Source organism: Hydrogenophilus thermoluteolus, from assembly GCF_003574215.1.
GTDB classification, from domain to species: Bacteria; Pseudomonadota; Gammaproteobacteria; order Burkholderiales; family Rhodocyclaceae; genus Hydrogenophilus; species Hydrogenophilus thermoluteolus.
The window spans coordinates 220001-335343 of the sequence record NZ_AP018558.1; the positions used below are offsets into that span (position 1 = coordinate 220001).

General features: G+C 62.1%; 100 protein-coding genes, 2 rRNA genes and 2 pseudogenes (2 of these 104 running past the window's edge). 71 read left to right on the forward strand and 33 right to left on the reverse strand.

What is annotated here, in order from left to right; all coding sequences use genetic code 11:
• The 3 genes from HPTL_RS01000 to HPTL_RS01010 all read left to right on the forward strand — a co-directional run.
• Window positions 1–2062, forward strand: a 23S ribosomal RNA gene (locus HPTL_RS01000); it begins 812 nt to the left of the window's first position.
• A gap of 98 nt (window positions 2063–2160) precedes the next feature.
• Window positions 2161–2275: ribosomal RNA gene (gene rrf / locus HPTL_RS01005) — 5S ribosomal RNA — on the forward strand.
• A gap of 167 nt (window positions 2276–2442) precedes the next feature.
• Complete coding sequence (locus HPTL_RS01010) at window positions 2443–2700, forward strand: hypothetical protein (protein WP_197713724.1); 258 nt, start codon at window positions 2443–2445, stop codon at window positions 2698–2700.
• On the opposite strand, the gene HPTL_RS01015 is transcribed toward HPTL_RS01010, so the two are convergent.
• On the reverse strand, window positions 2672–3262 hold the full coding sequence (locus HPTL_RS01015) for a carboxymuconolactone decarboxylase family protein (protein WP_119334306.1): 591 nt from the start codon (window positions 3260–3262) through the stop codon (window positions 2672–2674). The two genes, HPTL_RS01010 and HPTL_RS01015, sit on opposite strands and share 29 nt — an antisense overlap.
• Before the next feature lie 98 nt (window positions 3263–3360).
• Between HPTL_RS01015 and HPTL_RS01020 the strand changes: the two genes are divergently transcribed.
• From HPTL_RS01020 to HPTL_RS01065, 10 genes are all read left to right on the forward strand, one after another.
• A complete protein-coding gene (locus HPTL_RS01020; protein ID WP_119334307.1) occupies window positions 3361–3972 on the forward strand; it encodes a TetR/AcrR family transcriptional regulator in 612 nt (203 codons plus the stop codon).
• 30 nt (window positions 3973–4002) lie between these two features.
• A complete protein-coding gene (locus HPTL_RS01025) occupies window positions 4003–5514 on the forward strand; it encodes an FAD-linked oxidase C-terminal domain-containing protein (RefSeq protein ID WP_119334308.1) in 1512 nt (503 codons plus the stop codon).
• 16 nt (window positions 5515–5530) lie between these two features.
• A complete protein-coding gene (gene glcE / locus HPTL_RS01030) occupies window positions 5531–6613 on the forward strand; it encodes a glycolate oxidase subunit GlcE (protein WP_119334309.1) in 1083 nt (360 codons plus the stop codon).
• Window positions 6614–6616: 3 nt separating this feature from the next.
• A complete protein-coding gene (glcF, locus tag HPTL_RS01035; protein WP_119334310.1) occupies window positions 6617–7861 on the forward strand; it encodes a glycolate oxidase subunit GlcF in 1245 nt (414 codons plus the stop codon).
• Window positions 7862–7894: 33 nt separating this feature from the next.
• Entirely contained in the window at window positions 7895–8815 is a 921-nt protein-coding gene (dapF, locus tag HPTL_RS01040; protein WP_119336012.1) for a diaminopimelate epimerase, read from the forward strand.
• Between the two features lie 33 nt (window positions 8816–8848).
• The gene (locus tag HPTL_RS01045) at window positions 8849–9544 is read left to right on the forward strand and encodes a DUF484 family protein (protein ID WP_170141233.1); all 696 of its coding nucleotides are present in this window, start codon (window positions 8849–8851) and stop codon (window positions 9542–9544) included.
• Window positions 9522–10586: a tyrosine recombinase XerC gene (locus HPTL_RS01050; RefSeq protein WP_197713725.1), complete on the forward strand. Its 1065-nt coding sequence runs from the start codon at window positions 9522–9524 to the stop codon at window positions 10584–10586. The genes HPTL_RS01045 and HPTL_RS01050 overlap by 23 nt, the downstream gene beginning before the upstream one ends.
• Window positions 10558–11748: a class I SAM-dependent rRNA methyltransferase gene (locus HPTL_RS01055; protein ID WP_119334312.1), complete on the forward strand. Its 1191-nt coding sequence runs from the start codon at window positions 10558–10560 to the stop codon at window positions 11746–11748. The genes HPTL_RS01050 and HPTL_RS01055 overlap by 29 nt, the downstream gene beginning before the upstream one ends.
• Before the next feature lie 87 nt (window positions 11749–11835).
• Window positions 11836–12915, forward strand: coding sequence for an aromatic ring-hydroxylating oxygenase subunit alpha (locus tag HPTL_RS01060; RefSeq protein ID WP_119334313.1), 1080 nt, complete (start codon window positions 11836–11838; stop codon window positions 12913–12915).
• A gap of 9 nt (window positions 12916–12924) precedes the next feature.
• The gene (locus HPTL_RS01065; protein ID WP_119334314.1) at window positions 12925–14625 is read left to right on the forward strand and encodes a putative bifunctional diguanylate cyclase/phosphodiesterase; all 1701 of its coding nucleotides are present in this window, start codon (window positions 12925–12927) and stop codon (window positions 14623–14625) included.
• Here the strand turns inward: HPTL_RS01065 and HPTL_RS01070 are convergent.
• Genes HPTL_RS01070 through HPTL_RS01090 form a run of 5 tightly spaced genes read right to left on the reverse strand, consistent with a single transcriptional unit; the run spans window position 14568 to window position 19675 of the window.
• A complete protein-coding gene (locus HPTL_RS01070; RefSeq protein WP_119334315.1) occupies window positions 14568–14960 on the reverse strand; it encodes a hypothetical protein in 393 nt (130 codons plus the stop codon). The genes HPTL_RS01065 and HPTL_RS01070 overlap by 58 nt on opposite strands.
• Window positions 14961–14966: 6 nt before the next feature.
• Window positions 14967–16037 (reverse strand): Holliday junction branch migration DNA helicase RuvB, encoded by a 1071-nt coding sequence (gene ruvB / locus HPTL_RS01075; protein ID WP_119334316.1) that lies wholly within the window; start codon window positions 16035–16037, stop codon window positions 14967–14969.
• A 3-nt stretch (window positions 16038–16040) separates the two neighbouring features.
• Window positions 16041–17369 carry a nitronate monooxygenase gene (locus HPTL_RS01080; protein ID WP_119334317.1) on the reverse strand — a complete coding sequence of 443 codons (1329 nt, stop codon included), beginning with the start codon at window positions 17367–17369 and terminating at the stop codon, window positions 16041–16043.
• A 45-nt stretch (window positions 17370–17414) separates the two neighbouring features.
• Window positions 17415–19103, reverse strand: coding sequence for a glutamine--tRNA ligase/YqeY domain fusion protein (locus HPTL_RS01085; RefSeq protein ID WP_119334318.1), 1689 nt, complete (start codon window positions 19101–19103; stop codon window positions 17415–17417).
• Window positions 19104–19135: 32 nt separating this feature from the next.
• Window positions 19136–19675, reverse strand: a complete 540-nt coding sequence (locus tag HPTL_RS01090; RefSeq protein WP_119334319.1) for a DNA-deoxyinosine glycosylase — start codon at window positions 19673–19675, stop codon at window positions 19136–19138.
• 96 nt (window positions 19676–19771) lie between these two features.
• Between HPTL_RS01090 and hrpA the strand changes: the two genes are divergently transcribed.
• The gene (hrpA, locus tag HPTL_RS01095) at window positions 19772–23872 is read left to right on the forward strand and encodes an ATP-dependent RNA helicase HrpA (RefSeq protein ID WP_119334320.1); all 4101 of its coding nucleotides are present in this window, start codon (window positions 19772–19774) and stop codon (window positions 23870–23872) included.
• A gap of 85 nt (window positions 23873–23957) precedes the next feature.
• Window positions 23958–24464, forward strand: a complete 507-nt coding sequence (locus HPTL_RS01100) for a GlcG/HbpS family heme-binding protein (RefSeq protein ID WP_119334321.1) — start codon at window positions 23958–23960, stop codon at window positions 24462–24464.
• 61 nt (window positions 24465–24525) lie between these two features.
• On the opposite strand, the gene ruvA is transcribed toward HPTL_RS01100, so the two are convergent.
• Genes ruvA through HPTL_RS01145 form a run of 9 tightly spaced genes read right to left on the reverse strand, consistent with a single transcriptional unit; the run spans window position 24526 to window position 32507 of the window.
• Entirely contained in the window at window positions 24526–25215 is a 690-nt protein-coding gene (gene ruvA / locus HPTL_RS01105; RefSeq protein WP_119334322.1) for a Holliday junction branch migration protein RuvA, read from the reverse strand.
• Window positions 25212–26282: a prenyltransferase gene (locus HPTL_RS01110; protein WP_119334323.1), complete on the reverse strand. Its 1071-nt coding sequence runs from the start codon at window positions 26280–26282 to the stop codon at window positions 25212–25214. The genes ruvA and HPTL_RS01110 overlap by 4 nt, the downstream gene beginning before the upstream one ends.
• Before the next feature lie 30 nt (window positions 26283–26312).
• Window positions 26313–27839, reverse strand: a complete 1527-nt coding sequence (gene rng / locus HPTL_RS01115; protein WP_119334324.1) for a ribonuclease G — start codon at window positions 27837–27839, stop codon at window positions 26313–26315.
• 10 nt (window positions 27840–27849) lie between these two features.
• Window positions 27850–28500, reverse strand: coding sequence for a Maf family protein (locus HPTL_RS01120; RefSeq protein ID WP_119334325.1), 651 nt, complete (start codon window positions 28498–28500; stop codon window positions 27850–27852).
• Entirely contained in the window at window positions 28497–28988 is a 492-nt protein-coding gene (gene rlmH / locus HPTL_RS01125) for a 23S rRNA (pseudouridine(1915)-N(3))-methyltransferase RlmH (RefSeq protein WP_119334326.1), read from the reverse strand. Before rlmH ends, HPTL_RS01120 begins: the two co-directional genes overlap by 4 nt.
• Window positions 28989–29036: 48 nt before the next feature.
• On the reverse strand, window positions 29037–29459 hold the full coding sequence (rsfS, locus tag HPTL_RS01130) for a ribosome silencing factor (protein ID WP_197713726.1): 423 nt from the start codon (window positions 29457–29459) through the stop codon (window positions 29037–29039).
• Window positions 29446–30111 carry a nicotinate-nucleotide adenylyltransferase gene (nadD, locus tag HPTL_RS01135; protein WP_119334328.1) on the reverse strand — a complete coding sequence of 222 codons (666 nt, stop codon included), beginning with the start codon at window positions 30109–30111 and terminating at the stop codon, window positions 29446–29448. Before nadD ends, rsfS begins: the two co-directional genes overlap by 14 nt.
• Entirely contained in the window at window positions 30108–30866 is a 759-nt protein-coding gene (locus HPTL_RS01140) for a BPSS1780 family membrane protein (protein ID WP_119334329.1), read from the reverse strand. The genes nadD and HPTL_RS01140 overlap by 4 nt, the downstream gene beginning before the upstream one ends.
• Window positions 30867–30869: 3 nt before the next feature.
• A complete protein-coding gene (locus HPTL_RS01145; RefSeq protein ID WP_119334330.1) occupies window positions 30870–32507 on the reverse strand; it encodes an AAA family ATPase in 1638 nt (545 codons plus the stop codon).
• Between the two features lie 191 nt (window positions 32508–32698).
• Between HPTL_RS01145 and icmF the strand changes: the two genes are divergently transcribed.
• The 13 genes from icmF (at window position 32699) to HPTL_RS01210 (ending at window position 51607) form a co-directional block, all read left to right on the forward strand.
• Entirely contained in the window at window positions 32699–35971 is a 3273-nt protein-coding gene (icmF, locus tag HPTL_RS01150) for a fused isobutyryl-CoA mutase/GTPase IcmF (RefSeq protein ID WP_119334331.1), read from the forward strand.
• Window positions 35972–36063: 92 nt separating this feature from the next.
• Complete coding sequence (locus HPTL_RS01155) at window positions 36064–37440, forward strand: KamA family radical SAM protein (RefSeq protein ID WP_197713727.1); 1377 nt, start codon at window positions 36064–36066, stop codon at window positions 37438–37440.
• 9 nt (window positions 37441–37449) lie between these two features.
• Complete coding sequence (locus tag HPTL_RS01160; RefSeq protein WP_119334332.1) at window positions 37450–39222, forward strand: N-acetylglutaminylglutamine amidotransferase; 1773 nt, start codon at window positions 37450–37452, stop codon at window positions 39220–39222.
• Window positions 39223–39236: 14 nt separating this feature from the next.
• Complete coding sequence (gene ngg / locus HPTL_RS01165; protein WP_119334333.1) at window positions 39237–40979, forward strand: N-acetylglutaminylglutamine synthetase; 1743 nt, start codon at window positions 39237–39239, stop codon at window positions 40977–40979.
• Between the two features lie 8 nt (window positions 40980–40987).
• Window positions 40988–42154: an osmoprotectant NAGGN system M42 family peptidase gene (locus HPTL_RS01170; protein ID WP_119334334.1), complete on the forward strand. Its 1167-nt coding sequence runs from the start codon at window positions 40988–40990 to the stop codon at window positions 42152–42154.
• A 106-nt stretch (window positions 42155–42260) separates the two neighbouring features.
• Window positions 42261–44207: an AMP-dependent synthetase/ligase gene (locus tag HPTL_RS01175; protein ID WP_119334335.1), complete on the forward strand. Its 1947-nt coding sequence runs from the start codon at window positions 42261–42263 to the stop codon at window positions 44205–44207.
• A gap of 13 nt (window positions 44208–44220) precedes the next feature.
• Window positions 44221–45003 (forward strand): ABC transporter ATP-binding protein, encoded by a 783-nt coding sequence (locus tag HPTL_RS01180; protein WP_119334336.1) that lies wholly within the window; start codon window positions 44221–44223, stop codon window positions 45001–45003.
• 18 nt (window positions 45004–45021) lie between these two features.
• A complete protein-coding gene (locus HPTL_RS01185) occupies window positions 45022–45948 on the forward strand; it encodes a branched-chain amino acid ABC transporter permease (protein ID WP_119334337.1) in 927 nt (308 codons plus the stop codon).
• A gap of 12 nt (window positions 45949–45960) precedes the next feature.
• On the forward strand, window positions 45961–47028 hold the full coding sequence (locus tag HPTL_RS01190) for a branched-chain amino acid ABC transporter permease (protein ID WP_119334338.1): 1068 nt from the start codon (window positions 45961–45963) through the stop codon (window positions 47026–47028).
• A 72-nt stretch (window positions 47029–47100) separates the two neighbouring features.
• Window positions 47101–48435, forward strand: a complete 1335-nt coding sequence (locus HPTL_RS01195) for an ABC transporter substrate-binding protein (RefSeq protein WP_408610105.1) — start codon at window positions 47101–47103, stop codon at window positions 48433–48435.
• Window positions 48435–49286 (forward strand): ABC transporter ATP-binding protein, encoded by an 852-nt coding sequence (locus HPTL_RS01200; protein WP_231999995.1) that lies wholly within the window; start codon window positions 48435–48437, stop codon window positions 49284–49286. The genes HPTL_RS01195 and HPTL_RS01200 overlap by 1 nt, the downstream gene beginning before the upstream one ends.
• Window positions 49287–49304: 18 nt before the next feature.
• A complete protein-coding gene (locus HPTL_RS01205) occupies window positions 49305–50558 on the forward strand; it encodes a phenylacetate--CoA ligase family protein (protein WP_119334341.1) in 1254 nt (417 codons plus the stop codon).
• A gap of 11 nt (window positions 50559–50569) precedes the next feature.
• Window positions 50570–51607 (forward strand): CaiB/BaiF CoA transferase family protein, encoded by a 1038-nt coding sequence (locus tag HPTL_RS01210; protein ID WP_170141234.1) that lies wholly within the window; start codon window positions 50570–50572, stop codon window positions 51605–51607.
• Here the strand turns inward: HPTL_RS01210 and HPTL_RS01215 are convergent.
• Complete coding sequence (locus tag HPTL_RS01215; protein ID WP_119334343.1) at window positions 51540–52100, reverse strand: PhaM family polyhydroxyalkanoate granule multifunctional regulatory protein; 561 nt, start codon at window positions 52098–52100, stop codon at window positions 51540–51542. The two genes, HPTL_RS01210 and HPTL_RS01215, sit on opposite strands and share 68 nt — an antisense overlap.
• A 231-nt stretch (window positions 52101–52331) precedes the next feature.
• Between HPTL_RS01215 and HPTL_RS01220 the strand changes: the two genes are divergently transcribed.
• Window positions 52332–53543 carry a beta-propeller fold lactonase family protein gene (locus tag HPTL_RS01220; protein WP_119334344.1) on the forward strand — a complete coding sequence of 404 codons (1212 nt, stop codon included), beginning with the start codon at window positions 52332–52334 and terminating at the stop codon, window positions 53541–53543.
• A gap of 114 nt (window positions 53544–53657) precedes the next feature.
• On the opposite strand, the gene HPTL_RS01225 is transcribed toward HPTL_RS01220, so the two are convergent.
• Both HPTL_RS01225 and HPTL_RS01230 read right to left on the reverse strand, forming a co-directional pair.
• Window positions 53658–54416 (reverse strand): enoyl-CoA hydratase/isomerase family protein, encoded by a 759-nt coding sequence (locus HPTL_RS01225; protein ID WP_119334345.1) that lies wholly within the window; start codon window positions 54414–54416, stop codon window positions 53658–53660.
• Window positions 54417–54418: 2 nt separating this feature from the next.
• Entirely contained in the window at window positions 54419–55126 is a 708-nt protein-coding gene (locus tag HPTL_RS01230; protein WP_119334346.1) for a GntR family transcriptional regulator, read from the reverse strand.
• A gap of 80 nt (window positions 55127–55206) precedes the next feature.
• Here HPTL_RS01230 and scpA point away from each other — a divergent pair, with 80 nt between their 5' ends.
• From scpA to accC, 4 genes are read left to right on the forward strand one after another with little or no spacing between them, the layout of a single operon-like run.
• Window positions 55207–57420 carry a methylmalonyl-CoA mutase gene (gene scpA / locus HPTL_RS01235; protein WP_119334347.1) on the forward strand — a complete coding sequence of 738 codons (2214 nt, stop codon included), beginning with the start codon at window positions 55207–55209 and terminating at the stop codon, window positions 57418–57420.
• A gap of 5 nt (window positions 57421–57425) precedes the next feature.
• Complete coding sequence (gene meaB, locus HPTL_RS01240) at window positions 57426–58484, forward strand: methylmalonyl Co-A mutase-associated GTPase MeaB (protein ID WP_231999996.1); 1059 nt, start codon at window positions 57426–57428, stop codon at window positions 58482–58484.
• A gap of 6 nt (window positions 58485–58490) precedes the next feature.
• Window positions 58491–60023, forward strand: a complete 1533-nt coding sequence (locus HPTL_RS01245) for an acyl-CoA carboxylase subunit beta (RefSeq protein WP_119334348.1) — start codon at window positions 58491–58493, stop codon at window positions 60021–60023.
• Window positions 60024–60042: 19 nt separating this feature from the next.
• Window positions 60043–62151 carry an acetyl-CoA carboxylase biotin carboxylase subunit gene (gene accC, locus HPTL_RS01250; RefSeq protein ID WP_197713729.1) on the forward strand — a complete coding sequence of 703 codons (2109 nt, stop codon included), beginning with the start codon at window positions 60043–60045 and terminating at the stop codon, window positions 62149–62151.
• On the opposite strand, the gene HPTL_RS01260 is transcribed toward accC, so the two are convergent.
• From HPTL_RS01260 to HPTL_RS01280, 5 genes are read right to left on the reverse strand one after another with little or no spacing between them, the layout of a single operon-like run.
• Complete coding sequence (locus tag HPTL_RS01260; RefSeq protein ID WP_119334349.1) at window positions 62132–62707, reverse strand: CheB methylesterase domain-containing protein; 576 nt, start codon at window positions 62705–62707, stop codon at window positions 62132–62134. The genes accC and HPTL_RS01260 overlap by 20 nt on opposite strands.
• 15 nt (window positions 62708–62722) lie before the next feature.
• A complete protein-coding gene (locus tag HPTL_RS01265; RefSeq protein ID WP_119334350.1) occupies window positions 62723–63358 on the reverse strand; it encodes a trimeric intracellular cation channel family protein in 636 nt (211 codons plus the stop codon).
• A 15-nt stretch (window positions 63359–63373) separates the two neighbouring features.
• Window positions 63374–64750 (reverse strand): sigma-54-dependent transcriptional regulator, encoded by a 1377-nt coding sequence (locus HPTL_RS01270; protein ID WP_119334351.1) that lies wholly within the window; start codon window positions 64748–64750, stop codon window positions 63374–63376.
• Window positions 64734–66191 (reverse strand): sensor histidine kinase, encoded by a 1458-nt coding sequence (locus HPTL_RS01275; RefSeq protein WP_119334352.1) that lies wholly within the window; start codon window positions 66189–66191, stop codon window positions 64734–64736. Before HPTL_RS01275 ends, HPTL_RS01270 begins: the two co-directional genes overlap by 17 nt.
• Window positions 66188–67096 carry a substrate-binding domain-containing protein gene (locus HPTL_RS01280; protein WP_197713730.1) on the reverse strand — a complete coding sequence of 303 codons (909 nt, stop codon included), beginning with the start codon at window positions 67094–67096 and terminating at the stop codon, window positions 66188–66190. Before HPTL_RS01280 ends, HPTL_RS01275 begins: the two co-directional genes overlap by 4 nt.
• Window positions 67097–67378: 282 nt before the next feature.
• On the opposite strand from HPTL_RS01280, the gene dsrO reads away from it, so the two are divergent.
• The 10 genes from dsrO (at window position 67379) to galE (ending at window position 76916) form a co-directional block, all read left to right on the forward strand.
• Complete coding sequence (gene dsrO, locus HPTL_RS01285; RefSeq protein WP_119334353.1) at window positions 67379–68089, forward strand: sulfate reduction electron transfer complex DsrMKJOP subunit DsrO; 711 nt, start codon at window positions 67379–67381, stop codon at window positions 68087–68089.
• A 13-nt stretch (window positions 68090–68102) separates the two neighbouring features.
• The gene (nrfD, locus tag HPTL_RS01290) at window positions 68103–68963 is read left to right on the forward strand and encodes an NrfD/PsrC family molybdoenzyme membrane anchor subunit (RefSeq protein WP_119334354.1); all 861 of its coding nucleotides are present in this window, start codon (window positions 68103–68105) and stop codon (window positions 68961–68963) included.
• Between the two features lie 23 nt (window positions 68964–68986).
• The gene (locus HPTL_RS01295) at window positions 68987–71623 is read left to right on the forward strand and encodes a molybdopterin-dependent oxidoreductase (protein ID WP_119334355.1); all 2637 of its coding nucleotides are present in this window, start codon (window positions 68987–68989) and stop codon (window positions 71621–71623) included.
• 87 nt (window positions 71624–71710) lie between these two features.
• Entirely contained in the window at window positions 71711–72559 is an 849-nt protein-coding gene (locus HPTL_RS01300) for a TorD/DmsD family molecular chaperone (RefSeq protein ID WP_119334356.1), read from the forward strand.
• A gap of 21 nt (window positions 72560–72580) precedes the next feature.
• Window positions 72581–73024 carry a DUF309 domain-containing protein gene (locus tag HPTL_RS01305; protein WP_119334357.1) on the forward strand — a complete coding sequence of 148 codons (444 nt, stop codon included), beginning with the start codon at window positions 72581–72583 and terminating at the stop codon, window positions 73022–73024.
• A gap of 33 nt (window positions 73025–73057) precedes the next feature.
• Window positions 73058–73771 (forward strand): hypothetical protein, encoded by a 714-nt coding sequence (locus HPTL_RS01310; protein WP_119334358.1) that lies wholly within the window; start codon window positions 73058–73060, stop codon window positions 73769–73771.
• A complete protein-coding gene (locus HPTL_RS01315; protein WP_119334359.1) occupies window positions 73768–74226 on the forward strand; it encodes a hypothetical protein in 459 nt (152 codons plus the stop codon). Before HPTL_RS01310 ends, HPTL_RS01315 begins: the two co-directional genes overlap by 4 nt.
• Before the next feature lie 13 nt (window positions 74227–74239).
• Complete coding sequence (locus HPTL_RS01320; protein ID WP_119334360.1) at window positions 74240–75337, forward strand: NADH-quinone oxidoreductase subunit I; 1098 nt, start codon at window positions 74240–74242, stop codon at window positions 75335–75337.
• 12 nt (window positions 75338–75349) lie between these two features.
• A complete protein-coding gene (locus HPTL_RS01325) occupies window positions 75350–75754 on the forward strand; it encodes a hypothetical protein (protein ID WP_119334361.1) in 405 nt (134 codons plus the stop codon).
• 127 nt (window positions 75755–75881) lie between these two features.
• Window positions 75882–76916: a UDP-glucose 4-epimerase GalE gene (gene galE, locus HPTL_RS01330; protein WP_119334362.1), complete on the forward strand. Its 1035-nt coding sequence runs from the start codon at window positions 75882–75884 to the stop codon at window positions 76914–76916.
• 21 nt (window positions 76917–76937) lie between these two features.
• Here galE and HPTL_RS01335 read toward each other — a convergent pair whose 3' ends face one another.
• The 5 genes from HPTL_RS01335 to HPTL_RS01355 are packed head-to-tail and all read right to left on the reverse strand — an operon-like array spanning window position 76938 to window position 80857.
• Complete coding sequence (locus tag HPTL_RS01335) at window positions 76938–77207, reverse strand: BrnA antitoxin family protein (RefSeq protein ID WP_119334363.1); 270 nt, start codon at window positions 77205–77207, stop codon at window positions 76938–76940.
• Window positions 77167–77439 (reverse strand): BrnT family toxin, encoded by a 273-nt coding sequence (locus HPTL_RS01340; protein ID WP_119334364.1) that lies wholly within the window; start codon window positions 77437–77439, stop codon window positions 77167–77169. The genes HPTL_RS01335 and HPTL_RS01340 overlap by 41 nt, the downstream gene beginning before the upstream one ends.
• Window positions 77440–77448: 9 nt before the next feature.
• Entirely contained in the window at window positions 77449–77958 is a 510-nt protein-coding gene (locus HPTL_RS01345; RefSeq protein WP_119334365.1) for a PIN domain-containing protein, read from the reverse strand.
• A 5-nt stretch (window positions 77959–77963) separates the two neighbouring features.
• Complete coding sequence (locus HPTL_RS01350; protein ID WP_119334366.1) at window positions 77964–79796, reverse strand: PHA/PHB synthase family protein; 1833 nt, start codon at window positions 79794–79796, stop codon at window positions 77964–77966.
• On the reverse strand, window positions 79793–80857 hold the full coding sequence (locus HPTL_RS01355) for an MBL fold metallo-hydrolase (protein WP_119336018.1): 1065 nt from the start codon (window positions 80855–80857) through the stop codon (window positions 79793–79795). Before HPTL_RS01355 ends, HPTL_RS01350 begins: the two co-directional genes overlap by 4 nt.
• A 157-nt stretch (window positions 80858–81014) precedes the next feature.
• Between HPTL_RS01355 and HPTL_RS01360 the strand changes: the two genes are divergently transcribed.
• The 25 genes and pseudogenes from HPTL_RS01360 (at window position 81015) to HPTL_RS01475 (ending at window position 107782) form a co-directional block, all read left to right on the forward strand.
• Window positions 81015–81422 carry a MerR family transcriptional regulator gene (locus HPTL_RS01360; protein ID WP_119334367.1) on the forward strand — a complete coding sequence of 136 codons (408 nt, stop codon included), beginning with the start codon at window positions 81015–81017 and terminating at the stop codon, window positions 81420–81422.
• Window positions 81423–81510: 88 nt separating this feature from the next.
• A complete protein-coding gene (locus HPTL_RS01365; protein WP_119334368.1) occupies window positions 81511–82683 on the forward strand; it encodes an isovaleryl-CoA dehydrogenase in 1173 nt (390 codons plus the stop codon).
• Window positions 82684–82776: 93 nt separating this feature from the next.
• On the forward strand, window positions 82777–83967 hold the full coding sequence (locus tag HPTL_RS01370) for an acetyl-CoA C-acetyltransferase (protein WP_119334369.1): 1191 nt from the start codon (window positions 82777–82779) through the stop codon (window positions 83965–83967).
• The gene (locus tag HPTL_RS11185) at window positions 83964–84998 is read left to right on the forward strand and encodes a DMT family transporter (protein ID WP_145981778.1); all 1035 of its coding nucleotides are present in this window, start codon (window positions 83964–83966) and stop codon (window positions 84996–84998) included. Before HPTL_RS01370 ends, HPTL_RS11185 begins: the two co-directional genes overlap by 4 nt.
• Window positions 84999–85008: 10 nt before the next feature.
• Window positions 85009–86130, forward strand: a complete 1122-nt coding sequence (locus tag HPTL_RS01380) for an acyl-CoA dehydrogenase family protein (protein ID WP_179949088.1) — start codon at window positions 85009–85011, stop codon at window positions 86128–86130.
• 34 nt (window positions 86131–86164) lie between these two features.
• Window positions 86165–86761, forward strand: a complete 597-nt coding sequence (locus tag HPTL_RS01385) for a 2-hydroxychromene-2-carboxylate isomerase (RefSeq protein ID WP_119334371.1) — start codon at window positions 86165–86167, stop codon at window positions 86759–86761.
• 23 nt (window positions 86762–86784) lie between these two features.
• Entirely contained in the window at window positions 86785–88392 is a 1608-nt protein-coding gene (locus HPTL_RS01390; protein WP_119334372.1) for a carboxyl transferase domain-containing protein, read from the forward strand.
• Between the two features lie 15 nt (window positions 88393–88407).
• Complete coding sequence (locus tag HPTL_RS01395) at window positions 88408–89211, forward strand: enoyl-CoA hydratase/isomerase family protein (protein WP_119334373.1); 804 nt, start codon at window positions 88408–88410, stop codon at window positions 89209–89211.
• A 19-nt stretch (window positions 89212–89230) separates the two neighbouring features.
• Entirely contained in the window at window positions 89231–91300 is a 2070-nt protein-coding gene (locus HPTL_RS01400) for an acetyl-CoA carboxylase biotin carboxylase subunit (protein WP_119334374.1), read from the forward strand.
• Window positions 91297–92253, forward strand: coding sequence for a hydroxymethylglutaryl-CoA lyase (locus HPTL_RS01405; protein ID WP_119334375.1), 957 nt, complete (start codon window positions 91297–91299; stop codon window positions 92251–92253). The genes HPTL_RS01400 and HPTL_RS01405 overlap by 4 nt, the downstream gene beginning before the upstream one ends.
• Before the next feature lie 12 nt (window positions 92254–92265).
• The gene (locus HPTL_RS01410; RefSeq protein ID WP_119334376.1) at window positions 92266–93069 is read left to right on the forward strand and encodes a hypothetical protein; all 804 of its coding nucleotides are present in this window, start codon (window positions 92266–92268) and stop codon (window positions 93067–93069) included.
• A 68-nt stretch (window positions 93070–93137) separates the two neighbouring features.
• Window positions 93138–94181, forward strand: coding sequence for a substrate-binding domain-containing protein (locus HPTL_RS01415; protein ID WP_119334377.1), 1044 nt, complete (start codon window positions 93138–93140; stop codon window positions 94179–94181).
• Between the two features lie 10 nt (window positions 94182–94191).
• Complete coding sequence (locus tag HPTL_RS11420) at window positions 94192–94878, forward strand: hypothetical protein (protein ID WP_231999997.1); 687 nt, start codon at window positions 94192–94194, stop codon at window positions 94876–94878.
• A 509-nt stretch (window positions 94879–95387) separates the two neighbouring features.
• The gene (locus HPTL_RS01420) at window positions 95388–96644 is read left to right on the forward strand and encodes a putative bifunctional diguanylate cyclase/phosphodiesterase (RefSeq protein ID WP_232000019.1); all 1257 of its coding nucleotides are present in this window, start codon (window positions 95388–95390) and stop codon (window positions 96642–96644) included.
• A gap of 161 nt (window positions 96645–96805) precedes the next feature.
• A pseudogene (locus HPTL_RS01425) lies at window positions 96806–97981 on the forward strand (TAT-dependent nitrous-oxide reductase); the annotation flags it as partial.
• Window positions 97982–98082: 101 nt separating this feature from the next.
• Window positions 98083–99249, forward strand: coding sequence for an IS256 family transposase (locus tag HPTL_RS01430; RefSeq protein WP_119334379.1), 1167 nt, complete (start codon window positions 98083–98085; stop codon window positions 99247–99249).
• A gap of 52 nt (window positions 99250–99301) precedes the next feature.
• Window positions 99302–100054 (forward strand): annotated as a pseudogene (locus HPTL_RS01435) (TAT-dependent nitrous-oxide reductase); the annotation flags it as partial.
• 69 nt (window positions 100055–100123) lie between these two features.
• Window positions 100124–102367, forward strand: coding sequence for a NosR/NirI family protein (locus tag HPTL_RS01440; protein ID WP_197713733.1), 2244 nt, complete (start codon window positions 100124–100126; stop codon window positions 102365–102367).
• A gap of 20 nt (window positions 102368–102387) precedes the next feature.
• Window positions 102388–102831 (forward strand): hypothetical protein, encoded by a 444-nt coding sequence (locus HPTL_RS01445; protein ID WP_197713734.1) that lies wholly within the window; start codon window positions 102388–102390, stop codon window positions 102829–102831.
• Window positions 102828–104189, forward strand: a complete 1362-nt coding sequence (locus HPTL_RS01450) for a nitrous oxide reductase family maturation protein NosD (protein ID WP_197713735.1) — start codon at window positions 102828–102830, stop codon at window positions 104187–104189. The genes HPTL_RS01445 and HPTL_RS01450 overlap by 4 nt, the downstream gene beginning before the upstream one ends.
• Window positions 104161–105147 carry an ABC transporter ATP-binding protein gene (locus HPTL_RS01455; protein ID WP_119334380.1) on the forward strand — a complete coding sequence of 329 codons (987 nt, stop codon included), beginning with the start codon at window positions 104161–104163 and terminating at the stop codon, window positions 105145–105147. Before HPTL_RS01450 ends, HPTL_RS01455 begins: the two co-directional genes overlap by 29 nt.
• Complete coding sequence (locus HPTL_RS01460) at window positions 105144–105974, forward strand: ABC transporter permease (RefSeq protein WP_119334381.1); 831 nt, start codon at window positions 105144–105146, stop codon at window positions 105972–105974. The genes HPTL_RS01455 and HPTL_RS01460 overlap by 4 nt, the downstream gene beginning before the upstream one ends.
• Entirely contained in the window at window positions 105974–106504 is a 531-nt protein-coding gene (locus HPTL_RS01465; RefSeq protein ID WP_119334382.1) for a nitrous oxide reductase accessory protein NosL, read from the forward strand. Before HPTL_RS01460 ends, HPTL_RS01465 begins: the two co-directional genes overlap by 1 nt.
• Before the next feature lie 9 nt (window positions 106505–106513).
• On the forward strand, window positions 106514–107158 hold the full coding sequence (locus tag HPTL_RS01470; RefSeq protein WP_119334383.1) for a hypothetical protein: 645 nt from the start codon (window positions 106514–106516) through the stop codon (window positions 107156–107158).
• Between the two features lie 6 nt (window positions 107159–107164).
• A complete protein-coding gene (locus HPTL_RS01475; RefSeq protein WP_119334384.1) occupies window positions 107165–107782 on the forward strand; it encodes a nitrous oxide reductase accessory protein NosL in 618 nt (205 codons plus the stop codon).
• Window positions 107783–107786: 4 nt separating this feature from the next.
• Here the strand turns inward: HPTL_RS01475 and ubiT are convergent, their stop codons facing one another.
• The 5 genes from ubiT to HPTL_RS01500 all read right to left on the reverse strand — a co-directional run bounded on the left by ubiT (window position 107787) and on the right by HPTL_RS01500 (window position 113472).
• Window positions 107787–108248, reverse strand: coding sequence for a ubiquinone anaerobic biosynthesis accessory factor UbiT (gene ubiT / locus HPTL_RS01480; RefSeq protein ID WP_170141235.1), 462 nt, complete (start codon window positions 108246–108248; stop codon window positions 107787–107789).
• Window positions 108241–109125: a U32 family peptidase gene (locus HPTL_RS01485; RefSeq protein WP_170141236.1), complete on the reverse strand. Its 885-nt coding sequence runs from the start codon at window positions 109123–109125 to the stop codon at window positions 108241–108243. The genes ubiT and HPTL_RS01485 overlap by 8 nt, the downstream gene beginning before the upstream one ends.
• Before the next feature lie 2 nt (window positions 109126–109127).
• Window positions 109128–110126, reverse strand: a complete 999-nt coding sequence (ubiU, locus tag HPTL_RS01490) for a ubiquinone anaerobic biosynthesis protein UbiU (protein WP_197713809.1) — start codon at window positions 110124–110126, stop codon at window positions 109128–109130.
• Between the two features lie 109 nt (window positions 110127–110235).
• On the reverse strand, window positions 110236–112983 hold the full coding sequence (gene ppc / locus HPTL_RS01495) for a phosphoenolpyruvate carboxylase (protein ID WP_119334388.1): 2748 nt from the start codon (window positions 112981–112983) through the stop codon (window positions 110236–110238).
• 15 nt (window positions 112984–112998) lie between these two features.
• Window positions 112999–113472: a thioredoxin fold domain-containing protein gene (locus tag HPTL_RS01500; RefSeq protein ID WP_170141237.1), complete on the reverse strand. Its 474-nt coding sequence runs from the start codon at window positions 113470–113472 to the stop codon at window positions 112999–113001.
• Window positions 113473–113550: 78 nt separating this feature from the next.
• Between HPTL_RS01500 and hemC the strand changes: the two genes are divergently transcribed.
• The 3 genes in view from hemC to HPTL_RS01515 are tightly spaced (each overlapping or abutting the next) and all read left to right on the forward strand, a layout consistent with a single transcriptional unit that may run on beyond the window.
• Window positions 113551–114513: a hydroxymethylbilane synthase gene (hemC, locus tag HPTL_RS01505; protein WP_119334390.1), complete on the forward strand. Its 963-nt coding sequence runs from the start codon at window positions 113551–113553 to the stop codon at window positions 114511–114513.
• Window positions 114510–115316 (forward strand): uroporphyrinogen-III synthase, encoded by an 807-nt coding sequence (locus HPTL_RS01510; RefSeq protein ID WP_145981782.1) that lies wholly within the window; start codon window positions 114510–114512, stop codon window positions 115314–115316. The genes hemC and HPTL_RS01510 overlap by 4 nt, the downstream gene beginning before the upstream one ends.
• A protein-coding gene (locus tag HPTL_RS01515; RefSeq protein WP_170141238.1) for a uroporphyrinogen-III C-methyltransferase crosses the window boundary here: on the forward strand, window positions 115313–115343 show its start. Its footprint extends 1388 nt past the window's final position; 31 of the gene's 1419 nt are visible here — the first part of the coding sequence; it begins with the start codon at window positions 115313–115315; the stop codon falls past the right edge of the window. The genes HPTL_RS01510 and HPTL_RS01515 overlap by 4 nt, the downstream gene beginning before the upstream one ends.

Genomic DNA, 115343 nt, shown 5'->3' on the forward strand with positions numbered 1-115343 from the left:
GCTATTGAGGTAGCGCGTCGCATGGACGCTTGCGGGGGTAGAGCACTGTCATCGTTGGGGGGGTCACTGCGATCTACCCCGCGATAGCAAACTCCGAATACCGCAAAGCGATGTGCGGCAGACAGACACCGGGTGCTAACGTCCGGTGTCGAGAGGGAAACAACCCAGACCGCCAGCTAAGGCCCCCAATGCGTGGCTAAGTGGGAAACGAAGTGGGAAGGCTAAGACAGCTAGGAGGTTGGCTTAGAAGCAGCCACCCTTTAAAGAAAGCGTAATAGCTCACTAGTCGAGTCGTTCTGCGCGGAAGATGTAACGGGGCTCAAGCCACGAGCCGAAGCTGCGGATGCACACAGCAATGTGTGCGTGGTAGGGGAGCGTTCGGTAAGCCTGCGAAGGTGTGTCGAGAGGCACGCTGGAGGTATCCGAAGTGCGAATGCTGACATGAGTAGCGATAAAAGGGGTGAAAAGCCCCTTCGCCGAAAGCCCAAGGTTTCCGACGCAACGTTCATCGGCGTCGGGTTAGTCGGCCCCTAAGGCGAGGCCGAAAGGCGTAGTCGATGGGAAACGGGTCAATATTCCCGTACCACCTTGCAATGCGATGGGGGGACGAAGAAGGGTAGCGCCGCCAGGTGTTGGACGCCCTGGTCTAAGCCGGTAGTCAGGCTGGGTAGGCAAATCCGCCCGGCAACGACGAGAGGTGACGGGGCGAAGAGCTTCGGTTCTTCGCTAGGCGCGATCCCAAGCTTCCAGGAAAAGCCTCTAAGCTTCAGTTGCAAGGTGACCGTACCGCAAACCGACACAGGTGGGCTGGTGTCAAAGCACCAAGGCGCTTGAGAGAACCCAGCAGAAGGAACTCGGCAAATTGACACCGTAACTTCGGGAGAAGGTGTGCCCCTGAGCGTGTAAGGGCTTGCCCCTGAAGCGCTTGGGGGTCGCAGAGAATCGGGGGCTGCGACTGTTTACTAAAAACACAGCACTCTGCAAAGACGAAAGTCGACGTATAGGGTGTGACGCCTGCCCGGTGCCGGAAGGTTAAGTGATGGGGTGCAAGCTCCTGATCGAAGCCCCGGTAAACGGCGGCCGTAACTATAACGGTCCTAAGGTAGCGAAATTCCTTGTCGGGTAAGTTCCGACCTGCACGAATGGCGTAACGGTGGCCCCACTGTCTCCTGCTGGGACTCAGCGAAATTGAAGTGGTTGTGAAGATGCAATCTACCCGCGGCTAGACGGAAAGACCCCATGAACCTTTACTGCAGCTTTGCATTGGACTTTGATGTGGCCTGTGTAGGATAGGTGGGAGGCAAAGAAGCCGAGGCGCCAGCTTCGGTGGAGCCGTCCTTGAAATACCACCCTGGCCCCATCGAGGTTCTAACCGCGGTGGGTGCATCCCCACCCGGGACCGTGCATGGCAGGCAGTTTGACTGGGGCGGTCTCCTCCCAAAAGGTAACGGAGGAGCACGAAGGTACGCTTGGCGCGGTCGGAAATCGCGCTGTACGTGCAAGGGCATAAGCGTGCTTGACTGCAAGGCCCACAAGCCGAGCAGGTGCGAAAGCAGGTCCTAGTGATCCGGTGGTCCCGCATGGAAGGGCCATCGCTCAACGGATAAAAGGTACTCTGGGGATAACAGGCTGATACCGCCCAAGAGTTCACATCGACGGCGGTGTTTGGCACCTCGATGTCGGCTCATCTCATCCTGGGGCTGTAGTCGGTCCCAAGGGTATGGCTGTTCGCCATTTAAAGAGGTACGTGAGCTGGGTTTAAAACGTCGTGAGACAGTTTGGTCCCTATCTGCCGTGGGCGTAGGAAGTTTGAGGGGAGCTGCTCCTAGTACGAGAGGACCGGAGTGGACGCACCTCTGGTGTACCGGTTGTCACGCCAGTGGCACCGCCGGGTAGCTAAGTGCGGAAGAGATAAGCGCTGAAAGCATCTAAGCGCGAAACTCGCCCCAAGATGAGACTTCCCGATCAGGGCCGTGGAAGACCACCACGTTGATAGGCGGCATGTGTAAGCGCTGCAAGGCGTTGAGCTGAGCCGTACTAATTGCCCGACCGGCTTGATCCTATGGCCGTAACGCCACATAAACCCACACAGACATCACCCAAAACGCACCCCCTACCTAAAACCCACACGCCGTTCCAAAGCGTCACACCAGCTTCGAGTCTGACGACCATAGCGCCTTGGCACCACGCCTTCCCATCCCGAACAGGACCGTGAAACAAGGCAGCGCCGATGATACTGAGGAACACTCCTCGGGAAAGTAGGTCATCGTCAGACTCAACCCAACAACCCAAACCAGTCAAACCCAAACACCAAACGCCCATCCCAAAAGATGGGCGCTTGACGTTTACGTGGCGATCTTCCTGACCCCCTAAGCATAACTGAAGACAGGGAAACTTGTACAATTCGAAGCGGTGTGATTTACCCGTGAGTTCATGTCATAAATGGATTTTCGCACGCGGTTCCTTGCGTACTACCGCTATTTGAAAACGACGGACCGGAAGTGGTACCGCCATTCGATCGCCGTGCTGCTGATCATCAGCGGTCTCCTCGGTTTTCTTCCGGTTCTCGGTTTTTGGATGTTACCGCTGGGGTTGAGTCTGTTGGCAGTCGATTTCCCGATCGTGCGTCGGTTCGTCCGCCGCACGTACGTGGCTTTGGGGCGAACGATCGTCAAGATTCGGCAGCGGTTGCGGCGTTAGTTGTCGCTGCTTTTCCCCGCCGCTCCCAGGCATAGGGTTGGTAGGCGGGGCTGAGCGGCGTATTGGCCAGGTGGTTGGTGAAGTTGCTCATTACTTTTTGCGCGACCCCAAGAATCACGTCGAGCAGCTGGCGAGGACCGTAACCCGCGGCTTCGAAGCGCGCCAGTGTTTCCGGTGAGACGTTCCCGCGGTTGAGGAGGAGTTCGCGGGTGATCGCACGCAACGCTTCAAGCCGTTCGTTGGGGAGCGGCGTTTCGTCGCGCAACGCGTCGATGATTTCGGGTGCGATTCCCATCTTCTTCGCGATGATCGTGTGTGCGGGAACGCAGTAGTGGCATTCGTGCTCCACATTCACGGTCATCCACACGACGGTCTTCTCTTCTGGGGTGAGCGAGCTCGCCAAGAAGAGTTCGTGCAGTTTTTGGTAGCCCTCGAGGAGTTGCGGCGATTCCGCCATGATCGCATGCAAGGCGGGCAGGACGCCGAATGCTTTGATCGAATTTTCGATGAGCGGTTTGGAAGCTTCAGGGGCGCTTTCCGGGGTGTGGAGGGGAAATTGCATTGCATTGCTCCTGTTTGTGGTGAAGGTCCATGCATTATACTTGCACTTGAACGATCGTTCAAGTGATAATCTCCTAACACGACAATCGAGCAGCGACTATGAAACGAGAACGGAGTGAAATCGTCGATCAGGCAATGCGCCTTTTTTGGGCGCGCGGTTTTCATGGGACGTCGATGCGTGATTTGCAACAGGTGCTCGACTTGCGCCCCGGGAGCATCTATGCCGCATTCGGCAGTAAGGAAGGACTCTTTCGCGAGGTGTTGCGGTACTATACCCAGGGTGGGCAGACGTTGCTGCGTCGTTTGCGGGGCGAAACGGGCTCACCGCTTACCGCGATCGAGCGCTATTTCCAGACCGTAGTGTTGGAGCTGCGACACCGTGCGCCCAACCCGCAGTGCTTGTTGGTGAAGTCGCTGCTCGAGTTGAGCGACGACGAAGAGGGCGAGTTGGTGGTCGAGGTGCGCAACCATCTCAAGGGCATGCAGGGCTGTTTTGCCGAATTGCTCCGGGAAGCGCAGGCGAACGGGGAGATTCCCCGCGAACTCGATCCGGATCGAACCGCGCACTATTTGCAGGTGCAATTGATGGGGCTGCGCAGTTACGCGCGGTTGAGCGAAGACGAAGCGGTGATCGGCGCGGTGATGCAGGATCTCTTCGCGCGTTTGCGGCGCGGTGATCTTCCCACCGTGGCGCGGCCAGTTTGCCACTGATGGGCCATACCCCAAGTGAGGGAGGTGACGATGGAGGCGGTTGTCGATCGGGCGCGCGCCTGGGCGCAGACGGAACGCCATTTCGAAGTCGATGCCGAGCAACTCCGCGCGTGCTTGCTCGCGGTGTTGCCAGCGGATCGGGTGTTGCGTGCCCCTGAAGAGTTGATCCCATACGAATGTGACGGCTTGTCGGTGTTTCGCGCACAGCCACTGGCGGTAGTGCTGCCGCAGTCGGAAGACGAAGTGGTTGCGGTGCTCAAGGTGTGTCACGAGATGGGGGTGCCGGTGGTGCCACGCGGCGCGGGCACGGGGTTGTCCGGTGGGGCGATGCCCCATCCGCAAGGGGTGGTGCTCTCGTTGGCGCGCTTGAACCGGATTCTGGCGATCGACCCGGTCGCGCGAACGGCTCGGGTGCAGCCAGGCGTGCGCAATTTGGCGATCAGTGAAGCAGTGGCGCCCTACGGGCTTTACTATGCGCCCGACCCATCGTCACAAATCGCGTGCACGATCGGGGGGAACGTTGCCGAAAACTCGGGTGGCGTGCACTGTTTGAAGTATGGCTTGACGGTCCATAACGTGCTTGCGGTGCGTGGGTTTACGGCAAGTGGCGAACCCGTGGCGTTTGGGAGTGTTGCGCCCGACGCGCCGGGTTATGACCTTCTGGCGCTGACGATCGGTTCGGAAGGGATGCTTGCGGTGGTCACCGAAATCACCGTGCGCCTCTTGCCCAAACCGGTCGTGGCGAAGTGTCTTTTGGCCGCGTTCGATTCGGTTCGAGCCGCCGGGGAAGCGGTTGCGGCGGTGATTGCGGCGGGGATCATTCCCGCGGGGCTGGAGATGATGGATCGTGGCGCGACGGTGGCGGTGGAGGATTTCATCCACGCGGGGTATCCCACCGACGCGGAAGCGCTGTTGCTGTGTGAAGCCGATGGGACCGAAGCCGAGGTGGCCGAAGAGATCGCGCGGATGAAAGCGGTGTTGGAGGCGCACGGGGCCACAGAAATCCGTGTTTCCCGCGACGAGGCGGAGCGGCTGCGCTTCTGGGCGGGGCGCAAAGCGGCGTTTCCCGCGGCCGGACGTATTTCGGCCGACTACTACTGCATGGATGGCACCATCCCGCGCCGCGCGATCGGTGCGATGCTTGAAGCGATACGTGAAATGGAGTCACGCTACGGATTGCGTTGCCTCAATGTCTTTCACGCCGGGGATGGCAATTTGCACCCGCTGATCCTGTTCGATGCCAATGTCCCCGGGGAATGGGAGCGTGCCGAGGCGTTCGGGGCGGAAATTCTCGAACGCTCGGTGGCGCTGGGGGGGACGATCACGGGAGAACACGGCGTCGGAGTCGAGAAGATCAACCAGATGTGCGTGCAATTCACGCCTGAAGAGCGCGAGGCCTTTTTCCAGATCAAAGCGGCATTCGACCCGGACGGTGTGTTGAATCCGGGAAAAGCGATCCCGACGCTTCACCGTTGTGCCGAGTATGGCAAGATGCGCGTCTCTGGCGGGGCGTTGCCGTTTCCCGAGCTTCCCCGTTTTTGAGTGACTGGGGCATGGTATGACAGACGAAACCCAACAGCGCATCATCTCTGAGTGGCAGGAACGATTGCATACGGCACGCGAACGGCGCCAACCCGTCCGTATCCGCGGCGGCGGGAGCAAAACGCACTTGCCGTGGTGTGGGATACCCGATGACGCCCTGGTGATCGATACGCGCGCGTTACGTGGTGTCGAGCGCTACGAACCCACCGAATTGGTGGTGACGGTGCGCGGCGGAACTCCGCTTGCCGAGGTCGAGGCGCTTCTTGCCGAGCGCAATCAGTGGTTGCCCTTTGCCCCACCGCGTTTTCATGCCGGAACGACGATTGGCGGTGTCGTCGCGAGCGGCCTGTCCGGCCCGACCCGCCTTGGGCACGGAACGGTGCGCGACGCGGTGCTGGGGATTCGGTTGCTCGATGGCCGGGGGCGTGTGTTGCGTTTTGGCGGCGAAGTGATGAAGAACGTCGCCGGGTATGACGTGTCGCGGCTCTTGGTTGGGTCGTGGGGCACGCTGGGCGTGCTGCTTTCGGTTTCGCTCAAGGTGTCGCCCGTGCCACCGGCATCGGCAACCCGCCGTTTCGCGATGACGGCTGTGGAGGCGAGTAGGCAACTCAACCGCTGGGCGGGGCAGCCGTTGCCGCTTTCGGCAGCGCTGTGGGCAGACGGGACGCTTTGGGTGCAACTGCGTGGCGCAAGAGCGGCGGTCGAGGAAGCTGGGGTGCAGCTCGGGGGCGAGGCGGTGGCAGACGATGAAGCCGACGCGTTGTGGCAGCGTGTGCGCGACCACCACGAAGCGCTTTGGACGGTTTCCGACGGCATGGTGTTGTGGCGCTTGGCGGTACCGCCCACGGCGCCGATCACCGAGGTGGGTGCCCGTTTCTGGTTCGAAGGCACGGGCGGCATTCGCTGGGTGGTCGCGCCGCCGGACTGGGATGGGTTCGCGTATGCCGCGCAACTGGGCGGCTGGGCGTGGCGGTGGCAAGGCGCAGCGTCGCGCTGGATGAACGCGCGGCCTGAAACGGTAGCGGCGATCGAAGCGCGCGTGCGCGACGTGTTCGACCCCGATCGCCTCTTCGGTGATGGCCCGTTCGGGGAGGGTTGAGCGATGCAGACCCATCTCGCGCCATTTGCCCAAGCGTTGCCGGAAGCGGCAGAAGCCGAGGCGATTCTGCGCAAATGCGTCCATTGCGGATTCTGTACCGCAACCTGTCCCACCTACCAGCTGTTGGGGGACGAGCTCGACGGGCCGCGGGGGCGTATCTACCAGATCAAAATGGTGCTCGAAGGGGCGCCGGCAACGCGCACGATCCAGCACCATTTGGATCGCTGTTTGACGTGCCGATCGTGCGAAACCACTTGTCCGTCTGGAGTGACCTATCACCGGTTGCTCGACATCGGGCGTGCGGTGGTCGATGCTCAGGTGCCCCGGCCAAAGGGAGAAGCGTGGGTACGCAAAGCGTTGGCATGGGGACTGACCAACCGGCCGCTTTTCACCGCGGCGCTGCGCGTTGGTCAAGCGGTGCGGCCGCTTCTGCCCAAAACGCTCGCACAACAGGTGCCGCCTAAGGAGGCCCCTGGGCCGTGGCCGGTCCGCGACCATCCGCGGCGTATGTGGGTCGTGACCGGCTGCGTGCAACCGGCGCTGAAACCGGGGATCAACGCGGCAACCGCCCGGCTTTTCGACGCGCTGGGGATTACGCTGACGCCTGCGCCCGACGCCGGTTGTTGCGGCGCAGTCGAGCACCATTTGGGAGAAAACGAAAAGGCACTGGCGCGCGCACGGCGTCATATCGATTGGTGGTGGCCGAAGCTCCATTCAGGCGAAATCGAAGGGGTAGTGGTCACCGCTAGCGGTTGTGGAGCGCACGTCCGCGACTATGCCGCGCTGTTGGCGCACGACCCCGCGTACGCGGAAAAGGCGCGTTTCGTCGTCGAGCGGGTGTGGGACCCCAGCGAGGTGGTGGCGCGCTTCGAGGCGGATCTGTTGGCGCGTCTGGGTTCGGTGCCGCCCGGTTCGCGCGGGGTGGTCGCATTTCATGCGCCCTGTACGCTTCAGCACGGACTCAAGGTGCGCGGCGTGGTGGAACGGTTGCTGACGCAGGCCGGTTGGGTGGTGCCGCCCGTGCGCGACGCTCACCTCTGTTGTGGTTCGGCCGGCACCTACAGCCTCTTGCAACGCGAAATCAGTGCGGCGCTCAAAGCGAACAAATTAGAAGCGCTGGCGGAAACGCGAGGGCAGGTGATCGCGACGGCCAATATCGGCTGTTTGGTCCATCTGCAAAGCGGTACGGCGTTGCCGGTGAAGCACTGGGTCGAGTTGCTCGCCGAGGCGTTGCCGTCTGCTGCGTAGGAGATTGACGTGGCGCAATGGCAGTTTACGAAGATGCACGGGCTGGGCAACGACTTCGTCGTGCTCGATGCGGTGCGTCAAGCGATCGCGCTCACCCCTGATCTGGCGCGACGGATCGCGGACCGGGCGTTTGGGATCGGGTGCGATCAGATCCTGCTGGTCGAGCCGCCCCCGGACGAGACGGTCGATTTTCGCTACCGGATTTTCAACGCCGATGGGGGCGAAGTCGAACAGTGCGGGAACGGGGCGCGCTGTTTTGCCCGTTTCGTCTTCGATACGGGGCTGACGCAAAAACGGGTGATCCGCGTGCTGACCCGTTCCGGTGTGATCGCGCCGCGGCTCAACGACGACGGTTCGGTGACGGTCGATATGGGGCCACCGCGTTTTTTGCCGTCGGAAATTCCGTTCGTGCCGCAGGCGGCAGACCCGGAGTCTGCCGAGGCGTGGGCGACGTTGCGTTCAGCTGATGCCGCGCCCGCAGTGACCCCGTTGCGGGTCGGTGACGAGCGGTTGCTGGTGAGCGTCGTCTCGATGGGCAACCCCCATGTGGTGCTCGTGGTCGGGGATGTGCGCACCGCGCCGGTTGCGACGCTGGGGCCAGCGATCGAGCGTCACCCCGCATTTCCGGCGCGGGTCAATGTCGGGTTCATGGAGGTGGTGACGCCGCAGCGGATTCGCTTGCGGGTTTTCGAACGCGGCGCCGGCGAAACGTTGGCTTGTGGCACAGGGGCATGTGCTGCGGTGGTAGCTGGAATTCGCCGCGGTTTGCTGCAAAGTCCCGTGACGGTGGAGACACGCGGCGGGACGCTGACCGTTGCGTGGGCAGGGGGGCATGCACCTCAGACTGAGCCGGTGTGGATGACCGGGCCAGCCGTGACGGTCTTTCACGGTACGTTCGATCCGGATCAACTCGTGCCACGCCCCACATGGGACGTGGCACCAGAGCCGCGTTGACGTCAGGCGATGGGCAGACAGCGACCACGGCGTGTGCGTAACGCCCGTTTGCGGCGGCGGCGTGCAGTAACCGCTAGGGTTGCGCTTTCTGCGCGCGCAGTGAAGCGCTATCTTGCCGACCATCCTACTTTTTTCCTGCGGGAAGTTGAGTGGCTGGCAACCCTGCGCTTGCCGGACGGCACGCCAGCGGATGTGATCTCGTTGGTGCACCGTCAAGCCACCCGTTTGCGCCACGAACGCGACCGTTTGGCGGCACAATTGGCCGAATGGGAAGCGATTGCGCGTGCCAACGACCGGTTGGCGCGTCAGGTGGTCGTGCTGCTGGTGGCGTTGCACAGCGCGCTGACCCCGCAGGCGGTGCGCGAAACCGTGCTGGCGTGGGCGACGCGTGAGTTTGCGTTTCCGTGTGTGCGTTGGTGTGAGACGCTGCCACGCTCCTTGCGGCGGTGGTTGGGGCTGCGCCCGTTACGCGCTGCGGCGTTGCCACCAGATGCGACCTTGACGGCGTGGTTGGGTGATGCTTACGGGTCGGCGGCGCTTTTGGTGATCGAAGAGGGGCATTGGTTGCTGTTTGCGCACACGGCCTCGGACTATTTCGACGAACGCAACGGTGTCCTTTTCTTGGAGCAGGTCCGGGCGGGGATCCGCGCCGCGTGGGCACGGGTCCAAGGAGCGGGGCGAACAGAGGACGCAGCACGGGGGGCAGGTGGCGCGACGTTCGATTTGTGACGATGGGCGCGTCGGGCAGGTAACGCCGCGGACGGGCGCAGCGCCGGGCGCGTTGGACGGTGTGCCGCCGCTTATCGCGGCGTGGTTGGACTATCTTGCGGTCGTGCGCCGCGTTTCAGCGTACACGCATGCGGCGTACGCGCGGGAGATCGCGCACCTCGTGGCGCTCTGCAACGGGGCGCTTGGCGAGGTGACCCCTGCTGCGGTCCGCAAAGCGATCGGCACGGCGCACGAAGCGGGGTTGGCGCCCCGGTCGCTGGCGCGGCGCTTGTCGGCGTGGCGCGCTTTTTACCGCTGGGCATGTACGCATGGCCATTTGGCGGTCGATCCCACCGTTGGGGTTCGGCCACCGAAAAGCGATCGCCTCTTGCCGAAAGCGTTGCCCGTGGATGAAGCAGTGCGCTTTCTCGACGCACTGAGCGCGGCCCGTCCGCCGCGTGCGCCACAGCAACCGGACGGCATACGCGCGGAAGCCCTCTGGGCACGTGACCGTGCGCTGTTCGAGCTCCTCTATGGGTGCGGCTTGCGGGTGGGCGAGTTGGTTGCGCTCGATTACGACGACCCCGAGTGCGACTGGGCGGCCGGACGGATCGTGGTGTTGGGCAAGCGTCGCAAACGGCGGTGGGTTCCGGTGGGCCGAATGGCGCGCGACGCGGTGCGGGAGTGGTTGCGCGTCCGTCCCGGGTTGGCAGCCGCCGATGAGCAAGCGCTCTTCGTCTCCGACCGTGGACGGCGTCTGTCACCGCAAGGGGTGGCGTCGCGGTTGGCCTACTGGTCGGAACGGCTCGGCGTGGGGCAGCGGCTGCATCCCCACATGTTGCGCCACAGTTTTGCGAGCCACTTGTTGCAGTCGAGCGGCGATCTGCGCGCAGTGCAAGAGCTGCTTGGCCACGCGTCGTTGGCGAGCACCCAGATCTACACGAAACTGGACGTGCAGCATCTGGCGCGGATTTACGACGCCGCACACCCACGCGCACGGCGCGGAGGGCGCGAAAGCGCGGTAGAATCGCCCCATGGCCGATCTGATTCTGAAACCGGGTAAAGAGCGCGCCGTCAAGGCGCGCCACCCTTGGATCTTTGCCCAAAGCGTCGCCAAAGTGGTGGGGCGCGTCGAAAACGGTGGCACGGTGCGCGTCTGTGCGCACGATGGTACGCCGCTCGCCCGCGCAGGCATTTCATTCACTTCTGGCATTCGGGCGCGCATCTGGCGTTTCGATCCGGATCAACCGGTGGATCACGCGTTTTTCCGTCGCCAGGTGGCGCAAGCCGTTGCTTGGCGCGCACGTTATCCGACATTGGCGGGCCAAAGCGGGGTGCGCTTGGTGCATGGCGAGGCCGACGGTCTGCCCGGTGTGATCGTCGACCGCTATGGGTCTGTCGCGGTCTTGCAGATCACCTTTGCGGGGGCGGAGCGTTGGCGTGACGTGATCGTCGAGGCGCTCGTTCGCGCCTGTCCCGATTTGTGTGCGGTGTATGAGCGCTCAGATTCTGAGGTACGCCAGCGCGAGGGGCTGGCGCCCCGTGTGGGGTTACTCTGGGGTACGCTGCCCGAGACGGTGTCGATCGACGAGTATGGGGTGCGTTTTGCCGTCGATATCGCAGGCGGGCACAAGACGGGGTTTTATCTCGATCAGCGCGAAAACCGGCGTCTGGTGCAACAGCTCGCAAGTGGCCTGCGGGTGCTCAACACCTTCTGTTATACCGGGGGGTTTTCGTTGCACGCGCTCAAAGGGGGGGCACAAGAGGTCTGGTCGGTCGACTCCAGCGCGCCTGCGCTCACGTGGTTGAAAAAAAACCTGGCGCTCAACGCCGCACTGCCGACGGATCGTTCCCGTGTGCTCGAAGCGGACGTCTTTTCGGGGCTGCGGGAATGGCTGCAGGCAGGCGAGCAGTTCGACTTGGTGATCCTGGATCCGCCGAAATTCGCGCCGTCGGCAGCGCACGTGCCCAAAGCGAAGCGCGCGTATCGGGATATCAACCTCTTTGGGATGCGTCTGGTGCGTCCCGGCGGGTACTTGATGACCTATTCCTGTTCCGGCGGGATCGGCGTCGAGGAGTTTCAGGCGCTCATCGCAACGTGCGCGGCAGAGAACCGTCGCAGTGGCCAGATCGTTGCCCGCTTGAGTGCGGGGGCGGACCACCCGATCGGTCTGGGTGCGCCAGAGGGCGAATATCTCAAAGGGTTGCTGGTGCGGCTCGACTGACCGGTTTTTTGTGCCAGATCAAAGCATTGTCTGGCGTTTTGTGGTACGATCGCCCGCTTTTCTGGAACGTTTGCGCGGAGGTCTGTGATGGGGCAGCTGCAATTTCCGGTTTCCTGGTATTTCGACGAGGCGCTCTACCAGAAAGAGCTCGAGGTGCTGTTCAAAAACGGGCCGGGGTACCTCGGGCACGAACTGATGGTGCCGGAGGTGGGGTGCTACCGGGCGCTCGAGCAGTTCGACGAAGGGATGGCGCTCGTGCGTGACCGCGACGGGGTGCATCTGCTTTCCAATATCTGCCGCCATCGCCAAGCGATCATGCTGCGCGGTAGTGGCAAAACCGAACAGATCGTCTGTCCGTTGCACCGGTGGAGTTACGCGCTCGATGGGAAGTTGATCGGCGCGCCCCATTTCCCGGAGAATCCGTGCCTCAATTTGACGCGCGAGGCGGTGCAGAATTGGCACGGGCTGTTGTTCCGCGGGCCGCGCGACGTGCGCGCCGATTTGGCCGATATGAAGCCGCAGTTCGCGGACCGGTTCGACTTTTCCGGGTACAAGCTCGATCGGGTGGTGGCGCACGAATGCCATTACAACTGGAAGACGTTCGTCGAGGTCTATCTCGAGGATTACCATGTGGTGCCGTTCCACCCGGGGCTGGGGAATTTCGTCGATTGCGACCAGCTCGAGTGGCAGTTCGGCAAGTGGTATTCGGTCCAACGGGTGGGGATCACTTCACTGGCGCGTGCGGGTTCTCCAACCTACGAAAAGTGGCACCAGGCGGTGTTGGCCCACTATAATGGGCAACTGCCAAAGGATGGGGCGATTTGGTTGATGTACTACCCCAACGTGATGGTGGAGTGGTACCCCCATTCGCTGGTGGTGAGTACGCTCTGGCCGCAGGGCGTTGACAAGACGTTGAATTTGGTCGAGTTCTACTACCCCGAAGCGATCGTCGAATTCGAGCGCGAATTCGTCGAAGCCGAACAGGCTGCCTACATGGAGACGGCGGTAGAGGACGACGAGATTGCCGAACGGATGGACCGGGGTCGGAAGGTGTTGTGGCAAGAGGGACGCAACGAAGTGGGGCCCTATCAGTCGCCGTACGAAGACGGGATGCCGCACTTCCACGCGTTCTATCGGCGGGTGATGGCGGAACATCTCAAGGAGTAGAGGCCGAAGGTGATCATCTTTGGTATCGATGCCGCGCAGCAACACCAAACGCTCGCGGCATTTTTTTCGTTACCGGACAATCTGGCGCTGACGTTGGACGCGGAAAACCGCATTACTGCGGCAAGCGCCGGGCTGCTGGCGCTCATCGGCGTTGACGAACGCGGGGTATTGGGACAGCCGTTCACGGCTCTGCTCTTCGACGCGGACCGCTCAGCCGTGGCGGCACGGTTGCAGGAGGCGCGTGAACAGGGCGAGACGGTGCGCTTTTCTGCGCGGTTGCGCTGCGGCGACGAACGCTTCGTTGGCCTGGCCTGGTCGGTGATCCAAGCGGGCTCCGAAGGGTGGTTGGTGCTCTCGGCGCACGAAGTGGGCGTCAACCTCGACAACGCGGCGCGACTTTCCCCCGAACTGACCGATCGGTTGACCGGGTTGCCGGCACTTTCGCTCTTTTTGCAGCGGGTCGATCATGGGCTGCAGCGCCTGCGACGCAACCCGTCCGCGCGTTTTGCCGTGGTGAGTCTTGGGCTCGACCGCTTTCATTTGGTGAACCACCGCTTCGGTTACTGGGCGGGTGATTTGCTGCTCACTGAAGTGGCGCATCGCCTCCAGCGCAATGTCCGGCCTACCGACTTGGTGTCACGGGTTGGGGGCGACGAATTCTGCGTGTTGCTGGAAGATGTCCGCGATGTCGCGGCGCCCCTGCGCGTGGTGCAGCGGTGGCGGGAGCAGGTGGCGGTGCCGTTTCGCGTCGGCAACCACGAGCTTTCTTGGGGCTTTTCCGCCGGTGTCGCGGTGGTCGATCAGTCGGCATTGTCTGGGGAAACGTCTCTTTCGAGCGAAGCGATCCTGTCGGAAGCGCAGCTGGCGATGCGCGAAGCGAAGCGTCAGGGGGGTGCAGCGACGGTGATCTCCGACCCGGCGCTTCATCTCACGGTACAGCAACAGTTCGAAACGGAAGCCGAATTGCGTGCCGCGATCGAACAGGATGCGTTCGAGCCCTATTACCAGCCGATCGTCGACCTGGAAACGCGCGCCGTGGTGGGGTTCGAGGCGTTGGTGCGCTGGTGCCATCCGCGGCGCGGTGTGTTGCCGCCAGCCGCGTTCCTCGAGGTTGCCGAAACGAGTGGGCTGATCGACGCGATCGGCAAACAGGTGATCGAAAAGGCGCTCGCTACGCTGCGCACCTGGCATGAGGCACTGGGTCGGGCGACCCTTACGATCGCCGTGAATGTTTCGCCGCGGCAGCTGTGTGCGCCCGGTTTTGTCGAGTGGTTGCTGGCTGCGGTCACGAAGTGTGGCGTACCGCCCGAAACGGTGAAGGTGGAGATCACCGAGTCGGCGGTACTCGACCAGGGTGAGAAAACGCTCGCGATTCTTTCCCGGTTACGGGGCGTTGGGTTACAGGTGATGCTCGATGACTTCGGTACCGGTTTTTCGTCCCTTTCGTGCCTCTACCAGATCCCCGCGCAGGCGATCAAGATCGACCGCAGCTTTGTCGCGGTGATCGATACTCAGCGCGGGTACGATTTCGTCCGGGGGGTGGTCGATTTGGCGCATGCGCTGGGGCTCGACGTCGTGTGCGAAGGGGTCGAGACCGAAGCGCAACACGCGCAGGTGAAGGCGTTGGGGGCGCGCTGGGGGCAGGGGTATCTCTATTCACGTCCCGTGACTTCGGACCAGGCGTTGGCGATGCTGCTCTGTGGACAGTGAACCGTTCCTTGCCACGCGGTGAGCGGCCCGTATGGCGCGAACGCTGAGACGGCAAGGAGCAGTGTGAAACTCCCGGCAACGAGCGCAAACTGCACGCGATGCCAATGCGGCGGAGCGGTGTGTAGCGCATCGGCGCGGGCACGGCGGATCATCCGCCACCCTGCAACGGCAAGGAGTAACAGCGCGCTACCTGCCACGCGCGCCAAGAGCGGCGTCAGGAGCCAGCCGCATCCCGGCGCGAGCCGGTCCGGCATTTCGAACGACGGCGCAAAGAGCAGCAGGTACCCACCGGTGAACAAGGTAAAGAGCCAAGCGAGCGCCAGAAACGTGCGCATAGTCGCTCACGGTAATCGGCCAAGCTCGTCTGAAACGGGAAAAAGCGTGGGCTGGAGGGGTGCGTTGGCCTCTCCACGTCCTGAGGGCGGGGTCAGCCCGAAATGGCGATAGACCGCCGCGGTGGCGACGCGGCCGCGGGGGGTGCGCTGCAGGTAGCCCTGTTGGATCAAGTAGGGTTCGATCACGTCTTCGATCGTGTCGGGGGCTTCACCGATTGCCGCGGCGACGTTTTCCAAGCCGACCGGGCCGCCGTCGAAGCGTTCGATGATCGCGGTGAGGAGCTTTCGGTCCATCACGTCGAGCCCCAGCGGATCGACATCCAGAAGGGTCAAGGCCTCGTGCGCGATCGCAGCGGTGATCGTGCCGTTGGCTTTGACTTGGGCAAAGTCGCGAACGCGCCGCAGTAACCGGTTCGCGATGCGTGGGGTCCCGCGGGCACGGCGAGCGATTTCGAGCGCTCCGGCGTCGTCGATCGTTACCTGCAGGAGCCGCGCCGAGCGGAGCACGATCTGCTGCAGCTCTTCGGCGCTATAGAATTCGAGCCGCGCGACGATCCCGAAGCGGTCGCGCAGCGGGTTGGTGAGCATCCCGGCGCGGGTGGTCGCGCCCACGAGCGTAAAGGGGGCGACGTCGAGCTTGATCGAGCGCGCGGCGGGTCCTTCCCCGATCACGATATCGATCTGGTAGTCCTCCATCGCCGGGTAGAGGATCTCCTCCACCACGGGAGCGAGGCGGTGGATTTCGTCGATGAAGAGCACGTCACGGGGTTGCAATGTGGTGAGGATCGCGGCGAGGTCCCCTGCGCGTTCGAGCACCGGGCCGGAGGTTTGGTGAAACCCCACGCCGAGCTCTTCGGCGATGATGTGCGCCAGCGTCGTTTTCCCAAGGCCAGGTGGGCCAAAGAGCAAGACGTGATCGAGCGCATCGTTGCGTTGCCGCGCCGCTTCGATGAAGATCGCGAGCTGCTCGCGGGCCTTTCGTTGCCCGGTGTAGTCGCGCAACCACTTGGGCCGCAGGGCCCGTTCGAAGCGCTCGTCGCCTGCCAGCGGTTGGGGGGCGATCAGCCGCTCGTTCATCGCTCAGACGTCGTCGGCAAGCGTTTCCGGTGCCGCCGCGCGTCCTTTCGCCTTTTGCGGCGGTTGTGGTTCGGGATCCGGCAAACGGATTTGGTGCTCGGTACTGTATTGATAGTCTTTGAAAACGTGCTCGGCGGTGAGGAGTTGATAGGTGCCGTCCGGGTAGCGGCGGGTGGTGTCCTTGAGGCGGTAGACGTAATGACCGCACGTCCATACTTTGAAGTTGCGCATGTGGGTGCACAGGCACGTCTTGTCCCAGACGTGGAGCTTATCTCCCGGTGGCGTGGTTTCCACGGCGCGGTTGTACGCGTCGATATAGGCGCAATGGCCGTTCGCGTCGAGCAGGTAGCCGTACGATTCGCAGTTGGGGCGAATGCCGCTGCCGATCGCGGGGCTCGATTTGAGCATCCGCATCGGGTATCCGGTGGGCGAGATCGTATTGACCACGACGTCTTCTTCGTTGGCTTTGAAGTATTCTTGTTTGACGTCGTCGGGAAGACCGCACTCTTTGGTGACGGTGAACCGGGTTGCGACTTGCACCGCAGCGGCGCCCATTTCCAAGTATTCGACCGCGTCGGTGCCCGTGAAGATGCCGCCAGCGGGGATCACCGGGATCGAGAGGTGGTTTTCGGCCAGGTAGCGCAACACTTCGGCGGTGATCGTCTTGAGGTCGTACTGGGCCCAATCGAGGCCGAAACCGAGGTGACCGCCCGCCAGAGGCCCTTCGACGACGACATAGTCGGGAAGCCGCCCGGTGCGGCTGTTTTTCTTGAGAAAGAGCGCGAGGGCCCGTACCGAGGAGACGATGATCCCGAGCTTGGCGTCGCGAAAACGGGGATGGTCTTCGATGAGCGCAAAACTTCCGAGATGCAGCCCGGCGGAGAGGGTGATCCCGTCGATTCCGGCGTCGAGCGCTGCTTCGAGCCGCACCTTGAGCGTCTCTTTCGGCGCGCCCATGGTGAGTTTTTCCATGCAGTTGATGAACACCATCCCCGCACCCGTTTTGCGCGCCATCGTCTTTTCGACGTGGAGTTTCTGCGCTTCGCGCACCATCCCCAGGTCGAATTTCACCACCGATTTGTCGCTGTTTTTGACGTTGTATTTGTACTTTTTGAGCTTTGCTTTGGTGAATTCGGTTTCGTAACGGCGGTCGGTGACCGTGGGTACCATCGCGTCGGAGATATGGCCGATGCCGCCGAGCCGGGCGACTTCGAGCGCAAGATCGGTGTTGGAGATGTCTACCCCCATGCCGCCCAGCATGAGCGGCACCACTTCCGGGCCATGGTCACCGAACCGCAGGCGGAAGTCGTCGAGTGCGCGTCGTGTGGTCATGCTCTGTGCTGCTCCCTTGGTGTTGGCTCGTCGTGTCGGTTCAGTTTACCGCTTCCAGCCGCTTTTGAGGGCAACCGTTCGGTTGAATACCGGTGCATCCGGACGGTGGTCGAAGCGATCCGTGACAAAGTAGCCGTGCCGTTCGAATTGAAAACGTGTCTCCGGTGGTGCCGCCGCGGCTTGCGGTTCGACGAAGACCGTGACGGTGGTCAAAGCGTTGGGATTGAGGTCGTCGAGAAACGAACGGGGGGTGCCGTCTGGCCCCGGCGCGCCGGGTATCGGTTGGGTGAAGAGCCGGTCGTAGAGGCGCGCCTCTGCCGCCACCGCGTGCTTCGCGCAGAGCCAGTGGATCGCCCCTTTGGGTTTGTACGCGTCGGCGCCCGGCGTGCCGCTCTTGGAATCGGGGTAGTATTCGGCAAAGACGCGGGTCACGCGGCCGTTCGCGTCTTTTTCGCAGCCCGTGCAGCGGATCACGAAGCCGTAGCGGAGCCGCACTTCGGCCCCCGGAGAGAGCCGTTTGAACCCTTTTACGGGCACTTCCATGAAGTCACTGCGTTCGATCCACAGCCGCTGGGTGAATGGTAACGGGCGGGTCCCCCACTCCGGTTTTTGGGGATGGTTTGGGGCAACACACCATTCGACCGCTTCAGGCGGGAAATTGGTGAGCACGAGCTCGAGCGGTTCGAGGATTGCGATGCGGCGGGGTGCGATCTCGTTCAACGCGTCGCGCTGCGCCTCTTCAAAGACTGCGTAGTCGATCCAACTCTCTGCTTTGGCGATGCCGGTGCGCTCGACGAAGAGGCGAAAGCCTTCCGGGCAATAGCCGCGGCGTCGCGCACCGGCAAGCGTCGGCATCCGCGGGTCGTCCCAGCCGGTCACGACGCCTTGCGCGACGAGTTCGATCAGTTTGCGTTTCGAAAGGACCGTGTATTCGAGGTTGAGGCGGGCAAACTCGATCTGCCGCGGTAACGGCCGCGAAAAGAGGCCGGCGTCGGCAAGCGCTTCGAGGAGCCACTCGTAGAAAGGGCGCTGGTCTTCGAATTCGAGCGTGCAGAGCGAATGGGTGACGCCTTCGATCGCGTCTTCGATCGGGTGGGCGAACGTGTACGTGGGATAGATACACCACGCGGTACCGGTGCGATAGTGGGGGACGTGGCGGATGCGGTAGATCACCGGGTCGCGCAAGTTGAGGTTGGGGTGGGCCATGTCGATTTTCGCGCGCACTACATGCGCACCGTTCGGGAATTCGCCCGCGCGCATCCGGCGAAAGAGCGCAAGACTCTCTTCACGCGGACGGTTGCGAAAAGGGCTTTCTTGGCCCGGTTCGGTGAGTGTGCCGCGCTGCGCACGAATCGCTTCCGCGCTTTGCGAATCGACGTACGCAAGCCCGCGTTCGATCAGCACCTCGGCGCAGCGGTACATCGTTTCGAAAGTGTCGGAGGCGTAATAGCGGTGCTCGCCCCAATCGTAACCGAGCCACGCCACTGCCTCTTCGATCGAACGGGCAAACGCTTCGCTCTCTTTTTCCGGGTTGGTGTCGTCGAACCGCAGATGGCAACGGCCACCGAACGCTTTGGCCATTTCGAAGTTGAGGATGATCGATTTGGCGTGACCCAAATGGAGATAGCCGTTCGGTTCCGGTGGAAAACGGGTGACGACCGTTTGGTAGCGCCCTGCGGCCAAATCGGCTTCGATTTCGTTGCGGATGAAGTTACTGGGAAGCGTTGCGTCCATGGGATCTGCAGCGTGGCCTCGATCTTGCTATTCTACACCGCGTGGGCGCCCGAAAGGCCGAGCGCGACGCGCCACAGCGCGGTTTTTTCGGCGACGGTGCGGGTGGCGTGTGCCGGTGACGTCGAGGGCGCCGGACATACCTGGAGCCGCGAACGAAGCGCAAGCGGGAGGGCGCGCCAGACATGCCGACGAAAGAGTCGTTCCGCGGTGGTGCCGTTGGTGACGATGCGGGTGATCGTGGGCGTGGCGACCAGTAACCCCACGATGTCGTTGGGTACGACGCTTGGCCCGACGATCGCATCGTCGCGGCTGCCGGGACGGTGGCACGAGGCGATCACGTCCCAGAGTGCGATGCCGCACGCGGTCAAGGCGCGGGTGCGTTCCGGGTAGGGCAGTGTCGCGTCGAAGCCCAGGAGCATTCCCATGATCGGCCAAAACGCATTGCGCGGGTGGGCGTAATACTGCTGGGCAGCGAGCGACGCGACACTGGGGAACGACCCCAACACCAAGGTATGGGGCGATTCCCCGAGGAGCGGAGGAAATCCACGCGGAGTTGCCGGTTGCTCGGTCATGACAAATGAGGCGGCGGTGGAACGAAAGACAAAAGACGAAATATACCGTTCAATTGCTCTACAATCGCCCGCCAGGACGCATGATTGACCCGGGTGATGGACGAACGAACGAACGATCTCGATCGGATTCTTGCCCGCGACCGGGGGCGCGTGATTGCGCTTGCCCGGCGGTTGCAGCGGGCGCGCGACCCCGAAGTGCGGGCGCGGTTGCAAGAAGAGCGTGCGCAGATCATCGCGGCCTCCCATGCGGCATGGCAGGCGCGTTTGGCGGCGCGCCCCGAGGTGACTTATCCCCCGGAACTACCGGTCAGCCAGAAAGCGGATGCGATCGCGGCGGCGATTCGTGCCCACCGGGTGGTGATCGTCTGCGGCGAGACCGGTTCCGGAAAAACCACGCAGTTGCCCAAGATCTGCTTGGCGGCGGGACGTGGGATCAGTGGTCAGATCGCCCATACGCAGCCGCGGCGGATCGCCGCGCGCGCGACTGCAGCGCGCATCGCCGAAGAGTTGGGTGAGTCGCTCGGGCGCAGCGTTGGGTTTCGGGTGCGTTTTCACGACGTCGCGAGTCCGCACGGCTACATCACGTTGATGACCGACGGGATTTTGTTGGCGGAGACGCAGCGCGACCCGTGGCTTTCCGCGTACGACACCATCATCATCGACGAAGCCCACGAACGCAGCCTCAACATCGATTTTTTGCTGGGTTATTTGCATCGGCTGCTGGCGCGTCGCCCCGACCTCAAGGTGATCGTCACCAGTGCGACGCTGGACGCGGCGCGGTTTGCGCGCCATTTCGAAACGGTCGCCGGCGCTGTGCCGATCATCGAAGTGAGCGGCCGCCTCTACCCTGTCGCGGTGCGTTATCGTCCCATCGACGCGCTCGAAGAGAGCGAAGAACCGCTCTATGACGGCATCGTGGCGTGCGTGGCCGAGGCGTGGCAGGAAGGCCCTGGGGATATCCTGGTGTTTCTGCCTGGAGAGCGGGAAATTCGCGAGGCCCGCGCCGCGCTCGAAGCCGCGCACGCAACGATCAAACGCGAATTCGAGATCATTCCGCTCTTTGCCCGACAGTCGCCAACCGAACAGGCGCGGGTCTTTGCACGAAGCAAGCGCGCGCGCATCGTTCTGGCGACGAACGTCGCGGAGACTTCGCTCACCGTTCCCAATATCCGCTACGTGATCGATTCGGGGTTGGCGCGGATTCATCGCTACAACCCGCGCACGCGGGTGGCGCAACTCAAAATCGAACCGATCAGTCAAGCCGCTGCGCAGCAGCGCGCTGGCCGTTGTGGCCGCGTGATGGACGGGGTCTGCTTTCGCCTCTATAGCGAAAGCGATTTCGCTGCCCGAGCGCCGCATACCGACCCGGAGATCTTGCGCACCTCGCTTTCGGCGGTGGTGCTTCGGATGGCGGCGTTGCGCCTTGGGGAGGTCGATGATTTCCCGTTCCTCGATCCGCCGCCCTATCGCGCGGTGCAAGGGGCTTACCAAGAACTGATCGAACTCGGGGCGCTCGACGCGCAAACCCGCAAACTGACGCCAACGGGGACGCTGCTGGCGAAGTTACCGATCGACCCCCATCTGGCGCGGCTGCTCGTCGCGGGACATGAACTGGGGTGCCTCAAGGAGATGCGGATCCTTGCCGCGGCGCTTTCGGTTCCCGACCCCAGAGTGCGACCCGGCGACCGTGAGGCGCAAGCCGACCCGATGCACGCGCGGTTTCGCGGCAGTGACCGCGACGCCAAATCGGAATTTTGCTGGTACCTCAACCTCTGGTCGGCTTGGCAGGAGGTGATTCGCCACGAAAGCGGCAACAAACAGCGCCAGTGGGCGCAGCGCCACTTTCTGTCGTGGCTGCGCTTGCGCGAATGGCGCGAGGTGGAAGGACAACTGCACGCGCTCACCGGTGCGATGGGGTGGCGCGACAACGAACAACCCGCCACATACGAGGTGATCCATACTGCGCTCCTTACTGCGTTGCCGCACGGGGTCGGGCAGAAAGCGCGCGACGACAAACCCGAACTGCGTGGCAGCTATTTGGGGGCGAAAGGGGTTCGCTTCTGGCTCCATCCGCAAAGCGGTCCGCTGCGGCGCGCGCAACCGGCGTGGGTCTTGGCCGCCGAACGGGTCGAGACGACGAAACCCTACGCGCGGACCGTCGCCGCGATCGACCCGCGCTGGATCGAACGCGCAGTGCCGCACTTGATCGTGCGGGAAGTGGGTGAACCCCATTGGAACGGCCGTGCCGGCGAGGTGCGCGGACTGGAAAAGGGGACGCTCTTTGGCCTCACGGTCTATAGTGGCCGACCGGTTTCGTACCGCCACGTCGATCCCGCGCTTTGCCGTACGCTCTTTATTCGTGAAGGGCTGGTGGCTGGGAACCTGCCGCCGCAGCGCATCGCGCGGATGCCGTTTTTGCAGCACAATCTGGCGCTTGTTGCCGAACTGCGCGAACTCGAACAGCGGTTACGCCGACCCGATCTCGTCGATGAGGGGTGGCTCGAAGCGTTTTACGCAAGCAAAATTCCCGAAGACGTGGTCGATCTGGCCAGTTTCGAAGCGTGGCGACGCAACGCCGAGCGTGGTGATCCGAAATTACTCTTTCTGACACGGGAGATGCTCCTTTCCCGAGAAGCCGAAGGGGTGGTGAGCGAGCGTTTCCCGGCCACGTTCGATCTCTTCGGCCAGCCGCTGCCGCTTCGCTACGTTCATGATCCCGCGGCGCGCGACGACGGCGTGACGCTCACCGTCCCGGTGGCACTCTTGAACCAAATTCCAGCGGCGCGCTGTGAGTGGCTCGTGCCCGGAATGCTCGAAGAGAAGGTATTGCTGCTCATCAAGAGTTTGCCCAACAAACAGAAGCACCGCTTGCAACCGCACGCTGAGAGCGTGCAAGCGTTCCTTGCCGATTGCGCGGCGCACCCCGAATGGCGCAAGGAGTCGCTCACCGAGGTCCTGGCCCGTTGGGTGCAGGCGCGCACCGAAGTGGCGACGCTGCCAGCGCACTTTCGGCTCGAGACGCTGCCTGCCCACTGCTTCATGAATTTCCGCGTCGTCGATGCCCATGGCCGCGTCTTACGCGAAAGTCGTCAGTTGGACGCGCTCAAGCAAGCGCTTGGGCAAAAGGCGCGCGGGGCGTTTGCGGCGCTTGCCGAAGCGTGGCGGGCGCACGGCCGGAACGGCGCTGCGTCTGCAGGTACGGACGAAAACGCATCAGCCGGGTCTAAGACGGGGGGCGAACCCACGGACGCGCCCGACGCCAAGGGGCGCGCCAACCAGGGCGCGCGACGCGACGGCGGCGCTTCGGAGCCAAGAGAGACCCGCAGTACCGCGCCACTCCCCGAAGGCCCCGCGACCGAATGGATCTGGCCGGAGCTTCCGGAAATCGCCGAGGCGGTGGTCGCCGGGGTGGCGACCATCGGATTCCCGGCGCTCGACGACGCGGGCAGTAGCGGGGCGCGCCTCAAGCTTTTCGATACCGAAACGGCTGCCGCTGCCGCGCACCGTCGTGGGGTGCTGCGGTTGCTGCGCTTTGCCCTCAAAGAGGCGGTGCGCTCGGTCACCCGCAGCGACGCGTTCAAACGGCTGTCGATGGTCTGGTTGGCGCGCGAACGCCCTGAGGCGCTCGAAGAGACTGTGATCGAGGCGGCATTGCAAGAGGTGTGCCTGGCAGAACCGTTGCCGCGAACGCGCGCGGCATTCGACGAACGTGTCCAACAAGGGCGGGAGAAGTTCCTGTTGGTTGCCGACGCGATGATGCGCGCTGCGCTTGGCTGGTTCGAGCAGATCGCCGCGATCGAAAAACGGCTGGAGCGGATCGAGCGCGTTCACCCGGAGGTGGTCGCGGATATTCGGGCGCAGCTGGCAGCGCTCACCCCACCGGGGTTTTTGGCGCGCACCCCGTGGGCCCGGTTGCAGCACTACACGCGCTATCTCAAAGCGATTGTCGTTCGGCTCGACAAATTGGAAAAAGACCCGGCGCGTGACCGCAGGTGGCTGGCCGAATGGCAGCGTGCCGCGCTTCCGTGGCAAAAAGTGACGGCGAAGGCGCGTGGCGCGTGGCCTTCTTTTTGGACCGAATATCGCTGGTTGCTCGAAGAATTGCGTGTCGGGCTCTTTGCGTCCGAACTCAAAACGCCGATGCCGGTGAGCATCAAGCGGCTGGAGCGATTGTGGGCGCAGCAGGGGCATGGGTGATCGCTCTTGGTGACCATGCAATGGGTGGTCGCTATAATGGTTCCTTGATCAGGAGGGCGATCGTCATCTGTGGAAGGAGTGCATCATGGAGCGTTTACTCCGACGTCGCGTGGTGGGTATTGCAGCGGCGGCTTTGACCGGTCTGAGCTTCCCGGCATGGTCCGACGAACCGCTGACCGTTCGTGTTGCTCGGCTGTCACTCGGTACGGCAACACGCATTGCGACTGCGGCATTGCACCATTGCCGTGCGCAAGGGATTCAGGTGGGCGTCACGGTGGTCGATCGCAACGGCATCGTGCAGGTGGCGTTGCGTGACACACTGGCGCCGCCGATCACTTTGGAGATCAGCCGCGGCAAGGCCTATGCGGCAGCGATGTTCGGCGTACCGACCTCTGCGCTCAACGATCGGGCCAATACCCCCATTGGCCGTGTTCCCGGTGTCGTGATGTCGGCAGGAGCGTTGCCGGTGGAAGCTGGTGGGGTTTTTTACGGTGCGGTAGGCGTTTCGGGCGCGCCGAGTGGCACCACCGATGAGGCGTGTGCACAGGCGGGTATCGACGCCGTCCAGGCCGATCTGGAAATGAGCGATTGACGCGAAAGCGTGTCGGCACGCGTGGTGCGGCGCTGCTACCGCGAATGGTTCGTTTCGGGCGCTATCGTGAAGCGATTCGCTGCAGCGCCCACTTGATGGCTTCCGAGAGGGTCAGATCCGACGGCAGTTCGGCAACGAGCGGCGCGATCTGCGCCTCGCTGTAACCGAGCGCGACGAGCGCCGCGGCAACGTCGCGCGCGAGTTGCCACCGCGTCTCAGCGTCGCGTCCGTTGGGCGGGGGTGTCTCTGGCGTAGGCGCTTCCCCCTTGACGTCCCCTTTCTGTGCGCGGGTCTTCGCGGTGGTGGAGGTCGGTGGGGCAGACGCGGCATCGCCACCGAAGGGCAGAAGCGCCAGTTTGTCCTTGAGTTCCAGCAAGAGCCGTTCGGCGGTCTTTTTGCCGATGCCCGGAATCTTCACGAGCCGCGCACTCTGTTGTTCCGCCACCGCCCCTTTGAGTTCGCTCAAGGTGAGGTGCGAGAGCAGCGCAAGCGCGATCCGTGGTCCGACGCCGTTGATCCGGATCAGCAAACGAAACGCATCGCGTTCGGCGCGGGTAGCAAAACCGAAGAGTTGCTGTTCGTCGTCACGCACCACGTGGTGGGTGACAAGTCGCACGGTTTCGCCAGTAGCGGGCAGGGTGTAGAAGGTGCTCATCGGCACCCACACCTCGAAACCGACGCCGCCGGGGGTTTCGATGAGGACGGTTGGTGGGGTTTTCTCCCGCAACGTACCGGTCAGCGTCGCGATCATCGCAACGCGTCTCCGATGAGGGTCACCGCAAGCAGCAGCCCGTAGCCGTGTGCGGCTTGCAGCGTCGCGACGATCGCGGATCGCAGCGGCGAAAAGTCGGTCGTCTCGTTCCAGAGCGGCTGTTCGCGCACGAACGCGAACAGGATTCGGGTGGCGCAAAGCGCAGGAAGGAGCGCAGCAAGGGCGAAGAGTCCAAGCCACGGCAACAGCCCTGCGGCGGTGAGGAACAGGTGCAGCGCAAGCGCCCCCACCACGAGTAGCGGATAGCCCCAAGCGGCGTGGGCACCGAAGCGAACTGGCACGGTCCGTTTGTTGCCCGCCGCATCGGCGGGGGCGTCGGGGAATTGGTTGATATAGAGAATGTTCGCGACCAGTAGGCCGAAGGGGAGTCCCACCGCTACTGAAGCAAAGAGCGCCGTCTTAGTGAAAGCAGGCGTCAGCGGCGCGCCGATCACGGTGGCCGAGCCCGCCACCACCAGCGACCAGGCCACGGCGATCGCGATTTCGCCCATGCCGCGCGCAGAGAGCCGCAACGGCGGCGCCGAGTAGGCCCAGCCAACGAAGAGGCCGACCAGCCCGATACCGGCGAGCGCCACCGCGCGCATCGGTGCCACGGTGGCAAGCCACAAGGTGAGCGCGCATCCGCCGAGCGCGGTGATGAGAAAGAGCGCGACCGCAAAACGCACCAATTCCGTGCGGGTGAGCACCCCGTTTTGCAAAAAGCGGCTGCCGCCGGTGAAGGGGTAGAGGCGGGTGCGGTTGCAGCGATCTGTCGCCTCGTCACATGCGTCGTTGATCACGTTCGCGGCGGCGTGGGCGGTGAGCGCCAAAAGGAGCGTAAGGAGGAATAGCCCCACGGTGATCCCGATCTCTGCCGAGCCAAGCGGCGCCGCGTCTGTGGCAGCACCGTGCGCCGCGTGCCACATGGCGTAGGCACTACCCAACAAGACACCGATTGCGGTGATGGTGAAAAAGGCCGGGCGCGTCGCCAGAAAGTAGGTCTTGGCGAGCGAAGCACGCCAGCTTGGGTGCGGTTCTGCCGCATCGAGTTCGAGCGAACGGGTCATAGCGGTTGACCTTTGGTTTCCAAACGGCGGTTAGCGTACCACGATGTCGTAGTGTTCGGGGGGGTAGTCCGCTTCGCCGCGCAACGCGATCGGTTTGCCCAGAAATTCGCTGGCCATCGCAAGCGCCTGCGCGTGCTCCTCTTCGAAAAGGCGCACGACGGCGGGGGCCGCGAGGATCAGAAACTCCTGGACATGGGGAAACTGCCGCGCTTCGCGCACCAGTTCGCGCAGGATTTCGAAACAGACCGTTTCGGCGGTCTTGACGAAACCGCGCCCCGCACAGGTCGGGCACGGTTCGCAGAGTTGTTGCGACAGCGATTCGCGGGTGCGTTTGCGGGTGAGTTCGACGAGCCCCAGTTGCGTAAAGCCGCTTACGGTCGTTTTGGTGGGGTCGCGCGCGAGCGCCTTCTGGAACGCTTCCAGAACGCGTTCGCGGTGTTCGGGAAGCGTCATGTCGATGAAGTCGACCAAAATGATGCCACCCAGGTTACGGAGGCGCAGTTGGCGCGCGATCGTTTGCGCCGCTTCCAGATTGGTTTTGAGGATCGTCTCGTCGAAACTCTTCGCGCCGACGAACGCGCCGGTATTGACGTCGATCGTGGTGAGCGCTTCGGTCTGGTCGAAAATGAGATAGCCGCCCGATTTGAGCTCGACCCGTCGCGCCAACGCCCGCTCGATCTCCTCTTCGACGTGGCAGCGGGCAAAAAGAGGGCGTTCGCCGCGGTAGAGTTCGATGAGTGGCAATACGTGCGGCGCGTAGCGTTGCGCGAACGCGATCATGCGCTGCGCGTTTTCACGGGAGTCGACCTGGATCCGGACGGTGTGGCGGTCGGCGAGATCGCGCACCGCGCGCAACACCAGGTCCAATTCATCATAGAGGAGCGCAGGGGCGCGCACAGCCCCTGCTTTCTGTTGAATCTCTTGCCAAACCTGCTCGAGGTACGCGATATCGGCAGCAAGCTGCTCGTCGCTTGCTTCGAGCGCGTTGGTGCGGACGATGAAGCCGCCTGACAGGTGACTCGGCCGCAATGCGGTGAGCCGCGCGCGCAACGCTTCCCGGGCGTGTTCGTCTTCGATCTTTTGCGAAATGCCGATCTGGCCGTCGTCGTGCGGAAGATAAACGAGAAAGCGGCCCGCGAGCGAGAGCTGCATCGTGAGCCGCGCCCCTTTGCTGCCGATCGGGTCTTTGACGATTTGAACAGTGATCTCTTCCCCTTCGCGCAACAGCCGCTCGATGCGTGGCATTTCGCCCCGAGTCACTTCGGCACCGCTCGGGAGCAGATCGGTCACGTGCAGGAACGCGGTTCGCTCGAGTCCAACGTCGACGAACGCCGATTGCATCCCCGGCAGGACGCGAACCACTTTGCCGCGGTAGATGTTGCCCACGAGCCCGCGACGGCTGGCCCGTTCGATGTGGAGTTCTTGCACGGTGCCGTTTTCGACGACGGCGATTCGCGTCTCCTGCGGGGTGCAGTTCACCAGCAGCTCACGTTGGAGCTCTGGGGGTTCGATCAGGGTTGGCGGCGTTCCAAGTTGCGTCACGGGTTCAGACGGCATAGCGGCATCCTCATTCGGGAAGGCTCGCAACGCAATGGGGGCCGAGCCCGAAGCGGGCCAAAAGCTCGGCGGTTTCGAAAAGCGGCAGCCCAATGATTCCCGAGGCGCTGCCGCGGATTTCCGGGATGAACGCTGCGGCCGCTCCTTGGTAGGCGTAGGCGCCTGCTTTGTCGAGCGGTTCGCCGCTGGCGACGTACGCGGTGATCCACGCTTGCGGAAGGGGCGCGAAGCGGACGGTGGAGCGCGAGACGGCGTATTCCATGCGGTTGCCGTCGGTGAGCGCCACCGCGGTGATCACGTCGTGGGTGGTGTCGGAGAGCGCACGCAGCATTGCGACGGCGTCGTCGGCATCCTTGGGTTTGCCCAGAATTCTGCCAGCGAGCGCTACTGTGGTGTCCGCCCCCAAAACCACAGCGGCTGGGGCTGACGTCACTTCGCATGGGGCGCTGCGCTGGGACCAGGCGTCCCAGCCGGCGCGCGCTTTGGCACAGGCAAGGCGAATGGCATACTGTTGCGCCGTTTCGTGCGCAAGCGGCGTCTCGTCGACCCACTCTGCGTTGTTGGTTGTGGGCAACACCGTGAAGGGAACGCGCAGTTGTTCGAGCAGCGCCTGCCGCCGCGGGCTTTGGGACGCAAGGTAGAGGCGCGGTGGGGCATTCATTCCGTTGCTCCTCCGCGGTGATACGGATGGCCCGCGAGCAGGCTCCACGCGCGGTAGAGCGCTTCGGCGACGATCACCCGCACGAGCGCGTGCGGGAGCGTCAACCGAGAGAGTTGCCACAGTTCGTCCGCTTCGCGGCGAAAAGCGTCGGTGAACCCGTCGGGACCGCCGATCACGAACGCAACTGGGCGCGCGGCGTCGCGCCACACCGCCAGTTTCGCGGCAAGCGTTTCGGTAGTCCACGCGGCGCCCCGTTCGTCGAGCGCTACCAACCGACTCCCGGCGGGAATCCGCGCGCGCAGCCGTTCGCACTCGCGGGCTCGGGCGCGTTCGCGTTCCGCAGCACAGTCACTGCTGCGCAGTTCCGCTTTGAGTTCGACAAGTTCGAGCCCCCATGCTGGCGGCAGACGTTTGGCGTAGTCGGCAAAGCCTTCTCGAACCCATTGTGGGGGGCGGTGGCCGATCGTGTACAGGGTGAAAAAGGCCATTTCAGCACATTGCGTTCGCGGTTGCGGGGTCAGCCGGTGGGGATGCGTTCATTCGGTTGCCGACGGATGAGGTTCGCCCAACGCGTTTTGGGGCGGGGTGACGTTCGCAGCAGCCACCCGTGTTGCGGGGGGCATGCCCCACAGCTCTTCGAGGCGGTAGTAACGTCGAACCGCAGGGAGCATCACGTGGATCACCACGGGGCCGAGGTCGACGAGGACCCATTCGCCCCCTTCTTCTCCTTCCACGCCGACGATCGGGGCATGGTGTTTTTTTGCCTCTTCGACGACGTTGCGCGCAAGCGCCTTGACCTGTCGCGTCGAATTGCCCGACGCGATCACCACCCGCTCAAAGAGTGGCGTCACTTGGGTGGTATCGAATGCTTCGATCGCTTCGCCCTTGACCGCTTCGAGGGCGGCGATGGCCAATTGGGTCAATGCGTTGGTGTCCATTGGACGGTCAGACGGCTTCATGATCCTTCCGGTAAAGACGATGGTGTTCAATATACCCGAGAACCGCATCGGGAAGCAAATAGCGGACGCTCTTCCGGGCTGCGATTCGCTCACGAATCGCGGTTGCCGAAATCGCCAGATGGGTGATTGGTAATGCGATCACCCATCCCGCTGGGGGCAGTCGATCGGCGGTCGCGACCGCGTCCGGCGTGCGCCGCGCCGCCCAGAGCGGGCGCAGCGCAGGCGATAAGGTTGCTTCGGAGAGTGTGGTCCCCGGTCGGGTAGCGACCACCAGGTGCGCCAGCGACAACACCACGCGCCAGCGGTGCCAGCGGTCGAGCCCGGCGAACGCGTCGGCGCCGACCAACCAGAAGAGTGGGGTATTTGCACCGATGCGCTGTCGTACCGTTTCCAATGTGACGACGGTGTAGCTCGGTTGGTCGCGCCGCTCGAGTTCGCACCGTTCGAGCCGAAACGCGGGGGCGTTGGCGATCGCACGGGCGACCATCGCCGCGCGATGTTCGGCGCTTGCCACGGGTGGTGCGCGATGAGGCGGGCGCGCGTTGGGAACGAACCACACCGCGTCGAGCCGTAACGCTTCCCGCGCCTCTTCGGCAAGGCGCAGGTGGGCGAAATGGATCGGATCGAACGTTCCGCCGATGAGACCGATCATGGGAGGAACAGTTCGTCCACTTGGCGGTAATAACCGGCAAAGAGTACCGGGACAAAGACGAGCGGCAACAGGAAGAGCGCGACCGTGAAGAGCATCGGATGGACGAGCGAGGCTAGGAGCGCGACGACGACACCCGCGGCAGTGAGAATGAGCGCCATCGCGATCGTCCATGCCAAAAGCGGTGCCCAGTTGCGCAGGCAGGCGTAGAAACTGAAAAAGAGCGCTTTGGGCCACGGGACGTGGTGCCACGCGATGAGCGGCGGGGCAAACCAGTACGCCGCAGTGATCGGTAGCGAAAGCAACAAGAAGATCAAGATCGGCATCGGGTCGAACGCCGTGCCCATCGCCATCGCACCGTCGAGCGCTTCAGGCTGCATGACCATCGGGCGAAAAAGCGCCATTTCGCCCATCGTCAAAGAGAGCACCAAAAGCAGCAACAGATTGGCGATGAAGTTGAGTGCGCCCACCGCCGCGAGCGCTTGCCACGGTCCTTTGAAACCTTCGAAGAGCACTTCCGGCCCGGGGCGGAGACCGCGTTCGGCGGCGCGCATCCCGGCCAATACGCCCATTTGCAGGATCGGCATCGCGACGGCCGCGAGGAATTGACCGAAGAGCGGTACCGCTGAGAGGAGTAAAAGCAGCAGCAGATACCCGAACGAGACGTACGCGGTGAGCGCGGGCGCACGGCGCCACAACCGAAAGGCGTCGCGGGTCCAGCGCCAGCCGTCAGCAAAAGAGAGCGTAGGGGTGCGCATCGCTTACATCCCCCACACGCCGATCGTTTGCCCCGGTTTTCCGGGCCACGGGTACTCGCGCTGCCAGATGCGCGCTTCCCACGGGATTGCGTCGCGGCGGTCGAATACCACCAGATAGGCTTCCTTGGCCCCCGAACGGTCGGCGTAGTCGGCTACTTGGGCAATTCCTTCGGTCACGACCGCCTCCGGGTTTTTGCCGTTGCGCACGAGTTTGCATTCGATCACCCCTTTTTGTTTCGGCCCCAACAACCCTTGGTCGGGGTCGAGCGGCCATTCGATCAAGAGGTCGGTGCGTTTGCGTCCCAGCCCGTATTCGCGGTTGATGCGCCCGCCGCCATTGACGATGCGTTGCAAGAAGGCTTGCAACAGGAGTTGCGGGCCTGCTTCGCGATAGGAGAAGCCTTGCAGCCACGCGTCGGAGTGTTCGCGGAAAAACTCTTGGAACGCGGTGAGGAGTTTCGGGATCTGCAGGCGGTGGGTGGCTGGGTCGACGTACCACGCCGTTTCGTGGGTGATATAGACCTGTTTGGTCCAGGTGAGTTCGCGCGGGATCACTTCGCGGTAGATGCGGTTGCTGATGCGCACCATCGGCCGCACCGCAATCAGCCCCAGGTCATAGACGTATTGCAGGTCGTCCGGGGCGATCTCTTCCGAGAGCGCCGCCGGGTCGGCTTCGCTTTCGAGGATCGCCGCGATCACCCGATGAACCCGCGGCTCGGAGAGTTTGTCGGCGAGCTGGTCGAGGTGGGTCGCGCGCGATTGGATGAGCCGTTCGCGTGCCAGTTGGTAGCGTTCGAGCGTCACCGGCGCCGTCCGGTCGGCGCGTAGCGTTTTGTCTTTCCAGGTGCATTCGTGCCCGAGCGCATTGACGAGCCACGGCTGCCCTTCGGTGTCGAGCCAAAGGGGTTCCCAGATCGCGTCGTCGAACCGTTGCCCGGTGGCCTCGGTGTGCTGCAACCACAGCGCTTTGGTTTCGTCGAAGGTGAAGTTTCCCAAACGCAGCGATTCGGCTTTGATGTTGAACGCCGAGCCGCCGGTGATCACCTCTTGCCCAGGCGTGTGGATGCGGTAGTCGCGCACGTCGCGCACGCCGCACAGGATCACCGATTGCGGAAACGCCCGTGGCCGCTGGGTGTAACCAGCACGCAGTTGCCTGAGGAGCGAAACCAGGGTGTCGCCAACGAGGGCGTCGACTTCGTCCAGGAGCAGCACCACGGGTCGATCCGGGTCGGCCAGGGAAAATTCGGTAAGCCAGCGTTGGAGCCATGTGTGGGGGTCGTCGTTGGCGCGCGCGGCGTGCGCCCATGCTTGACCGCGCGATTCGCCCAGGTAGAGGCGGGCCGCCTCATAGAGCGCAGTGAGTACCGCGCCGATCCCTTCGGCGACGTTGCCACGGGCCGTTTGCGCCACTTCGATGTTGGCGTAGAGCGCGCGGTAGCGCCCTTCGCGGTTGAGGTGATTCATGAGCGCCAACAGGCAGGTGGTTTTGCCGGTTTGTCGTGGCGCGTGCAGCACAAAGTAGCGTTCCTGTGCGATGAGTGCTTCGACTTCCGGGAGATCGATCCGCGCCAAGGGGTCGATCATATAGTGGAGCTCGGGTTTCGATGGGCCCGCGGTGTTGAACGTCTTTTCGCGCGGCATCACGCTGCTTCCCTGACCTGCAACCGCGTTAGCTTAGCACAGCCCCAGCGGCGAACCTATTTCCCTGTGCGCCGGACGCTGCCATGAGGCGAAGGCAAGGGCAAGGCACCGAAATGACGTTGACGTTAACGTCAATTTCGGTAAGATAGCCTCATTGCACCGGCAAAAGCGACGACAAGAGGAGACCCATCATGACCGATCCCCGTATCGCGAAGGCGCTCACGCCCTATCAGCCGAAGAACAACGTGCGGCTCGTCACCGCTGCGGCGCTGTTCGATGGCCACGATGCCGCGATCAACATCATGCGGCGCTTGTTGCAAAGCACCGGCTGCGAAGTGATCCATTTGGGGCACAACCGCAGTGCCGCCGAGATCGTTCGCGCCGCGCTGCAGGAGGATGTGCAGGGCATCGCGGTGACCAGCTACCAAGGGGGGCATGTCGAGTTCTTCAAATACATGGTCGATCTGCTGCGGCAAAACGGTGGCGAGAAGATCAAGGTTTTCGGCGGCGGTGGCGGGGTGATCGTTCCGCCGGAGATCCAGGAGCTCGAAACGTACGGTGTCGAGCGGATCTACTCGCCCGAAGACGGCGCCCAGATGGGGTTACAAGGGATGATCAACGACGTGGTCGAGCGTTCCGATTTCGATCTCTCCCACGAAGCGCCGCAGACCTTGCCTGAAATCCTGGAAAAACTCCAAAGCGGCGATTGGCGGACGCTCGCACGCGTGATCACTGCGCTCGAAAATGGCGCCTACCCAGACGCAATCCGGGAAGGGCTCCTTGCGGCGGCGCAAGGGCTCAAAGTGCCAGTGTTGGGGATCACTGGTACCGGAGGGGCGGGCAAGAGTTCGCTCACCGACGAGCTGGTTCGCCGTTTCCGTTTGGATCAGGAAGATGCGCTCAAAATCGCGATCATCTCGATCGACCCGTCGCGCAAGCGCACTGGGGGCGCGCTCTTGGGTGACCGCATCCGCATGAACGCGATCGACCACGAAAACATCTACATGCGTTCGCTCGCCACCCGCGACACCGGTCAAGAAGTGTCGCGGGCGCTCAAAGAGGTGATCGCGGCGACCAAGCTCACCGGTTACGACCTCGTGATCGTCGAAACGTCGGGGATCGGACAGGGCAACGCGGCGATCGTGCCCTACGTCGACTGCTCCCTCTACGTGATGACCCCCGAGTTCGGCGCAGCGAGCCAGCTCGAGAAGATCGACATGCTCGATTTCGCCGATTTCGTCGCGATCAACAAATTCGACCGCAAAGGGGCCGAAGATGCGCTGCGCGACGTCGCGAAACAGTACCAGCGCAACCATCAGCGTTTTTCCGAACCGGTCGATGCGATGCCCGTCTTCGGGACGATGGCAGCGCGCTTCAACGACGACGGGGTTACTGCGCTTTATCAAGCGATGCTGCCGAAATTGATCGAATTGGGGTTGCCCGCGAAAGCCGAAGGGAAATTGCCGCGCGTCTCTGTGCGCCATTCCAGCAAAGGACAAGCGATCATCCCGCCGCACCGCAATCGTTATCTGGCGGAAATCGCGCAAACCGTGCGCGACTACCACGCCCACGTCCGGGAGCAGTCGCGGGTGGCGCGCGAACGACAAGCGCTCAAGATCGCGAAGGCGCTCTTCGAGGCGAGTGGCAAACCGGCCGAGCATTTCGACGAGCTGATCGACTGGAAAGACAGCCAGCTGACTCCACACGCGAAGAAGCTGCTCGAACAGTGGCCGACGCTGAAAAAACTCTACGCGCAGGACGAATACGTCGTCAAGATCCGCGACAAAGAGATTCGCACCCGCCTCTACCACGAATCGCTTTCGGGCAACAAGATCCGCAAGGTAGCGTTGCCTGACTTCGAAGACGACGGCGAGGTGCTCAAATTCCTGATGAAGGAGAACGTCCCCGGGTCGTTCCCGTACACCGCCGGGGTGTTCGCGTTCAAGCGCGAAAACGAAGACCCCACCCGGATGTTTGCGGGCGAAGGCGATCCGTTCCGGACCAACCGCCGTTTTCGCAAGCTCACCGAAGGGATGCCCGCGGCGCGGCTGTCCACTGCGTTCGATTCCGTTACGCTCTATGGTTGCGACCCCGACGAACGGCCCGATATCTACGGCAAAATCGGCAATTCGGGTGTCTCGATCGCCACGCTCGACGATATGAAGGTGCTCTACTCCGGGTTCGATCTTTGTGCGCCCAACACCTCGGTGTCGATGACGATCAACGGTCCCGCGCCGATGATCCTAGCGATGTTCTTCAATACCGCGATCGACCAGCAGGTGGACAAATTCCGCGCCGACAACGGTCGTGACCCCACCGAAGAGGAGTATGAAAAGATCAAGGCGTGGGTGCTCTCCACTGTGCGCGGCACGGTCCAGGCCGATATCCTCAAAGAGGATCAGGGGCAGAACACCTGCATCTTCTCCACCGAGTTCGCGTTGAAATTGATGGGCGACATCCAGGAGTACTTCGTCCATCACAACGTGCGCAACTTCTACTCAGTGTCGATTTCGGGCTACCACATCGCGGAAGCAGGCGCCAACCCCATTTCGCAGCTCGCGTTCACGCTCGCCAACGGCTTTACCTACGTCGAATCCTACCTGGCGCGCGGCATGCACATCGACGATTTCGCGCCCAACCTTTCGTTCTTTTTCAGCAACGGAATGGACCCGGAATACAGCGTGATCGGGCGGGTGGCGCGTCGCATCTGGGCGATTGCGATGAAACACAAGTATGGCGCGAACGAGCGCAGCCAAAAACTCAAATACCACGTCCAGACCTCGGGGCGGAGTCTCCACGCGCAGGAGATGGCATTCAACGACATTCGCACGACGCTCCAGGCGCTGATTGCGATCTACGACAACTGCAACAGCCTACACACCAACGCCTACGACGAAGCGATCACCACCCCCACCGAAGAGAGTGTGCGGCGGGCGATGGCGATCCAACTCATCATCAACAAAGAGTGGGGGCTGGCGAAGAACGAAAACCCCAACCAAGGCAGCTTCATCATCGAAGAGCTCACCGATCTGGTCGAAGAAGCGGTGTTGCGCGAATTCGAAGCGCTGGCCGAACGGGGGGGCGTGCTCGGCGCGATGGAGACGGGCTACCAACGCAGCAAGATTCAGGAAGAGTCGCTGCACTACGAGCAGAAAAAGCACGACGGGAGTCTACCGATCATCGGGGTCAACACCTTCCGCAACCCGAACGGCGATCCGATCCCCGAAAAGCTGGAACTTGCCCGTTCCACCGAAGAAGAGAAGCAGAGCCAGCTGCGGCGGCTGCGCGAATTTCACGCGCGCCACGCCGCCGAAGCACCGAAGTGGCTGGCGAAGCTCAAGACGGTGGCGATGGAAGGGGGCAACACCTTCGAAGTGTTGATGGACGCGGTGCGCTACTGCTCGCTGGGGCAGTTGACGCAGGCGCTCTTCGAGGTGGGGGGGCAGTATCGGCGAAACATGTGACAAATCAGCAGGTTAGCGTTTTTTGGGTTGACCGATCGGCCATTGTGGGTTATATAAAAGATTGCACTTTCTGCAATAAAAGGAGGTTAGCCATGACCGTAACCCCAATGGCCGAACGTTTGGCGCCCTGGAACTGCGCGCCGCTCACTGCGCCGGCGTTCGAAGTCTATACGGCGCGCGATCTCGACCGCATTCCGCAAATCCAGGCGCTTGACCCGGAACGACGTTTTGCGATGAAAGTGGTGGCAACCGTGCTGCCGTTCCGGGTGAATCGCTATGTCACGGAGCATCTCATCGACTGGGACAACATCCCGGACGATCCGCTCTTTCAGTTGCTCTATCCGCAGCCCGGCATGTTGCGCCCGGACCATTTCGAACGGGTCGCATCCCTGTTGCGCCGTGACGCGCCTCAGGCCGAAGTGGCGAGCGTGGTTGCGGAGATTCGCCATGAACTCAACCCCCATCCGGCGGGGCAGCTCAAACTCAACATCCCGCGGGACGAAACGGGGCAACCCATCAACGGGCTGCAGCACAAATACCGGGAAACGGTACTGCTCTTTCCCAGCCAAGGGCAGACGTGCCACAGCTACTGTACCTTCTGCTTCCGCTGGGCCCAGTTCATCGGGGATAAGTCGCTGCGCATCGCCAGCGCGGAAGCGGCGCGGATGCACGGGTACCTCCGCGCCCACCCTGAGGTGACCGATGTCTTGATTACCGGCGGTGACCCGCTGGTGATGAAAACCGCGCACCTCAAAGCCTATATCGAACCGTTGCTCTCGCCGGAATTCGCGCACATCCGCTCGATCCGCATCGGCACCAAAGCGCTCACCTTCTGGCCCTACCGCTTCTTGACCGAAGGGGAAGGGCAAGCGCTCCTCGATCTCTTTGCCCAAGTGGTCGCAAGCGGCAAACAATTGGCCCTGATGGCGCACCTCAACCATTGGCGCGAACTGGAACCGGCGCCCACCCAAGAGGCGATCGCGCGCGTGCGCGCAACCGGCGCAATGATCCGTGCCCAGGCGCCGCTCTTGGCGCACATCAACGACGACTCTGACGTGTGGGCGAAACTCTGGCAACGCGAAGTCGAACTGGGGATCGTGCCGTACTACATGTTCGTCGAACGCGACACCGGCGCGCACCACTACTTCAAAGTGCCGCTCGCGCGCGCTTGGCGCATTTACCGCGACGCGTTGCAGCGGGTCTCGGGATTGGCGCGCACCGTGCGCGGTCCGAGCATGTCGGCCGCACCGGGCAAAGTCGAAGTGCTGGGAGTGAGCCGCGTCGCGGGGCAGCGTGTTTTCGTGTTGCGGTTCCTCCAAGGGCGTAACCCGGCGTGGGTCGACCGCCCCTTCTTCGCCCGATTCGACCCGCGTGCTACATGGCTCGACGAACTCCAGCCCGCGTTCGAACCCCGTTTCTTCTGGCAGGACGAGTTCGATGCGATGCTCGGCCGCGAAGCCGCGGCGTGAGGTCGCGGCATGTGTGGTATTGCCGGTGAAATCCGTTTCGACGGTACGGAACCCAATCTCGACGCGATTGCGCGCATCAATGGGATCCAGCGCCCGCGCGGCCCCGACGGGGGTGGCGTTTGGGCGCAGGGCAGCATCGCCTTGGGGCATCGTCGCCTCAAGATCATGGACCTTTCGGAGGCGGCGCAGCAACCGATGATCGATCCCGAACTTGGGCTCGGGATCGTTTTCAACGGCGCGGTCTATAACCACCCGGAGTTGCGCCAGACGTTGGAGGGGTTGGGGTACCGCTTCTACTCCCACAGCGACACCGAAGTCCTTCTCAAAGCCTACCACGCGTGGGGCGACGCGTTCGTCGAGCGATTGAATGGGATGTTCGCGTTCGCGCTCTGGGAACGCGACAGTGGCCGTCTGGTGCTGGGGCGTGACCGCCTGGGGATCAAACCGCTCTATCTCGCGCCGCGTCCCGGCGGTTTGCGCTTTGCGTCGACGCTGCCTGCGCTTTTGGCAGCTGGCGGTGTCGACACCACCATCGACCCGCTGGCGCTCCACTACTACCTCTCGTTTCACACCGTCGTGCCCGCGCCCTACACCATCCTCAAAGGGGTGCGCAAAGTCCCGCCTGCCACGTTGGTGACGATCGAACCCGATGGTCGGGAAACGCGCCGCACCTATTGGCGGCTCGATTTCACCCGCAGTGCCGAGGATGAGGCGCGGCCGTTCGCGGAATGGGTCGAAATCGTGCTCGAGGCGCTGCGCGCAGCCGTGCGTCGCCGCTTGGTTGCGGACGTGCCGGTGGGTGCGCTCCTTTCCGGTGGCGTCGATTCCAGCCTGATCGTCGGGCTGATGGCCGAAGCCGGGATCGAGCGGCTGCGCACCTACAACATCGGTTTTGCCGACGTCGGGGACGAGAAGGGCAACGAATTCGAATACGCCGAGATCGTCGCCCGCGCGTTCGGCACCGAACACGAACGGATTTTCGTGCCGGAAGCGGAACTCCTCACCCGTTTGCCCGAAGCGATCGCCGCGATGAGCGAGCCGATGATGAGTCACGACTGTATCGGCTTCTACCTCCTGTCGGAAGCGGTGTCGCGCCACAGCAAGGTGGTGCAAAGTGGGCAGGGGGCGGACGAGGTCTTTGCCGGGTACTTCTGGTACCCGAAGCTGGCGGGGAGCACCGATCCCGTGCGCGACTACCTCGACGTCTTCCGGGACCGCGACTTCGACGAGTACCGCGCCGTGGTCCGACCCGAATGGCAAGTCGAAGATTGGAGCGAACGGTTTGTTGCCGAGCACTTCGCGCAACCCGGCGCCGAAGACCCTGTCGACAAAGCGCTGCGCCTCGATACCACGGTGATGCTCATCGACGACCCGGTGAAACGGGTCGACAACATGACGATGGCGTGGGGGTTGGAGGCGCGGGTGCCGTTCCTCGACCACGAGCTGGTCTCGTTGGCAGCGCGCATTCCGACGCGGCACAAATTGGCCCATGGCGGCAAAGGGGTGCTCAAAGAGGCGGCGCGCACAATCATTCCCAGTGAAGTGATCGACCGCCCCAAGGGCTACTTCCCCGTTCCTGCGCTCAAGTATCTGCAGGGGGCAGTGCTCGAGCGCGTGCGCGACGCACTGCTTTCGCCCGCGGCGCAAGCGCGCGGACTCTTCCAACCGGAATACGTTGCGACGTTGTTGGCCGAACCGACCCAGCACTTCACCCGGTTGCGCGGTTCCAAACTCTGGCAGTTGGGGCTTCTGGAGTGGTGGTTGCAGACCCATCTGCGGTAAGCGAAACGAGAGCGATGATGCGAGATCTGGTCAAACGGGCGCTGCGCGCGGCGCACACGCCCTACGCCACCAAACGGAAACGCAAATCCAACGCAACGTTCGAACGCGCCGAAAATGTTGCGATCCAATGCGGTTGGGGTCGCTTGTTGCTCGCGCCGACGTGGCAGGACGCTGGGACGTTGGCCCAAGCGCTTTTGCAGGAGGCCGAAGGGCAGCGCGATATCGCCATTTACGTCGCCGAGCCCCAGCGGGTGATCGCGCACGCGCCGCAACAGCTCTTCCTCGACCCCAGCGAATTCTGGCGGCTCAACCTGCAGACCTACCGGGCACCGCGGCGCGAAGCGCCACGCCCTTTCGGCTTGCGGCGACTGCGTACCCGTGCCGATATCGCTGCGATCAACACCCTATACCGCGCACGCGTGATGGTGCCGGTTTGCCCGCAGATCGTGTGGGAATTGCGCCTGAGCCGAGCAGTGACTTACGCGCTTGCTGAAGACCGGGAAACGGGCGAAGTGATCGGGGTGGCGATGGGGCTCGATCACGTCGAAGCATTTGCCGACACCGAAAACGGCTCGAGCCTTTGGGCATTGGCGGTCGATCCGCAAACACCGCATCCGGGCGTGGGTGAAGCGTTGGTGCGTTACCTCGCGGAGCGTTTCCAGGCGCTGGGGCGCTCGTGGATGGACGTTTCTGTCCTTCACGACAACGACCAAGCGATCGCGCTCTATGAAAAGCTGGGGTTCGTGCGCATCCCCGCGTTTGCGGTGAAGCGCCGCAACGCGATCAATCAGCCGCTTTTCTTGGGTGAGGTGGCAGGGCTCAACCAACTCAACCCGTACGCGCGCATATTGGTCGACGAAGCGCTGCGCCGCGGCATCCACGTGGAAATCCTCGATGCCGAAAGCGGTTTTTTCCGGTTGACCCTGGGCGCCCGTTCGATCCTTTGCCGTGAATCGCTCTCTGAGCTGACCAGCGCGGTCGCGATGAGTCTGTGTCAGGACAAACGCCTCACGGTGCGGTGGCTGGCAAAAGCGGGGCTGCGGGTCCCCGAGCAGGTGGATGCGAACGATACCGCTGCTTGGCAGCGGTTGCTCACGCAATACGGTTCGGTCGTCGTGAAACCGGTCGACGGGGAGCAGGGGCACGGGATCAGCGTCGATCTGCGCAGCGAAAGCGAAGTGGCTGCGGCGATCGAACGGGCACGCCAATTCTCCGAGCGTGTCTTGGTCGAACAGTTTTGCCGCGGAGAAGACCTTCGTGTGGTGGTGATCGACGGCGAAGTGATCGCCGCCGCGTTGCGCCGTCCGCCAGTGATCGTCGGCGATGGTCGCCACACGGTTCGTGCGCTGATCGAACGCTACAACCGACGGCGGGCAGCGGCAACGGGCGGAGAGTCGCGCGTGCCGCTCGACGATGAGACTCGGCGCTGCTTGCGGGCGCAAGGATTCGATTGGGACGATGTCCCCGGGGTCGATGTGCGGCTCCTTGCGCGCAAAACCGCAAACCTTCACACCGGCGGGACGCTGCACGACGTGACCGCGCAGCTCCACCCCACATTGCGCGACGCCGCGGAGCGAGCCGCCCGCGCGTTGCAAATCCCGGTCACGGGTCTCGACTTTTTGGTCGATGCGCCTGATCAGCCCAACTATGTCATCATCGAAGCGAACGAGCGTCCCGGGCTGGCGAACCACGAACCGCAACCGACGGCGCAGCGTTTCATCGACCTTCTGTTTCCCCAGGCCCGGCAACGCCCCTAGGAGCTTGTGTGATCACCATCGACGAAACCTACTTGGAAGAGACCCTTTTACAACTGCTGGCGATCCCCAGCCCCGTCGGCTTGACCGACGAAGTGGTGCGTTATACCGCGCAGCGCTTCTCCGCGCTGGGGATTCCCTACGAATTGACGCGCCGGGGGGCGATTCGCGCTACGCTCACCGGCAAAGCACGCAAACCGGCACGTGCGGTGGTGGCGCACCTCGATACGCTGGGCGCGATGGTGCGCGCACTGAAACCGAACGGACGCTTGGCGATCGTGCCGATCGGTCACTGGTCCGCGCGGTTTTCCGAAGGGGCGCGTGTGACGATCTTTACCGACGATGGCAGGCAATTCCGTGGCACCTGCTTGCCGCTCAAAACATCGGGCCACGCGTTCGGGCCGGAAATCGACAGCCAGCCGGTTGGGTGGGAGCAGGTCGAGGTGCGTGTCGATATCCCGGCCGAGGATGGCAAAGCGCTCGAAGCCGCCGGGATCCAGGTAGGCGATTGGATCGCATTCGACCCACAGACCGAAGTCACGCCCACCGGCTACTATGTCTCGCGTTATCTCGACGACAAAGCGGCCGTCGCTGCATTGCTCACCGCGTGCAAAGCGGTGCAGGATCATGGGTTGGAATTACCCGTCGATGCCCATCCCTTATTGACGATCACGGAAGAGATCGGCTCGGGTGCCTCTGCGGCGCTTCACGGCGACATCGCCGAGATGGTAAGCCTGGATATCGCGATCGCCGCGCCTGGGCAAAACACCTCGGAACATGCGGTGACGATCTGTCTGCAAGACATGTCGGGACCGTTCGACTACCATCTGTCGCACAAATTGATCCGCTTGGCCAAAGCCAACGCGATCCCGCACCGCCGTGACCTCTTCAAGTACTACCGCTCCGATTCGGCGGCAGCGGTAGAGGCAGGGAACGACATCCGGACGGCGTTGATCGGTTTCGGCGCCGACGCGTCGCACGGCATCGAACGCACGCATCGCGACGCCTTGCATGCGCTCACCCGTTTGGTGGTTGCGTACTTGGTCAGCGACCCCGTGACGCCACGGGATGCCCAGTTGCTCGGCTCGCTCGATGGCTTCACACGGCAAATCGAGCCCGAAGAGCTGTCGATGCCGAACAATCCGCTGCCGGAACCGAAAGAGTTTTTGGGCGTTTGATACATTTCCGTTACATTTCAGAAAAACCGTTGTAACAATCGCGTGCGATGATTCCCTCTGAGCGAATTCCCGAACCGAACGTCGGGCGTGTGGAGGAGACACAACAATGACCATCGTACGCGGCGAAGCAGCGCCTCCGCTGCCTGCCGGGCTCGACACCTTCCCGCGGCTTTTGCGGCACCATGCCGAAGTGCGTGGTGCGCAGCCCGCGGTACGGGAAAAAGAGTACGGCATTTGGCAAACTTACACCTGGGCCGACTACTACCGCACCGCGCGCGCGATTGCGTGTGGTCTGGCTGAACTCGGGTTCAAGCGCGGCGACCGGCTCGCGATCATCGGGGACAACCGTCCGCGGCTCTACATGTCGATCGCCGCGTGTCAAATGCTCGGCGGCATCCCGGTGATGCTCTATCAGGACGCGATCGCGGAAGAGATCGCGTTCGTCTTGCAAGACGCCGAAATCAAGGTTGCGATCGTCGAAGATCAAGAGCAGGTGGATAAGCTCCTGGAAACCTTGGCGTCGACCCCTTCGCTCGAGAAGATCGTCTACGACGATCCGCGCGGGATGTTGCACTACGACCAGCCCCAACTGATGGGGCTCGACGAGCTGGTCGCCGCCGGCGAGATCCACGACCGCAACCAACCCGATTTCCTGAACAAGGAGATCGAAAAGGGTTCGACCGACGACGTTTCGGTGATGCTCTACACCTCCGGGACCACGGGCAAACCCAAGGGGGTGTGCCAGACCCACCGCGCGTTCATCTTTGCCGCAAACGGCGGGATCCATTTCGACCGCCTGACCGACCGCGAAGAGATCCTCTCTTACCTGCCGATGGCGTGGGTTGGAGACCACCTCTTTTCGTATGCTCAGTCGCTGGTGGCCGGGTTTGCGATCAACTGTCCGGAATCGTCGGACACCGTGATGACCGACTTGCGCGAAATCGGGCCGACCTACTACTTCGCGCCGCCGCGGATCTTCGAGGGGTTGCTCACCCAAGTGATGATCCGAATGGAAGACGCAAGTGCCATCAAACGCAAGCTCTTCGACTACTTCATGGCGGTGGCACGGCGCTGTGGCGCCGAAATTCTGGAGAAGCGTCCGGTACCCCTCAAAGATCGTTTGCTCTACGCGCTGGGTGAAGTGCTGATCTACGGGCCGCTGCGCAACGTCCTGGGGATGTCGCGCATCCGGGTGGCCTATACCGCGGGCGCTGCGATCGGACCGGACCTCTTCAAATTCTTCCGCTCGATCGGGATCAACCTCAAACAGCTCTACGGGCAAACGGAGACGTGCGCCTACGTCTGTTTGCAGCCCGACGGCGAAATCAAGCTCGATGCGGTGGGGCGGCCGGCGCCAGGCGTCGAAATCAAGATCGCCGAGAACGGTGAAATCCGCGTGCGCGGGCCGATGACGCTGCAATCGTACTACCGCCGCCCCGACGCCACCGCCGAGGCGTTCGACGAAGAGGGCTTCTTCATGACCGGCGACGCCGGGTATATCGGTGAAGATGGCCAGTTGCGGATCATCGACCGCGCGAAAGACGTCGGCAAACTCAACGACGGCACCCTCTTTGCGCCCAACTACATCGAGAACAAGCTCAAGTTCTTCCCGCAGATCAAAGAGGCGGTGGCGTTCGGCAACGAACGCGATTACGTCGCGGCGTTCATCAACATCGACCTCGACGCGGTGGGCAACTGGGCGGAACGGCGCGGGCTGGCCTATTCGGGCTACACCGACCTCGCACAGAAACCCGAAGTCTATGCGCTCATTGCCGAGTGCGTCGCAAAGGTCAATGCCGACCTCGAAACCGACCCGATGATGAAAGGGGCGCGGATCCGCCGCTTCTTGATCCTGCACAAAGAGCTCGATGCCGACGATGGGGAATTGACGCGCACCCGTAAAGTGCGACGGCGGTTCATCGCCGAGAAGTACGCACCGCTCGTTACCGCGCTTTATAGCGACGTAACCGAGCAGTATATCGAGACCGAACTGAAGTTCGAAGACGGGCGCAGCGGCAAGATTGCCGCAACGGTGCGCATCGCGGACGCGTAATCGGGAGAAGAAGATGGCGCGCACCATCGGCGACGTAATCCTGGATCTGCAGAATATCAGCCTCAGTTTCGGGGGCGTGAAAGCGCTCACCAACATCAGTTTCAACGTCCGGCAGGGGGAGATCCGTTCGATCATCGGCCCCAACGGCGCGGGCAAAAGCTCGATGCTCAACGTGATCAACGGCGTCTACCATCCGCAGGAGGGGCGGATCATCTTCATGGGCAAGGAGCGCCGCAAGATGAACCCGCACGAAGCGGCGGCGCAGGGAATCGCGCGGACGTTCCAGAACATCGCGCTCTTCAAGGGGATGACCGTGCTCGACAACATCATGACGGGCCGTAACCTCATGATGAAGCGCAATTTCCTGTGGAACGCGCTTTATTGGGGTCCCGCGCAGCGCGACGAAATCGCGCACCGCAAACGGGTGGAAGAGATCATCGATTTCCTGGAGATTCAGCACATTCGTAAGGTGCCGGTTGGGCGGCTTCCCTACGGCCTGCAAAAGCGCGTGGAACTGGCACGAGCGCTTGCTGCGGAGCCGAAACTCCTTTTGTTGGACGAGCCCATGGCGGGGATGAACGTCGAAGAGAAGCAGGACATGTGCCGCTTCATCCTCGACGTCAATGAGCAGTGGGGGACGACCATCGTCTTGATCGAACACGACATGGGCGTGGTGATGGACATTTCGGACCGTGTCGTCGTGCTCGACTACGGACGTAAGATCGGCGACGGCCTTCCCAACGAAGTGAAGAACGACCCCGAGGTGATCAAAGCCTATCTTGGCGCGGTCCACTGATAGCGGAAGGAGAGAACCGTGACCTTTTTCTTCGAAGTCTTGATTGCGGGCCTGTTGTCCGGGATGCTCTACGCGCTGGTGGCGCTCGGTTTCGTGTTGATCTTCAAAGCTTCCGGCGTCTTCAACTTCGCGCAGGGGGCGATGGTCTATTTCGCGGCGCTTACCTTCGTCGGCGTTGGCGAAAAGCTTCTCTTATGGTTCGGCTGGGCGCCGGGGTCGTTCGCCTCGTTCCTCGGGTCGCTCCTCGTGACACTCGCCGCGATGGTGGTGCTCGCGATCCTCATCGAGCGCTTCATGCTGCGCGGGTTGGTCAACCAGCCGCTCATCACGCTTTTCATGGCGACGATCGGGCTCACCTTCTTCATCGACGGGCTGGCGCAGCTCATCTGGGGGTCGAACGTGCGTGGACTGGATATCGGGATCACCGATGAGCCGGTAATGTGGCTCCTCGATTCGGCGAACATGCTGGTTTCCAAATTCGACCTCACCGCTGCGGCGATCGCCGCAATCCTGGTTGCGGTGCTCACGGTCTTTTTCCAATACACCAAGACCGGACGGGCGCTGCGGGCGGTTGCCGACGACCACCAGGCGGCGCTGTCCATCGGAGTGCCGTTGGAGCGCATCTGGGTGATCGTCTGGGTCGCGGCTGGGGTGGTCGCACTCGTGGCCGGATTGATCTGGGGGGCGCGCAACGGCGTGCAGTACGCACTCTCCTTCACCGCGCTCAAGGCGTTGCCGGTGTTGATCCTGGGGGGCTTCACCTCGATCCCAGGCGCGATCGTCGGGGGGTTGATCATCGGGGCGTCGGAAAAACTCGCCGAGGTCTACCTTGGCCCCTATGTCGGAGGCGGAATCGACTCGTGGTTCCCCTACATCATGGCGTTGGCGTTCCTGTTGATTCGCCCCGAAGGGCTCTTTGGCGAAAAACACATCGACAGGGTGTGAGGAGAGAGACAAATGATTTATCGTGAGGCAGGGCAGTTCAAGGCGAGCTACGAAGCCGACATGCAGATCTTTCCGATCCGACAGGATCGGATCGCAATCGCGGCAATCGTACTCTTTGCGTTCGTCGGGGTGCCGCTCTTAGCCAGCGAATACTGGTTCCAAGCGATCATCACGCCGGCGCTCATCTTTTCCCTTGCGGCGCTGGGACTCAACATCCTCACCGGCTACGCGGGGCAGCTGTCGCTCGGTGCGGCGGGGTTCATGGCGGTGGGGGCGTTTGCTACCTACAACTTCATGTTGCGCATCGACGGAATGCCGTTCCTCGTCGCGATGGTTTTGGGTGGCGTGTGCGCGGCGCTCGTGGGCATCGTGTTTGGTCTTCCGTCGCTTCGGATCAAAGGGTTCTACCTCGCGGTGGCGACACTTGCGGCCCAGTTTTTCATCCTCTGGGTGCTGGTGAAATTCCCGTGGTTTTCCAACTACTCGGCTTCCGGCGTGATCACGGCGCAGGAGATCGCCATCCTGGGGTGGACGGTCGACGAACCGGTCGAGAAGTACCTCCTCACGCTGGCGGTGGTGACGGTCTTGGCGCTCGCTGCGAAAAACATGGCGCGGACCCACACCGGTCGCGCGTGGATGGCGGTGCGGGACATGGACGTCGCCGCTGAGGTGATCGGCATTCCGCTGATGAAGACGAAACTGCAGGCGTTTGCGATCAGCTCGTTCTACTGCGGCGTTGCGGGTGCGCTTTACGCCTATACCTACTTGGGAACGGTCGAACCGGAAGCGTTCAACCTCGACCTGTCGTTCAAGATCCTCTTCATGATCATCATCGGCGGGGTGGGAACCGTGTTGGGATCCTTCTTGGGGGCCGCGTTCATCACCCTGTTGCCGATCTTTCTCAACCAACTCTTTCACGCCCTGTTCGGGGATTCGCTGCCGCCCGCGTTTGCGTCCAACGTCGAACTGATGATTTTCGGTGGGCTGATCATCTTCTTCTTGATCGTCGAACCGCACGGGTTGGCGCGGCTGTGGCAGATTGGCAAAGAGAAGTTGCGGATTTGGCCATTCCCTCACTAAAATGGGTTTTTCGGGTTCGGCCCCGCTGGGGTCGGGCATTGTGTGTGTAGGTGGTAAAGGAGACAGAAGATGATGCGCATGCGCAGCAAATGGAAGAAAAGCGCGATGGTTGCGCTTGCGGTCACGGGCCTTTGGGGTAGCGGCGTCGGGCAGGCGCTCTCCGCCGAGCAGTACCTAGGGTTGCCGAGCTACCGCGTCGGCGCGTACGCCGCAGGGGGTTCTGGAATTTTCGGCGGCTGGATCGACTACATGCAGATGATCAACGAGCGCGACGGCGGGGTGAACGGCGTCAAGCTCGTGTGGGAAGAGTGTGAAACCGAATACAACAACGCGCGTGGCGTCGAGTGCTACGAGCGGTTCAAAGCGAAGGGCAACACCTTCTTCTCGCCGCTTTCCACTGGGATCACCTATTCGGTGCTCGATCGCGTCGCGCAGGACAAGATTCCGCTGGTGACCATCGGCTATGGCCGTTCCGACGCTGCCGATGGGCGGGTCTTCCCGTGGGTCTTCCCGCTCGTCACCCATTACTGGTCGCAAGCTTCGGCGATGATCAACTTCATCGGTAAAGAGAAGCTCGGCTCGATGGATCAGCTCAAAGGCAAGAAGATCGTGCTGCTCTACCACGATTCGGCTTACGGGAAAGAGCCGCACGAAGTGCTGAAAAGGCTGTCGCAGAAGTGGGGCTTTGAGCTCGAGCTGATCCCGGTCGCGCACCCCGGGAACGAGCAGCAGTCGCAGTGGCTCCAAATCCGCCAAATTCGGCCTGACTTCGTGATCCTCTGGGGTTGGGGGGTGATGAACCCGACCGCGCTCTCCACCGCGAAACGGACGGGTTTCCCCATCGACAAGATCATCGGCGTCTGGTGGGCTGGCGCGGAAGAGGATGTGATTCCGGCGGGCAGCGCGTCGACCGGTTACATCGCCGCTGGGTTCAACGCTGTGGGTGACCAGTATCCGGTGATTCAGGATATCAAGAAGTATGTCTATGCCAAAGGGAAAGGCAACCTCGATCCCAAGCGGGTCGGCAGCGTCTACTACAACCGCGGCGTGGTGCACGGCATCATCTACGTGGAAGCGGTACGCCTGGCGCAAGAGCACTTCAACAAGAAAGGGCAGCCGGTCACGGGCGAAGAGATCCGTTGGGCGCTCGAGCATCTGAATTTCACGCCGGAACGGCTGAAGCAGTTGGGCGCGGATGGTTTCTTGCCGGTGATGCAGACCTCTTGCATGGACCACGAAGGGGCTGGGGTGGTGAAATTCCAGCAGTGGGACGGCAGCAAGTGGAAGATGATCAGCGACTGGATCGTGCCGGACCGCGTGCTGGTACGCCAGCTCGTGGAAGAGTCGGCTGCGAAGTACGCGCAAGAAAAAGGCATCACGCCGCGTGATTGCAGCAAGGAGGGTTGATGATGAATCACGCCGCGGCCTCGGGTGCCGCGGCGGCGCAGGCCGCCGCAGCGCCCTACCTGGTGGTCAATAACGTCGAGGTGATCTACGACCACGTGATCCTGGTGCTCAAAGGGGTGTCGCTCGAGGTGCCCAAAGGCGGTATCGTCGCCCTCTTGGGCGCAAACGGAGCGGGCAAATCGACGACGCTCAAGACCATTTCGAATCTGTTGCGTGCCGAACGGGGTGATGTCACCAAAGGTTCGGTGGAGTTCATGGGCGAGCGAGTCGATCAACTCACCCCCAACGAACTGGTACGCCGCGGCGTGATCCAGGTGATGGAAGGGCGCCACTGCTTTGCGCACCTGACCATCGAAGAAAATTTGCTCACCGGCGCCTATACCCGCAAGGTTTCGCGCCGCGAGCTCGCCGAAGACCTGGAGCGGGTCTATCACTATTTCCCACGGTTGAAAGAGCGGCGGAAATCACAAGCGGGCTACACCTCTGGAGGCGAACAGCAGATGTGCGCGATCGGGCGTGCGCTCATGGCACGACCACAGCTGATTCTGCTCGACGAACCGTCGATGGGGTTGGCGCCGCAAATTGTCGAAGAGATTTTCGAGATCGTCCAAGATCTCAACACCAAAGAGAAGGTGAGTTTTCTCTTGGCCGAACAGAACACGATGGTTGCGCTACGCTACGCGCAATTCGGCTACATCTTGGAAAACGGGCGGGTGGTGATGGAAGGCACCGCCGAAGAGTTGCGTGAAAACGAAGACGTGAAAGAGTTTTACCTGGGGCTTTCCGGCGAAGGCCGAAAGAGCTTCCGCGACGTGAAACACTATCGCCGCCGTAAGCGCTGGCTGGCATAAAAGCAAAGGATCGGTGCGATGACCGCAAACCACAGCCCCCTTTATTTCGACGATCGGGAAACCTGGGATCCGGAGCAGCGCGAACGCGACCTGTTTGCGCGCCTACCCGCGCAATTGGCGCATGCCAAAGCGCACGCGCCTGCGTTTGCCACGCTCCTTGCAAAGGTCGACCCGCAGGCGGTCACCGACCGGGCGGCGCTTGCGCAGTTGCCGGTGGTGCGTAAGTCCGAACTGTTGGAGCGGCAGAAGGCGGCGCGCCCGTTTGGCGGATTCGCCGCGGTGCAGTGGGGGCGGTCGTGTCTGCGGGTCTTCGCGTCACCGGGCCCGATCTACGAACCCGAAGGGCCTCAACCCGATTACTACCGGTTGGCGCGCGCCCTTTGGGCGGCTGGGTTTCGTGAAGGGGATTTGGTGCACAACACCTTTGCGTACCACATGACACCCGCGGGCAGCATGATGGAGACCGCGGCGCACGCAATCGGCTGCACCGTCTTTCCGGCTGGAGTCGGACAAACCGAACTGCAGGTACAAGCGATTGCCGACCTGCAGCCCAACGCGTACACGGGTACGCCGTCGTTCCTGCGGATTCTGCGCGAAAAGTGCGAAGCGACGGGCGTGCCATGCACCTTCCGCAAAGCGCTCGTCTCCGGTGAGGCATTCCCGCCCGCGTTGCAACAGGAGCTCGCCGCCGCTGGGGTCGACGCGTACCAAGCATACGCCACCGCCGATATCGGGCTGATCGCGTACGAGACGGCGGCGCGTGCGGGGCTGGTGGTGGGTGAGGATCTCATCGTCGAAATCGTCCGTCCGGGTACGAACGAGCCGGTGCCCGAAGGTGAGGTGGGAGAGGTGGTCGTCACTACGCTCAACCCCACCTATCCGCTGATCCGCTTTGGTACCGGCGATCTCTCTGCGGTCATTCCCGGCCGGTCACCGTGCGGGCGGACCAACATGCGCCTCAAGGGGTGGCTGGGGCGCGCCGACCAGACCGCAAAAATCCGCGGGATGTTCGTCCATCCGGCGCAGGTGCAGCAGGTGGTGCGCCGCTTCCCGGAAATCACCCGTGCGCGGCTGGTCGTCACCAACCCAGACCTCAAAGACGAGATGACGCTGCAGTGTGAGACCGCGGGAGCCGTGCCTGACGGCTTGGGGGGCCAGGTGGCTGCGGCGCTCAAGGAAATCACCAAATTGCGTGGGTCGGTCGCGTTCGTGCCTGCAGGGACGTTACCCAACGACGGCAAGGTGATCGACGATCAGCGGCAGTACGAATAGCGGCAAGTCGCGTGTTTTCTCAGTGGCTGACCGGTTGGCGCATCCTCGACCTTTCGCTGCTCCTGCCCGGCCCGTTTGCGTCGTGGCGGCTTGCGCAGATGGGCGCTGAGGTGGTGAAGATCGAACCGCCCACAGGAGACGGCGCGGCGCAGTTGGGTGTGGCAACGGATTCCGCGGATGCTGCGCCCTCGTGGTTCTATCGCCTGCTCAACCACGGCAAGACGGTGGTTTCGCTCGACCTCAAAAGTGCCGCCGGGCGCGACGCATTGCTGGCGGAAGTGGCGAAGAGCGACGCGGTGCTCGAAGGGTTTCGACCCGGGACGCTCGCCCGTTTGGGGGTCGCTCCTGAGACGCTGTGGGCGGTCAATCCGCAACTGGTGATCGTTTCGATCACCGGGTTTGCCAGCGACGGGCCGCTCGCTCCCTACGCGGGGCACGACCTTACCTACCAGGCTTGGACCGGGTTACTCCAACCACACGGTAACGCCAGCGGATGTGCGGAGACGCCGGCGTGGTCGAACGTGCAAATCGCCGACCTCTTTGCTGGCGCGATGCATGCGGCGCTCGCGCTGGTTGCCGCCGTTCACCAGGCGCGCGCGACCGGGAAGGGCTGCCACATCGAAGTTCCGATGTGCGAAACGCTCCTTGCTTCCGCCCCGTTTGCGTTGGCAGAAGCCATCCAGCCGCCCGCGCAACGGGGCTTACTTCTGGGCGCAGTGCCCTGTTACGCCGTCTATCGTTGTGCCGATGGGCGCTATTTGGCTGTCGGGGCGCTCGAAACCAAATTTTGGCGGCGCTTTTGCGAAGCGCTCGATCACCCGCAATGGGTGCCGCACCAATTCGACCGCAGCGGCGAAACCCACCGTGCCGTCGCAGCGGTGGTCGGTTCCAAACCGCAAGTGGCGTGGCGCGAGCAGCTGGTGCCGCTCGACTGCTGCGTGGCACCCGTGCTGTCGATCGATGAGGCCAAAGCGTTTTTCGCTACCTGCTTCGACCCTCTGAACCACTTTCCCCAGTTCCCGCTGCGGGCGCGCTCTTGCGCTTCGTAGTCCGCTTCCGTTTCGTGGGTTTCGTGGTGGTTGCTTCGGCGTTTTGTTGATCCGCACCAGTTGTCGCGTGCGCGGACGTGGTAGAAGCGGCGTCCGCACTGGGACCGGTTGCAGCGCTTGCCATCGCCTGGGTGGTGTTGTCCCACCACGCCTTCATCAGCTCGAAGGGGTTAGGAATCGGCGGGGTTTGCGTATCGCCCGTGTCAGTCGTTTGTGGCGCTGTTGCCTCCGGCGCTGGCGCTTGTTGCCAGTTCTGGTTCATCTCCTGCCACGCGGCTACCGCGGCACGCTGCATTTCGAGCGACTGCCGCATCATCTGCACGCTGGAGAGGTTCATTTGTAACCACCCCTCGACGGTGCGGTATTCACGAATGCGCCGGTCGAGCTCGTCGAGGTCGAGCGTGGGTACCGCAAAACCGGGAAGCGGCAGTGAAGGCGCTTGCTTCATCCACTGTTGCCACCAGGCGAACGGGTCGGTGTGCGCGGCAGTCATGGCGTCTCCTCCTGGGTTGGGTGATAAACCCATTGTAGCAAGAGCGCTTGGAGTGTGCAGGAAATCAGCCAGCACAATCGGTATAACGGAGCTAAAGAACGGGTCGTTCTTCTGAAAGTATTTTGAAATTTTCTAAATTGATTTCGATGAGATTGTTTTATATAATAATTAGAATAAGTATAGACCAGTCGGGTCATTTTTTTCAACAACCGCAAGACAAAAGGAGGAGCGATGAAGCGTAAAAGTTTTGTATCGATCGTTGCGTTGGCGGGTTTTTCGCCCATGATCTTAGCCGCGCAACCCGTCTTTCCCGATTGGGTGCTTCAGCTTCATGGTGCAGGAAAGGCGTTCTTGGTGGACACCAAGACGGATTCCGTGGTTGCTGCACTGGATACGTGCAAGGGTGGGACGCTGGGCTCGACCACACCCGATGCCAAGAAGGTGTACGTGAGCTGCGCTGGCGAAGGGATGACTGAGGTGGTCGTGATCGATATTGCCGGCAAGCAAGTTGCCAAACGCCTGCAAACGGGCAATCGGCCCAAGCACGGTTTGGTCAGTCCTGATGGCAAATGGGTTGCCGTCAACCATTGGTGGTTAGACGAGGGGAAGTTGCGGCATACCTTCATTTCGACGGCAGATGACCGCATTGTCAAGACGATCGATCTCGACGTGCAGGGTGAAGCGAAAGGGCCAACCTCGATGCACAACGCTTGGAGTCTCGACTCCCGGCTGTTGTTTGCGGTGGATCGGGTGGACGATCGGTTGGTGGTGATTGCCACCGACGATTGGCACGTCCGTACTATCGCTGTACCCAGCAAGCCGCACTATCCGGTGCCAAGCCCAGACGGGAAGGAGTTGTGGCTGGTTCATGAGGGTAACGACACGGTCAAGCCTGGAATCATCGTCTATGATTTGACCAGGCCCGATTTTCCAGAGATTGCGCGAATGGAAATGCCATTGATTGGCGAAGAGGTCGTGGAAGCCCACCATGGGAACTTCACTCAAGATGGGAAATATTTCATGGCGTTGAACCGGGGACCGGGTAAAGACGCCAGAGGCAGAGAAGTCGCCTTTTTCGACGCGAAAACCAAGCAGTTGGTTCACCGCTTGACCACGGCCAGCAACGGCATCGGCCATACCTACAACACGCCAGATGGCAGATATGCTGTTGTCACCAATTACGGCAATAACGTGATCACCGTGATCGATATCACCGAGTTGCGAACGGTCAAGGATTTGCGAATCGGTGCGGGACGCATGGGTCATGTCGCGTTTACACCAGACGGGAAGTGGGCCTATGTCTCCAATGAAGGAGATGGGAATTTGTGGAAAATCGATACGACGAATTGGAAAGTGGTCAAAGAGATCAAAACCGGAGGTCAAAAAGGCGCAGGTCAAGTCTTGAACGTTTGGACCAATGTGTTCGAAGAGTTGCCACGGTGAGCGTAGTTTGGCAGTTTCGCGCGCCGCAGGGGTTACGCGGAGCAGGGCAAGGGGGTCTATTTTGTCGGTGCATCGGGCGCATGCGATGCCACTTTTCGGGCGAGGGGGTTAGGGTTACCTGAAAAAGGCCCGCAAGCGTTCCCAATGCTCCGGATCGTCCACCCAGAGAAGCCCTTGTTGTCGCTCCTCTTCGCTCAGCGGCGTGGGATTCTGTGTCAAGCGCGCGAGCCACGCTTTGTGTGAGGTTACCGCGTGGCGAGGGAGCGCTGCGATCCGTTCCGCGGCGGCGCGGGCGGCGGCAAGCGCGGTACCCGGGGCGACGCTATCAGTGACGACTCCCGCTGCCACCAGCGACGCCGTCGGCAGCAACGCCCCTTCCAACAACATCCGCGCCAAGAGCGCGCGGGGCAGGCGCGGTGCGATCAATTCCATTTCACCCGGATAGACCGCAAAGCCCAGTTTCGCTACCGGCGCGCCGAAACGGGCGTTTTCCGAGGCGACGATCCAGTCACAGAGAAGTGCGATCTCCAACCCGCCGCCAACGCACGCGCCCTCTACCGCCGCGAGCACCGGTTTCGGGCAGTCGCGAATCGCAAGCAGCGCTGGACGAACCGCCCCTTCGTGGTAGGCAGCGGCGCGTGACCGGTTGGCGCGCACGGTCGGGAATTCGCTGAGATCACCGCCGGCGGCGAAATCCCCGTCTGCCCCGGTGATGACAATCGCCCCTACCGCGTCGTCGTTGGCGAGTTCGGCAAAGTGCGCGGCGAGCTGCCGCCACATCGCTTCGTTGATCGCGTTCTTCTTCCCGGGGTGGGTAAGCGTGACGACCGCAACGCCGCACGCGTCACGCTGAAGTATCACGGTGCCGTGCATCGTTACGTACTTGCCTTGTCCGGTAAGTGCGCTGCCGAAGGGCCTGCTGGCTCCGTTCGCGGTGCGGCGTGGATTGCCGCGCGGCCATGGGTGAGGTGTTCGCGCATCAAACGCTCGCTGGCGTCGCTGTCGCCGGCAAAAAGCGCTTGCAAGAGCGCACGGTGTTCCATCAGGCTCTGTTCTAACCGTCCACTGCTAAAAAGCGACCGGTGGCGCGAAAGTTTGATCTTCTGGCGCAGGTCTTCGATCGTCGCGAGCAGCCAGCGATTGTCGGACAGGCGTTGGACTTCGCGATGAAACGCCTGGTTGGCGTCGAAAAAGCCGTCGATGTCCTGCGCCCGAAAGGCCGCTTCGAGCCGCTCATGGAGTTGGTTCAGACGTGCTTTGCCCGCTTCGTCGATGCGTTCGGCGGCGAGCCGCGCCGCGTGGCCTTCCAAGAGGATCAACACCGAGAAGATGTCGTCGAGGTCTTTGTCGGAGATCTGGGTGACGAACGAACCGCGGCGTGGCGAAAGGGTGACCAGTCCCTCTGCGGCCAGCACTTTGAGCGCTTCCCGCACAGGGGTGCGCGAGATGCCCAATTCGGCTGCGATCACTTGTTCGTCGATCCACTGCCCTGGCGCCAATTCATGGCGAAAGATGCGCTGCCGCAATCGATCGGCAACTTCCTGATAAAGGGCTTTGCGGGTGATGGGTAGGGTATCGTTCATGTTCGAGAATCATAGCATGGCTGTACATGTAATTATGAATTATAATTCCCCGTCACGGGCCAAGACCAGGGAGCCACAAAATGGACAAAGAAGACGACAAGCGGCTGGTGCTCGATCTCGACCATGCGCCTGAGTACCCGAAGGTGACCTTCGACGATTGGGCGAAGGCCGCGGCAAAGCAGGCCCCAGAGGGGAATCTGGACAAGCTGGTGTGGCAGACGCCGGAAGGGATCGCAGTGCGACCACTCTACACGCGCGCCGACCTCGACCGTTTGCCGCATGCCGATACGTTGCCCGGTTTCGAACCGTTCATCCGCGGGCCGCAGCCGACGATGTACACGGTGAAGCCGTGGACGATCCGGCAGTACGCGGGGTTTTCCACTGCGGAAGAGTCGAACGCGTTCTACAAAAAAGCGCTTGCCGCTGGGGGGCAAGGGATTTCGGTTGCGTTCGACCTGCCTACCCACCGCGGTTACGACTCGGATAATCCGCGCGTCGTGGGGGACGTGGGGAAAGCCGGCGTGGCGATCGATTCGGTCGAGGATATGAAGATCCTATTCGACGGCATCCCGCTCGACAAGGTGTCGGTTTCGATGACGATGAACGGCGCGGTGCTGCCGATCCTTGCCGGGTACATCGTTGCGGCCGAAGAGCAGGGGGTGCGACAGGATCAGCTCTCGGGGACGATCCAAAACGACATCCTCAAAGAGTTCATGGTGCGCAACACCTACATCTATCCGCCTGAGCCGTCGATGCGGATCGTCGCGGACATCATCGCTTATACCGCCGAGCACATGCCGAAGTTTAATTCGATTTCGATCTCGGGGTACCACATCCAGGAGGCAGGGGCGGATCAGGCAACGGAGCTCGCCTTCACCCTTGCCGACGGGATGGAGTACGTGCGTGCAGCGGTGTCGCGCGGGCTTGACATCGACAAATTCGCCGGACGGCTGTCGTTCTTCTTCGCGATCGGAATGAACTTCTACCTGGAGATCGCGAAGCTGCGTGCCGCGCGCTACCTCTGGTGGCGGATCATGAAGCGTTTCGGCGCGAAGCATCCGCGGTCGATGATGTTGCGCACCCACTGTCAGACGTCGGGTTGGTCGCTCACCGCGCAGGATCCCTACAACAACATCATTCGCACCACCATCGAGGCGATGGCGGCAGTCTTTGGCGGCACGCAGTCGTTGCATACCAACGCCCTTGATGAGGCGATCGCGCTGCCCACGGAGTTTTCCGCACGGATTGCGCGCAACACGCAGATCATCTTGCAGGAGGAGACGCACATCACCAACGTGATCGATCCGTGGGGCGGCTCCTACTTCATGGAGTCGCTCACGCAAGAGATGATCGACAAAGCGTGGGCGCTCATCCAGGAGATCGAGGCGATGGGCGGGATGACCGAAGCGGTGGCGTCTGGCTGGGCGAAGATGAAAGTAGAGGAGTGCGCCGCGGCGAAGCAGGCGCGGATCGACGCCGGGCTCGATACCATCGTCGGTGTGAACAAATACCGCTTGGAAAAAGAGGACCATCCGGTCGAAGTGCTCGAAATCGACAACCGCGCGGTGCGGGAGAAGCAGATCGCCCGCTTGCAGCAGTTGCGCGCCACACGCGACAACGCGCGGGTGCAGGCGGCGTTGGCGGCGCTCACCGAATGTGCGCGAACGGGCGAAGGGAACCTCTTGGCGCTCGCGGTTGAAGCGGTTCGCGCGCGGGCGACGGTGGGAGAGGTTTCGGATGCGCTCGAGGCGGTGTGGGGGCGGTATCATGCCAACCCACAAGCGGTTTCGGGAGTCTACAGTCAAGTGGCGGAGCAGATGCCGGAGTGGCAGGCGTTGCAGCGGGAGATCGAAGCGTTCGTTGCCGAAGAGGGGCGGCGGCCGCGCGTGATGATCGCCAAGCTGGGGCAAGACGGCCACGACCGCGGCGCCAAAGTGGTGGCGTCTGCGTTTGCCGACCTGGGGTTCGACATCGACATCGGCCCGATGTTCCAAACCCCGGAAGAGGCGGCGCGTCACGCGGTGGAGAACGATGTCCACGCAATCGGGGTCAGTACCTTGGCAGCGGGCCACAAAACGCTCGTGCCGGCGCTCATCGAAGCGCTCAAGGCGCTGGGTGCCGACGATATCGTCGTCTTCGTGGGCGGCGTGATTCCGGAGCCCGATTACCCCTTCCTCTATGAGGCCGGGGCGAAAGCGATCTTTGGCCCAGGTACGCCCATTCCGGAAGCGGCAAAGCGGGTGCTCGCGGAAATTCGCGCAGCGCGTGCGTTGGACCGCAGCCGCGACGCGTGATCGGCATGATGCTTTCGGAAACGGCAGCAGTGGCGGCGCAGCCCGTCTCAGTTGCGCAAGCGCTTCGCTCCGATGCCGACCAGCGGCTCTACGACGGTGTGCTGCGTGGGGAATTGCGCGCGCTGGCGAAAACGATCACGTTGATCGAATCGCAGCGCCCGGACCATCGGGCACGCGCGGAGCAGCTCATTCAGGTCTTGCTCCCGCACGCGGGCCATGCCGTGCGGTTGGGCATTTCGGGCGTCCCGGGGGTGGGGAAGTCGACCTTCATCGAAGCGCTGGGTTTGCACCTCATCGAGGCTGGGCATCGCGTAGCGGTGCTGGCGGTTGACCCCAGCTCCAGCGTTTCGGGTGGGTCGATCTTGGGCGACAAAACCCGGATGGAGCGGTTGAGCCAAGACCCGCGGGCGTTCATCCGCCCGAGTCCCGCCGGGCAGTCGCTGGGGGGGGTCGCGGAACGCACCCGTGAAGCGATCCTGGTGGTCGAAGCGGCCGGCTACGACGTGGTGATCGTCGAAACCGTCGGCGTCGGTCAGAGCGAGACCGCCGTTGCCAACATGACCGACGTCTTTGCGCTCCTGCAATTGCCCAATGCGGGCGACGAATTGCAGGGGATCAAGAAGGGGATCATGGAGCTCGCCGACGTGATCGCCGTGAACAAGGCCGACGTCGATGCGAAAGCGGCAGCGCGCGCGAAAAGCCAGCTCGAAGTGGCGCTGCACCTGATGCGCCCCACTTACCCCGATTGGCGGGTACCCGTGTTGCTCACGTCGGCACGCACCGGAGAAGGGGTAGCGGAATTTTGGGACACCGTGATGCGGTTGTGGCAAATGCTCGCCGACGACGGGCGGTTAGCGGCAAAACGGCAGCGGCAAGCGCAGGCCTGGTTGTGGGAGGCGATCGACGCCGAACTCAAACGGTGGTTTCGGGCGCATCCCAACGTGCGCGCAGCGCTCCCCGACGTGGAAGGGTCGGTGGCCGCGGGCAGGAGCGCGCCGATTTGGGCGGCGCGCCAATTGTTGGCGGCAGCCGGTATCGATCGAATGAGACAACACAAGGAGTGACGCTTCATGCAAGCGATTCTGGAACAACTGGAAGCGAAGCGCCAACAGGCGCTTCTGGGTGGTGGCGAAAAACGGATCGCCGCGCAACATAAGAAAGGCAAATTGACCGCGCGCGAGCGCCTTACGCTGCTGCTCGATCCTGGCAGCTTCGAAGAGTGGGATATGTTCAAAGAGCACCGGTGCACCGATTTCGGCATGGATGCCGAACATGTCCCAGGCGACGGCGTGGTCACCGGTTACGGCACGATCCACGGGCGGCTCGTGTTTGTCTTCAGCCAAGATTTCACCGTGTACGGCGGTTCGCTTTCGGAGGCGCACGCCGAAAAGATCTGCAAAATCATGGATCAGGCGATGAAAGTGGGCGCGCCGGTGATCGGCCTCAACGATTCGGGCGGGGCGCGCATTCAGGAGGGGGTCGCCTCGTTGGGCGGCTATGCCGAGGTCTTCCAGCGCAACGTGCTTGCGTCTGGCGTCATCCCGCAGATTTCCCTCATCATGGGGCCCTGTGCGGGAGGGGCGGTCTATAGCCCGGCGATGACCGATTTCATCTTCATGGTCAAGGATACTTCCTATATGTTCGTTACCGGCCCTGACGTCGTCAAGACGGTGACCCATGAAGAGGTAACCGCAGAAGAGCTCGGTGGCGCGGTGACCCACACCACCAAATCGGGCGTTGCCGACGCGGCGTTCGAAAACGACATCGAAGCGCTGTTGCAACTGCGCCGCTTTTTCGATTTCCTTCCGCTCAACAACCGCGAAAAAGCGCCGGTACGGACAACGCAGGACGATCCGGAACGGCGCGACGATTCGCTCGACACCTTGGTGCCGGAAAACCCCAACCAGCCCTACGACATGAAAGAGCTCATCGTCAAGGTGGTCGACGAGGGGGACTTCTTCGAGCTGCAGCCCGATTATGCGAAAAACATCATCATCGGCTTTGGCCGCATCAATGGGCAGACGGTTGGCGTAGTGGCGAATCAGCCGATGGTGCTCGCGGGGTGCCTCGACATCAAGAGTTCGATCAAGGCGGCGCGGTTTGTCCGTTTCTGCGACGCATTCCATATTCCGATCGTCACCTTCGTCGACGTACCCGGGTTCCTGCCCGGGACCGCGCAGGAGTATGGCGGCATCATCAAGCACGGCGCGAAACTTCTTTTCGCCTATGCCGAAGCGACGGTGCCCAAGGTGACCGTGATCACCCGCAAAGCCTACGGTGGGGCGTACGACGTGATGGCGTCGAAGCACCTGAGAGGCGACGTGAACCTGGCTTGGCCCACTGCGGAGATCGCGGTGATGGGGCCGAAAGGGGCGGTGGAGATCATCTTCCGTTCCGAGAAAAACGATCCGGAACGGATCGCGGCGCGCGAAGCGGAATACAAAGCGAAATTCGCCAATCCGTTCGTTGCGGCGCACCGCGGCTTCATCGACGACGTGATCATGCCACACGCCACGCGCGCCCGCATCAGCCGGGCGCTGGCGATGCTCGAGACCAAAGTGCTCGAAAACCCGTGGCGCAAACACAACACGATGCCGCTCTAACCGAATTCGGGGGAAGACGATGTTTCGCAAAATCCTCATTGCCAACCGTGGCGAGATCGCTTGCCGCGTGATCAAAACCGCCCGCAAGATGGGCATCCAGACCGTCGCGGTCTATTCCGAAGCCGACGCGCGCGCCCTGCATGTGGAAATGGCCGACGAAGCGGTCTGCATCGGACCCGCACCCGCACGAGATTCCTACCTGCGTGCGGAAAAGATTCTCGAAGCGTGCCGCCAAACCGGTGCTGAAGCGGTGCATCCGGGGTATGGGTTTCTCTCGGAAAACGAAGCCTTTGCCGAAATGCTGGAAGCCAACGGCATCGTCTTCATCGGGCCGAAACCGGCGGCGATTGCCGCGATGGGGGACAAGATCGCGTCGAAAAAACTGGCGCAACAGGCCGGTGTCAATACCATTCCGGGCTATACCGACCCGGTGGAATCGGCAGACGCGGCGGTTGCGATCGCGCGCGAGATCGGCTACCCGGTGATGATCAAGGCCTCAGCCGGTGGCGGTGGCAAAGGGCTGCGGGTGGCCAGGAACGACGACGAATGCCGCGAAGGGTTCGAATCGTGCCGCAACGAAGCGCGCAACGCGTTTGGCGACGACCGCGTCTTCATCGAAAAGTTCGTCGAAGAGCCGCGCCACATCGAAATCCAGGTGCTGGGCGATGCGCACGGGAACATCGTCTATCTCTTCGAACGCGAATGCTCGATCCAGCGCCGCCACCAGAAGGTGGTCGAAGAGGCCCCAAGCCCCTTCGTCACCCCGGAGATGCGCCGGGCGATGGGCGAACAGGCAGTGGCGCTCGCTCGCGCCGTCGGGTACCAGTCGGCGGGTACCGTCGAATTCGTGGTCGGCAAGGATCGCTCGTTCTACTTCTTGGAGATGAACACCCGGTTGCAGGTGGAGCACCCGGTCACCGAAATGATCACCGGGCTCGACCTCGTCGAACAGATGATCCGGGTTGCGGCGGGCGAACCGCTCTCGATTCGGCAAGAGGATTTGGCGATTCGCGGCTGGGCGATCGAGTGCCGGATCAACGCCGAAGACCCCTTCCGCGGCTTTCTCCCCTCTACCGGCCGGCTGGTGACGTTCCAGCCACCGGAAGAGGTGCCCGGCGCGGTTCGCGTCGACACCGGCGTCTATGAGGGGGGCGAGATCTCGATGCACTACGACTCGATGATCGCCAAGCTCATCACCCACGGCGCGACACGGGACGAAGCGATCGCCCGGATGCAAGAGGCCCTCGATGGTTTCGTGATCCGCGGCATTGCGTCCAACATTCCGTTTCAGGCAGCGCTCATGCAGCACCCTCGTTTTCGCGCCGGGCGGCTCACCACCGCGTTCATTGCGGAGGAGTTCCCGGACGGCTTCTCTGCCGACGCAGTCCCGCACGAAGACCCGCTGCTCCTCAAGCTCATCTGTGCGGCGCTCACCTACCGCGAAGAAGCGCGCGCCGGTGAGATGCGGCCCGGGCGTCCGGCTGGTGCGTGGTACGAGGTCGCGGCAAACCAAAACGCTGCGGCGCGCGGTACCCTCCGCCCGTATGCTGCGCCACGCCAATATGTGGTGTTCGACGAACGCGACGAAGCGCGTCGCGCCGAAACGGTGAAGGCGGGTGAGGATCCCCGCGCGTTGACTTTTGGAACGTCGGCCGAGGTCGAAGCGCTCACGCCCAACCGCTACGCGGTCCGTTCCGGCGAACGCAGCGTCGAGATCGACTTCGACCCGAATTGGCGTTTCGGCTCGATTCGCCTGACCGTCACCGTCGCGGACGAAAAGCTGGTGCTTCAGGTCGAGCGGGAGGGGGTCTGGTACCGGGTGCACCACCGCGGCAGCCAATTGCGCGCGCTGGTCCTGCCGGCGCACGCCGCACCGCTCTACGCCCACATGCCGGTGAAAGAGGCTCCCGACCTGAGCAAATACCTCCTTTCTCCGATGCCGGGGCTGCTGCGCGAAGTGGCCGTTGCGGTCGGGCAGGCGGTGAAGGCGGGCGAACGGCTCGTGGTGATCGAAGCGATGAAAATGGAGAACATCCTGCGCGCCGAACGCGACGGGATCGTCAAAGCGATCCATGCCGAACCGGGCGCGAGCCTCGCGGTCGATGAGATCATTCTCGAGTTCGAATGATCCGCTGCGCGATCGCTGCGGGTGGCAGAACCTCGTCGACGCCGCCCAACGCGATCGCCGCTTTGGGCATGCCGAAAACGACGCAACTTGCTTCGTCTTGAACGATCGTGTGGGCTCCGGCGTCGTGCATCGCTTTGAGCCCAGCGGCGCCGTCGTTGCCCATTCCGGTGAGGAGAATGCCAAGCGCACGGCGGCCAGCGATTTGTGCGGCGGAATGAAAGAGTACATCGATCGAGGGCTTGTGGTAATTGACGGGCGGACCATCGATCACTTCGACACAGTAGGCATTACCGCGCGGTGCTAGGCGCAGATGGTGGCCGCCGGGGGCGATGAGCACCAGTCCCGGGCGAAGCACGGTGCGGTGGCTTGCCTCAACGACGTCGAGCGCAGACAGCATATCGAGCCGTTGTGCGAAGGGATGGGTAAAGCCCGCTGGCATGTGTTGGACGATCACGATGGCGGGAACGGTACGCGGTAGCTTCGCCAAGATCGTCTCCACTACCGCGGTTCCCCCTGTCGAAGAACCGACCACGATGACCTGAGGGGCGCGCCCCATTGGTTCGTCCTCAGCTTACTCCGGCAGCGTCGGATAAGCCGGTAGGTGCCAGCCCCTCACGATCCCCATCGCGCGCAACGAAAACGCGACCGCCGCACCGATCATGAGCGCCACTTCGTGCGCCAACCACCCTTCGGTGAGCACGAACGCCGCAGCACCGGCGGCGGCTGCAGTGGCGTAGATTTCGCGGTGCAGAATCATCGGGATCTCATTGCACAGGATGTCGCGGATGAGGCCACCGAAGCTCGCGGTCATCACGCCCATGATCACCGCGATGAAACCGTTTGCGTTGGCGGCAAGCGCTGCTTGCGCGCCGATGAGACAGAAGACCGAAAGCCCCACCGCGTCGAACCAATCGAGCGCACGATTCGCGGTGAGCCAGCGCGAAAAACGGGGAGCGAACCAACCCAGCGCATAGAGGAAGAGCGCCGTGCCCGCGGTGAGTGCCACATAATGCCACGCCGCCAACCAAAAAACGGGACGGTCGAGCAAGAGATCGCGGAGCGTTCCGCCGCCGATGCCGGTAACGGTAGCGGCAAGCATCAGGCCAACGGGGTCCAGCCGTTTTTGCGCCGCGACGATCGCGCCGGAGAGGGCGAACACCACGACGCCGAAGTAGTCGAGCCAGAGAAGTAGGGAAGAGATTGCCATTGTCCCGTCCAATCGTCACGTCGCGGTTGGGTAACCATTTTGCTTCTCTTGGGAGCACTCCAGTTTTTTGAGCTTTTCCCAGAGTGTTTTGCGGGTGATGCCCAGCGCCGCGGCGGTGCGCGTGATATGACCTTGGTTTTGCTCCAGTGCGCGCAGCAGGTAGTCGCGTTCGCACGCCATCAGGTATTCCGCTAGTGACGCGGAGATCGTCGCGCCAACTTCTGCAGACTCTGGCGCGTTGCCTGCGTTGTCGAAGAACGCATCGATCGTGAGCGTCGGCCCCAGCGCCAAGATGCACGCGCGCTCGACCGCGTGTTTGAGCTCGCGAATGTTACCCGGCCAGGAGTAGGCAAGGAGCGCTGCTTCGGCGCGTGGGTCGATGCGTTTGCGTACGTCGGGGTGTTGCTGGTTGAATTCGGCGATGAAGCGGCGCAAGAACCAGCGAATATCCTCTGGGCGTTCGCGCAGTGGTGGAATCCGTAGGTGGATCACATGGATGCGGTAGTAGAGGTCTTCGCGGAAGGTGCCCGCTTCCACCATCGCTTTGAGGTCGCGGTGGGTGGCGCACACAAGCCGGAAGCGGCTGGTCAACGGCTTTTCGCCGCCCAAACGCGTGAAACGGTGGTCTTGGAGCACGCGCAGCAGTTTTGCTTGCATCGCAAGCGGCATTTCGCCGATCTCATCGAGAAAGAGCGTACCGCCATCCGCTCGCTCGAAAAGCCCTTTTTTGGTCCGCGTTGCCCCGGTGAAGGCCCCTTTTTCGTAGCCGAAGAGTTCTGCTTCGATGAGCGATTCGGGAATCGCGGCGCAATTCACGGCAACGAACGCCCCTTCACTGCCCACGGCGTGGTGGTGGAAGCGGCGGGCGACGTACTCTTTTCCGCATCCCGATTCTCCTGTGATGAGTAACGCTTCCGCGTGGCGTGCAAGCCGTGGCAATTGTTCGGCAATGCGTTGCATCGCAGGGGAAATTCCCAGCGTGTCATCGGTTTGCTCATGCACAATCCCGTAGGATTCCGCCAGTTCGCGCACGCGATGCAAAAGTGCCTCAACCTCGAAGGGCTTGGTGAGGTAGTCGGCGGCCCCTGCTTTGATCAGTTCCACCGCACGGTCGATGGTGCCGTAGGCGGTGAGAAAAAGGAAAGGGGGGAGGTCGCTGCGTTCGGCAGCGAGGGCGAGGAAGAGATCGCCGCCCTCGATATCGGGGAGGCGGATGTCGCATACGGCGACGCAAAAGCGGTGCGCGCGCAACGCGTCGCGTGCCTCTTTGCCACTTTTGTACCAGGAGACATCGAAACCTTCAAGGGAAAGGAGATGGGTGAGCGACTCCCCCATGATCGGATCGTCTTCGATCAGAGCCAGGCGGGGCTTTTGATCAATCTGGCAGGGCATAGGGTATCTCCACGAGGAAGCAGGTGCGGCCAGAATGGCTTTCTACCGAGAGACCGCCGTTGAGCTGTTTGACCAGTTGGTAGACGACCCACAGTCCGAGACCATGCCCTTCTTTGCGCTGAGTGGCAAAAGGCTCAAAGAGGTAGGCCATTTGATTTTCCGGGATTGGATCCCCGTCGTTGCAAACGGAAAGCAGTAAGTGGCGACTCTCGGTGCATTGGACTGCAACGGCAATGATTCCGTTTGGAGGAGATGCGGCGATGGCATTCAGGATCAGGTTGAGCAGAATCTGGCGGATCGGCGTGGCAGGCAGCGGCAGCGGTGCGGTGAGGTTGCTGTCGATTTGCAGCGTAACGTGGCGGGCGTGTGCTTCCCCCTCCACGAGCAGGTATATGTCCTCGAGATCGGCCGGTTCGAGTGAACGGTCCTGCAGTTTGGTCTCGACCAGGAGCGCAGCAACGGTATTGCGGATCTGGGTAAGGCCACGTTCCAGCAGTGAGACGGTCTGGGCAGCAATCGGGTCGTGTTCGCCATGCTTTTGCCACGTTTTCACCGCGGTGAGCATTCCACCCAGCGGATTGTTGATTTCGTGGGCGATTCCTGCGGTAAGACGACCGATTGCGGCGAGCCGCTCCGAAACCACCATCTGCTCTTCCAATTCCTGTTTCAGCTTGAGTTCCGCGATCATGCGGCGGAAAGCCGCGCTCAGCTGGCCGATTTCGTCCCCACTTTCCGGCAGAGCCGCCTGTTCCGCTTCCGTGAGGCGATCGGGAACGTGGCGCATCGCGGAAGCGAGCGCAAGCAGCGGTTCCGCGGTGCGGCGGGCCCAGATCCAGGAGACGGGTAAAATGAAGAGCATCGCCAAGCAGGTGATCCAGAACGCGCGCAAGACGAGTTCACGGTAGTGCGGCAGGATCGCGGTGGTTGCGTAACCAAGCACGACGTGCCCCAACGCTTCGCCGTCGGTGAGGAGTGGGGAAATGACGAACAACGTATTCGATTCCGGAACGGTGATCGATTGCTGCTGAGCGTTTCCTTCCCATTTAACCTGTTTGGCCATTTGACCGACGTCACCACGGAGTTCATCGACCAGTGCGCCCAGTGGATAGCGGCGGGGTTCGTTCGCGACGAAGATGCGCCGCTCTTTGTCGATCACGAGAAGCAGTGGGCTTGCGGCGTTGCTCATCGCCGGAATCTCTTCGGTACGAACCGAACGCAGAATTTCGAACGCGCGCCAGACATCATCGTGCAATACCGGCGAGATCAGGGTATTGGCCAGAAGGCTGCCCAGGCTGCGAGCGTTCCTTTCCAGGTTCGCGCGCATCTCTTCGTAGTCTTTGACAAGCAACGCGGTGGTGATCAGAAACGCCGTTCCGAGTACGGCGAACATCACCCGCAGTGGGATCTTCCACCGCAAAGAGAGGTTGGTCAGCGGCTTCATGTTCGGGGAAGGTTGAGGTAGGCGGCCATCCACGCGATCGAATCGTAGAGCGTGTCGTCGGCTGTGGTAAACCCATCCAAACGGAGGAGTCGCAAGAGTTGCGCCCCGTTCGCATCGTCTGCCATGTTCAGCAACGCTGTGCGAAAGCGTGTTTCCAGCGCTTCGGGGATATTTTTGTTGGCCACGAAAGGGGGAAAACCAAACGGCGGAGAGCGTTCGATGATTTGCGTTCCCTGAACGAGCTGAGGGTAAATTTCTGCGAGCGTTTCCCAGACGTAACCGTCGACCGCGCCGCCTGCGGCAAGCCCGGTACCCACCGCTTCGATCACTTTGCGATGCGCCCAGGTGAAGAAGGTGCGCGCAAAAAATTTTGCGGGATTTTCGCCACTTTGCGCGATCGAGTATTGCGGGTAGAGAAAGCCGGAATTGGAGTCGGGATCGCTGTAGGCGAAAACCTTTCTACGAAGGTCGGTCAGACGGCGCAGTTGCGGTTGCGAGCGATCAACGATCAAATACGAATGATAGGTGGGTTCGCCTCGCCAGAGTGGTACCGCAACGAGCCGCAGCTCATCACGATAGCGCACGTAGGGGTAACCACAAAGCCAGGCGAAATCGATCTTGCTGGTACGGAGGAGTTCGATCACTTCGCGGTAGCTGCCGCGCTGCACGAACTGGACGCGCTGGCCCAGTTTTCGTTCTAGCCATTCCCGCCAATGGGTGAGAAAACCGATCTGGTCGTCGAGAAAAACAGGGGTGAGTCCGATGCGCAGCGGCGCATCCACGGAGCTGTGACCGGGCAACGGGAACGACAAACCGACCGCTTGCGCAAAGAGCGCTTTGAGGGCGGTGCGTCGGGAAAATGGGGCGGCAGCCATATCGGGATTGATTGCAGGATCATTTTTCATGATAGCGCAAAACACAGGGGATCGGAAGCGTTTGGGGATGGTTTCGAAAGCGTGACGGCAACACGGGTCGAGTGGTTACCTGGACGTAACGCCCTGCGATCTTATCACAATCGCCCGTACGATTAATGTGTTGTTTTTCAATATAAATTAGGAATCGGGTAACGATTTCTCATCTTTGGTCCGGAAATTGCTTTGTTTTAGCTAGCCGGCTCGACAGGGGGGGCACTCCCGACTGAACGGCGACGAAAATGGCTTTTTCTCGACTTCGAGGAGGTGTGGTAGATGAGTGAAGAACTGCGGGTCTCGTCTATCGAGACAAGAGGGGTGCCTGGTAAGCGGCGCTACGCGATGGTGATCGACACTCGCCGTTGCATCGGGTGCATGGCCTGTCAGGTGGCTTGTAAAGCCGAGTACGACACGCCGCTGGGCGTCAACCGAACCTGGGTGCCCTACAAAGTTACGGGCAAATATCCTAACGTGAAAAAACACTTCTTGCCGCGGTTGTGCAACCATTGCGACGATCCGCCCTGCGTGCGCAACTGTCCGGTCGAGGCGACCTTCAAGGTCGACGATGGTGGGTTCGTGCTCCAACGGTACGAACGGTGCATCGGTTGCCGGAGCTGTATGGCAGCATGTCCCTACAACGCGCGTTTCATGTTGCCCTCGCACCGTACCTACACGCCGATCACCAACGTGGTGGACAAGTGCACCTTCTGCTTCCATCGTGTCACGCAGAACCTGGTTCCTGCGTGTGTCCAGACCTGCGTGGGGCGCGCACGGGTCTTCGGCGACCTCAACGATCCCAACAGCGAGGTCTCCTACCTGGTTGCGCACAACCCAACCCAGGTCTTGCGTCCCGAGCAGGGGACCAAACCCCACGTCTTCTATATCGGTGCCGACCGGAACCACACCGAGTACGGGCGCGATGTCTATCGCCGGATCGAGGTGATGGAATCGGAGCGCGCGGCGTGGAAGAAACATTTCGACCTCTGAGAAGGAGCAGATCATGGGTGAATATCTCGTCTTTCATGACGTCGCCTGGCATGCGACGTACGCAATCTATTTCTTTGTGATCGGTATCGTCGCCGGTCTTTCGTTTCTCTCCTATGCGTCGTGGCATCTTCCTGCGTTGCGACCGTTGCGCGAAAAGAGTGCTTATGTTTCGTTCGCGCTGCTGGTAGTGGGCGGTCTGTTATTGATCGCCGATCTCTCCCAGCCGATGCGTTTCCTCAATATGCTCAACCCTGCCTATCTCAACTTTTCTTCTCCGTTGGCGTGGGGGGCGCTCAATCTCGTCGCGTACGGAATCGCTTCCGTTCTCTACCTCCTGATGATGTTGTGGAAGAAGGATGAGAAGAACGGCAAGATGTTGGCGTTGGTCACCGCGCTCTTGGCACTGGGGCTGCCGATCTATACCGGCTTCGACCTCACGGTCCATCAACACCGCCCGGTATGGAACACACCCGTGATTCCACTGTTGTTCGTCGCGCTCGCATTCTCGACGGGTTCGGCAGTCGGTGCCCTCATGAGCGCAAACAACGCTGAGGCGCAACAAGTTCTGCGCCAGTTCATGCTCTGGTCGGCTGGCGCTGTCGTCGTCATCCTCATTGCGATCATGGGGACCACCAGCTACGGCGGTTCGGCTGAGGAGCTCACCTTCATGCTCATGACGTCGGGCACGATGGGGTTGCTGTTCGTGGGTGTGGGTTTCCTGGCGGGAAGCTTAGCACCCGTGGTGATGCTCTTTGCGCCAACCGGCAAAAGCATCAGCGTGATCCTGGTTTCTGCGTTGCTGATCTTGCTGGGGAGTGCTGCGGTGCGTTACGTGATCCTGATGGCTCCGCAGCAAGTGCAGACCCTTTTCTGATTGGTTTTTGAGGAGAGATAGAGATGGATATGCCAAAAGTCACGCGTCGAACCTTTCTGAAGGTGAGCGCTGCGGCGGGTGGTGCTGCCGCAGCAGCGCCGCGGCTACTGCAGGCGATGGAAAACGAGCTGGGAGGGCGCGATTACAGTCCGGTCACCATGGCCCAGCGTCAAGCGATTCCCTATACTTGCCACGTCTGCAACATCCAGGACGGCGCGATCGCTTTTGTCGAAAACGGCCGTATCGTCAAACTGGAAGGCAACCCCGAGCACGTCTCGACCCGTGGCCGCCTCTGCGCCAAAGGCAACGCTGGGATGTGGTATACCTACAACCCGGATCGTGTCCTCTATCCGTTGAAACGCGTCGGTGCGCGCGGCGAAGGGAAATGGAAACGCATCACCTGGGAAGAGGCGCTGACCGAAGTCGCGCAGCGGCTCGACGCTGCGCTCAAAGAGGATCCGAACACGATCATGCTCAAATGGGGGCGTGACCGCACGGGTGGTGCGCTCATCCGTTTCATGCATACGCTCGGTTCCGACAACACGATGAACCACACTTCGGTGTGCGAGTCGTCGAAAAAGGTCGGCATGGAGCCGACGTGGGGGCCGGACATCGAGACGCCGGATTTTTCTAAGACCAAGTATGTGCTGAACTTCGGTTCCAACGTGCTAGAGGCCGCATACTTTCACAACCCGCTTTCACAGCGTGTTACAGAGGGGCGCATCGACAACCATATGAAGATCGTCACGTTCGACGTACGGTTGTCCAATACGGCCGGCTATTCGGACGAGTGGATTCCTGTCTTCCCCGGTACCGATGGCGCGGTGGCGCTGGCGATCGGCCACGTGATCCTGCGCGACGATCTGCAGGACTCGGAATTCATCAATACCTGGACCAACGTTACCGTCGAGGAGCTGAAGGAGCACTACAAGTCCTTCACGCCGGAGTGGGCGGAGAAAATTTCGGGCGTTCCTGCAGCGACCATCGAACGGCTCGCGCATGAGTTTGCGACGACGAAACCAGCTACCGTCTTCACCTACCGCGGGCCAGCGAAGCACCTTTATGGCTCTTACAACGAAAAGGCCTGCATGATGTTGCCGATCCTGACCGGCAACGTCGAGAAGGCGGGAGGTTACTGCCTGCCGCGTGGCATGGGGTGGCCGCAACCCAACCCGAAGCCGCCCAAGCCCGCGAAGCACGCCTATGCGAACCACCACTACCATCCGCTCTTTCCGCTGGCGAGCCACGGCGTCTCCCATCTGACTCCGTTCGATATCTTCGAGGGGCGAACCAAGGTGAATGTCTATTTCACCTATATGGACAACCCGGTCTACACCAACCCGGGGGCGCAAGCGGTTTGGGGGCGACTCTTCAAGGACGAAAAGTTGATCCCGTTTTTCGTCTCGATCAGCACCGTGATCGGGGAAGAGACGGCGTATGCCGACATCATCCTTCCCGATTGTATGTTCCTCGAGCGCTGGGAACCGGAATCGATGCCCAATTCGTTGTGGCCGTGGTTGGGGATCCGGCAGCCGATCATCGCGCCGCTTGGCGAGACGCGCGAGACGCGCGTCATCCTGCGTGACATCATCCACAAGCTCGACCCGGATGGTTCACGCGGAATGAAGCAGTACTGGAACTTCAAGGATGGCGAAGACTACATGCGCCAGCACTTCGACAATATCCCTGGCCTCAAGGATGTGGGCGGTCTCGATTTTCTCAAGAAGAAGGGGGTCTGGCCGATCTACGGCAAGCTCGATCCCCGTACCGGCAAAGTCGTTGATAAGACCGGACGCGAGATCAAGGCGGAATATGAGCTCTACAAGAAAGAGCTCTCCGACAGCGATATGATGGGCGCGACGATCGAACCCAATGGGCTGATCGTCAAGAATGGCAAAGCGATCGGGATCCGTCGCAATGGGAAGAACTATGTCGGGTTCCCCACACCGAATCGGTTGCTCAATGTTCGCGTCGATGAGTGGGCGAAATACGGTTTCAATCCGATGCCCACGTTCAAGCGCATCCCCTGGCATGAGACGATGAAGGACGATGAGCTGGTGCTCACGACCTATAAGTTCAACGTCCATGTCCAGTCGCGCACCGCTTCGGTGAAGTGGCTCGCCGAAATCGTCCATAACAACCCAATGTGGATCAATCCGGAAACCGCGAAAAAAATCGGCGTCAAGACCGGCGATCTGGTGCGGGTCGAATCGAAAGTGGGGTATCTCGTGACCAAAGCGTATGTCACCGAGGGGATCCATCCCAAAGCGGTGGCGATCGCAACCGGTTGCGGCCACTGGGAGTATGGTCGGCTGGCCACCCTCAAGCTCAACGAGAAGCCGCAGTTCGGTGGCACCGAGGATCCGGACTTGAAAAACGTTTGGTGGGATGACAAAGGGGTCCATCCCAACATCATCATTCCGGCGATTGCCGATCCGATCGGCGGTTCGCAGGCTTGGTACGACACGGTGGTGCGTGTGACCAAGGCGGGGCCGAACGACAAATACGGCGACGTTTTCGGCGATTTCCAGAAGCACCTCGAAGCGTACCGCGAGGGGTTGCGCTTCACCTACAAAGGTGACCTTCACCGCAAGATGCATCCGGAGATGGCCCATTGGCCCGGTCCTGAGCAAAGTCAAGACCAAGGGCACCACAGCTGACGCAGTACGGTAACGGCATCCCCTTCGCCCGGTTTTCACGGGGCGAAGGGGTTCCTTGTGCGAGAAAATTTTTGCCTAGGAGTGCATATGCTCAGCGAAGTGTTATTGCGTAACGATCGTGAAACGGCGGAGATTACGCAACCTGCGGTGGTTCCTCAGGCATCCCCCGAGGAGCAGGCAGCCGAATGCCGTGCGCGCGCCGCGATTTACCGTCTATTGGCTGCCGTTTTCGTCGAGGAGGTCACTCCCGATCTCTTACAGGCGATCCGATCGGAGGCGCTTCTTGCCCAATTGGCCGAAGTGGGTATCCGCTTCGACGACGATTTCACCGCGACGCCGGATGCGGCGCTCCTTGAGGCGTTGGCGGCGGAGTACACCGCACTTTTTGCGTGCACCGGCGGGTTCCCCCCGGTTGAATCGGTGCGGCTTTACGGGCTCTTTCAGCAAGAGCCTGCGTTTCAGGTGGCTGAGACCTACCGACAACACGGTTTTGTATTGAAGAAAGGGAAGTTCGCCACTTTTCCCGATCAGCTTGGCGTGGAGTTGTCGTTCGTTGCGGAACTGCTCGAACGCGCAGCCGATGCGCTCGAAAACGGCGACGTTGCAACCCAGCGCAAACTGGAGAAGACGATCAAACGTTTTTGGGCGCAACATCTTGGCCTCTGGGTGCGCGGTTACGGGCGATTGGTGCAGCGTGCCGCGGTCCACTCCTTCTATCGCGAAATGGGGCGTTTCCTTACTGGTTTCGCGGAAGAGGAGATCGCGGCGATGGGACTCAAGGTCGAGGACCGCGATCAGGGTAAACTGGAGGTGGAGAAGATCCCGGGGAAGGTTGAATTCAACCCCGACGAGCCCGTCTGCAACGCCTGCGTCGGTGGTGTGGCTGCCGCTAAGGGGCAGGGGGCAACCGTGTCCGTACTGCACGATCTTCGTTGATCTGCTGGTAGAGGAGGAACGATGAAATTGCTCGATCTTTCGCCGACCCATTTCGCCCCTCCCGATCGTCAGGTGCTCTCCAACCTCGACTGGTCGGAAGCTGCGGCGATGTGGGACAGCAATCAACTGGGAGCGCTCCACGATTGGCTCAACGAGCGCTGGTCCCGTTTGATCCAAAACAGTCCAGCAGGAATGCGGGATCCCGAAGCGGAATTTCTCCAAGGATTGGCTTTCGCCGTGCTTGCGCTTTTCTTCACTCAGAATCGCAATCAAGAGGGAGCGCTTCTGATGATCGACGATGCGTTGATGACGTTGGCGCGCTACCGCCCCCGTTTCCTTGGCGTGCATATCGAGCCGATCCTGGCTGCGCTGCAGGAACTCCGACCGTTGCTCGTCGGATTGGCACCCGATGATGAATGTCCCCTTTACCCTTTCGTTTATCCAAAATTCGAATATTCGGTATAAACTATGGAAGGAAGGGAACCGACACCAACCATCATGATGCAGGAAGCGCCGTTCGCTGAGCAGGTATTACCCATTGCATTGAGGAGATTGGTCCGTTTCACGGTAGATAGCGGCGAAACGGTAGGGGAGGAAGCTCTCCTCTTCGATGCGCCGGGTATCGAGGAGGTTGCCAGCGCATGTGCCGCGATCGTCCTGACACGTGAGGGGGAAGCACGCGCCAAGACGTTGTTGGCTGCTGGTGCTCGCTACCTGTTTCTCGGTGAGGCGGCGTTGCGGGACAGTGAATGCGTGGCGCGCCTAGCCGAAGCGTACCCGGGTCGAATCGGCATTTTCGCGCCCGTGCGCCGCCAACGGGTCACTTGGACGCTGGAGACCGAGTCGAACGCCGACTTTCGCACCTTGACCCCGTCGATCGCGGCGCCGACCTGGGAAATTTTGTTGGCCGACGGCAGGGAGAGCGGCGTCGTGTTGCCTTGGTGGCTTCAGGCGATGCGCGAACGGGGCGCTTCCCAGTTCCTCGTCCAGGCCGATCTTCGCGACGACAGCGACCTCAATATTTTGGCCGAACTGGTCGAAATGGTCGGCGAACGGCTCTGGATCGCGCCGTTGGGTCCGAACCACCTCCCTTACGTCGAGTGGGTCAAGTATGGCCAATGTTGCCAGTTGGCTCTTCCTGACGACGATTATCGCCGCAAAGAGGAACTGTTTGCCGAGTTTCTCTCTCCACCATCGGATGACGCGACATGAAAACGACGACGATTGCTGCCTTCTTTCTTCTGCTCTGGGGTATGGGCTCAGCGCAGGCTGGGGTGACGCCGATGAAAACGGCGCAGCTGGTCCATGCATTGGAAGAGGGCAAACCGTGCTGCGTCATCGACGGCCGTCCGGAGCAGAGCCAGCGAACGAAACCGTTGGAGAACGCGTTGCCTTACCGCGATGGGCTGGTTATCGAGCCCAGCGGGATGGTCGTCGTCGTCGCCGACAGCGATGAGGCGGCGATGCGGATTGCGTCACGCCTGGATGAGTCCTATCCGGGGCAGAACATCGTGGTGGTTCTTGGCGGAGCCGACGCGTGGGAGGCAGCCCAGGTGGAGCTGAGTCGGCGTGCTGCGGCTCCTCCGCGTGGATTGAGTTTCATTATCCCGAAAAACACCTGCGAATCGGGTTCAAGTATCCAGAAACTGACGACGAACGGGAAGTAACGGCGATACGACGATGGCCTTCGCTTACCCTGAGTTTCGTCCGTCGCGCTGCACCCGTTACCGTTTTCGCTACAGTGAATGTCAGCGCTGCCTCGACCATTGTCCTTACGACGCGATCACGCTCACCGACGAGGGTGCGCGCCTCGACGAAAGCCGTTGCCGCAACTGCGGGCTCTGTATCACGGCGTGCCATACGGGCGCCTGGACATCCGAGATCTTCAAGCCGATCGATCTTCTGCGCCAGGCGATTCGCCAACCTGAAATGAAAATCGCGTGCGCGCCTTCGGGTTTGGCGGCAGATGCCGTCGTTCCTTGCCTTGGGGTGCTCAGCCCCGGTTTTTTCGCCTATCTCAGTAAGCGCCGGATTCCAGTGACGGTGCTGGGTGCTGCGCACTGTCCGGAATGCGCGCACGCACCCAAGGGCGCTGAAGCGCTTGCCGATCATCTCGCTGCCGCTGAGCAGTTGCGGTTGGCAGCCGAGGAACCGGATAAGCCGTGGTTGCCTGTGACCGTCGTGACCGAAACACCGCAGGAAAAAGGTGCGGAACAGGTGGCGCTGGAGCGAAGGCAGTTCTTCCGACGTTTGGTGGGACGAGGGGTCGATACGTTTGCTGCGCCGCCAGCGCCGGCGGATCGTCCCGTCGTGCCGGACAAGGCGATTCGGGCAGGCGCTTATGCGATGACCGAGGAGCGGGAACTGCTGCAGATCGTTTGTGATCGGCAAGACGGCGAAGCGGTTGAACTTTCTTGGCACGAGTCGCTGCCGTTGCTGCGGCTCTCTCTGCAACCGGGGTGCACCAACTGTGAAGCCTGTTTTCGTGTCTGTCCCACCGGTGCGATCAAAATCGAGGAAAATCCTGGCGAATGGGGGTTGATCTTCCAATTCGACCGCTGTGTCGGGTGTCTGGTCTGTCTCGAGGTCTGTCAACCCAGGGTTCTCACCGCTGACGCGCATTTCGACGCACGGCCTGAACAGCCCGCACGGGTTCTGCACGCGTTGCGCAAACAGCGCTGTTCCCGTTGTGAGCGCTTTTTCGTCGCGCCGGAACCAAGGGAGCAGTGCCCGATCTGTGAAGATGACGACGACGCGTTTGCGCAAATCTTCGGGTAGAAAGGAGTAGTGATGGAATGGGAATTTACCCCAGAGGATGTGGTCAAGGGCGTTGTGGATTACGGGTTGGCGGAGTTTCGCCGTGACCTTGCCGAGGAGGTGCAGCTCAACATGGGCGCAGAGGATCCTTTGCGGCTGCGTCGCGTTTTCGATCTCGTCTACGATCTCTGCTATGCGCTTGCCACGAGCAAGGATCTCGAAGCCCATCTTGCCGCGTACGCGTACGATCCGCCAACGGTGCAGTTCCTTCGCGAACTTCAACCCGCGATGGTGGAGAATGCGACGATGCTCGGGGCGATCCTGCAGCGGTCGATCATGGACCATGTTGCCGCAGGCCAACCGCTCGAGCGGGCGATCGCCGAGGTAGACCAATGGCACCGTGCCTTCGTCGCGGAAAATTCCCCGCCGTTCTCTTGAAGAGCGCCTTGGCTTTCTTACTCCCTCGGCAGTAGAATCCCCATAAGCAGACCGGGACGTACCCGCGGATTGTCTTTGTCTGCGCCGACGCGGGATCTGTTTTCGCTGCTGTGAGGAAGGGGGGTTCATGTCTGTTGTTCTGGTCACCGGTGGAGCCGGCTACATCGGGTCGCACACCGTCGTGGTGTTGCTGGAAGCCGGGTTCGAGGTGGTCGTCTATGACAATTTCAGCAACAGCCATCCCGAGGCGCTGCGGCGCGTGGCGCGCATCACCGGTAAAACGGTGCCCGTGGTGGAAGGCGACGTGCGCGACCGTGCCGCGTTGGACGCCGCGTTTGCGCGCTACGCGCCCGACGCGGTGATCCATTTTGCCGGCAAGAAGGCGGTGGGGGAATCCGTCGCACAACCGCTTGTCTATTACGATCACAACGTGGTGGGGACGCTACGGCTGTTGGAAGCGATGCAGGCGGCGGGGGTTTCGCGCCTTGTGTTCAGCTCGTCGGCAACCGTCTATGGCGAGCCGCAACGGTTGCCGCTCACCGAAGACCATCCGCTTTCGGCGACCAACCCCTACGGGCGGACCAAGCTCATCATCGAAGAGATGTTGCGTGACTGCTTTCGTGCCGACCCCACGTGGCACATCGCGATTTTGCGCTACTTCAATCCGGTTGGCGCGCATCCGTCGGGTCTGATCGGTGAGGATCCCGCCGATATTCCCAACAATCTGATGCCGTTCATCACCCAGGTGGCAGTCGGAAAACTCCCGAAATTGCGGGTCTTCGGCAACGACTATCCCACGCCCGATGGTACCGGCGTGCGCGACTATCTCCACGTGATGGATCTGGCGGAAGGCCATTTGGCGGCGCTGCGCTGGCTGCTCGAACCCGAAGCACCACCGCAGTGTGCGGCGTTCAATTTGGGCACCGGACGTGGCGTTTCGGTGTTGGAGTTGGTGCACGCGTTCGAAGCGGCAAGTGGCCGGGCGGTTCCTTACGAAATCGTCGCTCGTCGCCCTGGTGATGTCGCCGCGTGTTGGGCCGACCCCAGTAAAGCGCGCGCCGAGTTGGGGTGGACAGCGAAACGGTCGCTTACCGAGATGTGCTGCGACGCCTGGCGGTGGCAGATGCAGAATCCGGAGGGGTATCGCGCTCAGGTTTCGTAACGGTTGGTACGAGGCTCCCTCTCAGGCAGGAGAGTGCGTTTTCAACCAATCCTTGAGCGCGGCATTCATTCGTGCTTGCCAGTCTTTGCCGGTGGTTTGGAATGCACGCACCACTTCGGCATCAAAAAGGACCGTGACGGCTACTTGTTGTGATTCCGATCGATCCCGACCGCGATGAATCAGCCTGTCACCGATATATTCGTCAGCGCGTTCAAAAAACGCGTCGGTGAGTTCTGGTGCATCGTCAGGGTCAACCCAAACGGGCTGCATAGCGTTTTTGTTCTCGCTCATTGGCTTTCCTCATGCTGATGATGCGACGTGCTTCGCCACGAGGCGTCCATACCATGACAACCATTCTTCCATCGAGTTTCCCAACGGTAATATAGCGCCTTTCCCCATAGTTTTCCCGCAGGTCTTCCGCTGTGAAATGGTGTCCGGCAAACACTTCGGCAGCGCGGGCAAAATCAAGACCGCGCTCGATGAGCGTTTTGGTACGCTTGACAGGATCGAACTCAATACGCATGGGCAGATTTTAGCGATTCCGGTCACCCCGACACCACGCCTCCGGCGTGACGATCGTCAGTGGTGCGGTGCCAGGTTTGAGTCGGCGCGCAAGGCGCAGCAGCGCCTTGTCGCGGGTGATCAACCAGGTGACTTGGTGAAACCCCGCACATTCGAGAAATTTCTGGTCTTCGGGGTCACGGCAGCAGGGAAGATCGGCGGTGGCAAGCCACCGTGCGTCGGGGTGGTCGACCAGGCGAACCCACTGCGCAAATTGCGCCTGCGCCTGTTGGCCACGGAGGCTGAGTGGTGCTTGTGAAACGGTCGGTGCGCGAGCGTACTCGGGCGCCGTTGCCGATTCGGCTGCGGTGGTGCCGTGAGCGTTCAGACGAAGTAAAATCGCCCGCCACTCGGCAACGAGGGGCGGGCTTGCGATGGGGCGCAGCCGCTGCGCGGCGATTGCGGCGGCGAGCGGCGCCAATTGCGGATCTTCGAACCACCAGAGCGCGAGCGCGGTGTTGGTGTCGAGCACCGCGCGCATAGGGGTCAGATCCGCACTGTGACGTAGCTACCCGGCGCGTCTTCGATTACCGGCAATTTCCCTTTGGCGGGATCGCGGGCGGGGACTTTTTCGTCGCCGTTGCGTTGCGCCAGCCACGCGTGCCAGTGCGGCCACCACGAGCCGGGGTGGTGGGTTGCGCCTTGGAGCCATTCTTCAGGGTCTTCCGGCAACAGTTTTACTGGGTTGGTCCAGTAGCCGTATTTGTTCGCGGCAGGCGGGTTGACGATTCCGGCGATATGGCCAGACCCACCAAGGACGAAGGTGACGTCGGCGCCGGTGAAGTGGCGCGCTCCTTTGTAGGTGGTTTTCCACGGCGCGATGTGGTCTTCCACCGTCGAGATGAAGTAGCACGGATGTTTGATTTTGCCAAGGTCGATGCCCACGCCGTCGATCTCGATGCCGTTCGGTTCGACGAGTTTGTTTTCCAGGTACATCTTGCGCAGGTAGAACGAGTGCATCGCCGCGGGCATCCGGGTGGAGTCGGAGTTCCAGTAGAGCAAATCGAACGGGAACGGCTCGCGCCCCAAAAGGTAGTTGTTCACGACGAACGACCAGATGAGGTCGTTGGCGCGCATCATGTTGAAAGTGCTGGCCATCTCGGTGCCTTCGAGGTAGCCCCGTTCGGCCATTTTGCGTTCGAGCTCGGCAACGGTTTCCGGTGTGGTGAAAACACCCAGTTCGCCCGGTTCGGAAAAGTCGGTGAGTGTGGTGAAGAAGGTGGTCGCGGCAAAGCGCTTCTGCCGTTTCGCGGCCAGGTAGGCGGCCGTGGTGGCAAGCAGCGTTCCACCCAGGCAGTATCCAGCCGCATTGACCACCCGTTCGCCGGTCTGCGCTTCGATCGCGTCGAGCGCCGCCAAGACCCCTTCGGTGACGTAATCGGCAAAGGTTTTTTGGGCGAGCCGCGCGTCGGGGTTTACCCAAGAGAGGATGAAGACGGTATGGCCCTGGTCGACCAACCATTTGACCAGCGAATTTTTCTCCCGCAGGTCGAGGATGTAGTACTTGTTGATCCACGGCGGCACGATCAGGAGCGGCCGCTTGTACACCTCTTTGGTGGTCGGCGTGTACTGGATCAGCTGTGCGAGCTCCGTTTGGAAGATCACTTTCCCCGGGGTGGTGGCGATGTTTTTGCCCAGTTCGAACGCCTCGGTGTCGGTCATGCGGATGCGCAACTGTCCGCCACCTTCTTCGAGGTCGCGCAACAAATTTTTGAGGCCGTTGATCAGGTTTTGACCGTTGGTGCGCAACGTCTCTTGGAAGACTTCTGGGTTGGTGAGCGCGAAGTTGGTGGGGGAGAGCGCTTCGATGAAGTTGCGGGTAAAGAAGTTGATCTTCTTTTGTGTGGTTTCATCGACCCCTTCGAGGCAGCAGACCGTTTCATGGATCCGCCGTGCGGCGATCAGGTAGGATTGCTTGATGAAATCGAAGAGGAAGTGCTCTTCCCACTCTTTTGCTTTGAACCGCTTGTCCCCCTTCTCTGGCTGTGCAACAGGGGGGGTGTTGATGCCCATCATTTTGAGCATCGAATGTTGCCACAGGTTGAAATAGTCCCACATCAGGTTCATTTGCGCCTGCGCAAGCTTATAGGGATTGGCCAGCAAGCGCGCCATCATTTGCATGTAGGTTTGGGCGATCCCCAGTTCGTCCGACGGCGGGGTGATTCCCTTTTTCAGCTGGTTCTTGGTGTATTCCGCGAGAACCTTCGCGGCCCGTTCCGCGACTTCGGCATAGACCTTCGCCAGCTCTTGCGGATCGGGCAGTTGCGCATAGGGGGTCGATTTTTCCGTGTCGTGTGTTGCGGTGCGTTTTTCGTTCATGTGGGGTCTCCCTGGTTATTGGAACGATGGTTGTAGGCAAATCGTATCATACCGTCTGAAGCAAAGGCGCGGCGCAACAGCCCGCGCCGCCATGCATGGTTGAGGTGCGCGATCGTTTCGCCCAGTGCAAAGACCATCTGGTGCGCGTCGAGTGCGCGCGGAAAGAGGATGGGGACGAGCTCGGCAGCGGTGCAAGGGCCCTTTGCGCACGCAGCAAGGAGTTCGGCAAAGCGGGCGTCGTGGTGCGCCTTGAGCGCGGCCACCCGCGCGGCGATCCCCTGAAACGGGAGGCCGTGGGAAGGGAGCACCAGGGTCTCGTCGGGCAGGGCGGTGAACGCGTCGAGCGACGCCAGAAAGTCGCCCAACGGGTCGTCATGGGGCGCAACGGCCCAGACGCCGACGTTGGTCGAGATCTTGGGTAGCAACATATCGCCAGAGATGAGTACTTTGCGTTCGGGGCAATAGAGGCTCACGTGTTCGGGCGAATGGCCGTAGCCGACGATCACGCGCCACGTCGTCTCGCCCAGCGTGAGCGTGTCACCCGCACGCAGCCGTTCATAGGTGGCGGGCAGTTCCGGAACCCCTTTGGGGTACGCAGCGCCGCGCGCGAGCAACGCCTCTTGTTCGCTCGTGCCCAAACCGTGGCGGGCGAAAAAGGCGACCATGTCGCGATAACCGTGTCCTGGTGCTTGCAGCCACGCCGCGAACGCAGAGAGGAGCTCTCCGTGGCTCATGAAGAGCGGCAGGTCGTATTCGGCCATCAGCCACGCAGCCAACCCGATGTGGTCGGGGTGGAAATGGGTGACGACGACCCGATTGGGTCGGTAGTGCTGCAGCTGGATGCGCCACGCCTCTTTCGCGGCGGGAAGCGCGTACCCGGTGTCGACGATCGTCCAGCCGTCGTGCGCTTCGATCAACCACAGGTTGATGTGGTCGAGCGCGAACGGAAGTGGCATGCGCAGCCAGCGGATCCCCGGTGCGACCTCGATCGTGGTGGCGAGTGCCGGGGGTTCGGGAAATGGATAGACCAGTGGTTTCGGGTCTTTCTGTTGGGGCGTCATGGCGTCATCCATTGGCGAGTATCGTGTGCGTTGGGTTCTCGATGGTTGGGACATCGCTGCCCGTTATTCTCTGTCGGCGTCATTGGCAAAGCGACAGTCACTGTGCTATTGTGCCGTTAACGTCAACGGAAACCAAGGCCCTACGGGGAGGGCAGCGATGGAACAGGAGAAAACGTACTATACCATCGGCGATTTGGCGCGGGAGTTCCGGATCACGCCGCGTACCATCCGCTACTACGAAGAGCATGGGATCCTCAATCCCCGCCGGGAAGGGCGGCAACGGATCTATACCCGTGCCGACCGCACCCGTCTCAAATTGACGCTGCGCGGCAAACGGTTGGGGTTGTCGCTGGCGCAAATCAAAGAGCTCTTGGACATGTACGACGGGATGCACAACTCCCCCGCGCAGATCCGGGAGTTTTTGCGGGTGCTGGCGGAACGGCGCGCTGCTTTGGAGCAGCAACGGCGCGATATCGAGGCGGTGTTGACCGAAATCGATCAACTCGAGGCGCAATGCCACGCGGCGTTGGCCGAAGCCGGGGCGCAAGCGGTTGCGGTACCTTGAGGGCGCGTGACACGTCCTGCCTCTGGACATCGGGGGGGGATTTCGGTAATGTTACGTTGACGTAAACGTAATACCAAAGGAGAGGACGATGGCCATTCCTTCGCTCGACATGGGGTTGGATGAGACGCTGGTCGCGCTGCGCGATTCGGTGCGCGCCTTCTGTGACAAAGAGATCGCACCGCGCGCGGCACAGATCGACCAAGAGAATCAATTTCCGACCGACCTGTGGAAAAAGCTCGGTGATCTGGGTGTGCATGGAATGACGGTCTCCGAAGCGTACGGCGGCGTCAATATGGGGTACCTGGCGCACATCATCGTGATGGAAGAGATCAGCCGCGCCTCTGCTGCGGTGGGGCTCTCCTACGGGGCTCATTCCAACCTCTGCATCAATCAAATCCATCGCAACGGCACGCCGGAACAGAAAGCGAAATATCTCCCCAAGCTCGTCGCCGGCGAATGGGTCGGGGCGCTGGCGATGAGCGAACCGAACGCCGGTTCGGATGTGGTCTCGATGCAGTTGCGCGCCGAGAAACGGGGCGATCGCTGGGTGTTGAACGGCAGCAAGATGTGGATCACCAACGGGGGCGATGCCGACGTTCTGGTGGTCTATGCAAAGACCGACCCGGCAGCCGGGCCGCGGGGCATCACCGCGTTTCTCGTCGAAAAGGGGATGAAGGGCTTTTCGGCAGGCACGAAACTCGACAAACTGGGGATGCGCGGTTCGAACACCTACCCGCTCTTTTTCGATGACTGCGAAGTGCCGGAAGAGAACGTGCTCGGCGAAGTCGGGGGCGGGGTGAAGGTCTTGATGAGCGGGCTCGACTACGAACGCGCGGTGCTCGCCGGCGGTCCACTCGGGATCATGGATGCGTGCATGGAAGTGGTAGTACCCTATTTGCACGAGCGCAAACAGTTCGGGCAGTCGATCGGGGAATTCCAGTTGATGCAGGGCAAACTCGCCGATCTGTACGCCACCTGGAGCGCAACGCGGGCGTTCGTCTATACCGTGGGGCGCGCGCTCGATGCGCACGACCACAGCCGCCATCTGCGCAAAGATTGCGCGGCGGCGATCCTCTACGCTGCGGAAAAGGCCACTTGGATGGCAGGCGAAGCGATCCAGTGTCTGGGGGGCAACGGCTATATCAACGAATACCCGACGGGGCGCCTGTGGCGCGACGCGAAGCTCTACGAGATCGGCGCCGGAACCTCGGAGATTCGCCGCTGGCTGATCGGCCGTGAGTTGATGGCCGAGACGGCGTGATCGAATGCGGCGCTGTGTTGCGCAATACGGCAGGCGCAGGACGAAGGATTGTGGTTTGACCCTATTGGAACGGAAAGAGACGAGGAGAGAACGATGAGCAAAAACGCCAACGATATCGTGATCGTTGCGGCGGCACGCACGCCCATGGGGGCTTTTCAGGGCGATCTGGCCGCACTCACCGGGCCGCAATTGGGTGCGGCAGCGATCCGCGCGGCGGTGGCGCGCGCGAACCTTGCGCCCGAACAGGTCGATGAGGTGCTGATGGGAAACGTCCTGCAAGCGGGGGAAGGGCAAGCGCCCGCGCGGCAAGCCGCATTGGGTGCAGGGCTGCCCAAGTCAGTGGGGTGCACCACCGTCCATAAGGTGTGCGGTTCGGGGATGAAAGCGCAGATGCTCGCGTTCGACGCACTCAAAGCGGAAAGCTACGACGTCGTCGTCGCGGGGGGGATGGAGTCGATGAGTAACGCCCCCTATCTGTTGCCCAAAGCGCGCAGTGGTATGCGTTTGGGGCACGGTCAGGTGCTCGACCACATGTTCTACGACGGGCTCGAGGACGCCTACGACAAAGGGCGCTTGATGGGCACCTTTGCCGAGGATACCGCACAGCACTACGGATTTACCCGCGAACAGCAGGACGCCTACGCGATCGAATCGACCCAGCGTGCGATCCGCGCGATTCAAAGCGGCGCGTTCGAATGGGAGATCGAACCGGTCACGATCACCGACCGTGGGGGTGAGCGGGTCGTGAAGATCGACGAACAGCCCCTCAAGGCGAAATTGGACAAAATTCCCTTGTTGAAGCCGGCGTTTCGCAAGGACGGAACGGTGACCGCGGCCAACGCGTCGTCGATCTCCGACGGTGCTGCGGCTTTGGTGTTGATGCGCCGGGAAACGGCAGAGCAGCTCGGGTGCACGCCGCTCGCACGGATCGTCGCACATGCGACCCACGCGCACGAGCCGGCGTGGTTTACCACCGCACCGGTTGGCGCAATCGAAAAGGTGCTCGCGAAAGCGGGGTGGACCGCGGATGCGGTCGATCTCTTCGAGATCAACGAAGCGTTTGCGGTGGTGACGATGGCGGCGATGAAAGAGCTGAACCTGCCGCACGAAAAGGTCAATATCCACGGGGGGGCGTGTGCGCTGGGCCACCCGATCGGCGCTTCGGGGGCGCGGATCGTGGTGACCCTGATCGGGGCGTTGCGCCACACCGGGGGCAAGCGTGGTGTTGCGAGCCTCTGCATCGGTGGGGGTGAAGCCACCGCGATGGCGATCGAACTCGAGTGAGCCCGTTTCGTCTCTACGCTCAGCTCATTGCCGCGATGGTGATGTGGGGCGCAACGTGGCCAGCGGGCCGGATCGTGGCGCAAGCGCTCGATGCTCCGGCTTCCGCCGCTGCGATGCGATTCACGCTCGCAGCGCTGGTTTTGTGGGGGATCGCGCGGCTGCGTGGCGTGCCGCTCACCCCGCGGCGTCCGGTTGTCGTGCTGCCAGAGGCTGGTGCGAGGGGTGCCCCGCCGGATGCGGCGGCTGCGCCGTCGGCGACGCGGCAAACGGTACCCCTGACGGCACCCTTTGGGGGCGGGGCGCGGTCCCATCCCTTGTCTGCGGCGGTGCGCCTCGCGGCAATGGGCTTTTTCGGCATTTTTCTCTACAACCTCTTTTTTCTCTACGGGTTGCAGCATGTCACCGCGGGCCGAGGCGCGCTGGTGGTCGCGCTCAACCCCGTTGTGGTCGCGGTCACGGCGTGGTGGCTCGCAGGCGAACCGCACGGTTGGCGGCAACACCTCGGTGCGGTTGTGGCGCTGGTAGGGTGCCTCACCGTGATCGGCAAAGGAGACCCCTTTGCGCTGCTTACGGGCGCAGTTGGTGTGGGGGACTGGCTGATCCTGGGCTGCGTCGCCACCTGGACGATCTATACCTTCCTGGGCAAAAAGGCCACCCAGACTTTCTCCCCGCTTGCGGTGACCTTCTGGGCGGCGCTGATCGGCGCAACGCTCCTTTGGGGCGTGGCTGCCGTGCAAGGTGAAGCGCTCGGGTGGCGAGCGTGGCCACAGACGGTGTGGTTGGCGGTCTGCTTCATGGGGGTGCTGGCTACCGCGCTCGGCTACACTTGGTATTCGGAAGCGGTCCATCGTTTGGGTGCGGCGCGGGCGGCGCTCTTCATCAACTTGGTGCCGGTTGCCGGTGTCGTCACCGGTTGGCTGTTGTTGGACGAACCGCTTTCGTGGCCGGTGCTCGTAGGTGGCCTCCTGGTGCTCACCGGCGTGACGTTGACAACCCAAAAACCAAAGGAGCGAGGCAGTGTTACTGAGTGAAGACCACCGAATGATCCAGCATGCGATCCGGGACTATGTGCGCGAACGCATCGTGCCGTTCGCGGCGCAGTGGGATCGCGACCATACCTTCCCCCGCGACGCGTTGCAGGGTTTGGGGGCGTTGGGCGCGTTGGGGATCACCGTACCCGCCGAATGGGGCGGCGCGGGGCTCGATACGCTGGCCGCCGCGCTCGTGATCGAAGAGGTGGCGGCGGGCGACGGCGCCACCTCGACGATCGTTTCGGTGCAAAATTCGTTGGTCAATTCGATCCTGCTCAAATACGGCTCGGACGCGCAGAAATCGGCTTGGTTGCCGCGGCTTGCAAGCGGTGATGCGCTTGGGTGCTTCTGTCTCACCGAACCGCACGTGGGTTCGGACGCCGCTGCGATCCGCACGCGTGCCGAACGCACCGCCGACGGCTGGGTATTGAACGGCGTGAAGCAATTCATCACCACGGGAAAACACGCCGATGTTGCGATCGTCTTCGCGGTGACCGACCCCGCTGCCGGTAAACGCGGCATCTCCTGTTTCCTCGTGCCTACCGCCACACCCGGTTACGTGGTGAGTCGAATCGAGGAAAAATTGGGGCAAAACGCAAGCGACACGGCACAGATCACGTTCGAGGATTGCCGCGTGCCCGCTGACGCGCTGATCGGCGCAGAAGGGCAAGGGTACAAGATCGCGCTCTCCAACCTGGAAGGGGGGCGGATCGGGATTGCGGCGCAGAGCGTCGGGATGGCGCGCGCGGCACTTGCTGCGGCGCTGCAATACGCGAAAGAGCGCGAAGCGTTTGGCCAACCGATCGTGCACCATCAGGCGGTCGGGTTCAAACTGGCGGAGATGGCCACCCAAATCGAAGCGGCGCGGCAACTCGTCTGGCATGCCGCCGTGAAGCGCGACGCGGGCGAACCGTGCCTCAAAGAGGCGTCGATGGCTAAGCTCTTCGCTTCCGAAATGGCAGAACGGGTGGCGTCGGCGGCGATCCAAGTGCTGGGCGGATACGGCTACGTGCGCGATTTCCCTGTAGAACGGATCTACCGCGACGTGCGCGTCTGCCAGATTTACGAAGGGACGAGCGAAATCCAAAAACTCGTGATCGCGCGCGAGCTCGTCGCGAACGGGGTCGCATGACCACGAGTCAATACCCACAAAAAGAGGAGGTGGCATGGTGCTCGATTTTTATTTCGACTTTTCCTCGCCCTACGGCTACTTGATGGCCGAAATGATCGAGGAGGTGGCGCAACGGCACCACGCAACCGTCGTGTGGCGTCCGTTTCTGTTGGGTGCGGTCTACCAAAAGACCGGTGACAAACCGTTGCCGGCGCATCCGTTGAAAGGCCCGTACATGCAGCGCGATTTCGCGCGCTCCGCCCGTTTTTACGGCATTCCTTTCCGATTGCCCGACCCCTTCCCGGTCTCCACCCACCTGGCCGCGCGCGCTTTCTACGCGCTCAACGACGGGTCGAGCGAAACGGCAAAACGGTGGGCGATCGCGGTCTATCGCGCCTACTTCCGGGATAGGCGCAACATTGCCGACGCCGAGACGCTGACGGCGATTGCGCGCGAACTCGGGCTCGACGCCGACGCGCTCGGCGCCGCGATGCAGTCACCCGAAGAAAAAGCGCGGCTGCGCGCCGAATGTGACGCAGCAATCGAACGTGGCGTTTTTGGGTCGCCGATGGTGTGGATCAACGATGAGCCATTCTGGGGCGTCGATCGCTTGCCGCAGATCGAGCGTTGGTTGGCAGAAGGGCCGTTCTAGCGACGCGCAAGGAGCTTCGTGAGATGAAACGAATCGAAACCCGGATCGACGTCAAATCGGAAACGTTCCAGACCAACGCGCGCGCGATGCGCGAATTGGTAGACGATCTGCGCGCGCTCTCCGCGCGGATTCGCGAAGGCGGTGGCGCGGCCGCGCGTTCGAAACATGTCGCACGCGGCAAATTGTTGCCGCGCGAACGCATCGACGTGCTGCTCGACCCCGGTTCGCCGTTTTTGGAGATCGGGCAGCTCGCTGCATACGGCTGCTACGACGACGAAGCCCCATCCGCCGGGATGGTTGCGGGGGTTGGTCGGATTGCCGGCGTCGAATGCATGATCGTCGCGAACGACGCGACCGTCAAAGGAGGGACCTACTACCCGCTCACGGTGAAGAAACACCTGCGGGCGCAAGAGATCGCGGAACAGAACCGCTTGCCATGCGTCTATCTGGTCGATTCGGGCGGCGCATTTTTGCCGCTCCAAGACGAAGTGTTCCCCGATCGCCACCACTTCGGCCGCATTTTCTACAATCAGGCGCGCATGAGCGCGCAGGGCATCCCGCAAATCGCGGTGGTGCTGGGCTCTTGCACCGCAGGCGGCGCCTATGTCCCGGCGATGAGCGACGAAACGGTGATCGTCAAAAACCAGGGGACGATCTTCCTGGGCGGTCCGCCACTCGTGAAAGCGGCAACCGGGGAGGTGGTCACCGCCGAAGAGCTGGGCGGTGGCGACGTGCATACCCGGATCTCTGGCGTTGCCGACCACTTGGCGGAGAACGACCACCATGCGCTGACGCTGGCGCGGCGCATCGTTTCGCACCTCAACTGGCGCAAACCGGTGGAGCTCGCGCTCGGCAGCGCCGAACCGCCGGCGTACGACCCGGAAGAGCTCTACGGTGTCGTTCCTGTGGATCTGCGCAAACCCTACGATGTGCGTGAGGTGATCGCGCGGCTCGTCGACGGTTCGCGCTTCGACGAATTCAAAGCGCGCTATGGCACCACGCTCGTCACCGGATTCGCTGAGCTGTTTGGCTACCCGGTCGGGATCGTCGCGAACAACGGCATCCTCTTTTCGGAGTCGGCGCTCAAAGGGGCGCACTTCATCGAACTGTGCGCACAGCGCGGTATCCCGCTCCTCTTTTTGCAGAACATCACCGGGTTCATGGTCGGGAAGAAGTACGAACACGGCGGCATCGCCAAAGACGGGGCGAAGATGGTCACCGCGGTGGCGTGTGCCGAAGTACCGAAAATCACCACGATCATCGGTGGATCGTTCGGTGCCGGAAATTACGGGATGTGCGGCCGCGCCTACTCGCCCCGTTTTCTCTGGACCTGGCCCAATAGCCGCATCTCGGTGATGGGAGGCGAACAAGCCGCGAGTGTGCTCGCGCAGGTGCGGCGCGACGCGATCGAAGCCAAAGGCGGAACGTGGTCTGTGGAAGACGAAGAAGCGTTCAAAGCGCCGATACGCGCGCAATATGAGCGGCAAGGGCACCCCTACTACGCAAGCGCGCGGCTGTGGGACGACGGCGTGATCGACCCGGCCGAAACGCGCCGCGTGTTGGGGCTGTCGCTCTCGGCTGCGCTCAACGCCCCGATCCAACCGACGCGCTTTGGCGTCTTCCGGATGTGACGCAGGAGAGACGAAATGAGTGACACCACACTGACGATCGAAGAGCGGCCCGTGACGGGGGGTGTCGCGACTTGGGTTTGGATGAATCGCCCCGAGGTGCACAACGCTTTCAACGCGCAAGTGATCGCCGAGCTGACCGAAGCGTTTCAGGCCCTATCGCAAACCGAACGGGTGCGGGTGGTGATCCTTGCGGGGCGCGGCAAGAGCTTTTCCGCTGGGGCGGATCTCGACTGGATGAAAGCGGCGGGGGCGGCATCGGAAGCGGAAAACCGTGAAGACGCGATGCGGCTAGCCGAAATGCTCGCCGCGATCGCCACTTGCCGCAAACCGACCATCGCGCGGGTGCATGGCGCGGCGCTGGGCGGCGGGATGGGGCTGGCGTGCGCGTGCGACATCTGTGTCGCGAGCGAACGGGCGCAATTTGGCACCACCGAGGTCCGCTTCGGCATCATCCCGTCGGCGATCAGCCCCTACGTGTTGCGTGCGATCGGGCCGCGTCAAGCGCTGCGCTATTTTCAGACCGGCGAACGGATCCCGGCGGCGCGGGCGCTGGCGTTGGGCATCGCCCACGAGGTGGCACCCGAAACCGAACTCGACTCCGTGATCGACGGCCTCATCGCCGAACTCGTCAAAGGGGGGCCGAACGCACTCTGGGAGGCGAAGTCGCTCGTCGCGGCTGTCGCCCACCAACCGATCGACGCGGCGCTGCGCGCGGAAACCGCGGCGCGGATCGCGCGGGTGCGCGCGACCCCCGAAGCGCGTGAAGGGCTTGCGGCGTTCCTCGAAAAACGGCCAGCGCGTTGGATTGCCGAATCGTGACGCGGCGAAAGGAGGCGTGATGTTCCAAAAAATCCTCATTGCCAACCGCGGCGAAATCGCCTGCCGCGTGATCCAGACCGCGCGGCGGCTGGGGATTCGCACGGTGGCGGTCTATTCCGACGCTGACCGTACCGCGCGCCATGTGCGCCTTGCCGACGAAGCGGTGCATATTGGCGCCGCGCCTGCGCGGGACTCTTACTTGCGCAGCGACGCGATCCTGGCCGCGGCGAAACGAACCGGTGCCGAGGCGATCCACCCCGGTTACGGCTTTCTCTCCGAAAACGAGCAGTTCGCCGAGGCGTGCCGCGCAGCCGGGATCGTCTTCATCGGCCCACCCCCGGAGGCGATCCGTGCGATGGGGGACAAGGCGCACGCCAAAGCGCTGATGGCCATAGCAGGCGTGCCGCTTACCCCCGGTTACCACGGGGACGATCAGCGCGACGAGCGGCTCCTTGCCGAAGCAGAGCGCATCGGCTTCCCCGTGCTCATCAAAGCGACGGCAGGGGGCGGCGGCAAAGGGATGCGCCGTGTCGATCGCCGCGAAGATTTTCTGGCCGCGCTCACCGCCTGTCGCCGCGAAGCCGCGGCGGCGTTCGGTGACGATCGGGTGCTCGTCGAACGCTACGTGCTCGAGCCGCGGCACGTCGAAATCCAGGTTTTCGCCGACCGCCACGGCAACGCCGTCTATCTCTTCGAGCGCGACTGTTCCGTGCAGCGGCGCCATCAGAAGGTGCTCGAAGAGGCGCCTGCGCCGGGGTTGAGCGACGCCGAACGGCGGGCGATGGGGGAAGCCGCGGTGGCGGCGGCGCGCGCCGTGGGGTACGAAGGCGCCGGGACGGTCGAATTCATCCGCGCCCCAGATGGTGCGTTCTACTTCATGGAGATGAATACCCGGCTCCAGGTCGAGCATCCGGTCACCGAGATGATCACCGGACTCGACCTCGTCGAATGGCAGTTACGGGTCGCCGCGGGCGAACCGCTCCCGCTCGCGCAAGAGCAGATCCCGTGCCATGGTCACGCGATCGAAGCGCGCCTCTACGCCGAAGATCCGGAGAAGGGGTTTCTCCCTGCTACGGGGAAGCTCGCAGTGCTCGAATTTCCGCCCGAAGCGCCCGATCTCCGCGTCGATACCGGTGTCACTGCAGGGGACACGATCACCCCCTATTACGACCCGATGATCGCCAAATTGATCGTCTGGGGCGAAACGCGCGAAGCGGCGCGGCGCAAACTCGAAGCGGCGCTCAACGCGACGCGCATCGTCGGCGTCGCGAACAACGTCGAATTTCTGTTGCGTCTGGTCGCCGCCCCGTCGTTTCGTGACGCGCGGCTCACCACCGCGCTCATCGAGCGCGAGCAAAACTGGCTCTTTGCCACCCGCACCCCGCCGGAATGGGCGTGGTGGGCGCTCGCGTGCGCCGAACTCGAACGGGAAGCGCAAGCGGCGCGTGCGCAGGCGGTTGCGCGCGGCGAGCCCCATTCACCGTGGGCCGCGGTCGACGGCTGGCGGTTGAACGCGCCCGCAGAACGGCGGTGGCGTTTCCGGTACCGCGGCGAGACACGCATCGTCTGCGCGCGTAGGCAGGCGCGCACCTGGTCGTTTGCGTTCGTCGCGGACGAATCGCAACCGGCGGAACGCTGGGCCGAGGTGCGCTACCAGGTCGAACCCGATGGCGCGCTGCTGCTCGAGGTCGACGGACTGCGCACGCGTGTCGAAGTGGTGGTCCAGGGTGAACAGCGCCACCTCTTTCTCACCGACGGCGCATTCCGTTTCGAAGCAGTCGCCGAGGAGTGGCGCGGCGGTGAAGCCGCAGCGACGGAAGGGCAGGTGACCGCGCCGATGCCCGGGCGGGTGATCGCAGTCTCCGTCCAGACGGGAGACAAAGTCGCAGTCGGGCAACCGCTCCTGACGCTCGAAGCGATGAAGATGGAACACACCCTGACCGCGCCCGCCGCAGGCGTCGTCGCGGCGGTGCACTGTGCCGCCGGTGATCAAGTGAGCGACGGCGCGGTACTGGTGGAGATCCAAGCGGCAGAAGCGTCGGAGCAGGCGAACGCCGCATCGGCGCCCAGCAAGGAGGAAGAACGATGAAGCGCGGGCCAGAGCGGGTGACGATCGTCGAAGTCGGGCCGCGCGACGGGCTGCAGAACGAAGCCACGCCGATCGCCACCGCGACCAAACTCGAACTGATCGCGCGTCTGCGCGCAGCCGGGCTACCGGTGATCGAAGCCACCGCGTTCGTCTCGCCCAAATGGGTGCCGCAGATGGCCGATCACGCCGAACTCCTGGCGACACTGATGCGCGACGCCGACGCCGCGGCGCCACGCTATCCCGTGCTCGTCCCCAACCTCAAAGGGCTGGACGCGGCACTCGCGGCGGGTGCGCGGGAAATCGCCGTCTTCACCGCAGCGTCCGAGTCCTTTTGCCGGAAAAACATCAACTGCTCGATCCAGGAGTCGCTCGAACGCTTCGCCCCGGTGATCGAGCGCGCCCGTGCGGCGGGTGTCGCGGTGCGGGGCTACGTCTCGTGCGTGGTCGGTTGCCCATACGAAGGCGCAATCGCGCCGCAGGCGGTCGCGCGGGTGGCGAAAGCGCTGTGGGAACTGGGGTGCCGCGAGATTTCGCTGGGCGACACCATCGGTGTCGGTACGCCGGATACCATCGAACGCATGCTTGCCGCGGTCGCAGCGGAGGTGCCGATGGATCGCCTGGCTGGTCACTTCCACGACACCTACGGAATGGCGGTCGCAAACGTCGTTGCGGCGTGGCAAATGGGCGTGGCAACCTTCGACGCTTCGGTGGGCGGTTTGGGTGGCTGCCCCTACGCGCCTGGCGCGGCGGGCAACGTCGCCACCGAAGCGCTCGTCTACCTCTTCGAGCGCATGGGCGTCGCAACGGGGGTAGCGCTCGAACCGCTCGTGGACACCGCGTGGTGGATCAGTGCGCAACTGGGACGCACCCCCAACTCACGGGTGGCGCTCGCGCTTGCGCGCAAGGAGAAGACGAACCGCGACGCCGGGTGCGGGGGGAAATCGGCCGGGTAGCATTGCCGCGCGATGCTCGTCGAAGCGCTCACCTGGCTGATCACCCCAGCGCCGTGGGCCGCGCGGCGGCTCGGCTACCTCAAGGAAGCGGTGGCGATCACCGCGCGGTACCGCCGCTGCCGCGCCGCGTGGGCGCCCCATCTCGAGCAGAGTCGCGACGCCATTCTCGCCTTTTCGGCGCAGCAACCGCGCCGCCGTACCCTCGTCGTCCTCGGCTCTGGCGCCGGGTTGGATCTTCCTTTGGAAGCGCTCGCCCCCCAATGGCAGCGCATCGTCCTCGTCGATCTCGTCCATCCGTGGGCGATTCGCAGGCGTGCCGCGCGGCTGCCTCAGGTTGCGTTCGCCACGTGGGACATCGCTGGGGTTGCGGCGACGCTGCTCGCCCGCCCGGACCATTTGCCCGAACCCGTGCCGCAATGGCCGTTGCCGGCGGATACCGACGCGGTTGTCTCGCTCAACGTGATGGCGCAACTCCCCGTGGTGCCGCTTGCCTGGTTGGCGGCACACGGCGTGCCGGATGCGGCGTGTGACGTCTGGGCGCAACAGGTGGTCGCGGCGCATTGGCGGCAATTGGCGAGGCTCGGTATCCCGGCGCTCCTCATCACCGATTTTGCTGCGGAAGCGCGCCCATGCCATAATCGCACCCTACAGCGAACCCCGACGCAAGCCACACCAGCGGAAATGGTCCAGTCGACGCTCTTTGGTTTTGCGCTGCCGCACGCGCCCGTGCGGACGTGGGTCTGGACGATCGCGCCGTGCGGCGAAGTGTCGCCCGCATGGGAACGGCGCTTACATGTCGGGGTGTTCGCACCATAAAAAAATACACTAAAAAGCGCACCCGTGCGAAACGGTTGGATGCGTAAAAGGGAAGAGGGAGAGCGCAATTGCGTCGAGCGCGAGACGAACGCGCGCAGCTCAAGGGGGAGTGCCGTGCCGGGCGCCGCGACGCGCTGCGGTTGCTCGGTACAGCGGGATTGGCGGCGCTGGCAGGCGCGGCGCCATTTTCGCTGCACGCAGTAGCGCCGATGAAGCCTACGGCCTTGTCGCGCCTGGCCCAGCACGCGCTACCCCATAAACCGCTCGTCGTTTTCTGCCAAGACACCACCGCGAACGACTATCGCGCCGCGCAAGTACGCGCGGCGATCGCGTGGTTTGGCGAGAACCTGCCGGAATGCCGCTTTGTCGTTCGCGATGCCGGTGGCAGTGTCGTGCAACAGATCCGCGATATCACCTGGGCCAGCGATGCAGGAGCCGCGGTGATTCTATTGGGCGCCGCGGGTGGCTATCCTTTGGCGCCTGCGCTGCAGGAGGCCCGTGCGAACGGAGCGGTGCTCATCGGGATCAGCCGTCTGGTGCCGACCTTCGTCTTCGATGCGCTCGTGACCGGCAACAATTTCGCAGTCGGTGCTGCGGCGGCGCATCTCCTGGCGCAAAGTCGTCCAGAAGGGGGGCGCGTCGCGATGCTCGAAGGACTGCCTGGTTCCTCGACCGCGCGGCAGCGCAGTGAAGGGTTCCGAATGGCACTCAAGGCACTGCCGCAATGGCGGCTCGTGGCCACGGCGCCTGCCGATTACCTGCGGCATCGGGCGGCGTTGGTCGTCGAGGCGTGGCATCGCGAAGGGGTGCGGTACGATGCGCTCTTCGCGCACAGCGACAGCATGTTGGCAGGCGCCCGTTGGGCGTGGCGGCGGCTCGGGATCGATCCCGCGTCGTTGATCACCATCGGCGTCGATTACATTGCCGAAGCGCGCAGTGCCCTGCTAGCTGGAACGCAGACTGCGAGCGTCTGTTACCCCTTGATGGTTGCAGAGGCGGGCGAACTGGTGCGCAGGGCGTTGGCGGGCGAACCGCTCCCGTTATGGAACGAGGTGGCCACACCGGTGATCGTTGGCCGCGACGCAGCAGAAAAAGAGCCGATTTTTTCGTGAAAGGGGTTTGATGGCCAAAATGAACGAATCCCGTTCGAACAGCGTGACGCAAGTCGTGACCCGAACCTATTGGCGGGCAATCGCGGTTACCAGTCTGGTGCTCGCCGTCTTGGTGGTGGGAACGGGCAGTTGGTTCGTCACCCGGGAAAACGCACGGCGCATCAACGACGCAGCGGCGCAGGTGCAGGCGTTACTGATCGCGGAACGCAATGCCGCGCACGAACTGATGGAGCAGCTTTCTCGCGAACCCACCGTGCGCAATGGCGTTGCGGTGTTCACACGATACCCAGAGGCGATCGCTGAATTGCCCTTTTTCCTTCCTGTGGCGCAAGAGATGAGCGGTGCGCTCCTTACCTTGGCCCATCTGCTTCCTCCTGGCGGGACGCTGCGGGTCGATCTGCCGGGCGCTGCGCTGTTTCTCGCGGAGGAACAGGTGTGGTGGCGCCACCAGGCTTCTGGCGCCGTCTTCGCTGCCAAAGTTTCGAAACGGCGAAGGTCGATTCGCAACACGCACTCCGAATCCGGGTGGTGTGGCCATTGCCGCGAACCTCGCTGGAATCGGTCCTGGTGCGCAGCGGCTGGGCGCTGGAATCGGTGCGGGAAACGGCGCGTTCGCCGAACGCTACCGCGGAGCCGCTCCTTGTGGTGGGGGAAGCCCATACGTTACGGCTGCTGCAGGCGTCTGGGCCGACTCTGATTCTCGTTCTCACCAACCTCATGTGGCGCTGGGGCCCATTCTGGTTCGCGTTGGCGGTTGGCATCCCGGCGGTGGTGTTGGTGGCGATCGCGGCTGGCGTGGTGCTGCGCCGCGGCCTCGCCCGAAGCGTGACCCGGCCATTGCGCGCTTTGAAACGCGGGGTGGAACGGCTCGCCACGGAGGGAAATGCGGGGGCAGAGGCGCTGCGCAATCTGCCCGCGCACGCGTGGCCAACGGAAATTGCCGCGGTTCGGGACGCGTTGGTGCACCATTGGGAAAGGGCGCAACGGCCCGGCGAATTGTGGGCCAGTCAGCGAACGCCGAAAAAGCTCTACAACGTGATGCGTGAGACGCTCGCCCGTGGGGAGAAGTTCTTCGCCACGTTTCACAACCGGACGCGGTGGGGACAGGAGATCGATCTCGAAGAGACGATCGCGCCGGTCAAAGACGAAGCGGGGCGGCTGATCGGCTACGTCGCGACCTTCCATGAAGTCGCCGAAGCGCAGAAGATGATCGCAGCGCTCAAAACGGCGCGATTTACCGACCCGCTCACGGGGCTGCCGAATCGGCTGGCGATCCTCGAACGGGTACGTGGTTGGCTGATGACGCAGCAGACGGTGACCTTGGTCCACCTTGATATCGACCATTTCGCCGCAGTGAATGCGCGCTGTGGGTTGACCGCAGGGGATCGCCTGTTGCGCGAATTCGGCGCGCGGCTTCAGACATTGCAAAAAATGCACGAAGGGTCTGCGCAGCTTTTGGTGGCGCACCTCGAGGGGGACAGTTTCGCGCTGGCTTGGCTGGGGGATCCGGACCGCTACCTTGATCTCCTGACCGCGTTGCAAACGGAGGTGGCCGCGCTCGAAATCGCTACTTCTGATGGGGAGGTGTGCTCCGTCACCCTTTCGCTGGGTGTGGCGGTGGCGCCCAAGGACGGCAAAACGCCAGAGGCGTTGCTGCAAGCGGCCGAATATGCGGTCCGTTCCGTGAAAGGGCGTGGCGGGGGGCAGATCGCGTTTTACGACCCCCAATGGGGGGAACGGGTCCGAGCGCGGACCGCGTTGGTGCTCCGCATGGAGCGTGCGCTCGCGGCAAACGAGTTTGCGCTCTTCCTGCAACCGGTGGTCCGCTCCGATGGCGCGTTGGTTGCAGCCGAAGCGCTGATCCGCTGGCTTCCGCCCGAGCAAACCCCGATTTCGCCTGCGGAATTCATCCCGCTGGCGGAAGAGAGTGGCTTCATCCGCCGTTTGGGCGGCTGGGTGTTCGAAGAGGCGTTGCGCCTTGCCGAGCGGCTGCGGCAAACCGGATGGGGGACGCCCCAGATCGCGGTGAATGTCTCGCCGCTGCAATTGGAAGACGACGGTTTCGTACAACAAGTCCATCGCGCGCTGGAACATTGGCGCGCTGTGGCCGAAGGGGCCCCTTTCCCGCTGACCCTCGAACTCACCGAATCCGCCGCAATGGAACGCTTCGAACAGCTCAAAGTGAAGTTCGAATATTTGGCGCGCGCGGAGGTGCCGTTTGCGATCGACGACTTCGGCACCGGCCACTCGTCGTTGGGTCGGTTGCGCGAACTGCCGTTTGCCAAACTGAAGATCGACCGCTCGTTCGTGGTTCGCCTTTTCGACTCGCCCCGAGACGAAGCGCTGGTTGCCTCGATCATTCGCATCGCGCACGCGTTCGACGTCAAAGTGGTCGCGGAAGGGGTGGAGGAAGCGCGGTTCGTCACCCGCTTGTCTGAACTGGGGTGTGACGAATTCCAATGATACTACTTCGCCAAGCCGATGACGGCCGACGTCTTTATTGCCTGGATGGGGGATCATTTGCGCTAGATCAAAGATCGTCGTAAAAAAATTGACGGAAATCAAGGCGGGGAATCGGGGTTTTCTCTATGATGACTTCGCTGTTTTCTACTAGGAGCGAAGCGATGAGACCCGAAGAGCGTAAAGAAATCGTTGACGAACGGCGGCGTGGTTTTCTGGGGGCGGCGGCACTTGCAGGGTTGGCGGGTGCTGGCTTGTCGGCGGGCGTGGTTGCAACGACTGCGACCAGCCGGGAAGCGGTCGCGGCCGCAAGCGAAGGGGGTGAGCTCAAGATCCACATGAAACCCGGTGAGCTCGATACCTACTATGGGATCTGGTCAGGCGGTCACTCCGGGGAAGTGCGCATTCTTGGGCTGCCCAGTGGGCGTGAAATCAAACGTATCCCGGTCTTCAACATCGACTGTATGAGCGGCTGGGGCATCACCAACGAGAGCAAAGCGATCATCGGTACCAAACCCGACGGTTCTCCGCGCTTCAAGACCGGTGACACCCACCACGTCCATGGTTCTTACAAAGACGGTACCTACGACGGGAAATATTTCTGGGTGAACGACAAGATCCATGGGCGGATTGCCCGCATTCGCGGCGACCGCTTCGAAGTCGACAAGATCACCAAGATCCCGAACATTCAAGGGTTCCACGGCATCTTCCCGGACAAACGGGACCCGGTCGACCCGAAGATCAACTACACCACGCGCGTCTTCTGTGGGTGTGAGTTCCATATTCCGCAACCGAACGACGGTCGCGATCTCGATGATCCGTCGAAATATTACGCCGTGTTTACGTGCGTCGACGCCGAGACGATGGAGGTGCGTTGGCAGTGCAAAGTCGACGGCAACATGGACCTGGTCGCCACCTCGTTCGACGGCCGTTTCGCGTGTTCGAACCAGTACAACACCGAAAACGGCATCCATTATGAAGACATGATGGCGCGGGAGGTCGACGCCTGCGTCTTCTTCGACATTGCCCGGATCGAAAAGGCGATCAAAGAAGGGAAATATTTCACGATCGGCGATTCCAAAGTACCGGTGGTCGACGGAACCCGCGCGGCGAACCAGGATCCGAAGACGGCGCTGACCGCTTATGTGCCGGTTCCGAAGAACCCGCACGGGGTCAACGCGAGTCCGGACGGCAAGTACATGGTCTGCTCCGGGAAGCTTTCGCCGACGGTCACTGTGATCGAAGTGGCGAAAGTCGCCGATTGGTTTGACGGCAAACTCGACGATATCCGCAAGGCAGTGGTTGCCGAAGTGGAAGTGGGGTTGGGGCCGTTGCACACGGTTGTGTACCATCCTTTCTGTAAATTCCGTTTAGCGCCTCTGGCAGGAAGTGCGCGGCGCTCGGTCTGACGCCATGACTTCGAGAAAGGAGTATGCCCATCATGGCGATGCGTGTCGAAACCAATCCTTTGGAAATGGCTTATGCTGTGTTGCTCGAACACGGACTGGAGGGTGCCGGCGAGGCTCTGCGCATCCTCGTCAATGAAGCCGCCAAGATCGAACGATCCCAGTTCCTTGGAGCGGCGCCCTATGAACGTAGTGAGCGACGGCGTGACTACGCCAACGGGTACAAACCCAAGACGGTACTCACCCGCCTTGGTGAGCTGACCTTTCAGGTGCCCCAGGTGCGTTGCGGCGACTTCTACCCTTCTGCCCTCGAAAAAGGCACCCGCACCGATCAGGCGGTGCATCTGGCCCTGGCCGAGATGTACGTCCAGGGGGTCTCCACCCGCCGGGTGATCGAGGTACTGCAGCGCCTGCTGGGGCCGGAGATTTCGCTCTCCACCGCCCAGGTGAGCCGTGCCGCCGCCAGGCTCGACGAGGGGCTTGCGGCCTGGCGCGAGCGTCCTCTGGGCGAAGTGCCCTATCTCTTTCTGGATGCCCGTTACGAGAAAGTGCGGCTGGAAGGGCGAATCGTCGATTGTGCCGTCTTGATCGCCGTCGGCGTCGATGCGACGGGCAAACGGCGGGTGCTCGGTTGCACGGTGGCCACGTCGGAAGCCGAGATCAATTGGCGACGTTTCCTGGAATCCCTCCTGGCCAGAGGGTTGCACGGGATCAAGCTCATCATCGCGGATGATCATGCGGGCCTCAAAGCTGCCCGCAAAGCGGTGTTCCCTTCTGTTCCCTGGCAGCGTTGCCAGTTCCATCTGCAGCAAAACGCCGGCCAGTTCGTCACCCGACAGGAGGCGAAAAAGCACGTCGCCGCGACACTGCGCGCGATCTTCAATGCTCCGGACAAGGCAGAAGCCGAGCGGCTTTTGAAAGCCGCCCTGGACACCTGGCGCAAGGAGCATCCGAAACTGGCCGAGTGGGCCGAAACCGCGATTCCTGAATCCCTGACGGTGTTCGACTTCCCCGCTGCGCACCGTATCCGTTTGCGTACCACCAACGGGCTGGAACGCATCAACCGGGAACTGCGACGACGCACCCGGGTGGCCAGCATCTTCCCCAACATGGATTCCTGCCTGCGCCTGGTCTCGGCGCTGCTGGCCGAACTCGACGACGAGTGGATGACCGGCAAGGTCTATCTCAACCTCAACCCGTAACCCCGGCGTCATGACCAACACCACGGAAATTTACAGAAAAAAGGTTGCACAACCGTTGCACACCACTTTCGACGGGCGGGGGAATGCCTTTACCACGCTCTTCCTCGACAGCCAGATCGTCAAGTGGAACATCGACAAAGCGATCCGCTACTACCAAGGTGACAAGTCGGTACAGTACGTGATCGACCGCGTCGACGTCCACTACCAACCGGGACACCTCAACGCATCGATGGGGGAAACGAAAGAGGCCGACGGTCAGTTCCTCGTCACGGGGTGCAAGTTCTCCAAAGACCGTTTCTTGCCGGTGGGGCCCCTCCATCCGGAGAACGAGCAGCTCATCGATATTCGCGGCGAGAAGATGAAGCTTCTGGCCGATCATCCCACCTATCCCGAACCGCACGATTTCATCATCGTGCGCCGCGATCGCATTCGGACGCAACAAGTGGGCAAGCTCGACGAACACCCGCTGGCGTTGAAACGGGTCGAGGATTCGGGCGTGTTCCGCGAGGGCAACAAGGTGACGGTAAAAGTCGCCACATACGCGCCGCAGTACCAATTGCGCGAGTTCGAAGTGAAGGTTGGCGACGAAGTGACGATCATTGTCACCAACATGGATATCGTCGAAGACCTGACGCATGGGTTCGCGATCCCCGAGTACGACATCAACTTCATCGTCAACCCGCAAGAAACCCGGTCGGTCACGTTCATCGCGGATAAACCGGGCGTCTTCTGGTGCTATTGCACACACTTCTGCCATGCGCTCCACTTGGAGATGCGTTCGCGGATGATCGTCCGTCCGGCATGACGGTTCTGCATTGATAAATGCGCTGCCCTTTCGAGGGGCAGCGCGCGTTTCCCCCAACAGGAGACAATCGTGGTCGGTTGCCATCGATTTTTGCATTGGTTGGGGGCGCTGCTCACCTGGCTGGTCGCTGCCACGGTGGTTGCAGCGCCGAACGCCAAGCTCTACCAAGCGCAATTGCCCCTCGCGCTCTTTTCCGCTCCCGACCTCTGCGCGTACGCTCCCTGCAACGCGGTTTTTCCAGAAGCGAATCGTTTTTCGCAACGCAAGGGAAATCCCCCTTATGTCGAAGCGTGGCGTGACGAAGGGGGCAAAAAGCAATTGCTCGGCTACCTCGCGCTTTCCACCGATGTCACCAAGATCCCTGCCTATTCCGGTAAGACACTGATTTCCCTGATCGGCATCACGCGTGACGGTCGATTTGCACGGGTGGCATTACTCAACCACTCGGAACCGATCCTGCTTTTGGGCATCCCGGAAGAGAAATTGATCGCGTTCAACGAACAATACACCGGGAAACCGATCACCACGCGTATCGAAATCGGTAAGGTTGAGGACGAAAGCGGTAACGCGATCGGGATCGATGGCCTCTCGGGGGCCACGGTCACGGTGGTGGTGCAAAACCAGATCGTGCGCGCGGTGGCGCGTGCGGTGGGGCGGCAGGTTGGGTTGATCACCCAGGTGGAACGTCCGGAAGCGCGTTTCGTGACCACCGGGAGACGCTATTCGTGGCAGGAACTCGAGCAGCTGGGGCTGGTACAGACGTTACGAGTCTATCCTTCTGACCTCGGTTGGGATACCCCGTCTGCGCCATCGGATGCGAACGCAGCCGCAGGGGCAGCGGGGGATGCGAAAACCGGTGAAGCGCCCGCGCTCGAAGTGCGGTTCGGGTTGCTCGACCATCCCGACGTCGGGAAAAGCCTGCTGGGGGAAGCGGGTTGGGAAAGCCTGAAGGCACGGCTCAAACCGGGTGAAAATGCGATTTTCGTCATTCGGACCGCTGGAAGCGAATCGTTCAAAGGATCGGGATTCGTTCGCGGCGGCGTATTCGATCGGATCCAGTTGCGCCAATTGGGTGATGTGTTTACGTTCCGCGATCTCGACTACGTGCCACTCTACGATCTGGTCGCAGAGGGAACGCCGGCTTTCGACGAATCGGGGATCTTCATCGTTCGCGATCCGGCTTTTTCGGCGGCCTATCCGTGGGAGTTCGTGTTTCTTGGGAACCGAATCGTCGACAAACTGACCGGTCATCGTGAGTACGTGAGTTTTGGGCAGAGCTATTGGTTGCCGGAATCGATGCTGGAGGGGGGGCGGCCGGAGTTGCCCAAACCCGAGGCGAGCTGGATGCGTTTCTGGAAGACCCGGACGGCGGAGATCGGTCTGTTCGTCGCGACATTGCTGGCAATGGCAGGAGTTTATGCGGCGCGTGATCGTCTGACTGCACGGGCGACCCGCAAACGGAAATGGCCTGTCGACGGGTTCAAGTACGCCTTTTGGCTGATCAGCGTCTTCTTCTTCGGTTGGCACCTACTGGCGCAACCGTCGATTACCCAGGTATTGACGTGGTTCCATAGTTTGCTGACCGAGTGGCGCTGGGAGCTGTTTCTCACCGATCCCTTCATTTTCCTGTTCTGGATTTTCATCGTCGTCACAATTTTCGTTTGGGGGCGCGGCCTCTTCTGCGGCTGGGCATGCCCGTTCGGTTCGCTTTCCGAACTGCTGTTCAAAGTGGCGCAATGGGTTGGGCTGAAACGGTTCCAGTTTCAACTGCCGATGCGTTGGCACCTGCGGTTGAAAAATCTGAAATACGGCATTTTCCTGTTCTTGCTCGCCGTTTCCGCGTTCTCGATGCCGCTCGCCGAGAAGTTGGCGGAAGTGGAGCCGTTCAAAACGACGTTCTTGGTGGGAATCCTGGAGCGGGGGGGACTCTTCGCTGCCTATGCCTCGGTACTCCTTGGGCTTTCCCTCTTCATGGAGCGCCCCTTTTGCAAATATCTCTGTCCGCTGGGCGCCGCGCTGGCGTTGCCAACCACGTTCCGGTGGTTTGGATTGCGCCGGAAAGCGGAATGCACGCAATGCACGGCGTGCGCGCGTGGTTGTGGGTCGTTGGCGATCGATGCGGTTGGCCGAATCGACCACCGTGAATGCATGCTTTGCCTGGATTGCATGGTACTGTACCATGATCCCCATGCTTGCCCGCCGTTGGCCGCAGAACGGAAGCGGCGGGAAAAACTCGGGTTGCCGCTGACGCCGGTTGGGAAAGATGGTTATTTCATTCCCATCCAACCCGTTGCGGTGAAGCAAGAAGGGTGAGCGCGCAGAAGGGGGCAACGATGATGGCAACAACGCACGCAAAACAGACGCTCGATCCGAACTGTTTGACGGAACCGGTGATGCCGCCGTTCCTGGCGCGGACGGGATGGCAGCGGTGGATTGCCGAGGCGTGGGATCACCTCTGGCCGTGGCGCCGAGACGCGCTGCCCCAGATGTGGCGGTGGGCGACGATGCTCTTTGCGCTCTGGGTGACATTGGCGTGGTTGATGGGGGCAGTGGGCCGAATCGCGTCGCCGTGGCTCATCGCGTGGTGGGTTGCGTGGAGTGCGGTCGAACTTCTGGTGCGGCTACGGAGCAAACCCTACGTGAAGGACGGGCCGTGGTGGGGAAGCCGTTTTCGGCGTGCGGACTGGCTCGATCTCTTGGCGTACGTGGGCTTCAAGAATCTCTTGATCGGCGCGGTGCTCTTTTGGGCAGTGCGTTGGTTGGGGGGAACGGGTTGATCGCACATTCGTCCCGTTTCGAGTCGCGACCACACGCCCGCTGGGGGGTGTTCCTGGTGCTTTTCGGGTGTGCGGTCGTCGCGGGGGGATGGTCGGTGGAAGCACGCTCAGCACCGCCGGAAACGCCACCTGCGGAGTCTTCCCCAACCGAACGTTTCGTCGCGGATGACGCCGCATTACAACAGGCACTGGAAGAGGCCCCTGCGGGAAGCGTGATCCGTGTGGCACCTGGCGTCTATCGGGGGCCATTGCGTATCGCCAAACCGCTGGAGTTGCGTGCCGCTGGTCGCCGGACAGTTATCGACGGCGGTCTTGAGGGGCATGTGATCGAAATCATTGCCCCGGATGTCACGGTCGAGGGGTTCATCATTCGCAATTCGGGCGGTGACGTCCAGGCGGAACATTCGGGCATCCGGGTGCAACCGGGTGCGCACCGTGCGGTGATTCGCAACAACGTGTTCAGTTACGTTACCTTCGGCGTCTATGTCGAGAAGGCCGATTACGTTCGGATCGAAGGGAACGTCATCACCGGCAAACGCGATTTCCTCTCCCCGAAACGCGGCAACGGGATCCAGCTCTACAACGCGCAACATGCGCAGGTCGTCGGCAACGACATCTCGTTCGTTCGCGACGGAATCTACGTCGATGTCTCGCACGACGCGCGCTTTCGCCGCAACCGGCTGCACCATTTGCGTTACGGCACCCATTATATGAACTCCTACCGCAACGTGTGGGAAGAGAACGAGGTGTTCTTCACGCGAACCGGGCTCGCGTTGATGGAGGTACGCGATCAGGTAGTGCGCAACAACCGTGTCTGGGGGAATTCCGATATTGGCATCATGTTGCGCACCTTGCAAAACGGGGTAGTCGAGGGGAACGTTACTGCGGGTAACGGTCGTGGCTTTTTCATTTACAACACCAACTATTCGGTGATCCGGGACAACGTCGTCGTGGACAACCAGGTAGGGGCACACGTTTCTGCGGGGTTTACGTTCAACCAGGTCGAGCACAACGACTTCATCGGCAACGCGCAAAACATCCGCTACGCCGGAACGCGCAACCTGGTGTGGGGTGAGAAAGCGGGCAACCATTGGAGTCAATATGTGGGATGGGATCGGGACGGCGATGGCATCGGGGATGTGCCTTACGAAGCCGTGGGCGTCGTGGATCGTCTGCTGTGGCGCTACCCGTTGGCGCAGGTGCTGTTCTCTTCGCCTGCGTTGGAATTGATTCGCTACGTCAGCGCGCAATTCCCGATTTTGAAAACCCCAACGGTGATCGATCCCAAACCGCACCTCAAACCGATCCATCAGCAAGGAGCAGCGTGGTATGGCCACCGATTCCACCCACAGCAATGACGTCGTCGTCCGTGCCGAACATGTCGTGCGCCGTTTCGGTACGAAAGTGGCGGTGGCCGACGTCTCTTTTACGGTGAACCGCCAAGAGCGTTTCGCGCTCATTGGTCACAACGGCGCAGGGAAGAGCACGCTTTTTCGCATGATGTTGAGTCTGTTGCCACCCAGCTCAGGAACGATCACGCTCTTTGGCGAACCGGTGACGGGCAGGGACGATGCCAACCAACGCGCAGTGCGACGGATGATCGGCTATTTGCCCGAACAGGTGGTGCTCTACGACAATCTCACGGCGGAAGAAACGTTACGCTATTTCGCCGAACTCAAAGGGGTGGTTGTCGACGCGCACGAAATCGCGGAGCGGCTAGACGAAGTGGGGTTGTTGCGGGTTGCGAAACAGCCGGTGCGGGGATTTTCCAAAGGAATGCGACAACGGCTGGGGTTGGCACAAGCGCTGCTTGGCGAACCGAAGTTACTCTTCCTCGACGAACCCACCAGCGGTCTGGACCCGATGGGAATTCGGGATTTTTATCAACTGGTCGATCGCTGGCAAGCCCGTGGGACGACCGTGGTCGTTTCCTCCCATATCCTTGCCGAGATCGAATTACGCGCCGATCGTATCGCAATCCTTGCGCAAGGGCGTTTGGTTTCCGTTGGTTCGGTGTTCGAACTTCGACAGCAAGCAGCGTTGCCCGCCCGCCTATGGGTCCAAGCGCGCGATGCAAGCGCTGTCGCGACGCTGATCGCGTCAGCGGAGCGACTCGGGGTGACGGTTGACGAACGAACGGAAATGGGTGTCTGGTTCTTGTGGCCGAGCGAGAAGAAAGAGCGCGCGCTGGCGTGGCTACTCGAGCAGCGCGAACATTGGCTCGATTGGGCATGGCGCGATGCGACGCTCGAAGAGGTCTTCTTTGCGTTGGCGCTGAAAGAGCAGACGAGACAAGCAGAAGCGGAGGTGGCATGAACGGGGCGTTTTTGGCGATCGCTCGGAAAGAGTTCCGTGACCGCGTCCGCAGCCGCTGGGTATGGGTGGTGGCGATCGTTTTCGCGCTGTTTTCTTTGGCAATCGCCTTCTTGGGCGGGGCTGCGCAGGGTGCGGTGGGAATACGCAGTGTCGAGGCAGCGATTGCGAGCCTGACCAGTTTGGCCATCTTTCTGGTGCCGCTGATCGCATTGGTGTTGGGGTATGACGCGGTGGTGGGGGAGCGCGAGCGGGGTACGCTCGACCTGTTGTTGTCGTTGCCCATTCCGAAAAGGGCAATCGTCGTCGGCAAATTTCTCGGGTTGGGGGCGGCGCTGGCGGCGGCAACCGGGGTGGGATTGGGCGCAGCGGGGATCGTTTTGGCTTTGCGCGTGGGATGGTCGGTGTGGAGCATATGGGCCCAGTTCGCGCTCGGATGCATCCTGCTCGGTCTCGACTTTCTGGCGATTGCGATCTGGTTGTCGACTTGGGCGCGCGATCGCAGTCGCGCGTCCGGAGCTGCGATTGCGGTGTGGTTTGCGCTCATTTTGGTCTTCGATCTGATCTTGCTCGCAGCGATGGTGGGGTTGGGCGCCCACCCTGCCGGACGTTGGTTGCCCTGGGTCATGCTGCTCAACCCCGCGGATCTTTTCCGTGTCTGGGGGTTGGCGTCGATCGGGAACGTTCAAGCGTTACGAGGGGTATCCGAACTTTTTCCCTCGGTGGTGGCGCAGCAGCCCTTTTGGTTGGCGGTGGCGCTGTTGGGTTGGACGGTTGGACCCCTCGCGTTGGCGATTCGCCGTTTTCGCCATGATGGTAAGGAGTTGTGATGCGTATTCGAAATGCAAGGCAGTGGTGGGGCTTCTGGGGAACCGTATTGTTCTCGGTTGGCTTGCTAACTGCATGCTCTTCCGATAGTGCCAGCAATGCGGCACCGAAGGATTTTTCGGAGGGCGATGCCTGTGTGCTCGACGGCATGTATCTTGCCGATTTCCCCGGCCCCAAAGGTCAGTTGCGCTATGCCGATGGCCGAGTCGATTGGTTCTGCGACACGGTTGAGCTACTCCATACCTTGCTGGCGCCGGAGTCGGTGGAATCGATCACGGGTGCATTCGTTCAGGACATGGCGAAGGCCGATTGGGAGCGACCGCGCGGTCATTGGATCGACGCGCGCAGCGCGTTCTATGTCTTCGGCTCTTCGCGCTTGGGTTCGATGGGACCTACCGCAGTCAGTTTCGCCCACCGCGCCGATGCGGAGGTATTTGCCCGCAACTACGGTGGGACGGTGAAGACATTTGCCGAGGTGACGGCCGAGGATGTCCGTCTCGACGGCGCGGCGCTGCACGACGACAAAATGTAAGGAGGCCGTATGGCGTTCGACGATTTTTATCGGGGCATTCCCGCTCCACTGGCGCAAGAGATCGACGCGTTGTCGCTACTCGTCTACCGTTGTCGCACTGCAGCCAAAGCGTTGTTGGAAGCCGAAGGGGTTGTCGAACTTGCCGAATGGTATGCGCGCTTTCCCCAGCTCGAACCTGCTTTGGCGCATGAGGGATGGGAACGTTACCTCAGCGCGGCTGTCCTGACGACGCAGTGGGAGCAGGCGCGGCGGCAATTGGCGGAAAAATTGCGTGCAGCGCAAGGCGAAATGGTTGAGCCTACCGGTGCGGCAATTTTGCCGTTGGATGCGATCGCGGCTTACCTGGCGGAGGCGGATCGGGACGAACTCGGCATAGTCGAATGGGAGCGGATGCTCGATTGCCTCCGCTGCACGCTTCGTAACGGTACGACACTGTGGGTGCGTTACGCGGCGCCCGATGCGTACAGTTTCGTATGGCAGACCGATTCTGACGTGCAAGGGCGTATCGATACCGCCCCACATGCGCAAGGTGGAGGAAACCCGCACCGTCATGGTGCTGATGGTTCGGTTGTCGCCGATACGCTCACTTCGGTTTCCGCGTTGCCGGAAGCCAATTTCGTCCGGGTCGTGAACGCCGTGTATTCGCCGGAGTGATTCGCGGTGGCGGGGAAAGAAGCGGCCCATAGACGGCGTGAGGTGGTGCTCACGTTCGCGTCGTTGGTGAGCGCTGCAGCTGCGGGATTGTGGGCGTACCACTTTCAGGCCGAACGCGCAGCGCAGAAAGCGGAGGAGGGGGCGCATTGTGAAACCGACCTCGAGGCGCGAACCCCGCCCCGTCCCTACGATCCTGCGCGGGACGGTCCAAATCCTCTGGCGCCCCGCTCGATTCCAGATGAGGCGCGTTGCCCGATCTGCGGAATGTACCCGGCGCGTTACCCACGGTGGGCGGCGCAGCGAATCGACAGCGGGGGACGGGTCGATTTTTACGACGCGCCGCGTGATTTGGTGATCCATGACCAGTGGTTGCGACAAGAAAAGGGAGTGGCGGAAGATCGTCGCGTTGCCGCGGCCATTTGGGTGCGTGATTATTGTAGTGAAACGCCGTCCTGGGTTGCTGCAGATGCCGCGTGGTTTGTCTGGTCACCGAAAATCATCGGTCCGATGGGGCGTCCGGAGCCGGCCGCGTGCGCGACGGAGCAAGCGGCTCGGACGTTGGCTGAAGCCAAGGGTGGTGAGGTGTTGCGCTTCGCAGATCTCTACACGCGATTCCGGTGGTAGACCCTTATGGGGTCGTCAACCACGGTTTGCATTTGGGGTAGAGTGAAAAGAAGAGGGCGGGCACTGCTTCGCGCGGCAATGCATCCAAGGTGTTCTTGATGAAGAGCCCCAACGCCGTGTCACCGCTGACCCGAAGTCGACGCTGAAAAAAGAGCGTATCGCTGTCTTCTTCTTGCGCGATGAGTGCGCAATAGACCGCGAGCGGCGCGGTAAAGGTAACGCGCGGGGGCATCTCTCCGGTGAGGGGACGAAACCCGAAGGGCGCTAGGGCGAAATCGAATTGCCAGGGAAAATCGGTGATGATGAGGCGGACCGGTTGATCCCAGAGCGAACGACGCGTTTCCGGGTTGAGAAAGGGCAACAAGTGACGGTTGAGCGCATGGCAGAAAAGCGCATTTGCCGGATAACGCGGAAGCTGGGCAAGTAACGCGAAAAACGGGGTGCGCGATCGATTCGGGTCAGCCATGATCGGCGATCCATTCGTGTCCGGCTTTGCCAAACCAGTAACCATTACAGCACCGTTGCGGGTCGATCCATGGTGCGTCTGGAGTGGGAGTGGCGTCGCGCCATGCGGCAACCGCTTCGATCGCCGCTATCGTGTCGTTGAGGTTGGGCACGATCCGAACGGCGTCGGCCAGCGCGCACACTTCGTCGAGTCGGTCAAGAAGTGACCACCAACGCGCCGACTGGGTCTGGACACCGTTCATACGAAGAAAGTGATCCCCTTCCTGCGTTTCGATCAGGAGCCCTTCGGGCCATTGTTGACACAGGAACCCGCAGTCGTCTTTGGGGCGCCCGTACCGGCGTGCGGTGAAGCAGCGCGATGAGTGGGCGAGCGCTAAGGGTCCCCAGACGGTAATTTCGGTGGTCATGCCCAGTGAATGGGCAAGTGGTACCAAGTGCGATAGGTCTTCGCGACTCAATTCGTGGTGGGGTACCCAACGGCTCGCACCCATCGCAGCAAAGGTACGCAAGGTGTCTCCGTGGTAGATGTTGAGCTGCGCGCCAGCCGTCCAATCGGAGATATTGGCCGCTTCCAGGAGCGCAACCATGGTGAGATCGTTGGCTTCCAGCGGCCAGCCGGAATCACACAGTTTTCGTAACCACTTGATCTGGCTGGTCGATTCGATCAGGGTGTATCCCGAAAGAACCACTGTTTTGCCGGCATCGCGCAACAGGGTGGCGATGGCGAGCCAATCGGCAACTTTGAGCGTTTGCCGCCGCGGACAGACGATTTCGCCCAGATAGACGCGATCGACTGCGGTTTCGGCAATTCGCGCATAAAATTCGAATGTCGCCTGTTTGGTCCAGAAATAGGGAAGGGGCGCAAGCGCGATTTCCATCGTCATTTCCACGGACGGCTATAAGGGCCCAGCGTTGTCTGGTTTCCTTCGCTGATGCGTGCCAGTTCGTTCTGCCATGCAGTTTGAACCGTGTAACGCTCCGGGTTTGCGGTCAGCGCATCGATCGCACGCCGCCAGACTTGGGTGACGGTGCGGACATAAGCGACGCTTCGTTGGCGCCCTTCGATTTTGATCGCGCGGACACCACACTGCTTCAACTGCGGGAGCAGGTCGAGCGTGTTGAGGCTCGTTGGGGATTCAAGCGCGTATCCGATTTCCCCGTCGACGCGAAAGCGTCCTTTGCACAAGGTGGGATAACCCGCGGGTTCGTCAGGTGCGTAACGGTCGATCAAAAAGCCGTTGAGGCGAGCCTCCAACCCGTTTTCCTTTTCTTCCCACGAGACGAAACGTGCCGGCGAGCAGGCGCCTTGATGATTGGGGGCCTCTCCGGTTGCGTAGCTCGACAACGAACAACGCCCTTCCACCATGATGCAGAGTCCGCCAAAACCAAAGACCTCGATTTCGAGCGGTGCGGCGTCTCGTGCCACCTGCTGGACTTGATCGATACTGAGGACTCTTGGGAGGACGGCTCGAACGACGCCAAAGCGGCGTGCCAAGAGTTGCAATGCCGGTGCTGAGGTGGCCGAAGCCTGAACCGAGGCGTGCAAGCGCAGTTCTGGGAAACGCTCCCGCGCATAGGCCATCAAGCCGAGGTCAGCGAGAATGAGGGCGTCGACACCGAGCGCGGCAGCGTGATCGATCGCACGATGCCATTCACTGCAGTTGTGCTCTTTCGGGTAGGTGTTGATCGCCAAAAAGACGCGAACACCGCGTTGTTGTGCCCAGGCAATACTCGCTCCCAGTTCGTCGGGGGAAAAGTTGAGCCCAGGGAAATGGCGTGCGTTCGTTGCGTTTTTCAGCCCTAAATAGACCGCGTCAGCGCCCGCTTCGACTGCGGCGCGCAACATCGCCGCGTTGCCCGCAGGGCAGACGAGTTCCAACGTTCCTGACTGCACGGCAAAGTGCCTCTGCCTGTGGGATGCAATAAAAGAAGCGTAGCAGGTTTGCGCCGCTCTTGCCTTGATCGGCATCAAGAAAACGGGGCAGAGGTCACCCGCTGTTTCTGAGCCCCGCGGCAATCCCGTTGATCGAGAGGTGGATCCCAAGACGCAGCCGCGGATCGTCTTCGCCCGCGCGGTGACGGCGCAGCAGCTCCACTTGCACCAGGTGCAGCGGGTCGATATAGGGGAAGCGGTTCTGGACCGAGCGTTTGAGGAGCGGGTTGCTGTCGAGCAGTTCGCGTTGCCCGGTGAGGGTGAGGAGCCAGCGGACGGTGCGGCTCCATTCGTCGCGAATCCGCGCAAAGATCGACTGGGCGAGCGCCTGGTCGCGCACGAGCGCGACGTACCGTTCCGCAATTGCCAGGTCGCTCTTGCCCAGCACCATGTCCATGTTGTGGAGCATCGCGGTGAAGAAGCTCCATTCGCGCGCCATGCGCTGCAATAGCGCAATACGCGCCGCTGCCGTTTCGCCGGCCTGTTCCGCTTCATGGACCCATGCTTCGACGGCGCTGCCAAAGCCGTACCAACCGGGGAGCATGATCCGCGCTTGCGACCAGGAGAAGACCCAGGGAATCGCGCGCAGATCTTCGATGTTCCGGCTCTTGGCGCGCGACGCCGGGCGCGAACCGATGTTGAGGTGCGCGATCTCCTCGATCACCGTCGCTTCCCAGAAGAAGGTTTCGAACCCTTCGGTCTCGTAGACAAGCGCACGGTAGGCGCGAAACGCGTGGTCGGAGAGTTCGGCCATCACCGTTTCGAAACGGGGATCGGGCGCCGAGCCGTCCTTACCCAAGAGCGACGCTTCGATGGTTGCGGCGACCAAGACTTCCAGGTTGCGCTGCCCGAGCTCCGGATTCGCATATTTCGCCGCGATCACCTCTCCCTGTTCGGTCAATTTCAGTTGCCCTGCTACCGCCCCTTTGGGTTGTGCCAGGATCGCCTGGTAGCTGGGGCCACCGCCGCGCCCCACCGATCCGCCGCGGCCGTGGAAGAGGCGCAGCGTGATCCCGATCTGCTCCGCCGTTGCCACCAGGGTTTGTTGTGCGCGGTAGAGCGCCCAGTTCGCAGTGACGAAGCCGCCGTCCTTGTTCGAATCGGAATAGCCCAGCATGATCTCTTGCCGGTTACCGCGCGCGGCCACCCACGCACGGTATTCGGGAAGCGCGTAGAGGTCACGCAGGATTTGCGGCGCCGCTTCCAGGTCGGCGATCGTTTCGAAGAGCGGGACGATATCGACGGCCAAATGGTTGCGCCACGGCTGCAGCAGCCCCACTTCTTTGAGGAGCATCGCCACTTCCAGGATATCGGAGACGGCGTCGGTCTTCGAGATCACGTACTGTTCGATCACGCGCGGCCCGATGGTGTCGTGCGCCCAGCGCGCGGTGCGGAAGATCTCGAGTTCGCTCTGCGTGGTCGCGCTGTAGGACCAGTCGGGGTTGGTGAGCGGCCGTGCAGTCGCGAGTTCCCTGCGCAGCAGCGCCACCCGCTCCGTTTCGGGTAGGCGCCGGTAATCGACGTCAGGATGTGCCGCGGCGATGAGTTCGGCGATCACCGCTTCGTGCACGGCGCTGTTTTGCCGCAGGTCGAGGTGCGCCAAATGAAACCCGAAGACGCGAACCGCGGTGCGCAGCTCCGCCAGTGCCCCGTCGGCGATTTCGCTAAGCCCTGCGGCGGTGAGTGAACCGTGAATCGTTTCCAAATCGGCGGCGAAGGCTTCTGCCGACGGATAGGGCGGCAGTTCGACGCTCGGAAGGCGCCGCGGCAGATGTCCGACCAGTTGCTGGTAGGTTGCGGCCAGGCGTGCGTAGATCGCGATCAACGCCAGACGGTAGCGCTCGTCGGCGCGGTGCGGAGAGGGCGAACCCGCTTGTTCGGCCAGCGCGTCGAGTTCGGGCGTGACAGGCGACAGGCCAGCAGCAAGCGGCAGTGTCCCGCCGAGTCGGTGGACCGCGTCGAGGTAAGATTCGAGCGCAGCCGCGGCGTTGCGGATCACCGCGGCGCGCAACACCTCGGCGGTGACAAAGGGATTCCCGTCACGATCGCCGCCCACCCACGAACCGATCTGCAGGAAAGGGGTCTCAGCCCAGCGGCCGACGAGCCGCGCCAACCGGCGGTAGAGTTTGGGCAATTGCGGCAAGAAGGTGCTGCGGAAGTAGTTGAGGACGTTGTTCGCTTCGTCGAGCACCGAAATGCGCGTCGGACGAATCAAGCGGGTGAGCCACAGGGTGCGGATCGCCCGCTCGATCGCGGCGTCGACCTCGGCGCGCTCTTCCGGGGTGAGCGCGACGCGATCGCGTTCGGCCAGCCAGTGCGCGATCTCTTGTTCGCGCGCGAGCACCGCTTGGCGCTGGACTTCGGTAGGGTGGGCAGTCAGCACGGGACGCACGCACGCCGTGGCCAGGAACTGGGTGAGCGCTGTCCGGGAAACCCCCGCACGTTCGAGCGCCGCGACGGCATGCGCCAACGACCCTTCTTTCGCTGGCGAACCGGCGATCGCGTGCGCGCGGGCGCGTCGCAGATGGTGCTGGTCTTCGGCGATGTTCGCCAGATGGGAAAAGAGCGTGAACGCACGGATCACGACGATCGCCTCGTCCCGTGTCATCCCGTGCAGGAGCGTTTCGAGCGAAGTGGGATCCGTATCGCCACGGTGGATCGCTACCGACGCTTGACGGATCGCTTCGACCAAGGAAAAGATCGCTTCGCCATGTTCGGTGCGGATCGTGTCGCCCAGGCGTTTTCCCAGCTCGCGGATTTCGGCGCGCAGTGGTGCGTCTTTTTCGGTACGGAGGTCGTTCATTTGAGGTTTCCTGAATCAGCGGTTTGCAGCGTGCTGGAGCTGCGCTTCGCCGTCTTCGATCAATTGTTCCAAATAGTAGCTGTAGAACGACTCATCCGGAAGCCCGATGAGCGGCGGTGCCAAGGGCTTGCCGTCGCCATCCACCACCATCACCGTTGGCGTGAGCGTCCCTTTCATCACCCGCGCGAATGCGGCATGGTGCGTGGGGTTGCCTTGAAAATCGATCAGCGGGAGGTCGGCGCGGTCGGCTTCGATGCGACGAAAACGAGCGCGGTCGCGGCGGCTCTGTGCGACGCTTTCCAGATAGCGTTGTGCGCGGACACAATAAGGACATTCGCGGCGTTCGAAGTAAAGCAGAATGGGTTTGCGGGTGGTTTTCGACCAGGCACCGTCCGCGGCAAGGTCGGTAGCGGGCGGTATTTCCGTGTGCGTCTTGGAGATGGGTTCGGTTGGCGCGGCGAACGCGGGTGATACAATCAAAAAAAGCAAGGACGTCAGGGTTCCGAACAGGAGGTGCCGTAACGCTGGTGCGCCCTGACGCCAACGCGCCACGAAAAAGGAACAACGATGCCGCATCATGGTACTCCGTCCCGTTTGGTGATCGCAACCCGGGAAAGCCGCTTGGCGCTCTGGCAAGCGCGCCATGTCCAGAGTCTGTTGCAACGATTGTATCCCGATTGTACGGTCGAACTCTTGGGAATGACAACGCGCGGTGACCAGATTCTCGACCGTCCGCTTGCGAAAATCGGCGGAAAGGGGCTTTTCGTCAAAGAGCTCGAGGTGGCGCTCCTCGAGCGTCGTGCCGACCTTGCGGTCCATTCGATGAAAGACGTGCCGATGGTGCTCGGTGACCCTTTCCGTCTTGCAGCGATCTTACCGCGGGAAATTCCGGAGGATGCCTTCGTTTCGAACCGCTACTTCAGCCTCGACGATTTGCCGCCCGGCGCAGCGGTGGGCACCTCGTCGTTGCGCCGCCAGGCGCAGTTGATCGCGCAATACCCCTATCTGAGCGTCGAACCGCTGCGGGGCAACCTCGATACGCGGCTGCGCAAGCTCGACGAGGGGCGGTACGACGCGATCATCTTGGCTTCCGCGGGGTTGAAACGGTTGGGGCTCGGGGCGCGCATTCGCAGTGTGTTGCCGGTGGCTGAGATGCTCCCGGCAGCGGGCCAGGGGGCGTTGGGTATCGAAGTGTTGACCGATCGACCCGATGTCGCCGAATGGCTCGCGCCGCTGCACGACCCCGAAACGGCGGCGTGCGTCCTCGCCGAGCGGGCGTTCGCGCGTCGGCTGGGGGGCAGTTGTGAGGTGCCGATCGCAGCGTACGCAACCCCGTCAGACGGGCAGATTTGGCTGCGTGGTTTGGTTGCCGAACCCGATGGCAGCGAAATTTTTCGCGGCGAAATACGTGGCGCGTTCGCCGAGGCCGAAACGCTCGGACTGCATTTGGCGGAGCAGCTGATCGCAGAAGGGGCAGAGGCGCTCGTTGCGCGGCTCGCGTGCAACGCCCAAGCTGGATTGGGGTCGTGACCACAGCGCAAAACATGGCGATTGTGGCAGAAAAGCCCGCCGTCTGGGTCACGCGGCCGCTTGCGCAAACCGAGCGGCTGAGCGCACTCCTGCGCGCGCACGGCTGGGAACCGATCGTCGCGCCGCTCTTGGCTATCGAACCGACGGTCACCGAGGAAGCGGCTCGCCAGTGGTCCGAGACGCTCGACGGCTATCGTTGGGTCTTTTTCGTCAGCGCCAACGCGGCGCAGATCGCGGTGCCAGCCATCCGTGACCACCGCCCGTGGCCGCCCGGTCCAGCGGTTGCCACCGTCGGTGCGGGCAGTGCTGCTGCATTGCGGGCGCTCGGTTTCCCCGATGTGTGGTACCCTGTGGATGGCGCCGACAGCGAAGCCGTGTTGGCTGCGTCGTGGACGCAACCCGAGCGCGTTGCCGGGCAGTCGCTTCTCATCGTCAAAGGAGAAGGGGGGCGCGGTCTGCTGACCGAAGCGCTCAGAGCCCGGGGCGCGGAGGTGCACGAATGGATCTGTTACCGCCGACGCGTCGCGCGCTGGCTGCCGCACCATTGGGAACCGTACGCACAAGGGCGGATTGCGGCGCTCCTTATCACCAGCAGTGAAGCAGCGCGGGGATTGCCCGAGGCGATGGGCGCGGAACGCTTCGAAAAGGTGCGTGAACGCCTCTTGGCGGTCGCCAACCATCCCCGCGTCGCTGAGGCGCTGCAGACGTTGGGGTGGCGGCACGTCGTCACGGCGCCGCGTCCGGGAGACGACGCGTTGGTGGCGACGCTACAGGAATGTTATTCGCGGGAGAAGGTGCAATGACGCAAAAAGGGAACCCACGCGCGCGTT

Bases quoted from the DNA above. Each gene is read 5' to 3' on its own strand.
- HPTL_RS01010 (WP_197713724.1), top strand. From the start codon at position 2,443: ATGGATTTTCGCACGCGGTTCCTTGCGTACTACCGCTATTTGAAAACG.
- HPTL_RS01015 (WP_119334306.1), bottom strand. From the start codon at position 3,262: ATGCAATTTCCCCTCCACACCCCGGAAAGCGCCCCTGAAGCTTCCAAA.
- HPTL_RS01020 (WP_119334307.1), top strand. From the start codon at position 3,361: ATGAAACGAGAACGGAGTGAAATCGTCGATCAGGCAATGCGCCTTTTT.
- HPTL_RS01025 (WP_119334308.1), top strand. From the start codon at position 4,003: ATGGAGGCGGTTGTCGATCGGGCGCGCGCCTGGGCGCAGACGGAACGC.
- glcE (WP_119334309.1), top strand. From the start codon at position 5,531: ATGACAGACGAAACCCAACAGCGCATCATCTCTGAGTGGCAGGAACGA.
- glcF (WP_119334310.1), top strand. From the start codon at position 6,617: ATGCAGACCCATCTCGCGCCATTTGCCCAAGCGTTGCCGGAAGCGGCA.
- dapF (WP_119336012.1), top strand. From the start codon at position 7,895: ATGCACGGGCTGGGCAACGACTTCGTCGTGCTCGATGCGGTGCGTCAA.
- HPTL_RS01055 (WP_119334312.1), top strand. From the start codon at position 10,558: ATGGCCGATCTGATTCTGAAACCGGGTAAAGAGCGCGCCGTCAAGGCG.
- HPTL_RS01060 (WP_119334313.1), top strand. From the start codon at position 11,836: ATGGGGCAGCTGCAATTTCCGGTTTCCTGGTATTTCGACGAGGCGCTC.
- HPTL_RS01070 (WP_119334315.1), bottom strand. From the start codon at position 14,960: ATGCGCACGTTTCTGGCGCTCGCTTGGCTCTTTACCTTGTTCACCGGT.
- ruvB (WP_119334316.1), bottom strand. From the start codon at position 16,037: ATGAACGAGCGGCTGATCGCCCCCCAACCGCTGGCAGGCGACGAGCGC.
- HPTL_RS01080 (WP_119334317.1), bottom strand. From the start codon at position 17,369: ATGACCACACGACGCGCACTCGACGACTTCCGCCTGCGGTTCGGTGAC.
- HPTL_RS01085 (WP_119334318.1), bottom strand. From the start codon at position 19,103: ATGGACGCAACGCTTCCCAGTAACTTCATCCGCAACGAAATCGAAGCC.
- HPTL_RS01090 (WP_119334319.1), bottom strand. From the start codon at position 19,675: ATGACCGAGCAACCGGCAACTCCGCGTGGATTTCCTCCGCTCCTCGGG.
- hrpA (WP_119334320.1), top strand. From the start codon at position 19,772: ATGGACGAACGAACGAACGATCTCGATCGGATTCTTGCCCGCGACCGG.
- HPTL_RS01100 (WP_119334321.1), top strand. From the start codon at position 23,958: ATGGAGCGTTTACTCCGACGTCGCGTGGTGGGTATTGCAGCGGCGGCT.
- ruvA (WP_119334322.1), bottom strand. From the start codon at position 25,215: ATGATCGCGACGCTGACCGGTACGTTGCGGGAGAAAACCCCACCAACC.
- HPTL_RS01110 (WP_119334323.1), bottom strand. From the start codon at position 26,282: ATGACCCGTTCGCTCGAACTCGATGCGGCAGAACCGCACCCAAGCTGG.
- rng (WP_119334324.1), bottom strand. From the start codon at position 27,839: ATGCCGTCTGAACCCGTGACGCAACTTGGAACGCCGCCAACCCTGATC.
- HPTL_RS01120 (WP_119334325.1), bottom strand. From the start codon at position 28,500: ATGAATGCCCCACCGCGCCTCTACCTTGCGTCCCAAAGCCCGCGGCGG.
- rlmH (WP_119334326.1), bottom strand. From the start codon at position 28,988: ATGGCCTTTTTCACCCTGTACACGATCGGCCACCGCCCCCCACAATGG.
- rsfS (WP_197713726.1), bottom strand. From the start codon at position 29,459: ATGAAGCCGTCTGACCGTCCAATGGACACCAACGCATTGACCCAATTG.
- nadD (WP_119334328.1), bottom strand. From the start codon at position 30,111: ATGATCGGTCTCATCGGCGGAACGTTCGATCCGATCCATTTCGCCCAC.
- HPTL_RS01140 (WP_119334329.1), bottom strand. From the start codon at position 30,866: ATGCGCACCCCTACGCTCTCTTTTGCTGACGGCTGGCGCTGGACCCGC.
- HPTL_RS01145 (WP_119334330.1), bottom strand. From the start codon at position 32,507: ATGCCGCGCGAAAAGACGTTCAACACCGCGGGCCCATCGAAACCCGAG.
- icmF (WP_119334331.1), top strand. From the start codon at position 32,699: ATGACCGATCCCCGTATCGCGAAGGCGCTCACGCCCTATCAGCCGAAG.
- HPTL_RS01155 (WP_197713727.1), top strand. From the start codon at position 36,064: ATGACCGTAACCCCAATGGCCGAACGTTTGGCGCCCTGGAACTGCGCG.
- HPTL_RS01160 (WP_119334332.1), top strand. From the start codon at position 37,450: ATGTGTGGTATTGCCGGTGAAATCCGTTTCGACGGTACGGAACCCAAT.
- ngg (WP_119334333.1), top strand. From the start codon at position 39,237: ATGATGCGAGATCTGGTCAAACGGGCGCTGCGCGCGGCGCACACGCCC.
- HPTL_RS01175 (WP_119334335.1), top strand. From the start codon at position 42,261: ATGACCATCGTACGCGGCGAAGCAGCGCCTCCGCTGCCTGCCGGGCTC.
- HPTL_RS01180 (WP_119334336.1), top strand. From the start codon at position 44,221: ATGGCGCGCACCATCGGCGACGTAATCCTGGATCTGCAGAATATCAGC.
- HPTL_RS01190 (WP_119334338.1), top strand. From the start codon at position 45,961: ATGATTTATCGTGAGGCAGGGCAGTTCAAGGCGAGCTACGAAGCCGAC.
- HPTL_RS01195 (WP_408610105.1), top strand. From the start codon at position 47,101: ATGCGCATGCGCAGCAAATGGAAGAAAAGCGCGATGGTTGCGCTTGCG.
- HPTL_RS01200 (WP_231999995.1), top strand. From the start codon at position 48,435: ATGATGAATCACGCCGCGGCCTCGGGTGCCGCGGCGGCGCAGGCCGCC.
- HPTL_RS01205 (WP_119334341.1), top strand. From the start codon at position 49,305: ATGACCGCAAACCACAGCCCCCTTTATTTCGACGATCGGGAAACCTGG.
- HPTL_RS01215 (WP_119334343.1), bottom strand. From the start codon at position 52,100: ATGACTGCCGCGCACACCGACCCGTTCGCCTGGTGGCAACAGTGGATG.
- HPTL_RS01220 (WP_119334344.1), top strand. From the start codon at position 52,332: ATGAAGCGTAAAAGTTTTGTATCGATCGTTGCGTTGGCGGGTTTTTCG.
- HPTL_RS01225 (WP_119334345.1), bottom strand. From the start codon at position 54,416: ATGCACGGCACCGTGATACTTCAGCGTGACGCGTGCGGCGTTGCGGTC.
- HPTL_RS01230 (WP_119334346.1), bottom strand. From the start codon at position 55,126: ATGAACGATACCCTACCCATCACCCGCAAAGCCCTTTATCAGGAAGTT.
- scpA (WP_119334347.1), top strand. From the start codon at position 55,207: ATGGACAAAGAAGACGACAAGCGGCTGGTGCTCGATCTCGACCATGCG.
- meaB (WP_231999996.1), top strand. From the start codon at position 57,426: ATGATGCTTTCGGAAACGGCAGCAGTGGCGGCGCAGCCCGTCTCAGTT.
- HPTL_RS01245 (WP_119334348.1), top strand. From the start codon at position 58,491: ATGCAAGCGATTCTGGAACAACTGGAAGCGAAGCGCCAACAGGCGCTT.
- accC (WP_197713729.1), top strand. From the start codon at position 60,043: ATGTTTCGCAAAATCCTCATTGCCAACCGTGGCGAGATCGCTTGCCGC.
- HPTL_RS01260 (WP_119334349.1), bottom strand. From the start codon at position 62,707: ATGGGGCGCGCCCCTCAGGTCATCGTGGTCGGTTCTTCGACAGGGGGA.
- HPTL_RS01265 (WP_119334350.1), bottom strand. From the start codon at position 63,358: ATGGCAATCTCTTCCCTACTTCTCTGGCTCGACTACTTCGGCGTCGTG.
- HPTL_RS01270 (WP_119334351.1), bottom strand. From the start codon at position 64,750: ATGCCCTGCCAGATTGATCAAAAGCCCCGCCTGGCTCTGATCGAAGAC.
- HPTL_RS01275 (WP_119334352.1), bottom strand. From the start codon at position 66,191: ATGAAGCCGCTGACCAACCTCTCTTTGCGGTGGAAGATCCCACTGCGG.
- HPTL_RS01280 (WP_197713730.1), bottom strand. From the start codon at position 67,096: ATGAAAAATGATCCTGCAATCAATCCCGATATGGCTGCCGCCCCATTT.
- dsrO (WP_119334353.1), top strand. From the start codon at position 67,379: ATGAGTGAAGAACTGCGGGTCTCGTCTATCGAGACAAGAGGGGTGCCT.
- nrfD (WP_119334354.1), top strand. From the start codon at position 68,103: ATGGGTGAATATCTCGTCTTTCATGACGTCGCCTGGCATGCGACGTAC.
- HPTL_RS01295 (WP_119334355.1), top strand. From the start codon at position 68,987: ATGGATATGCCAAAAGTCACGCGTCGAACCTTTCTGAAGGTGAGCGCT.
- HPTL_RS01300 (WP_119334356.1), top strand. From the start codon at position 71,711: ATGCTCAGCGAAGTGTTATTGCGTAACGATCGTGAAACGGCGGAGATT.
- HPTL_RS01305 (WP_119334357.1), top strand. From the start codon at position 72,581: ATGAAATTGCTCGATCTTTCGCCGACCCATTTCGCCCCTCCCGATCGT.
- HPTL_RS01310 (WP_119334358.1), top strand. From the start codon at position 73,058: ATGATGCAGGAAGCGCCGTTCGCTGAGCAGGTATTACCCATTGCATTG.
- HPTL_RS01315 (WP_119334359.1), top strand. From the start codon at position 73,768: ATGAAAACGACGACGATTGCTGCCTTCTTTCTTCTGCTCTGGGGTATG.
- HPTL_RS01320 (WP_119334360.1), top strand. From the start codon at position 74,240: ATGGCCTTCGCTTACCCTGAGTTTCGTCCGTCGCGCTGCACCCGTTAC.
- HPTL_RS01325 (WP_119334361.1), top strand. From the start codon at position 75,350: ATGGAATGGGAATTTACCCCAGAGGATGTGGTCAAGGGCGTTGTGGAT.
- galE (WP_119334362.1), top strand. From the start codon at position 75,882: ATGTCTGTTGTTCTGGTCACCGGTGGAGCCGGCTACATCGGGTCGCAC.
- HPTL_RS01335 (WP_119334363.1), bottom strand. From the start codon at position 77,207: ATGAGCGAGAACAAAAACGCTATGCAGCCCGTTTGGGTTGACCCTGAC.
- HPTL_RS01340 (WP_119334364.1), bottom strand. From the start codon at position 77,439: ATGCGTATTGAGTTCGATCCTGTCAAGCGTACCAAAACGCTCATCGAG.
- HPTL_RS01345 (WP_119334365.1), bottom strand. From the start codon at position 77,958: ATGCGCGCGGTGCTCGACACCAACACCGCGCTCGCGCTCTGGTGGTTC.
- HPTL_RS01350 (WP_119334366.1), bottom strand. From the start codon at position 79,796: ATGAACGAAAAACGCACCGCAACACACGACACGGAAAAATCGACCCCC.
- HPTL_RS01355 (WP_119336018.1), bottom strand. From the start codon at position 80,857: ATGACGCCCCAACAGAAAGACCCGAAACCACTGGTCTATCCATTTCCC.
- HPTL_RS01360 (WP_119334367.1), top strand. From the start codon at position 81,015: ATGGAACAGGAGAAAACGTACTATACCATCGGCGATTTGGCGCGGGAG.
- HPTL_RS01365 (WP_119334368.1), top strand. From the start codon at position 81,511: ATGGCCATTCCTTCGCTCGACATGGGGTTGGATGAGACGCTGGTCGCG.
- HPTL_RS01370 (WP_119334369.1), top strand. From the start codon at position 82,777: ATGAGCAAAAACGCCAACGATATCGTGATCGTTGCGGCGGCACGCACG.
- HPTL_RS01380 (WP_179949088.1), top strand. From the start codon at position 85,009: ATGATCCAGCATGCGATCCGGGACTATGTGCGCGAACGCATCGTGCCG.
- HPTL_RS01385 (WP_119334371.1), top strand. From the start codon at position 86,165: ATGGTGCTCGATTTTTATTTCGACTTTTCCTCGCCCTACGGCTACTTG.
- HPTL_RS01390 (WP_119334372.1), top strand. From the start codon at position 86,785: ATGAAACGAATCGAAACCCGGATCGACGTCAAATCGGAAACGTTCCAG.
- HPTL_RS01395 (WP_119334373.1), top strand. From the start codon at position 88,408: ATGAGTGACACCACACTGACGATCGAAGAGCGGCCCGTGACGGGGGGT.
- HPTL_RS01400 (WP_119334374.1), top strand. From the start codon at position 89,231: ATGTTCCAAAAAATCCTCATTGCCAACCGCGGCGAAATCGCCTGCCGC.
- HPTL_RS01405 (WP_119334375.1), top strand. From the start codon at position 91,297: ATGAAGCGCGGGCCAGAGCGGGTGACGATCGTCGAAGTCGGGCCGCGC.
- HPTL_RS01410 (WP_119334376.1), top strand. From the start codon at position 92,266: ATGCTCGTCGAAGCGCTCACCTGGCTGATCACCCCAGCGCCGTGGGCC.
- HPTL_RS11420 (WP_231999997.1), top strand. From the start codon at position 94,192: ATGGCCAAAATGAACGAATCCCGTTCGAACAGCGTGACGCAAGTCGTG.
- HPTL_RS01420 (WP_232000019.1), top strand. From the start codon at position 95,388: ATGATCGCAGCGCTCAAAACGGCGCGATTTACCGACCCGCTCACGGGG.
- HPTL_RS01430 (WP_119334379.1), top strand. From the start codon at position 98,083: ATGGCGATGCGTGTCGAAACCAATCCTTTGGAAATGGCTTATGCTGTG.
- HPTL_RS01445 (WP_197713734.1), top strand. From the start codon at position 102,388: ATGATGGCAACAACGCACGCAAAACAGACGCTCGATCCGAACTGTTTG.
- HPTL_RS01455 (WP_119334380.1), top strand. From the start codon at position 104,161: ATGGCCACCGATTCCACCCACAGCAATGACGTCGTCGTCCGTGCCGAA.
- HPTL_RS01460 (WP_119334381.1), top strand. From the start codon at position 105,144: ATGAACGGGGCGTTTTTGGCGATCGCTCGGAAAGAGTTCCGTGACCGC.
- HPTL_RS01465 (WP_119334382.1), top strand. From the start codon at position 105,974: ATGCGTATTCGAAATGCAAGGCAGTGGTGGGGCTTCTGGGGAACCGTA.
- HPTL_RS01470 (WP_119334383.1), top strand. From the start codon at position 106,514: ATGGCGTTCGACGATTTTTATCGGGGCATTCCCGCTCCACTGGCGCAA.
- ubiT (WP_170141235.1), bottom strand. From the start codon at position 108,248: ATGGCTGACCCGAATCGATCGCGCACCCCGTTTTTCGCGTTACTTGCC.
- HPTL_RS01485 (WP_170141236.1), bottom strand. From the start codon at position 109,125: ATGGAAATCGCGCTTGCGCCCCTTCCCTATTTCTGGACCAAACAGGCG.
- ppc (WP_119334388.1), bottom strand. From the start codon at position 112,983: ATGAACGACCTCCGTACCGAAAAAGACGCACCACTGCGCGCCGAAATC.
- hemC (WP_119334390.1), top strand. From the start codon at position 113,551: ATGCCGCATCATGGTACTCCGTCCCGTTTGGTGATCGCAACCCGGGAA.